We start from the raw sequence: 115,343 nt of genomic DNA, 5'->3' as shown, positions 1-115,343 counted from the left end.
TGGTCGCGGAATTCTTTAGCCCGTTCAAATTCAAGCTTTTCCGCCGCTTCTGCCATTTTCGCTTCGAGCTCTTTTTTGATTTCGTTATGCCCTCCCTTTAAAAAACGGGTGATGTCTTCAACAATCTCGCGGTTTGTTTCCTCAGATATATCCTTTACACATGGGGCGAGGCATTGTCCGAGATGATAATAGAGACAGACGCGGTCCGGAAGCTTTGAGCATTTCCTGAGCGGGTAAAGGCGGTCCAGCAGTTTTTTCGTTTCCCGCGCCGCCTGCACATTCGGATACGGGCCGAAATAGCGTCCTTTGTCTTTTTTGACATTCCGGGTGACAATCAGCCGCGGATGGCGTTCATGGGTGATTTTAATAAAGGGATAGGTTTTATCATCTTTCAGCATGACATTGTATTTCGGATCGTATTTTTTAATCAGATTCATTTCCAAAATAAGCGCTTCAAGATTGGAGGAAGTCACGATATATTCAAAGTCCTCAATCTCCGTCACAAGCCGTTGGGTTTTTGCGTCGTGAGAACCGGTGAAATAAGATCGCACCCTGTTTTTCAAGACTTTCGCTTTCCCCACGTAGATGACTGTTTTTTGACGGTCTTTCATTAAATAACAGCCCGGCTGATCGGGAAGGAGGGCCAGTTTTTCTTTCAGTTGTTTATTCATACGTTACCCTTCCTTACATTCATTTCTCGTGTCCATTCAGTGTATCACGAACATTTGTTTTTCTCCATTCTCAGCTTTTGGAAGATCAAAAAAGGCGATTCCCTTTCAAAGGAATCGCCCTGCCGTAACGGAAGCTTTCGGCTTACAGATGTTTGTTTACAAGCTCTTCAAGAGCTTCTTTCGGTTTGAAACCGACAGATGTTTCAACGACTTCTCCGTCTTTCAATACGAGAAGTGTCGGGATGCTCATGACGCCGTATTTACCGGCAGTTTCTTGGTTTTCATCTACGTCGATTTTGACGATTTTCAGTTTGTCTCCCATTTCTTGATCAAGCTCTTCAAGAACGGGCGCGATCATTTTACAAGGTCCGCACCAAGGAGCCCAGAAATCAGCCAATACGACACCTTCACTTGTTTCAGCTGAGAACGATTGATCAGTTGCTTTTACGATAGCCATTTTGTTATTCCTCCAATTGTCAAATGATGATTTTTAGTATAGCATCTCCCATTCGTTCATGCTAATTTAATGCTTATATTATTTTCTCCCGATCCCGCCGGAAATAATCTTATTTATACAGTGTATTATAACCGGGCGGCGGGCGTTCAAAACTTAAGATGGACCCGCAGGCAGCGTGATTAATACAATCGCCATCGGAGGAAGCTCCGCCTCAAGTTTTCCGCTCTTTTGAGTAAACCCGGAAAACGGCTTCGGTTTGACGTTTTCCGGACTGCTGAATGTATTATGGGCATTCATTTTTTCCGCGTGCAGAATCGTTCCCGAAGGCTTCCCTGTCTTTTTCATGCCCCGCAGTTCAATCTTCACATCAGCTTTTTGCAGATGATCGATATTGCAAATGCTGATATGTATGTCTCCGTTTTGCTGTTTGGACGCTGAAATGCTGACTTGCGGGAGCCGGCCGTCATTCCATTCGTACCCGGCTGCTTTTGTTTCTGTCGCCAAAAAAGAAGCGTCCTGATGCACTTTAAACATATCAAACACATGATACGTCGGCGTCAACAGCATTTCTTTCCCTTTTGTCAGGATCATTGCCTGAAGCACGTTGACGGTTTGCGCGATATTGGCCATCTGTACGCGGTCTGCGTGCTGATGAAAAATATGAAAATGCGTGGCGGCGACAAGGGCGTCGCGGATCGTATTCTGCTGATACAGAAAGCCCGGATTCGTGCCCGGCTCAGGATCAAGCCACGTGCCCCATTCATCAATGATCAGCCCGACTCTTTTTTCGGGATCGTACTGATCCATGATGGCACTGTGCCTTGTGATCAATTCATCCATATGCGCCGCTTTTTTCATCGTGGTGAACCATTCATCTTCCGTAAACTCCGTCGCTGATCCTTTCCCCTTCCAGAAGTCGCCCGGTATTGTGTAATAATGCAGGCTCAGCCCGTCCATGAGATCAGCGGCTTTTTTCATTAAAGTTTCAGTCCAGCGGTAATCGTCGACATTCGCGCCGCCGGCAATTTTATAGATTTCATTGCCGCTGTAATTACGGACATAGGTTTGAAAGTTTCTGTAAAGGTCGGCATAATAGTCAGGATGCATGTTTCCGCCGCAGCCCCAGTTCTCATTTCCTATTCCGAAATATTTCAGCTTCCACGGTTTTTCCCGCCCGTTTTCTTTTCTCCAGTCGGACATCGGCGTGCCCGCTTCAAACGTCATGTATTCAATCCAATCAGCCATTTCTTTAACCGTTCCGCTGCCGACGTTTCCGGCGATGTACGGTTCGCAGCCGAGCAGTTCACAAAGCATCATAAACTCGTGCGTGCCGAATTCATTGGAATCAATCGTCCCGCCCCAATGGGTATTCAGCATGGTTTTGCGTTTCCCTACGCCGTTTGCCCAATGGTATTCATCAGCAAAACAGCCGCCCGGCCATCTGAGGACGGGAATCTGAAGCTGTTTGAGGGCGGCGGCAACATCCGTCCTGACCCCGCCGGTATTCGGAATATCGGAATCTTTTCCGACCCAGATGCCCTCATATATGCCTCTTCCCAGGTGTTCCGCGAAATGTCCGTATATGTTTTTATTAATGGTTCCCCGTGTGATATCAGTTTGAATGACTGCCGTATTGTGAGACAAACTTGATCATTCCTTTCCCTTAATAAGAATGAAAGCACTACAGCCGATCTATGTATCTGGAATGCATGCTGAATGGATAAGTTTGTAAGCGCTTTACAAAAGCTTATTACATTGGTTCGTACATGTCAATCTATTGTTTTATTAATCTATAATTTGTACGAACCAATTAACACAAATCAAAACCCTCTGACAAATTAAGCCAGAGGGTTTTGATTATGAATGAATATTGGCATTTTTAAATTCCTGGGTCAGAAGCGGAACCACTTCGAACAAATCGCCGACAATTCCGTAGTCCGCTATTTTAAATATTTCCGCTTCCGGGTCTTTGTTAATGGCAACAATGACCTTACTGTTTGACATGCCCGCCAAGTGCTGAATCGCTCCGGAAATGCCGCAGGCGATATACAAATCCGGCGTGACGACTTTTCCCGTCTGGCCGATTTGAAGAGAATAATCGCAATAGTCCGCGTCACACGCGCCGCGTGAAGCGCCCACCGCTGCTCCGAGCACCTCGGCAAGTTCTTTTAACGGTTCAAACCCATCTTTGCTTTTTACACCGCGGCCGCCTGCTACGATAATTTTCGCTTCTGATAAATCCACGCCGTCCGCCGTTTTTTTGACTACTTCTTCAATGACTGTCCGCAAATCTGCCGGAGGCGCCGCAAGCTCTTCAATATCACCCGTCCGGTTCGCTTCTTTTTCTAATGCCTGAATATTATTCGGCCGAATTGTCGCCAAAATGAAAGGATCGGTTGAAATCACCTGTTCAAAGGCTTTTCCCGAATAAATCGGTCTTGTAAAAACGATGTTGTCTCCGGTAACGCTTACATCCGTGCTGTCTGAAATCAGCCCCGTTTCAAACCGGGCCGCAAGCTTAGGTGACAAATCTTTTCCCATAGAAGTGTGGCCGAAAATGACCGCATCAGGCTTTTCATTTTCGATCAAATCCCCGAGAACCGCGGCATATCCGTCCGCCGTATACTGAGAAAGCCCCGGCGCATCGGCCGTAAATACTTTGTCGGCGCCGTACTGAATGAGTTCTGATGCTGCATCAGCCGCGCCTTTTCCCATCAGCACGCCGATGACATCTCCTCCGCCGGAAATGGTTTTGCCTGCGGCTATAGCTTCAAAGGTGACGTTCCGTAAGGCGCCGTCACGAATTTCTCCGAGTACGATCACTTTTTTTCCCATTCTGACATCCCCCAGTTTCTTTAATATCGGTTTATACGACTTTGGCTTCTTTTCTCAGCAGTGACACAAGCTCTTTCGCCTGCTCAGCGGCTTCTCCTTCGATCAGTCTGCCCGCTTCTTTTTGCGGCGGCAGAAAACGTTCGATCGTTTTGAGCTTCGGTGCGGCATCATCTTCATCAATATCGAGATCATCGAGCTCAAGTTCTTCCAGCGGTTTTTTCTTCGCCTTCATAATGCCCGGAAGCGACGGATAGCGGGGCTCGTTTAAGCCTTGCTGTGCCGTGATGACTAAAGGAAGTGAGGTTTTAATGATTTCGGTATCCCCTTCGTTGTCTTTCTCTGCCACAGCTTCATCGCCGCTGATTGTCAGTTTTGTAATCGTTGTGACGCAAGGAATGTTCAGCAGTTCGGCAAGCCTTGGAGCCACTTGGCCGGAACCGCCGTCAATCGCGACATTTCCTCCGAGAATCAGATCATATTCCCGATCCTTGAAATAATGATATAAGATAGTTGAAATGGAGTATTGGTCAGGATCGCTCAGATCATCTTCAATATTGATTAACACCGCCTGGTCACAGCCCATCGCAAGGGCGGTTCTCAGTTCTTTCTCCGCATCTTCTCCGCCGACGGTTACAGCGGTAACGGTTCCGCCGTGCTCTTCTTTCAGCTGAATGGCTTCTTCAATGGCGTATTCATCATACGGATTAATGATAAATTCGGCTCCGTCCTCCTGAATCTTTCCTGCTTCAATGACGATTTTCTCTTCTGTGTCAAACGTCCGTTTCATCAGTACAAATAGATTCATAATCTTATCCCCTTTATCTTCGCCCACCGAATTGAGGCTTTCTTTTTTCGAGAAATGCCTGAATGCCTTCTTTTGCGTCATCTGATGCAAATGCTTCCCCAAAGCGCTTTGCTTCAAGCTTTAAGCCGCCGTCATAAGAATAGATCTTGTTTGAATAAAGGAGCTCAAGCAGATAAGCCATTGACTGCGGGCTTTTTTCCGCAAACTTGCCCGCGAGCGTTTTCGCCTTTTTCAGCAGCTCTTCCTCATGTTCGGCGCCTATCGTGACAAGGCCGAGGCTGAGCGCTTCTTCTCCGGTCACAGGTTCTGAAGTGCCGATCATTTCAAGCGCTTTCGCCGTACCGACGTACCGGGGAAGCCGCTGCGTCCCGGCAAAGCCCGGAATAATGCCGAGATTCAGCTCGGGCAGGCCGAGCTTTGCATCCAATGTAGCGATTCTGATATGGCAGGCCATGGCTAGCTCAAGACCGCCGCCGAACGCAGCGCCGTGAATCGCTGCGATAACGGGCTTCGGAAACCCTTCAATTCTTTCCATCAGCTGCTGGCCTTTATCCGCCATGGCAGAAGATTGCTCAAGATTTTCAAGCGACGTAAATTCCTTTATATCGGCGCCCGCCGAGAAAAATTTTCCCTCACCGCGAATAATGATACTTCTGACGCTGTCATCTGTTTCACACCGGTCGAACAGACCGGACAACTCATCTAAAACCGCACCGGACAGCGCGTTGGCCGGCTGATGATTAATGGTGATCACCGCAACAGATTGTTCTACCGCCATCGAAAGGCTGTTCATCCGTCAACCCCCTTTAGTTTTGATGAATCCCTGACACCAACAGCTCCAATACCTTGTCTGACAAATCCGGAAGATCATATTTCTGATCGTTCATCACCCATGTTGTCACTGTTTCATCTATCGTCCCGAATATCATCTGCCGGGCGAGGCGGACGTCGAGATTGTCTTTCCATTCCCCCGACTTGATTCCTTCGGTCAAAATGGTGTCCAGCATGTTTAAATAACCTTTTAAAATATCATTGATTTTCAGGCGCAGCTTGATATTCGACTGTCTGAGCTCAAGCTGGGTCACAATCGCGAGGTGGCGGTCATTGCCGAGCAGTGTGAAATGCTGCTTAATAACGAGGGCGAGTTTTTCTTTTGCCGTCGTTTTTTCTTTCACTTCTTCTTCCATGCGTTCAATGAACTGGCCCATCTTTTCTTTAAAAAGAGAAATGAGTATATCCTCTTTGTTTTTGAAATATAAATAGATGGTGCCGTCCGCAACGCCGGCCTGCTTGGCGATTTTGGACACCTGTGATTGGTGATAGCCGTTTTCCGCTATGACTTCTACTGCTGCATCAATAATCTGCATATACTTTGGCCGTTTTTGGTTCAATGTCATCGTTCCTTCCTCCGATAAATGAATGACTATTCATTCATAACTTCATGATAAAAAGGAATCCGGATTTTGTCAAGTTTTTCTTTTAAGGCACCTTGTTTTCACGGGAAGCATCTTCCTCTTCGACTAAACGCCTTCTTAATATTTTTCCGACGGCCGTTTTCGGAAGCTCTTTTCTGAATTCGTAAAGCTTCGGGACTTTGTACGGCGCAAGCCGCTCTCTTGCAAACGCATCAAGCTCATCGGCATCTGCCTCGGCGCCTTTTTTCAAAACGATAAATGCTTTCACCGTTTCCCCCCTGTAGGAATCAGGAACGCCCGCTACGACGATTTCCTGAACGGCTTCATGCTCATACAGCGCCTCTTCCACCTCCCGGGGGTAAATGTTGTATCCGCCGGCAATGATGATGTCTTTTTTCCTGTCGGCGATGTAGAAAAATCCTTCCTCATCCATATATCCCATATCTCCGGTAAACAGCCAGCCGTCTCTGATGACACGCGCCGTCTCCTCCTGCTTATTCCAGTATCCTTTCATGACCTGAGGACCTTTTACGATCAGCTCGCCGTGTTCATACGGCCCCGCAAGCCCGCCTTTTTCTTCTGAATAGATTCCGGCGTCGGTATTGGGCCAGGGACAGCCGATGCTGCCTGGTTTATTTTTTCCCCAAATGAAGTTTGAATGGGTAACCGGTGATGCTTCGGATAATCCGTAGCCTTCCACAAGCTTTCCTCCGGTCACTTTTTCAAATTTCTGTTTGACCTCAACCGGAAGCGCCGCTGAACCGCTCGGACAGCTTTCAATGGAGGACAAATCATACTTATTCAGCTCCGGGTGATGCAACAGCCCGATGTAAATCGTCGGCGCCCCTGGAAAAACCGTCGGCTTCAGCCTGTCGATTGTTTTCAGGGTATCCAAAGGATTGAATTTGGGAAGAAGGATCATTTCACATCCCTGCATAATGGAAAAATTGAGCACGGCGGTCAATCCGTACACATGAAAAAAAGGCACGATGCCGAGCACCTTTTCGGCTCCCTTTTTCATTTTGTACATCCAGGCGGCGCACATTTCTGTATTGGCCTGAATGTTCCGGTGTGTGAGCATGACGCCTTTCGGGTAGCCGGTTGTTCCGCCCGTGTATTGAAGCACGGCGATGTCATGCGCAGGGTCAATATCAAATGGCTCCGCTTCCTCCGCTCTTTCGTTTTTTAAAATATCCGCTAATTTGTGAATTTGTTCGCAGCCGTCATAATCAATATGCACCTGTTGTTTTTGCGTGAGCGTATACAGCATATTTTTCGGGAACGGCAAAAAGTCTTTTATACTCGTTGTAATAATGCGTTCGACGATTGATAACGTTTTCATTTTTATCACCTTCGGAAACAGCATATCGAGGGTGATGATCACGCGCGGCGCACTGTCTTTCAGCTGATACTCAAGCTCGTGTTCCGTGTAGAGAGGATTGGTCTGAACGACAATGCCGCCGGCAAACAATACGCCGTAAAAAGCGATGACCGACTGCGGACAATTGGGCAGCATAATGGCGGCTCTGTCACCTTTTTTCAGGCCTGTTTTGCGTAAAAAAGCGGCCAGCTTTAACGAATCTGTGAGAACGTCTTGGAATGTGAGTTTTTTTCCGAGAAAATAAATGGCGGTGTGGTTCGGGAATTGAGCTGCGGAGTTTGTCAGATTGGATGGCAGGGTTTGATCAGTAAATTCAAGCTCATGCGGAATCTCTTCGGGATATTGAGAAAGCCATGGCTTTTCAGACTGCATAATACCTCTCCCTTCTGTTTTCCTATACACTATTATTATAGCAGAAGGGTGATTGGAATTGGAAAGCGTTTCATGTGAAATTTCGAGTCTCAGGAGGTGTTGAGTTTGCCGGAAACGCTGCATTTTGAAGAGGGAGTTCCTATCCTGCGCCAGCTGCCTAAGCCGTTTACGTCGGCCGCCTTTTTGCTTCATCCCTTTGTCCTGATGTCTGATGGGTGGGAAGAGCAAAAGCGCAAACGGCCTTATGAACATATATATCCGAGTGATGAGGAGATCATCGCGATGGGCAGACCCGTTTCCTGGAAAACCGTCATGACCGTTTGCGGATTGCGTTCTGAAAAAGAGACGGCGCTTGCGCTTATGAGCGCTGTCACGGCACTGCGGGAGGAATATGCACTTCCTGAATCCGCCAGGCTGTTTAATCGGCTTCATCCCGATCTGTACTTGCCGAGCGATGATGTCACTTCACCATTTTTAATTCCGGGACTTTTGGATGTGTTCCGTTCAAAAGGCATAAAGCGCTGCACTTATTATGAGCCGGTCGAAGAGAAAGGCATATTTTCACTCAATCAAACGGCGGCTTCGGATGTATGCGGATTGCTGCGGGCTGACATGATCATTGCCGACGAAAAACGGCGCGCCGCTTTTATGAGCATATATGATTCTTTTACGACACTCTTTCTCATGGAAGATCAAGACATGCCGACTGTCATCCGCGCCATGAATTGGGAAGCCGTCATTTGCTCTGATACGGCCTGCATAAACTGGTATTCTCAATAAAAAAGGCCGCCGATTCTAGTTCAGCAGCCTTTTTTCAGTATTAAGATGTCATGACCAGATAAATAAGTCCGATGAACAGAAAAATTCCCGCTGCCGACAGCAGCACTTTCGCAAGCTTCTCCATTTTTCCCCGTCCCCTTAAATCCCGGCGGCCACCACAAATGACAGGCCGACTGAGATGACAAATGAAATAAAGCCGACAGCTCTGTTATCTTTTTCAATTTCTTTATCAATTTTAAACCGGGGCGTCAGAAATTCAAAGATAAAATAGCTGATTAAAAGCATAATAAATCCGTATACGCCCCAGCCGATCATTTGCAAAAGCGAATTATGCTGGGCGATGCTGTGCTGAAAGACATTTGCGATACCGAGAATTTTCCCTCCGGTCGCCATTGCCACCGCAAGATTGCCTTTTTGGATTTCCACCCAGTTTTTATAGGATGTCACCAATTCAAACACGGTCAGAAAAATGACGAGACACAAGACGGCTACACTGTAATAAGCCGCGATTTCAACAAGCTCATTTTCCCAAAAAGCATTCATGACGTTTACTCCCTTTTTATTTTAGTTCGACAATCGTTACGCCTGATCCTCCTTCTCCCGCTTCCCCGAACCGCGAGCTTTTCACGCTGCGGTGGTTTTTCAGAAGATCCTGCACCCCTTTTCGGAGGGCGCCCGTGCCTTTTCCGTGAATGATGGACACTCTCGGATAGCCGGCAAGCACCGCGTCATCTAAATATTTTTCGACGCGGCTGAGGGCGTTTTCGTAACGCTCTCCCCTGAGGTCAAGTTCAAGGGATACGTGATAATCCTTCCCTTTTACGGCGGTGATTGCTTTTTCTTTTTTCGGTTCAGGAGCCGATTTGAGAAACTCAAGATCTTTTTCCTTCACCTTCATTTTAAGGATGCCGATTTGGACGTTCCATTCTTTCTCGCCGGTTTTTTCAAGCAGCGCCCCTTTTTGTCCGAATGTGAGCACCTTTACTTCGTCGCCCGGCTTGAGCTCGCGTTTTTTCTCTGTTTTTCTTTCCGGCTGCTTTGATTTTTCAAAAGCCGGCATCGCGTCTCCGAGACGTTTTTTGGCGTCAATCAGCTCGTGTTCCTTAAAGGATCTGTGTTCTTGCTTGATGGACCGGAGTTCGCGGATAATCTGTTCGGCTTCATTTGCGGCGGCTTCCAGTTTTTCCGCAGCTTTCTGCTCGGCTTCTTCCATCATTTTATCTTTTTGGGCGTTCAGCTCAATGATCTGCTGCTGAAGCTCTTTGTGCAGTTTTTCTGCTTCTTTTCTGATTGATTCGGTTTCAGAAAGCTCTTCATCCGCTCTTTTTTTGCTTTTTTCAAGCGATGCGATCATCAGATCGACTTCGTTATGTTCGGCGGTCATTTCTGACTTCGCCTGGCCGATGATATGCTCCGGAAGCCCAAGGCGTCTTGAGATTTCAAATGCGTTGCTTCGGCCCGGCACTCCGATCAGAAGCTTATAGGTAGGCGAAAGCGTTTCAATGTCAAATTCAACGCTGGCATTCATGACGCCTTGTCTGTTATATCCGTATGCTTTCAGTTCCGGATAATGGGTTGTCGCAAGCACTCTGGCGTTTGTCCGGTGAACTTCGTCAAGGATGCTCATGGCAAGCGCCGCCCCTTCCTGCGGATCTGTTCCGGCACCGAGTTCATCAAACAGCACAAGACTGTTTTCAGACACGTCTTTTAAAATATTGACGATATTGACCATGTGGGATGAGAACGTACTCAGACTTTGTTCGATCGACTGTTCATCGCCGATATCGGCAAACACATTGTCAAATACGGCTGCTTCCGATCCCTCATCAGCCGGTATGTGCAATCCTGCCTGCGCCATTATCGTCAGCAGCCCGAGTGTTTTTAACGTAACGGTTTTACCGCCCGTATTCGGTCCCGTGATAACGATCGTTGAATAATCTCCGCCCAGTTCAATATCGTTGGCCACGACTTGATCTTGGGGCAGCAGCGGATGGCGCGCTTTTTTCAGCCGGATAAAGCCGTCTCCGTTCATAAGTGGTTTTGTCGCCTTCATCGCTTTTGCGTATCTCGCTTTGGCGAAAATGAAATCCAGTGTCTGCAGCACTTCCACATTTTGAGCGATTTCTTGTGTGTGTTCAGCCGTATGCTCCGTCAGCATTCGAAGAATCCGTTCGATTTCCTGTTTTTCTTTTACTTTCGCCTGCTGAAGCGAGTTGTTCATATCTACGATCGCCTGCGGTTCAATAAACAGTGTCGCACCGGATGAAGATGTATCGTGGACAATTCCGCCGTAGCTTGATCTGTATTCCTGTTTGACCGGGATGACAAAGCGGTCATTCCGAATCGTAACGATGGTGTCAGACAGCATTTTAGAAGCGGAAGATGAACGCAGCATCGATTCAAGCCGGTCTCTGACTCTTGATTCAAGCGTCCTGAGCTGCGTGCGGATTCCCCTTAAAGCGGGTGACGCATGATCAAGCACTTCACCATGGTCATCAATGCAGGAGTTAATCTCCCTTTCCAAATCGCCTAATGTAATCAGCTCTTCTGCATGGGCCTGTATCAGCGGAATGCCGACGCCGTCTTCTGTCATTTGGCTGATAAAATGCTTCATTTGTTTAACGGCATACAGCAGCCCGGACAATTCGGTGAATTCCGCCGGTGTCAGCACACTGCCGATTTCCGCCCGCCGTAAAGCGGATCTTATGTCGGTCAGTCCGCCGAACGGAGCATGGCCTCTCAAGCGCATGACCGCGGATGCTTCTTCAACTTCATCCAGCTGTTTTTGGATGTCTGAGAGATCCGTCAAAGGTTTCAGCTGCAGAAGCTTCTCCCGGCCGAGCGATGAGACGGCATGTGCGGTAATCTGTTCTTTTACTTTATGAAATTCAAGTGATGATAACACTTTTTGCTGCACGGTTTTGTGATCCTCCTTACTTAATCATTGCGCGTCAGAAATGCTTTGACCTCGTGTAGCGGCCGGGCGTTTAACACATGTTTTGTCTCCGTCCAGCCTTTGCGCGCAGCGGTCACGCCCGTTTTCATATCATCGAGCATCTCGATATTATGGGCATCGGTATTAATGACCAAAGTCACACCTTTTTCATTTGCTTTGATCAGATGCTCAGTCCGCAAATCGAGGCGCGCGGGGTTTGCATTCAGTTCAAGCGCCGTATTTGTTTTGGCGGCGAGTTCAATCAGCATGTCGATGTCGACTTCATAGCCGGCCCGTCTGCCGATCAGGCGTCCCGTCGGGTGGGCGATAATGTCCACGTGCTTATTCGTCAGCGCCTGTTCAAGCCGTTTCATAATGACATGCTCCGGCTGGCTGAAGCTTGAATGAATAGATGCGATGACAAGATCCATTTCAGACAGAACACTGTCATCATAATCAAGCGAACCGTCGGGGAGAATGTCCATTTCTACGCCTTTAAAAATATGAAAATTTTCAAATTCAGCATTTAACGCGTCAATTTCTTCCGCCTGTTTTTTGAGCCGTTCGGCCGTTAACCCGTTGGCTACCTTTAAATATTGGGAATGGTCGGTGATCGCCATGTACTGATAGCCTTTTGCCATACATGCTTCTGCCATTTCCCTGATGGAAAAAGCGCCGTCACTCCAGGCTGAGTGCATGTGGAGATCGCCTTTTATCGCTTTATGCTCCACAAGGTCCGTTTCTTCCCGGTACGTGTCGACCTCCTGCCCGCTTTCTCTGAGCTCAGGAGGAATAAACGGCAGACCGAAGTGGGCGTAAAACGCTTCTTCGCTCGGGAATGTTTTGACGTCTCCCGTTTCTATAGTTTCTACTCCGTATTCACTGATCCGTTCACCGCGCTCTTTCGCCAGCTGGCGCATTTTAATGTTGTGATCTTTAGAACCGGTAAAATGATGCAGTGTGGTGGCAAACTGTTCCTCTGTCACAAGCCGGAAATCCACACTCGTCTCATATTCAAAGGTCAGGATGACTGATACTTTTGTATCCCCGCTCGCTATCACGTCTTTTACGTTCGGGAGAGAAAGAAGCTGTTCTCTGACAGCCTCCGGATGATCTGTAGCGATAATGTAATCCAGATCTTTTACGGTTTCCCGCGCTCTTCTGAGACTGCCGGCCCGGGAATATTTCTGAATATCCGTCAGCCGGGCCAAATGTTCTTCAATTACTGAAGCAATGCTGAGCGCATAGCCGATCGGAAACCGTTCCGGCTGTTTTCCGGCTTCTCCGAGAGCCTGGAGGATTTTCTCCTCCGTTTTTTTGCCGAAACCGGCGAGCCCCTGAACTTTTTGCTGCTCGCACGCTTCTTTCAGCGATTCCGCGTCATGAACGCCCAGTTCCTGATACAGCTTGGCGATTTTTTTGCCGCCGAGGCCCGGAAGCTTCAAAAGAGGAACCAAGCCTTCCGGAACTTCTTTCTGCAATTGGAGAAGCGTGCCGGACACACCTTCCTGCATATATTCACGAATGACGCCGTAGGTGCCTTTTCCGATTCCGGATAAAGACATCATGTCGTCGATTTCCGACAGGCTGCGGTCATCCTGCTCAAGCGCCGCTGCCGCTTTTCGGAAGGCTGATATTTTAAACGGGTTGTCCCCTTTCAGTTCCATATAGACCGCAATCGTTTCAAGCAGCCTGATGATATCTTTTTTATGCATACTGTTAACCCCCAGTCGTTTCCTGCTTTTCATCATACAAATTTTTCTCCTCCGGCACAACTGACGCAGAGCTTGAAAAAAACTTCTCCGGTCAAGAGAAGTTTTTTATGCCCCGTACTGGGCCCACAGTTCTTGCAGGAGCCCTGACAGATACGGCGTATGATGTGTGATGATATTTGCAAGCGTCGATTGTGCGAGCATATCCTGAAGCGCGCTTACCGGCAGTACGGATGCGACGTATAACAGGATAAACGCAAATAAATAGACTTCCAGAAACCCAAGCACCCCGCCCAGCAGTTTGTTGATCTGTTTAATGACCGGAATGCCGGCGATGATATTAAGCGCCGCTCCGATAATCCGGAGCAGAATCTTTGCGATGATAAACAAAATGACAAACGCGATCGCGTTGTAATAAGCCGTCTCTACGTTTCCTTTAATAAAAGACAGAGCCGCCTGCCCGCCGGAAAAATCAGGCGCGGGTATAAAGCTCAGATGCGGGGCCAGGCTTTTGTAAAAAAGCGCCGCAAACGCAATCGAGAGGATGAAACTCGTTAAATATATAAATTGGAGGATAAATCCTCTTTTTAATCCAAGCAATGTGCCCATTAAGAGCAAAACTAAGATGATGATATCTATCATATGGTGTTCATTCCTTTTCTTTAAGCTGCCGCTCCAGTATTTCATATTTTTCTTGCAGTTTCATATAATCATGCACGACATTGACCGCAGTCAATACAGCGAGCTTATTTATATCAAGATATGGATTTTTCTCGTTGATTTCTCTCATTTTATCATCAACCACTCCGGCCACATGGCGCATGTGCGCTTTGCTTTCTTCCCCGATAATGGTGAAGTGCTGGCCGTAAATGTTTACTGTCGTTTTGGTTTTTTTGCCGTCAGACAACGTTTCTCCTCCATTCCGCGAGAATCCTAGTTCCTATCATACCACGATTATCGTTTGAATGGAAAGACGAGCCTCGGGCTGTTATGATACACTGGTATATACAGTGAAAAGTGCCAAAAAAGGAGATTATATCGTGTCCCATTCTGTTATAAAAGTATCCGCTTCCGCTATGGAACAAATGAAACAATCCTATGCCGGCTCCCTTACTCCCGCCGTTCCGCAGGGCGCCGTCTTCCAGGCCAAGCCTCCGGGCTGTACCATTACAGCCTACCGCTCGGGCAAGGTTCTCTTTCAAGGAAAAAACGCCGGCACAGAAGCGGCCCGCTGGGGAACGGCTGAGACGCCGAAAGCAAAGAAAACCGTCAAAAAAGCGGCCGACCCGCTTTACGCTCCCCCGGCGGGCATTGCCTCCATGTCAGTGATCGGCTCTGATGAAGTCGGAACAGGCGATTACTTCGGGCCGATAACGGTTGCCTGCGCCTACGCCGACAAAACAAAGCTCTCTTTAATGAGAGAACTCGGTGTGAAGGATTCGAAGGATTTAAAAGATCCGCAGATTATTGAAATCGCCAAACTGTTAATTAAAACCATTCCTTACAGCCTGCTTGTGTTAAAAAACGAAAAATACAATCAGATGCAGGAAAAAGGCATGAGCCAAGGAAAAATGAAGGCGCTCCTTCATAATCAGGCGATTTCCAATCTGCTGAGAAAAATGAACGGCGTTAAACCGGAAGCGATTTTGATTGACCAATTCGCAGAGCCCGGCATTTATTTTAAGCATCTTTCCGGACGGGATATCGTAAAAGAAAAAACGTTTTTCAGCACGAAAGCGGAAAGCATACATCTTTCCGTCGCCGCAGCCTCTATCATTGCGCGATATTCTTTCTTAATTGAAATGGATAAGCTTTCGCGTGAGGCTGGGATGACGATTCCAAAAGGCGCGGGGCCGCACGTCGATGAAGCTGCCGCCAAGCTGATCATCAATAAGGGAGAAGGTGCGCTCAGAACGTTCACTAAACTTCATTTTGCCAATACGCAAAAAGCGAAACGCCTTGTTGAACGGAAGCGGTCATAGTAAAAAAGCTTGCAGAGTGATCTGCAAGCTTTTTCTTTATCCTCTTAATACGGCCTGATACGTTTCTTCCAGCGCTTTCAGCACGTTTTCATGTACTTTTGTCACTTCTTCTTCTGTCAATGTTTGTTCAGGGTTAACATATTGGAGCGAGAAGGCGACGGATTTTTTGCCTTCTTCCATATGCTCACCTTCGTACACATCAAATACGGTGACTTCTTTCAGCAGCGCGCCGCCGGCTTCTTTGATCACGGCTTCGAGCTGTCCGCTTGTAACGGTTTTATCTGCCACAAGCGCAATGTCGCGCGTGACGGACGGGTACTTCGGAATCGGCGTATACACGACAGGTTCTGTTTCCTCGGTCAGAAGCGCGTGCAGATCAAGCTCGAACACATACGTTTCTTTGATATCCAGCTCTTTTTCCATTGCCGGATGCACCTGGCCGATAAATCCGGCAAGCGAACCGTTCAATAGAATGTTTGCCGTCCGGCCGGGATGCATGTTTTTGCGTTCTGACTGGACAAATTCAACCCGGTCTGACACATTCAATTGATGCAGCAGGCCTTCAACGATTCCTTTGGCGACGAAGAAATCAACCGGCTTTTTCTCACCCTGCCATAAATTTTTGCGCCACAATCCGGTTACAGCTCCGGCAACCCGTTCTTTTTCAACCGGTTTTGTGTTTTCTTCTTTCGTCAGAAATACAGAACCCGTTTCATATAAAGCAACGGAATCAGTCTGTCTGGCCAGATTGTATGAAACGGCTTCAAGAAGATTCGGCACGAGGCTGTGTCTGAGAATGCTTCTTTCTTCGCTCATCGGCAGAGCAAGCATCGTGTTGAATGATTTTTCGATCGCAAAAGCGGCCGCTTTTTTATCATTCGTTAATGAATAAGTGGTCGCTTGTGAAAGACCCGCTCCTTCAAGGAAACGTCTCACTTTCCGGCGTTTTGCCTGGTACGGTGTCAAGCCGCCTGTCGTGCCGGCCGTTTCCGGAAGCGTGGACGGAATATTGTCATACCCGTACAATCTCGCCGCTTCTTCAATCAGGTCTTCTTCTATTCTAATATCTCCGCGGCGCGACGGGACCGTTACGACGAGAACGTCTTCAGCTTCACCGACTGCAAACCCGAGGCGCTTGTAAATGCTGATGATTTCTTCTTTAGCGATTGTCATGCCGAGCACGGCGTTCACTTTTTCAACAGACACGTGAATATTGTTTGCTTCGATTTTCAGATGGTTTTCTTCAACCGTGCCTGAGAGCACTTCTCCGCCGGCATATGCCTGAATGAGACTGCAGGCCCGTTCAGCCGCCAGCAGAACGCGTGCCGGATCAATGCCTTTTTCATATCTGGCGCTCGCTTCGCTTCTCAGCCCGAGGTCTCTCGACGCTTTGCGGACGGTCTGTCCGTCGAAATAAGCGGCTTCCAGTAAAATCGCAGTGGTGTCTTCACGGACTTCAGACTCAGCTCCGCCCATGACTCCCGCAACGGCTTGCGCTTTTTTTCCGTTTGTGATGACCAAATGGCTGCTTGACAGCTTGCGCTCTTGCTCATCCAGCGTCACGATGGTTTCATTTTCCGCCGCTTTTCTGACGACGACCTCTTTTGAACCGAACCGGTCGTAATCGAAAGCGTGAAGCGGCTGTCCGTACTCAAGGAGGACGAAGTTTGTAATGTCCACGACGTTATTATGCGGGCGGATGCCTGCATTCATCAGCTTCGTCTGCATCCAAAGCGGTGACGGGCCGATTTTGACGTTTTTAATGATTTTTGCGGCATAATGCGGATTGGCCTGCGTATCTTCAACCTTAACGGAAACAGCATCCGCCGCTTTTTCTGCCGCTTTTTCATATGAAGCCTCCGGAAGCTTTACCTCTGCGCCGAGAATAGCCGCAACTTCATAAGCCACGCCAAGCATATTCATCGCGTCGGCGCGGTTCGGCGTTAAGCCCAATTCTAAAATCGCATCATCAAGCTGAAGGGCCGCCATTGCGTCAGCTCCCGTTTCAGCATCATTCGGAAAAACGAAAATGCCTTCCGCATATTCTTTCGCCACGAGCTTGCTTTCAATGCCGAGCTCCTGAAGGGAACAGATCATGCCGTGAGACGCTTCGCCGCGCAGCTTGGCTTTTTTAATTTTGAAATTGCCGGGAAGCACGGCTCCGACCGTTGCAACGGCAACCTTCTGTCCTTTATCAACATTCGGGGCGCCGCAGATAATCTGCACGGGTTCCTCCGCACCGATATCAACAAGGCATTTGTTGAGTTTGTCGGCATTCGGGTGCTGTTCACGCTCAAGCACGTGTCCGATGACAACGCCTTTTACGCCCTCCCCTTTATACTCGATACCCTCAACTTCAATGCCGGCTCTCGTAATTTTTTCTGCAAGCACGGCCGGGTCGATTCCCTGCAAGTCAACGTAATCTTCTAACCATTTATAAGAAACAAACATGTGTATCCTCCTCTTACGCCTGTTTAAACTGCGAAATGAATCTGACATCATTGGTATAGAAATGGCGGATATCTTCAATGCCGTATTTCAGCATCGCGATACGTTCCACACCCATTCCGAAAGCAAAACCCTGGTATTCCTCAGGATTGAATCCGGCCATCTTCAGCACGTTCGGGTGAACCATGCCGGCGCCGAGAATTTCGATCCAGCCTGTTTTTTTGCAGACGGAGCAGCCTTGTCCGCCGCACTTAAAGCAGGTCACATCCACCTCGACAGAAGGCTCTGTGAATGGGAAAAAGCTCGGACGGAGCCTGATTTCACGATCTTGGCCGAACATTTTTTTGGCGACCAATTCAAGCGTGCCTTTCAGGTCGCTCATGCTGATTTTGCGGTCGACGACGAGACCCTCAATCTGCATGAACTGATGGGAATGTGTCGCGTCATCGTTGTCGCGGCGATACACTTTACCGGGACAAATGATTTTGACGGGGCCTTTTCCTTTATGCTTTTCCATCGTGCGCGTCTGCACCGGTGACGTCTGCGTTCTCATCAGCATTTCTTCTGTAATGTAAAAGCTGTCCTGCATGTCGCGGGCCGGATGTTCCTTCGGCAGGTTCAGCGCCTCAAAGTTGTAATAATCCGTTTCCACTTCAGGGCCTTCTTCGACGGTATATCCCATTCCGATAAATAAATCTTCAATTTCTTCAATAACGACCGTCAGCGGATGGCGTCCGCCGATGTTTACCTGACTGCCCGGCAATGTGACGTCAATCGTCTGGCTGCTGAGTTTTTTATTCATCTCTTCTTGTTCAAGCTGTTCATTTTTCGCCGTAATGGCTGCTGCAATGCGCTCTCTCACTTCATTGGCGAGCGCTCCCATTTTCGGGCGCTCTTCGGCGGACAGTTTGCCCATGCCGCGGAGAACTTCTGTAATCGGCCCTTTTTTTCCGAGATATTGCACCCGAATGTCGTTAACTTCTTTTAATGAACCCGCCGCTTCTACTTTTTCTGCAGCTTCCAGTTCGAGCTGTTTAAGCTTCTCTTCCATCATGCATCCTCCTTTTATGTAAACCAAACCGTTCTATGCCTTTTTCAGAAAACAAAAAAACCCGCCCCTTGAGAGAAGGGACGAGTTGTGGCCGCGGTACCACCCTTTTTAAGGCAGACTTCATCTGCCGACAGCTTCATTGACATAACGGAAACGATCGTTCCGGTTCACCTTTACGCGCGTTTGGCGCGGTCCCGGTGACAACTCGAGAGGTGAAAATCAATTTCTGTGCTGCGATAAAAATGCTTTCAGTCAGCGGCATTTTCTCCCTGGAAGGCAGTGTGTGCAAAAATTGACGTCCTCTGTCACGGTTTTTACATTATTGCTATCTATTATAGTGAAATCCAAGGCTTTTCGCAACCTATCCTCTGAGATGATAAACGAGGATGGCGGCCGCTACCGCCACATTCAGCGATTCCGCCTGTCCGTACAGCGGAACGTACAAGTTGAGATCCGTTTTTTGCAGAAGGCCGGCGTCCACTCCCGCCCCCTCGTTCCCGACGATTAACGCGAACGATTCTTCAGGCTTCACGCTTTGATAAGCCGCACCGTTTTCAAGCGCCGTGCCGTAGATCGCGACGCCTTGTGATTTCAGCTCAGCGGTAAACTCATCAAGCGGACGTTTCAAAATGGGAATATGAAAATGAGAACCTTGTGCTGAACGCAGCGTTTTTCCGTTGTACGGGTCTGCTGTTCCCTCACCAAGGACAACGGCGTCGATCCCCGCCGCATCTGCCGTTCTGATCATTGTTCCTAAATTCCCCGGGTCCTGCACGGCATCAATCAGAAGCAGCCGCTTCAGCTGATCAGGCTGCTTATCCGGCATATGGCAGACCGCGGCGATCCGCTGCGGCGTTTCCGTTTCCGTCACGGCTGAAAACGCGTCTTCGCTCAGCACGTAGCACGGGATACTCATGTCCAGATCGGCCGGGATGGCGCTCTCATCGTTTACGAGAATTTCTTTTACCGTTCCCTTTGATTTGAGCGCTTCTTCTGCCAGATGCTCTCCTTCTATCAGAAATGTATTCGTTTTAAGTCTCTCTTTTTTTGTGTGAAGTTTTTTCCAATCCTTCACTTTTTGGTTTTTTGCAGAGTCGATTCGTTTCACTTTATGTCTGTGCTCTCCTTTTTTCATGCATGTTGTTATTATATCTTAAGAACAGCACATAATAAACCGCGTGCGCGGTAAGAATATGCGTATCACATTCAGGAAAAAGGAGCGGTTGTAATGGATCTTAATTTACGCAACGCCGTTATTGCCAATGTAACCGGCAATAACCAGGATCAGCTGGAGCATACTATCGTTGACGCCATCCAAAGCGGTGAAGAAAAAATGCTTCCGGGCCTCGGCGTCTTATTCGAAGTTCTTTGGCAGCATGCGTCGGACTCAGAAAAAAATGAAATGCTCAAAACACTTGAAGGCGGATTAAAACCTGCGCAATAAGCATGAACCGGGTGATGGCACACCCGGTTTTTTTTGTATAATAATGGCGAGGGGGATCGCCATGCAGTTACAGCCGGAACTGGCAAAGAAGTTGATTGCCGAAGTCAAACATATGTACAGCCGCGAAGTAATTATTGCCGATACAAAAGGAATGATCATCGCGGGCACCAACGAGGCGCGCGCCGGATGGTTTCATGAAGGCGCACTGATCTGCGCGCGCGAAAAACGGAATGTCATCATTACGAAAGAAGATGAAAAACGGCTCGAGGGCGTAAAAGCAGGACTGAACCTCCCCGTTTTTTCAGGTCATGAAGTGATCGGAGTATTCGGTCTGACAGGAGACCCTGACGATATCCTTCCTTTCGGAGAATTGCTCAGAAAAATGACGGAGCTGTTTATTAAAGAAACGCGCCATATGGAAGAAGCGCAGTGGCGTGCGAGAATGCTTGAATCCTTTATGGTTGATTGGCTGCAGCTGAAAGAATGGTCTCCGGGCTTTTTAGAAAAAGCAAAGCTCATCGGCGCAGACCTTCACGCATACCGCCGGATCATACTCATTCAAGGCCGTTATGAGCAATATAAAGCGGAGGAGCTCGGGCGGCTCTGGCAGTACGAATGCCCTGAAGACCTGTTTGTCCGCTGGGGAAATGAACGCATTCTCATTAATCATGAAGCAAATTCGGCTTCCAAAACACAGCTCATTAAAAAGATCGGCGCCGTTTTCGGGCAGCCTGTCACCGCCGGCATCGGACGGATCGTTCCGGGAGAGCGCCTCACGGAATCATACGAACAGGCGGATAAAGCACTTTCAGCCGGTATCGGTGACAAGCAGGCCGTCTTTGAAGAAGATTTAAAACTGGATATGTGTCTTGCCGATATCACACCCCGCACGAGGTCGGAATTTTCACGGCGGGTTCTCGAGCATGTACTGGACCGGGAAGAACTTCTGGATACGCTGCGCGCCTTTTTCGACCGGCAATTATCGTTTAAGCGCACCGCCGACGACATGCATATTCATATCAATACATTGCGCTACCGTCTTTCCAAACTGGAATCACTGACAAATATGAAACTTGACCGCCCCGAAGACATAACGGCTTTTTATTTGGCGCTGCGCTTTTTAGATCAACATACAAAAATCACGTAATCATATCATCATTTTTCATATGTTTCTCCATAGTGTGCGGAATCGTTTTTCTTTACAATTAAATGAAAACGCTTTTCTTATCAGGGAGGTTGGGAGAACATGATTTCACGAGAGGCAAAAGAAGCGTTCATCCGGACGGTCGGGAAGGAGAATTATGATGATTCGGCGGCGGGCCGTCTTGTGTATTCTTATGATGCGGCTCCTCAGCTGCAAGCCATGCCGGATGCGGTAATCGCCCCCCGCAGCGCGGATGACGTGTCGCGTATACTAACGATTTGCAGCAGGCATGACATTCCGATCGTGCCGAGGGGTTCAGGCACAAACTTATGCGGCGGCACATGTCCGTCTGAAGGCGGGCTTGTGCTTTTATTCAAACATATGAACCGCATTCTAGAAATCGATGAAGAAAATTTGACGGCAACCGTCCAGCCGGGCGTAATCACGCAAGATATGATCCGTGCGGTTGAACAAAAAGGTTTATTTTATCCGCCTGATCCGAGCAGCATGAAAATATCGACGATCGGCGGGAATATTAATGAAAATTCCGGCGGGCTGCGCGGTTTGAAGTACGGCGTCACCCGGGATTATGTCCTCGGCCTTGAAGCCGTCTTGGCTTCAGGCGATATCATCCGCACAGGAGGAAAGCTGACAAAGGATGTCGCCGGTTATGATCTGACCCGGCTTTTCGTCGGATCAGAAGGGACGCTCGGCGTTGTGACGGAAGCGACTTTAAAGCTGGTTCCGAAGCCGGAAACGAAAAAAACGCTGCTTGCACTCTATGAACATATTGAAGCGGCTGCGGAATCGGTTTCTGCCATCATCGCTGAAAAAATCATTCCGGCGACACTCGAATTTCTGGATCAGCCGACACTGCAGGTCATTGAAGATTACGCCAAGATCGGGCTTCCGACCGACGCAAAAGCGGTGCTGCTGATCGAACAGGACGGTGACATCGAAACGGTCAGACGAGATATGGAAAAAATCGAAGCCATCTGTAAAAACGGAGCAGCCGTATCCGTCCAAACGGCTGAAACCGAGGAAGAGGCATTCGCGCTTACAGAGGCCAGACGGTCCGCATTATCAGCCCTTGCCCGGCTGAAACCGACAACGATTCTGGAAGATGCGACCGTGCCGAGATCACAAATTGCCAGCATGGTCAAAGCCATTAACGAGATTGCAGAAACATACGGCCTGTCCATCTGCACATTCGGCCATGCCGGAGACGGCAACCTCCATCCGACGTGCACCACCGATAACCGGAATACAGAGGAGATGGAACGTGTCGAAAAAGCTTTTGCCGCCATTTTTGAAAAAGCGATTGAGCTGGGCGGGACGATAACGGGTGAACACGGGGTCGGCATCGTAAAAGCGCCGTATTTAGAAATGAAACTGAAAACAGAAGGCATCACCGCCATGAAAGCGATCAAACAAGCGCTTGATCCCCAAAATCTGCTGAATCCGGGAAAAATATTCGCCAATTCATCAAGGAAACGCGTGGTGGTGATGAAATGACCACGGCTAAAGAGCAGCAACAAATTCAAACAGAATTCAAAAACCGCATGGATGAAGGTGAATTGCTGAACTGTATGCGCTGCGGCTTCTGCCTTCCTTCCTGTCCGACCTATATCGAATCGGGATTTCAAGAATCCCATTCGCCGCGCGGCCGGATCGCCCTGATGAAAGCCGTCACTGACGGACTGATCGAGCCGGATGAAGATGTCGAGCGCTCACTTTCGCTGTGTCTCGGGTGCCGGGCATGCGAGCCCGTTTGTCCGGCAGGGGTCAATTACGGACAGCTGCTTGAAGAAGCGAGGGATATCATTCATCAAAATAAAAAACATAAGCCGGGCGTGCGCCTCTTGCGGAAAGCCGCCTTCACCGGGCTTTTCCCTCATCAAAACCGCATGCAGACAGCCGTGAATCTTCTCGGAATATACCAAAGATCGGGACTGCAGACCGCCGTCAGAAAAACCGGTATGCTGCGCGTTTTGCCTGAACATCTGCGCACAATGGAACAAGTGCTCCCGCCCGCCCCGAAACGGAAAGACATGAAGGAAAGGCCGCGTTTTCTTCCTGCCGCGGGTCCCGTCCAAAAACGGGCCGCTTTTTTCTCGGGCTGCTTAATGGATACGATGTTTTTAGCGACAAATCATGCGACAACGGCGCTTTTACAGGCGGCCGGGTGTGAAATCGCGGTTCCGGACGGCCAGGCGTGCTGCGGCGCGCTTCACGGGCACAGCGGAGAAAAAGAGATGGGAAAAGAACTGGCCAAGCGGAATATCGCGGCTTTTGAAGCGCTTGATGCTGATTATATCATTACAAACGCCGGCGGATGCGGCGCCTTTCTTCAGGAATATCCGCATTTACTGAAAGATGAACCTGGATGGGCGGAACGTGCCGGACAATTCGTCCGGAAGCTCAAAGACTTTTCATCCGTACTGGTTGATCTGAAGTTCCATCAAAAAAACCTGCGGGCACAGTCTCCTCATATCGTCACATATCAGGACTCCTGCCACCTCCGCAATGTGATGCATACGTCAGAGGAACCGCGCACGCTTTTGAAAAGCATTAAAGGGGCTGAGTACAGAGAAATGGAAAAGGCCGACAGCTGCTGCGGGTCGGCGGGAATTTATAATATAACAGAGTCAGAGATGTCTATGAAAATATTAGACAGCAAGATGAAAGCCGCCGGAAAAACGGAGGCGGCCGTCATCGTGACAGCCAATCCCGGATGCCTTCTGCAAATGCAGCTCGGCATTTTACGCGAAGGATTAACAGGCCGTGTCCGCGCGGTTCATTTGGCGGATTACCTTTTGGAAGCGGCGGATTTGTCATAAGATGAAAGCAGAGAGACCGATCGGCTCTCTGCTTTTTTTATGATGCTGCAATGTTCGGACGGCCGCGGATTTATCCGGGTATTGAAGCTTCCAGTCTGGCACTCGGATCACGCCATACATTCGCCCATTTTTTCACAGCCGCAATGATAATCACAAGCCCGAGAATGAGCATGATAATGGATAAAACGCCATTCAGCACGTTGTATCCCGCCGCTTCGGGGTTCAAATACACATACCGCACCATCCAATAACCCGCATAGTTGACGGTCACGTACAAATAAGCGAGAGGAATCAGGCATGTCAGCATATAGCGCCGCTTATCCGCTATTTTTAATACGACGGTCGCACCGATAATTAAGCCGACAGACGCCATAAGCTGATTGGATACGCCGAACAGCGCCCAAATGGAGCTGATGTCGCCCGAATACAGAAGATAGCCCCACAGCAGGCAGGCGAGCGCGCTTGAGAAAATCGAGCCCGGCAGCCAGTCTGTTTTTTTCAGCGGCTTATAGACCTCTCCGAAAAACTCTTGAATCAAGTACCGGGCGACACGGGTTCCCGCATCAATCGCCGTTAAAATAAACACCGCTTCAAACATAATGACGAATTGAAAAAAGTATGAAGCCAAATGACTGAAAAACGGAATCTCCGTAAAGATATACGTCATTCCGACGGCAAGCGTAACGGCGCCGCCCGTTCTTCCTTCCAGACTGAGCCCGATTTCTTTGCTCAATTCAGGCAGATGGACGACATTCATCCCGAGGGTGCGGAATATTTCAGGCGTGCTGTTAATAGCAAAATAGTCGGCGGGCTCAAGAGCGGCAGCTGCAATGAGCGCCATAATTCCGACGAGACATTCCACAAGCATCGCTCCGAAAGCAACCGGCTTTATATCACTCCATTTATCCAGCATTTTCGGCGTTGTGCCGGAACCGACAAATGCATGAAAGCCCGAAATGGCGCCGCAGGCAATCGTTATTGAAATAAACGGCCAGACAGGACCCGCGATCACCGGCCCTCCGCCGTGAATAAACTCCGTTACGGCAGGAAATTTAATGGCGGGATTGACGAAAAAGACGCCTGCGATCAAAGCGGCAAAAACCCCGATTTTCATAAAACTGCTTAAATAGTCACGCGGAGCCAGCAAAAGCCAAACCGGAAGCGCCGCGGCGAAAAACGCATAGACAGGAAGCGCCACTGCAAGCGTTTTCGCATCCAGTGTCAGCATGTCCCCGAAAGCCGTTGTCTGCAGCTGCGGCCCGATTACAACACCGGCCATTAACAAAAGAAACCCGACAGTTGATGCGAGTTTGAGATTGCCCGTTTTTTTATAGTAGAGGCCGACCCCCATCGCGATCGGAATCGTAATCCCCACCGCAAACGTTCCCCACGGGTTTTTCTCAAGCGCGTGCAGCACAACCATGGACAGTCCCGCCATCGTGATCGTAATGATAAACAGCATCGAGAGACCCGTGCAAAAACCCGCCACCGGGCCGAGCTCTTCTTTGGCGACTTCAGAAAGCGTTTTCCCGTTTTTCCGCATTGATGCAAACAATACGACAATATCGTGCACGGCTCCTCCGATCACCGCCCCGATTAACAGCCATAAAAGCCCGGGCAGATAGCCGAACTGAGCTGCCAGAATCGGTCCGACAAGCGGGCCGGCAGCGGCGATTGCCGCGAAGTGGTGGCCGAATGACACCCACTTATTCGTCGGCACATAATCTTTCCCATCCTCAAGCACATGGGCCGGAGTCGGTGTCTGATCATTGATTTTTAATACTTTGACCATCATAAAGGTACCGTAAAGCCGATAGGCGATCGCCAAAATACATATAGACGCTATGACGATTGTAATCGCATTCATTTAATCCCAGCCCCTTTTCTCTTTTTCTAAATATTATCACAATTATCAGATAACAGGAGATGATTTTTGCGTAAAAAAAAGCCGGCAGCGCAGCCCGGCTTTTCGGAACATTATTTTCCTGATAAACGGATGACATTCCAGGACAGCGGAGTAAAATGAGCCGTTATCCCTTCAGCATTTGCCGAAGACGTTCCGTTGGAGTGCGGAATGACTTCTTTTCTGTTTTTTTGATTGGTCGCTTTCATATCCTGATGCTCCAGCACGATATGCTCAATAATGCGGTAATCTTCAAACCCTCTCAGCTTTATCTCCGTTTCCATCAGTTCCTTGCTTTTGTTGACGGCAAAAATGGTCAGTGCTTCATCCTCTTCATGGTAAACGGCCGCGGCATCAACATACGGCACATCCGTAAAGTCCGCTGAGTCGTATTTCGGGGAGGTAATCAGCAGCTTCATTGAAGTCCCTCTCCCGTAGACAGAGGCGTGCATGTAAGGATAAAAGATCGGCTGTCTCCATACTTCTCCGCCCTTTTCAGTCATGATAGGCGCAATCACGTTGACAAGCTGGGCGAGACAGGCGATCTTCAGTCTGTCCGCATGCTGCAGCATCGTAATCAGCAGTGAACCGATCAACAGCGCATCTTCAAAATTGTAGATGTCTTCGAGGATCGGCCGGGCCGTAATCCATGGCTCCACTTTTTTATCCGCTTCATTTGAGTGATACCACACATTCCATTCATCTAAAGAAAGGTGAATCGTTTTTTTGCTGCGTTTTTTCGCTTTCATATAATCACATACGGCTGTGACGGATTTAATAAAATGGTCTAAATCCATCGACTTCGCCAAATAGTTCTCAAGATCATTTTCATGATTGCCGTAATACGTATGCAGTGAGATGTAATCCACATGCTCGTACGTATGCTCAAGCACCTCGGCCTCCCACTCGATGAAGGACGGCATGCCGCTGTTTGAGCTTCCGCAAGCCACCAATTCGATCGTCGGGTCCGTCCATTTCATCACCTTTGCCGTTTCAGCGGCGAGCCGTCCGTATTCATGCGCCGTTTTATGACCGATCTGCCAAGGGCCGTCCATCTCATTTCCTAAGCACCATGTTTTGATGCCGTAAGGTTTTTCATATCCGTGCGATTTTCGTAAGTCGCTCCAGTATGACCCTTCAGGATGGTTGCAGTATTCGACGAGGTTCCGGGCGGCATCGATCCCTCTCGTCCCGAGATTAACCGCCATATTCACTTCGGCGTTCACTTTTTTCGCCCACGTTAAAAATTCATTCGTCCCCACTTCGTTCGTTTCTGTCGTCTGCCATGCCAAATCAAGCCTCCGCGGGCGGTCCTTCACCGGTCCGACACCGTCTTCCCAATTGTAGCCCGAGAGAAAATTCCCTCCCGGATAGCGGATGAACGGCACTTGCAATTCTTTGATTAACTCCTGCACGTCTGTTCTGAAGCCGTCCTTGTCGGCTTTCGGGTGTCCGGGCTCATAAATGCCTTCATACACCGCCCGGCCCATATGTTCTATAAATGATCCGTACATCCGTTTGTCCACTTCACCGATGATATATTCTTTATCTGCTGTAATCCCCGCTTTTTTCATTATTTCCTCCCTCTCTCTATCCCTTCACTCCGCCTACTGTGAGGCCGGAAATGAAGTATTTTTGGAAAAACAAGAATATGATGATCACCGGCAGTATCGCAAAAACGGACCCGGAAATCAGCATGTCATAGTTGTTGCCGTACGGACTCAGCAGCCCTGAAAGTCCGATTGGAAGCGTAAACATTTCTTTCGACCGAAGCACGATCAGCGGCCATAAAAAGTTATTCCAGCTGTTTAAAGATTGAAGAATGATCATTGCCCCGAATGCCGGTTTCATGAGCGGCGCCATAATTCTGAAAAAAATGCCGAATTCGGTGCAGCCGTCCATTCTCGCTGAATCAAGCAGATCCTTCGGAAGTCCGAGCGCATATTGCCGGAAAAAGAACACGGCGACAGGCGACACAATAAACGGCAGAATCACTCCCGTATAAGAATCGATCAAATGAAGACCCACCGTCAATTTGAACAACGGAAGCATCATCACTTCAAGAGGCACCATCATAATGATCAGCACAAGAACGAAAATAATATTTCTGCCTTTAAATTCGTAGACACCGAGTCCGTAGCCGATCAAAGAGGAAAAAAACAGCGTGAGAACCGTGGTGAGAACGCCGAGCAGCAGGCTGTTAAAAAACCATTTGAAATAAATGCTCCCCCCGTTGAACAAATAGGTGTAGTTATCAAGGCTCATCACATCCGGATCAAGACGCAGATTCAGCCCGATGCGCATCAGCTCAGATGACGGCTTTAATGAACCGAGCAATAGGCAGATCATCGGAAAGATATACAACAGGCTCAGCATGATAAAAAACAAGGTAAACGCGACTCTGTACACGGAAAACATGTAATTGTTACGCAACGCTTATCCCTCCCCTTTAAACGAACCGGACAGTTTCAGTGAAACAAGGCTGACTAGTAAGATGACAAGCAAAAGGACAATTCCGATTGCGGCCCCGTACCCCATTTCGTTGTATGCAAGCCCCTGCTGATATAAATAACCGACAAGTGTGAGGCCGATATTGCCCGGGGAATTATTCTGCCAAAGCACATAGCTTTCCTCAAACATTCTGAAACCGCCGATAATACTGATCGTTAATACATAAACGGACACCGGCTTTAAAAATGGAAGGGTAATATGCCGGAACTTTTTCCACGTACTCGCCCCGTCAATTTCAGCCGCTTCATACAATTCTTTCGGCACGTTTTGCAATCCCGCCAGAAAGTAAAGAATGTTAATGCCCATCCACCTCCATGACGCAAGCAGCACCATTAAAAACATGCCGGTACCTTTGTTGTTGAGCCAGTTTTGGGGTGATGCGCCAAGCTTCATCATCAGCTCGTTTGCAAGCGACGTATTCATTTCTCCGAACATCAGACGGAAAATAATCCCCGCTACGATCGTCGATGTTAGAGCCGGTACAAACAGAGCCGATTTAAATACATTTCTGAACCTGACGAGCTTCGAATTCAGAATCACCGCCAAAAGAAGCGGCACCGGAATCAGCACGATCAGCGTCCAGAAGGTATATTCCAATGTGTTAAACAGTGCGGTGTAAAAGGTTGGATTAAGAAGAGCGGTATAATTGGAAAACCCGACAAATGTAATTTCTCCCGGCAGTATCCGCTGAAAGCTCATGATAAACACGCTGATGATCGGATACAAAAAGAAAACGAGAAACGAAATGATAAATGGCGCCGTAAAAAGATAAGGCGCCGCTTTTTTTGAATACAGCACATTGCGCCGGCGCGGCTTCTTCCGGACTGCAGAAACGGTTTGTGCTGTCTCTGTCTTTACAGGTCTCATAAAAGCTCCCCCGCTTTCACTGTTAAATAGGACGGCTTCTCCTATTTCTCTAATTGCTCTGCCGCCTCGTCCAAGGCTTCCTTAGGTGTTTTTTCCTGCGTCTTCAGCGCATCGAACAGCACCTGTCTGACAACGAGATCAGCCGCTTTAGAGAAGTCTTCATGCAGATAAATCGGATTGATCTCATCTTTTATTTCAAGGAGCGAGGAAAAAATTGACGTACCGTTCCGGAAGAAATCCGTGTACTTGTTTTTCTCCTTCAATTCTTTTGAATCCCACACGTCCCAGCGGAGCGGGTCAAAGCCGAGCACCGTCCAAAGCTTTATGTTCCCTTCCTTTGAACCTTTCGCAAAACCGAGAAATTCTTTCGCGAGCTTCAGATGTTCAGCCTGCTTCGGCACGACGGTGGCTGTTCCGCCTAAACCCGCTGATCTGTCACCGCCTTCTTTCCAGGCCGGCATAGGGTAAATCGCCATTTTTCCTTTTAAATCAGGCATATAATCGATAAACCGTCCCATGTACCAAATGGGCATCAGCACTGAGGCTGCCCCGCACTGATTCATAAAACCGTAGTATTCTTCGCTGTGATGGCCGCCGCCGGGAGCCGGCAGAAGGGTTTTATCATTTACCATGTCCTTTACATAATTCAGTGTGTCTGTATTCGTCTTGCTGTTCAGAATCAATTTTCCGTTTTTGCTGTAGTAGCCTGACCCTTGCTGCGAAATCATGGATAGGAATGTGGCGGAGTCGTTTGTTTCAACCGTTCCCATCGGTTTCCCAGATGCTTCACGCACTTTTTTCCCTGCCCGCCGGTAATCTTCCCATGTCTTAATGGAGGCGGGATCAACGCCCGCTTTTTTCATAATATCCATGTTGTAAAACATGACGGTCGTCCCCACATGTGTATCAAGGCCGTACAATTTTCCGTTTTTGCTGTACAATGCCAGACGCGCTTCCACAAACTTATCGCGGTCTTTTTCAATCAGCGGCGTCAGATCGGCAAGCGGGATATCCTTCCCCTTCAGAAAGTTCGAGAACCGGCTTAATTCCACGTCGGCTATATCGGGAAGCCCCTCACCCGCGATCAGCGAAACCGATAAATTATCATGCATTTGTCCATAAGGATAAACGATGGTATTCAGCTTGATTTTGCGCTCCGGAAATTTCTGATTCCATTCTTTGACCATTTCCTGATAAAACTGTTCGTGCAGGCCGTTAAACGTCCAAAACGTCAGCTCCGTTTCTCCCGGCTGGCCGGCAGTCCGTTCTTGTGAACAGCCGGCGGTAAACAAGAAGAGCATCATCATCACCAAACATACAGCGGTCGTTTTTTTCATGTCATTACCCCTTCCACTTTAGGCCGTGCGGCTATTGATGCAAATGATGTGCAAAGAGCGCTGCATTTTCATTTATGATGGTTAAACCGGTATAACGGTCTCTCAGTGTGTGCGCATGCTTAAACGCATCGCTGACAAGGTCCTGTTTTACACCGATCTCATCAAAACAGGCGGGACCCCCCGCAGATGTGAGCCACCCGGCAATTGTTTTGCCGTCGGGAAGCCCTTCATATGCAGATTGAATCGCCTCGCGAAAGTGCGGCGGCAGTTCAGCAAGCTTTTCGTGACAAGCCAGTTCTTTGTAAATATCACTCAGCACCGCGCACGCACAGCCGACCTTCGCACCGTGGAGAATCGGAGGCTGTTTTGCCTTCAGCATTTCCATCTCAATCCAATGCGAGATGTGATGTTCTCCTCCTGAGGCGGGGCGGGAGTGGTCAAGCGCAAGCATGACAAGACCCGAAACGATCAGCGCTTCCATCAGTATCTGAATGCCGGCCTCCGTTCCCATGGCAATGTCAGCGCGGTGATCAATGCACTGCCAAAGCGCGTCTTTCACAAGCTTCGCCCCGGCTTCTGAGTACGGCTCACCCGCTAGCCTGCTGGAAATCTCCCAATCTGCCAGCGATGTTATTTTTCCGAGCATGTCTCCGAAGCCCGCGGCTGTCATTGAACGGGGCGCTTCTTTTAATACATTCGTATCCGCAAATAAGGCGATCGGCGCTTTCGTTTGAATCGTCGTTTTGATTCCGTTTAATATGAGCGGCGCTCCCGCCGATGTAAAACCGTCGACTGACGGAGCGGTGGGGAATGAGATAAACGGCAATCCGCGCTGGCAGGCGGCAAACCGTGTAATGTCGTGAATCGTTCCTGAACCGGCCGCAATGATGACATCCGTCTCTTCCGCGAGATTGATCAGCGTATAGACCAATGTCCTCTCATCAGCCGCGGCGGTCCCGGCTTCATGCTCCGGAATGATGACTTTTGACGCTTTGATCCCGCGTGCCCTCAATTCTTCCGCAAGCAGACGTCCCGCCGCCTCGTACGTGTTCCGGTCACAGACGATCACCGGATGATTCCAGCATTTTTTTTGCAGAAATCTGAGAAGCTCTTCTTTTGCATTCGCCCCGATCACGATATCTTCTATTTGAATCGGTGAGCGGCTGGCCCCTTCCTTGTCAAACTCGGATTGAATGTCCTCAGGAGAACGTTTCATAAAAGGATTCCCTCCTTCGCTAATTCTGTCAGGTCTTTAATAGAATCAAGGACGATATCAGGTTCATATAGACGGGGCTCCCCAAGTTTGGCCGACCCCGTCAGAACCAATACGCTTTTCATTCCGTACAGCCTGCCCATTGCGATATCAGATTCGAGGCTGTCTCCGATAATGGCGCATTCCTCAGGGGGAAGTCCGAGCACTTCACATGCCGCCTCAGCCATCAGCCAAGACGGTTTGCCGATGACAAGCTCCGTTTTTGCTCCGGCGGATGCTTCAATGGCCCCGATCATTCCCGCGACGTCCATGGCATGGCCGCCTTCATTCGGAAAGGAGCGGTCCCGGTTCGTGGCGATGATGCGCGCGCCCGAGGAAGCTGCCTTAAAAGCGAGATTCAGATCCTCATAGGTGACGGTTTCATGCAGGGAGATGACAAGCCAGTCTGCCGCCTGCGGGTTTTGCGCCAAGGCGACACCCGCAAAAGCGAGTTCATCAGTCAGCCCTTTCTCTCCTAACACCCACACCTTTGACAAAGGATAATGCTTCTTTAAAAATGATGCCGTCACACTGGAGGACAGCACTATGCTCCGTTCATCCGTGCGGATACCGGCACCCAGCAGTTTCTTTCGGCACATTGCTCTTGATAGATTGCCGCGGTTGCTTAAAAAGACAACGGCTTTGCCCAGTGACTGAAGGGTATGAACGGCTTCTTTTGCGCCGTCAATCAGCTCCCGCCCCCTGAATACGGTTCCGTCTAAATCAATCAGAAACCCGGCTGCGTCAAGTTTGGCCATAATAAGCATTCGCCCCGTGTTTTCTGTAAAAATGCTTATCATGCAGCACTCTGTCGATCGGACTGAGCTGTTTGTTCAGCATAAGCGAATGGTAGGCCATTTCCGCTACCGTTTCGAGCACAACGGCGTTATGCAGGGCATTCAGCGCGTCCGTTCCCCAGCAGAACGGGCCGTGGCTGTGGACGAGGACACCCGGATTTTGTTCATACGGTTCGTTTTGAAAGGTTTCGGCTATGACTTTGCCTGTATGATATTCATAATCTTTCACAATTTCTTCTTCATACATTTCCCTCGTACAGGGTATAGCGCTTTCAAAGTAATCCGCGTGAGTCGTTCCGAGAGCGGGTATGTCTCTTCCGGACTGTGCCCAGCTCGTCGCCCAGCGGGAATGAGTATGAACGATTCCGCCGATAGCCGGAAACGCTTTATACAGATAAAGATGGGTCGGCGTGTCAGAAGACGGTTTCAGCGAGCCTTCGAGAATGTCTCCGTCCTCATTCAGGACGACCAGTTTGTCAGCGGTCAGCTCACTGTAATCGACACCGCTCGGTTTAATGACGATTCTCCCGCTCTCTCTGTCAATGCCGCTGACATTCCCCCATGTAAACGTGACAAGGTTATGTTCCTCAAGCTTCAGATTGGCGGCGAGCACTTCTTCTTTTAACGCTTCAAGCATGGCGGCTCCCTCCTTTTGCAAAATCACGGTTTTTAATGGCTTTCAGGCGTTTCATGACATTGTTTTCTTTGCCGAAGTAGTGTACGAGCTCTTTATATTCCGCATATAAATTGTCATAAATCTCAGCTCTTTCCGGGTTCGGGGCATAAAAGCCGTCTTTTAATTTCCCCATATGCGCGCATGCTTCAGCAATATTGGAGAATCCCCCGTTTTCCCGTCCCGCGGCGAGCGCTCCGAAAATCGCGGAGCCCAGTGCAGGCGCCTGCGGAGACCCGGATAATTTAATATCCATATTTGTGACGTCTGCATAAATCTGCATGACAAACGGATTTTTTTCGGCGATTCCTCCGGCTGCGTAAAGCTCTTCGACCGGAACGCCGTTTTCCCGGAACGTTTCGATAATCATCCTCGTTCCGAACGCCGTCGCTTCAATCAATGCCCTGTAGATTTCTTCCGGCTTCGTGTGCAGCGTCATACCAAGCATCATGCCCGTCAAATCGGCGTCCACCAAGGTTGACCGGTTTCCGTTCCACCAGTCAAGCGCGAGAAGGCCGCTTTCCCCTGGAACAAGTTCAGCTGCTTTTTTGCTGAGCAGCTCGTGAATGTCTATGTGTTTATCCTCAGCTTCCTTCTCATAGTCTCTCGGAACACACGTTTTGACGAACCATTCAAAGTGGTCGCCGACACAGGACTGCCCCGCTTCATATCCCGCATATCCGGGCAAGATGCCGTTATTGACGACCCCGCACATACCGGGGACGATATGTTCTTCGTCGCCGAGCAGCACATGGCAGGTAGACGTTCCCATGATCATCAGCATTTTCCCCGGCTCTGTAATACCGACCGCGGGCACTGACACATGAGCGTCGACATTGGCGACGGCAACGGCCGTCCCCGGCAGAAGCCCGGTCAGCTCCGCCATTTTTTCGGTCAAACCTCCTGCTTTTTCCCCGACTGAATAAATGGTGCCGCTTAATTTATCCTTTGTAATCGTTTTCATTAACGGGTTGAGCTTTTCGAAAAAATGATCCGGCGGATACCCCGTCTCCTCATTCCAGATTGCTTTGTAGCCGGCCGTGCAGTTGCTTCGCTTCAATGAACCGCACAATTGATAGACGATCCAGTCTGCCGCTTCCACAATCCGATCTGCCGCCTCGTATATATGCGGCGCTTCTTCCGCGATTTGCATGATTTTCGGGATCATCCATTCAGAAGAAATTTTACCGCCGTATCTTTTAAGGAATGTTTCTTTTGTGTCTTCGGCAATCGTGTTCAAACGGTCTGCATGTTTTTGAGCCGCATGATGCTTCCACAGCTTCACATAACTGTGGGGCTCCCGTTCAAATTCCGGCAGCATACAAAGCGGCTGCCCCGCGCCGTCTATCGGCAAAATCGTGCAGGCGGTAAAATCAATTCCTATGCCGATCACGTCTTTTGGATCAGCGCCCGCCTGCTCAAGCAGGTTCGGAATCGCCGTTTCCAGAACTTCGATATAATCGGCAGGATGCTGAAGCGCCCAGTCCCGAGGGAGTTTTTCACCCGTCTTCGGCAGCGTGCGGTCGATGACGGCATGAGTGTATTCTTTTACCGCAGACGCGATTTCTTCGCCCGTGCGGACATTGACAAGCACCGCCCGGCCGGACAATGTGCCGAAATCAACACCAATCGTATACGCCATATCAATTCCCTCCCAGCCGGTATAATACGTCATTCCATTTCAGCTCTTTTTTCAGCTCATGTATTTCGGTATTGCGGGAAATAAAGATGCTTTCAATGCCTGCCATCTCAGCCCAGTCAAGCATCTGTTCAGCCGTAAGCCGGAAGGACATACAGGTATGGTGGGCGCCTCCCGCCAAAATCCATGCTTCCGCAGCTGTTTTCAGCGATGGCTCCGGCTTCCACAGCACCCGCGCCACAGGGAGATTCGGCATATCATGATCAATTTCCCTGCCTTCCGCTTCATTCAGAATGAGACGGAATCGCCCGCCGATATCAATGATGCTGGCGATGATGGCTGAACCGCCGATTCCGTTAAAGACCAACCGGGCCGGATCTTCCTTCCCTCCGATTGAGAGAGGATGAACTTCGATTTTCGGCTGATCAAGGGCGATCGTCGGACATACTTCAAGCATATGTGATCCGAGAATCATCGCACGCCCCGGTTCAAAATGGTACGTATAATCTTCCATGAAGGAGGTTTGTTCTCCGTCCGCCATTATTTTCATCATTCGCACAAGGGCAGCCGTTTTCCAATCGCCTTCGCCGGCAAATCCGTACCCTTTTTCCATAAGACGCTGAACGGCAAGACCCGGAAGCTGCTTCATTCCGTGCAAAACTTCAAAGGAGGTCGAAAACGCTGTATATCCGCCCCGTTCGAGAAAGGCCGTTAATCCGAGTTCAATTTTCGCCTGTTCTTTAATGGAAGCAACTTTTGCTTCATCCCGTTTTGTTTCGTCGCTGATGACATACAATTTGTCGTATTCCTCATAAAGCGCCTCAATTTCTGCGTCGGTGACGTTGTTCATCACCTCGGTAAGATCGCCGATTCCGTAGCCGTCAACCTGCCAGCCGAATTGGATGTGGGCGCCGACTTTGTCTCCGTCAGTAACCGCCACATTCCGCATATTGTCGCCGAACCGGGCTACTTTAATATTCCTGCTTTCATTCCAAGCGGCAGCCGTGTTCATCCATTGCGAAATGTCATGTTTGACTTCCTCATCATTCCAATAGCCTGCGATGACTTTTCTCGTCTGCCCCATTCTTGACTGGATATATCCGTATTCCCGGTCTCCGTGAGCGGATTGGTTGCTGTTCATAAAGTCCATATCAATCGTTTCCCACGGGATGTCGCGATGATACTGGGTATGCAGATGAAGCATCGGCTTTTGAAAAGCGGAAAGACCTTCAATCCACATTTTCGCAGGGGAAAATGTATGCATCCACGTCACGACCCCCGCACAGTTTTCTTGATACTGCGCTTCCCGCAAAACCTCTCTGATTGTTTCAGATGACGTGACAACCGGTTTATGCCTGATCTTGTATCTTGATGACACCCCGCTGAGGCCGTCACATATTCCCTTTGCGTGTTTATCGACAAGCTGCAGCGTTTCCTCTCCGTATAAGTGCTGGCTTCCCGTTACAAACCAAAATTCATATTCTTTGTTCTGAAGCACATTCATTTCCCCTTCCCATCAAAATAAAGCGCTTGCATTTTAAAAAGTATACGTACGAATATAAACCACAAAACTTTTATCCTTTTATTTGTACGAACAACTTTATTATAGTTAAGGAGGAATCAACCTGTCAATCTTTTATTGCAAGTAAAAAAGCCGGACACACATGCCCGGCTGATCAATTAATAGGAAGGCCAGCCTGAACTCCAGTCGATATCATTGATGAGCATCTTCGGAATTCCGCTGTTTTCGGCATCATACGCATGACGCACTAAAATATTCCCGTTCACAATGTCTTGACCGCCCGGGCCTTTCCAACGGTCATTGCCGGAGTCAAGAATCGTCCCTCCGCCTTCTGACATGCTTTTCCCGCTTTTATCGAGATATGGGCCCGTGATGCTTTTGGATCTTCCATAAGCGATTTTGTACGTACTATTCACGCCTGAACAGCATTTATCAAACGACACCATTAAGTAATAGTAGCCGTTCTGGTAGGTGATGGCCGGCGCTTCCAAAGCTCCGCCGTTATTCGGTCTGGCAGCGATGGAATAAAGTGATCCCGTCGGTTTCATCGTATTTTTATCAAGCTTTGTCAGCTTAATGCCGCTCCAAAAAGAACCGAAGGCAAGCCAAGGGTTTCCGTCTTTATCAATTGTCAGCTCCGGATCAATTGCATTGTAGTTATCGGCGCTTGTTGAACGGATGACGAGCCCTTCGTCCTTCCAGTTTCCCGAACTGAGGCTTGCAGATGATGCAAGACCGATCGCGGAGGTATTTTTGCCGAATGAAGAAACCGCATAATACAGCCAATACTTTCCGTTATAATATTGAACATCGGGGGCCCATTGATTCAGCCCGTAATTCGGCACATAATTGCCCCACCATGACAGCGGGGAAGTAAAGATTGATTTCTGAACGGTCCATACGCCGCCGCTGCCCGCCTTTAAGACGCGAAGCCCCCTCTCCCCTTCCAAACCGGTTCCGAAAGCGTACCACGTGTTTCCTTCCTTCGCCATTGTCGGATCGTGAAGCAATTCATTTGATGCCCCCCAAAACGCGGCAGATGCCGGAGATGAAGACATCAACAGCAGCCCGGCTGTAACGGCTGCGCACGAAAAGCGGATCATGCGTCTGAATCTGTTTTTCATTTGTAAACCCTCCCCTTTTTTAAAGCGCTTTCAAAAACATGTTGTCAGATTTTTCTATGTCTTCTCTTATTGTAGACGCAGGGCTCATATTTGTACAGACAAAAAAAAGAATCTGCTTAAAAAAGCAGATTCTTCCGTATCTTTATTGGTAAGTAATACGGTCAACTGTTTCCCGATCTAATTTTTTAATCACTTCTGTAATCAATTTTACCGTATTCTCATAATCATCCCGATGCAAAATAGCGGCATGAGTGTGAATGTAGCGCGTCGCGATCGTAATGGACAGCGCCGGCACTCCGTTTGCGGTTAAATGAATGGAACCTGAATCCGTGCCCCCTCCGGCAATGGAATCGAATTGATACGGAATTCCCGCTTCTTCCGCCGTGTTCACGACAAGGTCGCGCAGCCCTTTGTGAGATACCATTGACGCGTCATACAGAATAATTTGCGGCCCTTCGCCGATTTTGCTTTGCGCCTCTTTTTCAGAAATTCCCGGTGTATCTCCGGCAATTCCGACATCCACACCGAACGCGATATCAGGCTGGATCGTATGTGCCGCTGTTTTCGCCCCGCGCAGCCCGACTTCTTCTTGAACCGTTCCGACCCCGTATACTTCATTGGGGTGATCACTGTTTTTCAGATTTTTTAATACATCGATGGCAATCGCACAGCCGATACGGTTGTCCCATGCTTTCGCCAATAAATGCTTTTCATTGTTCATCACTGTAAATTCAAAATACGGCACAATCTGGTCACCCGGAAGAACGCCCCATTCCATTGCTTCTTCACGGCTGGACGCCCCAATATCGATGAACATCTCTTTAATATCGGCGGCTTTTTTTCTGGCGTCAGGAGGCAGAATGTGAGGCGGTTTCGAACCGATGATCCCCGTGATGTCCCCTTTTTTTGTCGCGACGGTGACGCGCTGGGCCAGCATGACCTGAGACCACCAGCCGCCGACGGTTTGAAAGCGGAGAAAGCCTTTATCAGTGATTTGCGTCACCATAAAACCGACTTCGTCTAAATGCCCTGAGATCATGATTTTCGGACCGTTTTCTTTGCCGGTTTTTTTGGCGATTAAGCTTCCCAGCCGGTCTGTTGTGACGTTATCGGCAAATGGTTCTATGTATGATTTCATCACTTGTCTTACTTCTCTCTCATTTCCCGGTATCCCTTTTGCATCCGTTAACGCTTTCAGCATGGTGAGCGTTTCATCTAATTTTGTCATCAATAAACCTCCTTTTTTTTCACTACCCTTCTTATTATACAAAACCAATGCTGAAGCATACGATTAATTCGCCTGAAAAACGGGTAAATGTTTTTATCTATTTCTTTTAAAAAAATGAAACCTTTTGTTTTGTTTTTCGTATTACATCAGATCATGACAAAGGTGAGGAGGTGCCTTCACACATATGGCCATTACAGTATTGAGGATTGTCTTGCTTGCACTTCTTATTTATTTTATTTACATGTGCGTCAAATTCTACGCAAACCCGAAAAGAAGGCTCAGACTGGCGCAATCAAAAGAGAATTTTTATTTTATTGACGAACAGAAAAACACGCGAAAAAATCTCCAGCTTACTTATAAAGGAGTGCTCTTTGAAGGAGAAAAGCATATCCCTTCCAAAGATCATCCGCTGTTTATTCATACGATATTTGTATGGACCGAAAATCCGGAAAAGCTTAACCGCTTTTCTGCAGGTGATTTTGAAGAAGTCGAAAAAAAGGTATTGGAGCGGTACCCGAATTGTAAGATTGATTGGGACCAGCCCATCAAAAAAGCGAAAAAAGCAGGCGAGCGATAAGCTCTCCTGCTTTTTATGTTTTATACATCAAATACATCAGCACAAGGGCGGCTTCAGTGAGAAAAAGCAGCGGCACCCCGTATAAAAAGGATTTGTGTTTCGTCTTATGCCTGAAGGTGCGCATGCCGATCCATACGCCGAGTGAGCCGAACATGGCGGCTGTGAGCCATATTCGTTTCTCTGATATTCTCCACCTGTGCGCCTTTGCTCTTCTTTTATCAGCGCCCATGATCCAAAAGCCGTATCCGTTTATCAATACGGCGTAAATGAAGAGAGCCATTGATTGTCACCCTTTACGTAAAAAAACCGCTCCCGGAAAGAGAGCGGCTTTTTCAACTTACTTGTCTAACTGAGCTTTAGCAGCATCAGCAAGCTGATTGAAAGCAGTAAGATCGTTTACAGCAAGATCAGCAAGCATTTTGCGGTTTACTTCGATGCCTGAAAGCTTAAGACCGTGCATTAAACGGCTGTAAGAAAGACCGTTCATACGTGCAGCAGCGTTGATACGAGTGATCCAAAGCTTACGGAAATCACGTTTTTTCTGACGGCGGTCACGGAATGCATAGTTTCCTGATTTCATGACCTGCTGGTTTGCTACTTTGTATAATCTATGTTTTGAACCGAAATAACCTTTTGCTAATTTAAGAACCTTTTTACGACGCTGACGCGACACAGTTCCGCCTTTTACTCTTGGCATTATATTTCCCTCCTAATTGTTCCTTGTCCGATTACTTGATGTTGGCAAGCTGTTGTTTGATGCGTTTGAAGTCTCCTGCGCTTACAATAGCACCCTTGCGAAGCTTACGCTTTTGCTTTTGGGATTTGTTGGCGAATAAGTGACTTGTATATGCATGAGAACGTTTTAACTTCCCAGAACCTGTCTTTTTAAAACGTTTAGCAGATCCGCGGTGAGTTTTCATTTTTGGCATGGGATTTCCTCCTTATTGCTTTTCGTTTTTCGGCGCGAGCATTAAGAACATGCTGCGGCCGTCCATTTTTGGTTTTGTTTCGACTGTCGCAACTTCCGCACATGCTTCAGAGAAACGGTCCAATACGCGCTGGCCGATTTCTTTATGAGTGATTGCGCGCCCTTTAAAGCGGATAGAAGCTTTCACTTTATCGCCTTTTTCAAGGAATTTAATCGCATTGCGCAATTTCGTGTTAAAGTCATGCTCATCGATCGTCGGACTTAATCTAACTTCTTTTAAGTTAATGATTTTTTGATTTTTGCGTGCTTCTTTGTCCTTTTTCTGCTGCTCGAATCTGAACTTACCGTAGTCCATGATGCGGCAGACAGGCGGTTTTGCATTTGCTGCAACTAACACAAGGTCAAGATTTGCGCGGCCGGCGATTTCAAGTGCTTCCTGACGGGACTTGATGCCGAGCTGATCGCCATTTTGTCCGATCAGACGAACTTCACGTGCACGGATACCCTCATTAACCAATTGATCTTTGCTAATAATGAGCCACCTCCATAGTTTCTTCGAATTGATTCACAACGCTTTTTGACTGCATTCTGCAGGCAAACAAAAAGTGCGGGCATGACAACACACCCACACTACGAACATCTGCATAAATAAAAATGTACGGTCAACCTGCCAACTACATGAATGTGTCAATCAGGTGAGAAGCGGGTGCCTCTGCTTGTGATTTATATTCAATTCAATAACTATTCTACACAATACCGGATCATTAGTCAAGAATGACTTCTCCGGATCAACTTTTTCATTTTAACACGATGCCGGGGTGAGCGCAAGGAAAAATGTGAAATTTCGTTCTTTGCCGCCCGCGGACGCGCCAACACAATAAAAAACCCGGGTCTATGACCCGGGCTTATCCTCCGATGAGCTGAACGAATACCGGAATGACCAGCACCGTCACCACTCCCACGACGACAACCGCGATACTTGCCATTGCCGCTTCTACTTCCCCCATCTCAATGCCGACCGCAACACCGAGTGCGTGTCCTGATGTGCCGAGAGCCAGTCCTTTAGAGATTGGGTGCTTTACTTTAAACAGTTTTAAGAATAGAGCGCCCAGAGCATAGACGATAACGGCGTTGAAAATAACGGCGAAAGCGGTGATGTCGGTGATGCCGCCGATCCCTTTTGACAGCGGAAGGGCAATTGCCGTTGTCGCCGCCTGCGGAAGCATGCTTTTCATAACGGCCGCGTCAAGATGAATGCCTTTTGCGATCAAATAGACAATCGTGACTGAGCAGATAGAGCCGACAATAATGGAAGACATGATCTGCCACCAGTATTTTTTCAGCTTGGCACGCTGTTTGTATAAAGGGATGGCAAAAGCGATCGTCGCGGGCTCCAGGAAGAATTTAATAATGTCTCCTCCGCTTTTATAATCTTCATATGAAAAACCGCCGAGCTTCAGAAAAAGGATTCCAAGCACCATCGCGACAAACAGCGGGGTGAAGAGGAAAAAGCCTCTCGTTTTTTTAAATAAATACGTGCCGATGCCAAAGGCCGCAAGTGAAACGACAATACCGAAATATGGACTCATCCGATTTCCCTCCTAATGCTGCACAAGTTCTTTTTCCTGATTGGAACGGCGCACCGTTTGTTTTTCAGGAGCAGTCTTCTGACGTTTTTGGCTGACAGACAAGATCAGCTGAGAAAAAAGGCCCGTGGCCCCTAACAGAATGATGGTGGCGAGTAAGATGACGAGTGCGATCTGCACGCCGTACTGCTGCATGACGCCAAGTGAATTCATCACGGAGATGCCCGACGGGACAAATAAAAATCCGATCAGTGACGTTAATGATGTTCCCAGCGTTTCTACTTGTTCAAGCTTAATCACTTTCAGACATAAGAGGACAAATAATAACACCAAACCTACTACGGAAGCGGGTATAGGAATGGGGACAATCGCTGCAATCCCATTAGATATGAGCATAATTACGGCAAAAATAAATGCTTGTGTCAGAAATCCGTACACTTTTTTCGCACTCATTTTCTTCACCTCTTTCTCTTTGTTAGGTCCATTATAAAAGAGAAATCGATTTTTAAAGCGCTTTCATAACAAACGGCTGAATATTCATTCTGAAATGCAAAAAACGGCTGCTGAAATGCAAAAGCCGCCTCATATAATATGAAGCAGCTTTTTTAAGTCCTTGGCATATGTACGGCTGACGGGAATTTTAGAGCCGTCTTTTAAGATAAGATTGTACGTCGAATTAAACCACGGATGAATTTCCGTAATATGCTCCGTATTCACGATGAACGCGCGGTGCACTCTCAAGAAACCCGTATCAGGCAGTTTTTTCTCAATGACCGCCAAAGTTTCATGAACGGAATAAGAAGCGGCAAACGTTTTGACAGAAACGTGTCCGTCCTCCATGCCGGCGAAAATAATGTCCTTCGTATCTAAAATGACAATAGATTCACCGGCTGATACAGCCAGTTTATGCGCTCCGGCTGCGGACGGCTGCTCTGAGACGGCTCCTGCCCTGTCCTGCTTCACTCTTTTAAACTTTCTGATTGTCTGGCGCACTCTTTCTTCATCAAAAGGCTTCGTTAAATAATCGAGCGCGTCGACTTCAAAGGCTTTTAAAGCAAATTGGTCATACGCCGTCGCAAAAACGACGGCCGGCGGATTTTTCATGTTTTTCAGCCGTTTGGCAATGTCAAATCCGTTTTCTCCTGACAAATCAACGTCCAAAAACAGCAGATCCGGTTTTTGATCCATCATACTGTCAAAAGCGGATTCAATATTTTCAGCTTCGTTTATGTCACTTACTTCATTCGTCCGTTTCAGCAAATAAGCTAATTCATCTCTTGCCAGCATTTCATCATCAACGATTAACACCTTCAGCATGTTCTTCTCCTTTAGTCATCAGTTTCAAAGGCAGCTCAAATGATACGTCCGTACCTTTGCCGGCCTCACTTTCCAATCGCAGGGCTGCTTTGGGGCCGAACAGCCCGATCAGCCGCTGATTTAAATTGTAAAGCGCGGTTCCCGTCCCTTCTTTTGACGGGAGCGGACGGTTTCCGAGCACGGACAGCAATTCCGGATCAATTCCCCGCCCGTTATCTCCAACCCGCATTAAAACCGACTGACCGGCGGATACCACGCTGACATTGACGGCACAGCTGTCCTGCTTTCTTGAAAATGCATGGCGGAGCGCATTTTCGACGAGGATCTGCAGCACAAAAGGAGGAATTTCGATGTCCTCCAAACCGCGTTCGATCTCAAGGCTGATTTTATATTTCCCGGGAAAACGGGCCTGCTCCAATGATAAATATGCCTGCAGATGGTTCAGTTCTTTAGAAAGCGGGATGAGCAGCTGCCTTGCCCCCTGCAGATTGGAACGGAAATAGACGCTGAGCTGCAGCAGAAGCTTTCGGGTTTTTTCCACATCCGTACGGCAAAGAGCAGAAATCGTATTGATCGCATTAAACAGAAAATGCGGATTGACCTGTGCTTGAAGCGCCTTTATTTCTGCGTCTTTCAGCAATTTGCTCTGCAGTTCCGCCTCGCCGAGTTCAAGCTGGGTGGAAAACAGCATGGCGAGTCCTTCTGCAAGCTCTTCTTCAACCCGGCTTAAACCTGACGGGCTTTTAAAGTACATTTTCAGCGTCCCGATCGTTTTGCCGTTTGACGTCAGCGGCAATACGATCGCCGCATGCAGCGGACAGGGATCGTGCGTGCATTCAATTTCTGCCTTTGATGTCGCTTTCATAATATGACCCGTTTTAATGACGCGTTTTGACAATCCGGTGATCAGGCTTTCAGACGGAATATGATGGTCGGCACCCGCGCCGACGTGCGCCAAAATCTTTTCGTTATCCGTAAGCGATACCGCGTCCGTTCCCGTTTGCCTGTGAATGATGGCGGCGACGCTTTTGCATGAGCTTTCATTCAGCCCCTGGCGGAAAAACGGAAGCGTCTGATCGGCAATCATCAGCACCCTGTGAGTTTCAAGGGCTCTCGCCCGTTCTTCCTTCCGGATAATCGACTGAATGATCGAAAGAAAAATAAAAGTCCCTGACCCGTTTACCAATATCATCGGGATGCCGATGATGCTCACAAGCGTCCAAGCATCAGAAAACGGCTTGGCCATCAAGAGGATGAGCAGCATTTGCAGCGATTCCATCCCGAGTCCGACAAGCGCGGCCACCCGCGGTGTCGGCATCGCATAGCGTTTTCTGAAATACCGTCCGATCCAGCCGGACAAAATGCCCGCTAAAACGGATGAGACGGCACAGCTGACTGCGGTCGCGCCGCCGAGTGATAAACGATGCAGGCCGGCCAGTATGCCGACGCCGATTCCCACATACGGGCCGCCTAAGAGTCCGCCGATTTCAACGCCCATAATTCTTGTATTGGCAATTGAACCGGACGGATTAATTTGAAACACCCAGTCATTATTCATGATTGTATTCCGCTGAATTTCTATTCCCGTATAGTTGCTGATGATACTGAACAGCGAGAAAATTGAAATCAGCACCGCTTTGCCTTTATAGCTCTCAGGCTGCTGGAGCGCCTGTCTGAACAATCTGGTATGAGCCAGAACAAATCCCAATATGACGATAATTCCGACTCTTTCCAGCATCATGATGATCAAATGCAGCATACTTTTCACCTGTTCTTTCAAATTTTATTTTATCACGTTTTAGAGCCTGAGACAGAATCTGACACAAACCTGCCTGTTTTTTTCAAATCATCTGAAAACAAATCTTTCACAGTCTATATATCTATTGTAGAATAAACGGGAGCCTTGCGGCAGAGAGTTTCAGAATATAACAAAGAGGAGAAGATCATGAAAGCCGTATTTTTTGATTTGGACGATACACTGTTATGGGATGAAAAAAGCGTCAGAACAACATTCAGGGAAACATGTTTACAAGCGGGAAAAAAATATGGCCTTGACCCGCATACATTTGAAGAGGCGGTTCGGAAAGCGGCACGGGAATTGTATATGTCATACGAAACCTATCCTTATACGGTCATGATCGGCATTAATCCGTTTGAAGGATTGTGGGCGAATTTTTCCGAGCCGGTCAGCGAAGGATTTAAACAGCTGAATCGGATTGCGCCGGAATACAGACGAAACGCCTGGACGAACGGCTTAAAAAGCGTCGGTATAGACGATGCGGCTTACGGCGAATATTTGGCGGAGTTTTTCGCGGCGGAACGCAGACAGCGTCCGTACGTGTATGATGAAACGTTTGCAGTGCTTGATAAGCTGAAAGGTGTTTATGAATTGCTTCTGCTGACAAACGGCGACCCCAGCCTGCAGAAAGAAAAACTCGCCGGCGTTCCTGAGCTCGCGCCTTATTTTAATGAAATCGTCATCTCAGGCGCTTTCGGAAAAGGGAAACCCGACGCCTCCATATTCGAACATTGCCTCGGCCTCCTGAACCTGAAAAAAGAAGACGCCATTATGGTCGGAGATAACCTCAATACTGATATATTGGGAGCGAAACGGGCAGGCATTACGACAGTCTGGGTAAACCGGACGCAAAAGAAAAATGATACGGACATTGCCCCTGATTACGTGATCAGCGATCTTCACGAGCTGTTTGCGATTATAGAGAAACAAAAAGAAAGATAATGTTATACGCAAAAAAACCCCATTCTGAATGAACGGGGTTTTTTGTATTTCCGGTTATTTTTTCGCTTCGGCTACAGCCTTTTTCACAAAATCGTCCAATGAGACGGTTTCTGATTTCTGCTCGCCGTATTTCCGGACGTTTACCGCGCCGTTTTCCGCTTCTTGGTCACCGACCACAAGCATGTACGGGATTTTTTGCATTTGCGCTTCACGGATTTTATAGCCGATTTTTTCGTCCCGGCTGTCAAGCTCGACACGCAGGCCTTCACGCTGCAGGCGCTCCTGCACTTTTTTCGCATAATCAAGATGCACGGACGGTGATACAGGAATGACTTGGAACTGCACCGGCGCAAGCCATGTCGGAAGGGCGCCTTTGTGCTCTTCGATTAAGAAAGCAACGAAACGCTCCATCGTTGACACGACGCCGCGGTGAATAACGACAGGGCGGTGCTGTTTGCCGTCTTCTCCGACGTAAGTGAGATCAAAGCGTTCCGGAAGAAGGAAGTCAAGCTGTACAGTTGACAATGTCTCTTCTTTGCCGATCGCCGTTTTCACCTGCACGTCAAGCTTAGGGCCGTAAAACGCCGCTTCGCCTTCCGCTTCATAATAGTCGTGCCCCATCTCATCCATTGCCGCCTTCAGCATGGACTGCGCTTTGTTCCACATCTCATCATCATCAAAATATTTTTCCGTATCTTCAGGATCACGGTAAGACAGGCGGAATGTGTAATCACTCAGTCCGAAGTCTTCGTATACGTCTTGAATCAAACGGACCGTACGGATGAATTCTTCTTTAATCTGATCAGGACGGACGAAAATGTGCGCGTCATTTAACGTCATGCCGCGTACGCGCTGAAGACCTGAAAGCGCCCCGGACATTTCATATCGATGCATCGTTCCGAGCTCTGCGATGCGGATCGGAAGCTCGCGGTAGCTGTGAATGTCCTGTTTGTAAATCATCATATGGTGAGGACAGTTCATCGGACGGAGCACGAGTGTTTCATTGTCCATTTCCATCGGCGGGAACATCGTATCCTGATAATGATCCCAGTGGCCCGATGTTTCATACAGGTCTTTGCTTCCGAGAACAGGCGTATAGACGTGCTCATAACCGAGGCTCAGCTCTTTATCCACAATGTAGCGCTCGATCACGCGGCGGATGGTTGCGCCTTTCGGCAGCCAGAGCGGCAGGCCTTGTCCGACTTTTTGAGAGTTGGCGAACAATTTTAATTCTTTGCCCAGTTTTCGGTGGTCGCGCTCTTTCGCTTCTTCAAGCATCCGCAAATGCTCTTTCAGGTCATCCTTTTTAAAGAAGGCCGTGCCGTAAACGCGCTGAAGCATTTGGTTTTTGCTGTCGCCGCGCCAGTATGCGCCCGCAAGGCTCAGCAGCTTAAATTCTTTAATTTTGCCTGTAGACGGCACGTGCACGCCGCGGCACAGGTCAAAAAATTCGCCCTGCTCATAAATGGAGACCGTTTCGTCTTCCGGGATGGCATCCAGCAGTTCAAGCTTCAGATTATCGCCGATTTCCGCAAACATGGCTTTTGCTTCATCACGGCTCACTTCTTTTCGGATAATCGGCAGATTTTCACCGACGATGCGTTTCATTTCTTTTTCAATCTTCGGAAGGTCATCCGGCGTCAGCGCCTGCTCCATTTCAACGTCATAATAGAACCCGTTTTCAATGACGGGGCCGACACCGAATTTCACATCTTTATAAATGCGTTTAATCGCCTGGGCCAATAAATGCGCCGTGCTGTGCCGCATGATGTTCAAGCCTTCTTCTGTGCCTTCTGTAATGATTTCTACGGCACCATCCTCTTGAATCGGCGTTCTTAAATCAATTTCCTGTCCGTTCAGTTTTCCGGCTAAAGACTTTTTCTTTAATCCCGGACTGATGGATGCCGCGATATCTTCTGTTGTTGTTCCTTTCGGAAATTCCTTTACCGCTCCGTCCGGAAATGTGATGTTGATCATATCTGACATCTTCGTCACTCCTTTTTTTATGCAAATCAAAAACCCCGCCCCCTATGAAAGGGACGAGGTTAAATAAACGGAATCGTGGTTCCACCCTTTTTTCCGCACGGCCGATTGTTTCGGCACCTGCGGCTCTAAACTCTGTAACGGGAGTTCCCGTCAGCTATTACTGGCGCTTCTTCCGGCGTTCACAGCTGAAGTTCAAAGGCGGTAAAGTCAATGATCCATAGCTGGAAAGCTTTCAGCCTGGGCTCTCCTCTCTTATAAAGCCGGTATCAATGCTTCATGTCCTTATCAATACGTGTAGCAATCATTAATCTTTTATGTATTATAAAATGTCTGCGAGAAAAATGCAACTCGGTTTTCCGTCTGATTTCGCAAAGACAGCCCTGCCGTTTACACAAGGCCGTCCGTACGGCTATCCTTCCGTCTTCTCGGCTGCAAACGCGCCCAGCGGAAAAAGGCGCACCCTTTCCTGAAACACGTTTTGAATCGTTCTGGACATCATATGCTCCGGTTTGTCCGTATACAGTTCTACCGTCTCAGGCGCAATGGAGATCAGCGGCGCAAGGAGATGGGAATCTATATACATCGGGTGCTCCCGCACAAACCGTCTGTCTATGTATTTTTTCTGTTCCCGTTCTGACAAATAGCGCAGCTCCCACAGCGTAAAAGCCCGGTCATGTACGATGCGGACTTTCTTCATCCGCGGCGGATTGGATGTCACATAATCTCTCAGAGACTGGATAAAGTTTTGATATTCCTGTTCCATCCGATATTCATCTATCGCAGCCTCCGCGTATTCTCTGAGCCGCTCATAATACCTGCCGAGCCGGAACGTCTGAAACGAACGCACGGAAAAAACACCCGCATCAAGTGAAATCGTCCGGAGCGCATCTGAAATAAACTGTGTGCGCGGCTCTTTCTTCGGCTCGAACGGATGATCCTCAAGCTCTCCTTCCATAATGCTGTGTGCAAGCTGAAGGATTTGCTGCTGTTCATCCTGATCGGTGAAGCAGTATGCGTCCTCAATAAGCGAAAGCATATGCTCGTCTTCTTTGCATTCCAAAAAAAACCTGACAAGTATCGGCTCAATAAAGCGCTGAACGCAAAAAGCCGTTTCAGACCTTGCGATTCCGACTTTTTTTATGCCTTCACGGACAATAAAATGTCTCCGGTCGTCCGATTGCTGAATGAGATGTAAAAAAGCGGCGGTATCGTGGTCATCTTCAAAGATCACTTCAAGCATATTTGTCCCCCCTTACGGCATCTGTTACAAGTATATGGGGGATGTTTTTAAAATAGACGTAAAGGTTAGCTTTCACCGCCGAACAAATGGCGCACCTTCTTTTTAAATATAACGGGAAGCGATAAAAATACGATGTAAAGACACATCACGCCGAGTACGGTCAGCACATTGCCGGACATAAAGCTCGCGCCGAGCACATTCAGGACGATCGTCCCCGGAATAATGCCCGCTGCGGTCGCCAAAAAATACGTCATCGGCCTGACTTTCGATAGGCCTGCGGCATAGCTGATCACATCAAAGTTAACAGGCAGAATGCGCAGGATAAAAATATAAAAGAAGCCATTGGTTTTCATCTGCTTTTGAATGGCTTCCATTTTTCCATGACGGCTTTTCTCATTAAAGGCAAACAGCCCCGCCGCAAAAAAAGACGCGGCGGCAGCGCCCATTGAGCCCGCCAGCGTATACACGGTGCCGAAAAACGGGCCGAACGCCAATCCTCCGGCGACGGAAACGATTGATACGGGAAACAGCACAAAAGGCCTGACGATGGAAATTCCGATAAACACAAGCGGCGCAAAAACACCGAACGATAATACCCACAGCCGGATCTCCTTAGGCGACAGATTCAGATATTTGCGGTTTGCCCACAGTAAAAGGCCCGCTCCCGCCGCAGCCGCAGCCCAAGTGACAGCCTTCTTATTCCTCATTCCCTCAAATCCTTCCCATTGGACGCCGGCATCATGAACGGCGGCGGTTTTCCCCGTCAAGACGGACGGGCGAAGCCAAATATAAAATCCGCTCCATCAGTCTTGCCGCTTTTACTTCTTCCTTTTCTCCCCGCTGTGAATACGTAAAATGATGCTTCAGCTCGTCTGGTGAAAAATTAGACGAGAAGAAAGTGGGAAGCTGCTGGCTCATTCTGTGCTGAAGCACGGTGCCGATGACTTCATCCCTGACCCAGCTTGTCATTGACTCCGCTCCGATATCATCAAGCATCAGTACGGGCGTCGTTTTCACCATATTCAGTTTCGCCTCCAACGACTGATCCTGGAGCGAGTTTTTCAGCTCTCTGACAAATTCGGGAACATATACGATCATTGATGAATACTCTTTTTCCGCCAGCTCGTTGGCAATGGCGGCTAAAATAAATGTCTTTCCGATTCCGAATTTTCCGTACAGATACAGCCCTTTGCCTTTTCCCGTTTCATTATAGCTCTTCAGAAAATCCGTCACATGCTGGAAGATGCCGACTCTGCTCGGATCGGTAATGTCGATCTGCTGAAACGTCGCGCCGAGAAGATCCTGCTGGATATACATGCTCTTCATCAGGGACTTTTGCCTTTTCTGGCGGTCGAGCTTTCTCTTTTCCGGACATTCGTAATATTCAATATCAATGGAACGCCCGTTGATCACAAGCTTCGGATGATAGCCTTCAAGCAGGCTGTTCGTCCGGCTGTCTTTCGAGCAGAAGGCGCACTGTTTGCTTTGCTGAACGAATTCGTACAGTTTATTTAACCCTCTGTCAATCATGCTTTGATTGATTACATCTTTCTGTTCCTTCAAAAAAGCCTGGACGTCTTCGTCGGCCATGACTTGCTGCTGCATTCGTTCCAGGCGTTTTTGAAAGTCAGGTCTTTTCGTCACGCCTTCTAAGGATCGGCTGATCGGTTCCATTCAATATCACCCCGCTTCTCTGTCTCAATAGGCAGAGTATTTTTTCAGTTTTTTCATTTCTTCCATCATTTTTTTCTTCTGTTCTTCAAGATCCTGCGCGGAAAGAGCCGGCTGTTCTTGTTTCTTCCCGGTTTCTTCTTCTTTCATCCAATCAGGACGCTTTTCTTCCCGGACGGTTTTTTTGCCGCGCGCCGCGCCGTTTGTTTTGCCGTCCGCCCAATCAAGATATTGCCTGTGCTCTTCTATTGCGAGCTTCATTGCTTCCCGTACCGTTTTGACTTTCTTTCTGGCCCAGTGGGCGGCGATTTTTTGGATATAGTTTTTGGACAGCTTCATATCCGTTTTCAGCATGACATAATAAATCAGCACATTGGTGACGCCGGGCTCAAGCTTTTGTTCGAACATAATATCGGCGATAATCTGCAAGTCGGCTTTTGACGGCTCGGTCCCATCCGCAATGTCCTGAAGAAGCTTTCTCGGTGATATGGTCTCAAGCTGTGCGATGAGTTCGCCGTTCAATGAATCGTCTTTTTCCGTCCGGTTTTCTCTCAAGGTGACAGGCTGTGTTTTATCAATCAGTTCCGGAAGCTTCCCGCTTCTTTCAATTTGATACCAGTCGCTGGCCGCTTTCCTCAGCGCTTCGGCCGTTATCGTATCCTGTTCATTAATTGCGGTCATGACGACGTGCTGCATGGAGATAGGATCTATTCCGTATAAATATGAAAGCTTTTTAATGCTCTCCCGCACGTCCTGCGTGATTGATTTGCGCGGTATCATCGTTTCTGACAGTCCCGCCATGAAAAGCTCAAAATCAAACACTTCCTCCGTCACCGTATAGGAAGGCGCTTGTCCGACAGACGCCGTCTCATAGTCCTCGGGTAGCTTCATCGCCTCTTCCATATCAGGCGTCATTTTCCATTCACTCGGCTGAAAAGAGGCAAAGGCGTGATTAAACGGACGGGTAATTTCCCTTGCGTCCGCGCCGACGGAAGGGTGCGTGTAAAATTGTCTCAGCTGCTGGTATTTCGTTTTACCGACTCTGTTATAAAGAAAGACATTCAGCATGCCGTCTTCAAAAAAATCATTCGGTCTGAGCGGGGGCAGCAGCTCATAAATAAACATCCGCTCTTTTTGCTCGGACTCCCGGATATACACTTTCAGCAGCCCGATTCCTTCAAGCTTTCCCTGTTCATGATGAATCTTTTTTAAATTTGACTGCATCATGCCCATCAGCTGCCTGTGCGTGGATTCCGCTCCCCACAAGCGGTTCTGCTCAAGCTCCCCCCATAAGGTCATATAAAGGGAGAATGCAAAAGAACCGATCAGCGGCTGGTACAGATGTGTCAAAACCTGTCTGTCGACATCCTGAAGAAGCGAACGGCTTTTGACCGTATAAGGATCTACAGGCAATACGTCATTCCAATAGTCAGCCATGATTCTCAAACCTTCCGATATGTTTCTACTCTCATTTTACACCGTTTCTGCGATCTATCAAATGCCAATTTTGCTCATGAGAAAAGAGCCAGACACAATCTCTTAGCTCTCTCAGCGTTCTTTCTTTATTAAATCTTTCAATTCATCGATAAACACGTTTATATCCTTAAACTGCCGGTAGACGGAGGCAAAGCGGACATAAGACACCTCATCGATTTTCGCCAGACGGTCCATTACCATTTCTCCGACAAGTTCGCTTTTGACTTCAGATACACCTTGGTTTCTCAGCTCTTTTTCAATGTCAAAGCACATGTCTTCCAATGTTTTTAAAGGAACGGGCCTTTTTTCACAAGCTTTAATTAACCCGCGCAGCATTTTTTCACGGCTGAATTCTTCCCGGACGCCTTCTTTTTTCACGACGATCAGAGGCATCTCTTCAAACTTCTCAAATGTAGTGAAGCGGTAATGGCAGGCTTCGCATTCCCGCCTTCTGCGGATTGATTTCCCTTCGTCCGCAGGCCGTGAATCAAGTACGCGGGAACCGTTATGCTGGCATGAAGGACATTTCAAATTGGATCAGCTCCCATCTGTTTCGTTGCTGTAATGCGGTTCGCAAGCTTCCGGTAAATGCCCGCCAACGTTTCTAGGATGAGCCTATTTGTTGGGAGAGCCGATAGACCGGCCTTATCTTTTCTATTTTACAAAAAAAATGCTTAAAGAAAAAGCAATGCTGTTTTTTTACATTAGAAAAGGAGCATCAGCTTCAAAGCGCGTAATGGCTTTTTCAGCTTAGCTCCCTTGTGTTTGCGTTTTGAAAATTACAGTACTTTCGCTTGTGCCTGTTTAATCTGTACAGGCCCCATTCCTCTCGGTATTTCAATGTTTTCTCTTGTATCTGCATGTAATGCGTCCGCAATGTAATCCGCAGCCACATTAGGATCCAGGTCTCCACAAGTATAAACATCAATGCTTGCATATCCGTGTTCAGGAAAACTGTGAATCGTTAAATGTGACTCAGAGATAATAACGACTCCGCTTACGCCTTGCGGTGCAAATTTGTGAAATGCGACCTCGCGCACCTCAGCTCCTGATTTCAAAGCAGCATTTACAAACGTTTTTTCAATAAAATCCATGTCATTGAGCTTATCAAAATCGCATCCCCACAGCTCGGAGATGACGTGACGCCCCATTGTTTCCATAATCATGGACCCCCCTTAACAAGAATTAAAAAAGTGAATTTCCGAGAACTGACCCGGCCATTTACCACGGGGGAAAGTTAGTCCGGAGAGGTCCTAACCCTTTAAGTAATTCCGAAGCAGTCACGAGCAAGAAGTTCACGAAAGATAGTATACTGTGTTTAAGTTTATTTTGCAAGGTGTGTTTTTTGCGAATATGCCGTTAAGGGTGTTTTTCTAACAAATGTCCATGATCTTTAGTCTACACAGCTGACGGGTGTTTCATTCGCGCGGCGACGTGACGGATAAGATCAACGACCCGGCAGGAATATCCCCATTCATTGTCATACCAGGCGAGCACCTTTACTTTTCGGTCTTCCATCACTATCGTTGTCAGTCCGTCGATGATCGCAGAGTGTGAATTCGTATTATAATCCGAAGAAACGAGCGGCTCATCCGAATAATCAAGAATTCCGTACATCGACGTTTTTGCGGCTCTTTGGAAAGCGGCGTTCACTTGCTCGGCCGACACATCTGTTTTCAGATCGCAGACAAGGTCCACTAATGACACATTCGGAACGGGAACACGCAAAGCGAGACCGTGAAGTTTTCCTTTCAAATGAGGCAGCACGAGCGACAGCGCTTTGGCGGCGCCTGTAGAAGTCGGAATGATGGATTCTCCGCACGCTCTCGCCCTCCGCAGATCTTTATGCGGATTGTCGATATTTTTTTGATCATTCGTGTAAGCGTGAACAGTCGTCATCAGGCCGCTTTCAATCCCGAATTCCTGATCAAGCACTTTGACGACCGGCGCAAGACAGTTTGTCGTGCAGGATGCATTTGAAATAATGACATGTTCATCGGGATTGAATTGCTCTTCATTTACTCCCATGACAATGGTAACGTCTTCATTTTTGCCCGGAGCCGTTAAAATAACTTTTTTCGCCCCTGCTTCAATATGGCTCATTGCTTTTTCTTTTGAATTAAATTTCCCCGTTGCCTCTACGACGATGTCTATTCCGCATTCTTTCCACGGAAGCTCTCTCGGGTCCCGGCGATTGAACAGCATAATATGTTTTCCGTTGACGATCAGGCTGTCGTCGGAGGTCTCAACTTCTTGATCGTATTTGCCGTGAATTGTGTCATACTTTATCAAATGAGCAAGCGTTTCCGGGGGATAGCTTGCATTAATGGCTGTTATTTGAATTTGATCATCTTCCATTGCTTTTCTGAACACCATTCTTCCGATTCTTCCAAACCCGTTGATTGCTACTTTTACCTTCATGCTCAGGTCACCCCTTTTTAATATGCCACTCTAATTTAATTTTATTTATATATAGTATAACACATTAAAAGAAATCCGCCAGTACAACTTGATAAAAATCCACCCTTATACCGATCAATATGTTGTTCAATCGGTTTTTTTGCATATAAAATGATCTTTCTTCCATAAAAAAAGCAGGATCAGCGTCTCAGGCTGCCTGCTTTTTTCTTATATTTGTCCCGGTTCTTTGAATTTGTCATTTAAAATGCTGTCCTCTAAAACGGAAGACACCTCGCCGTACCGTTTCGCGATATGCATCGCGCCCCAGTCGCACAGCGCGTTTAAAATTCTTTCCAGACTGTGTCCGTATTCACTCAGCTCGTATTCCACTTTCGGCGGCACCTGATTGTACACGATCCGGTTGATGACGCCGTCAGCTTCCAGCTCCCGCAATTGCTGTGTCAGCATCTTCTGGGTGATGTCCGGCATAAGCCGCTTCAATTCGCTTGTCCGTTTTTTCCCGCGCATGAGGTGGCAGAGGATCACACACTTCCATTTTCCTCCGATCACCTCAAGCGCCGCTTCTACGGATATATTGTATTTTTTCTTCAGCAAACGGTAATTCCTCCTCATCTATAGGAACTAAAAAGTGCCTATGGCACTTAAAAGTACGTTCTTTTCAATGACACTTCTATCGATCATAATGACATTTGCCGGCTGAAAAGGAATGTACTCTTATACTTATATCGTTTACCCGGCATCATTTCAACCATACATTATCGTTCAAGGAGGAAAACAGATGTCTTCACATCGCCAAAGCTATTTACCAGCGCTGCTGGCATTAGCCGTCAGCGCTTTTGCGATCGGCACAACCGAATTTATCAGCGTCGGGCTGCTGCCGCTTATATCTCAAGATCTGCATATACCTGTGACAACGGCGGGGCTGACCGTTTCCATGTATGCTCTGGGCGTGACATTCGGCGCGCCGGTTTTAACATCTCTCACATCCGGCATGTCACGGAAAACGCTGCTGCTCTGGGTGATGTTAATTTTTATCGCCGGAAATACACTCGCGGCAAGTGCGTCCTCAATCGGCGTCTTACTGGCGGCACGGGTTATTTCGGCGTTTTCCCACGGCATTTTCATGTCAATCGGGGCAACAATCGCCGCCAATATCGTGCCGGAGCATAAAAGAGCAAGCGCGATTTCCATTATGTTTACGGGGCTGACGGTGGCTACGGTGACCGGCGTTCCGTTCGGCACCTATCTCGGCCAGCAATTCGGATGGAGAATCGCATTTGCCGTCATTGTGGCGGTAGGAATCATCGCATTCCTCACAAACGCGCTTCTCGTTCCGTCGCATTTGCGCAAAGGGACGAAAACCGCATTTTCCGAGCAGGTCAAACTCGTCACAAACGGGCGGTTATTGCTTTTATTTATTATTACGGCGTTAGGCTACGGCGGAACGTTTGTCGTGTTTACGTATTTATCTCCGCTTCTTCAGGAGGTAACCGGTTTTCAGAAAGAAACCGTCGCGGCCATCCTGCTCATTTACGGAATTGCGATTGCCATCGGAAACATGATTGGCGGCCGTTTATCAAACCGAAATCCGCTGAAAGCCTTGTTTTATATGTTCATTGTCCAGGCTGCTGTGCTGTTTGTTCTGACTTTTACCGCGCCGTTTAAAACAGCCGGGCTGATCACCATTATTTTCATGGGGCTGTTGGCGTTTATGAATGTGCCGGGGCTTCAGGTATATGTCGTGATGCTGAGTGAACGTTTTGCGCCAAGCGCCGTTGATACAGCATCAGCCTTAAATATCGCGGCATTCAATGCCGGAATCGCGATCGGCTCGTTTGCCGGCGGAATCATTACAGACTCAATCGGAATCATTCATACCGCTTGGATCGGGGCGCTGATGGTGCTCAGCGCGGTCGTATTAACCGGATGGAGCAGGAAGCTTGAAAAGCGGGATCGCACTGCCCTTGAAAGGAGGTGAGTTTTTCTTCAGCGCATTTTGATTGTTTCAACAGACAACTAATAGGAGGAATATATACATGACAACACATTTACAAGCAAAATCAACATTGCATAACGGAGTAGAGATGCCTTGGTTCGGCATCGGAGTTTTCAAAGTAGAGGAAGGCGCGGAACTCGTCAACGCGGTGAAAACGGCATTGGTGCACGGCTATCGCAGCGTTGATACCGCCGCGATTTACGGAAATGAAGAAGGTGTCGGCGAAGGCATCCGCCAAGGGCTGCAAGAAGCGGGATTAAAACGTGAAGACATTTTTGTCACGTCAAAAGTATGGAATGCCGATTTAGGATATGAAGAAACGTTAAAAGCGTTTGACACAAGCTTAGAAAAACTCGGTTTAGATTATTTGGATTTATATTTGATCCATTGGCCTGTCGAAGGAAAGTATATCGATGCGTGGCGGGCGCTCGAAACCCTCTACCGGGATGGACGCATTAAGGCGATCGGGGTCAGCAATTTCCAAATTCACCATCTGAAACATCTCATGAAAGAAACGGAAATCAAGCCGATGATCAACCAGGTGGAGTACCATCCGCGTCTGACACAGAAAGAACTGCTTGCTTTCTGTACTGAACAAGGCATTCAGCTTGAAGCGTGGTCGCCATTGATGCAAGGTCAGCTGCTTGATCATCCCGTCTTACAGGAGATCGCTGAGAAGTACGGCAAATCAGCCGCTCAAGTGATTTTGCGCTGGGATTTGCAAAACGGTGTCATCACCATTCCGAAATCAACTAAAAAACACCGTATTGAAGAAAATGCAAATGTCTTTGATTTCGAACTGTCAGCTGACGATATGAAGCGGATTGATGATCTGAACGAAAATCTCCGTGTCGGTCCTGATCCTGACAATTTTGATTTTTAACCAGAAAAACACCGTTCGGCTTTCCGAACGGTGTTTGTTTATGCCCAGCCGCTCAATACTTCCTCAAGCTGGTGCTTTGTATGTTCAAGACTGCCGCTGTTATCAATGACGGCGTCAGCTTTTTTTGTTTTGTCCGCTAAAGGCATTTGCGACGTTATCCGGCTCATCGCTTCTTCTTCTGTAAGGGAATTCCGCTCCATCAGCCGTTTGAGCTGAATGTCTGCCGGTACGGTGACGACGAGCACCTTGCCGACAAGATAATCAAGCCCGCTTTCATACAAAAGCGGTATATCCAAAACGACGAACCGCTCTTTTCGCGCAACGGCTTCATCCCGCTGTTTCAGCATTTCCGCACGCACCGCCGGATGAACGATCTGATTCAGCTTCAGACGCTTCTGTTCGTCAGTAAAAACGATAGAACCGAGTTTTTTTCTGTCAATACCGCCATTTTCCAGCAGGATGTCTTTTCCGAATGCCTCCACAATTTGTCCGTAAGCCGGCATTCCTTTGTCCACCGCCTGTTTTGCGATGACATCCGCATCAATGACTGTTATTTTTTTGTCGATCAGCATACGCGCTACCGTGCTTTTGCCGCTTGCGATGCCTCCCGTTAAACCGATGACCAAGCTCAAAAAGCCCACTCCTTCTTACATTTTCCAAATCCCGATGATAATCAGCAGGACTCCCGGCAAAAATGTCATTTTATCTATCCAATTCCATCTTGAGAGCAAATGCCCCGCGTTTATGCCGAGTGAAACAAACAGCGAGCTCATCAGCCCGACAGTCACGCTCATCATAACCGGAGAAAAGCCGAGAATGGCCGCTCCCAGCCCGGCGCCAAACGCGTCAATGGATAAGGCGATACCGAGCAGAAGCGCCTCGACTCCGTTAATGGTTCCGGATTGATCAATATCGGCGCTCGTCGGTTTTTTTAAAATGTGAATCACGATGCCGAGCGATTTCACTTCAAGATTAAGTAACGTTTTTTCATGCAATAAGTAATCCGGCTCTTTAGCCGGTTTGAAAAATTGCCAGATGACCCATGCCCCGATTCCGATTAAGATCAGCCCGCCCAGTTTTTCCGTGACGGATACGGGAAAAATCTTTGTCAGAAAATGGCCGATCAGCATGGATATAAACATCACAGAGGCTGAACAGCAAGCGATCACGGCAATCGCTTTGAACGGGATTTTCATTTTTCTCAAACCATACGTAAACCCGACTGAAAAACTGTCCAAGCTGACAGCAAAAGCCAAAAGCAGCAAAGAAACAATCTCCATATCCGTTTCTCCCTTTCTCTTGATCGGCAATTGTGACATATGCCTATTGGGTGAATCACAATATATATATGGAGAAAGGTCATCAACTGTGTTAGAAAAAAGTCATTCTGCTGCCGCTTGCTTGAATCGCTTCAGTTTATGATTTTTTTTGGCAGCGGGCGCAAAAATGCGTCCCTCTTCCGCCGACCACGATTTTAGAAATCATCGTGCCGCACGTTTTGCACGGTTCATCCTTTTTGCCGTATACGTAATGTTTGAGCTGAAACATTCCGATCTCCCCTTGAGAATTGATATAAGACCGGACGGTGCTCCCGCCCGCGTCAATCGCTTCCTGAAGGGTGTCTTTAATTTCTGTATGAAGCGTTTTTATCTGCCCGTCTGACAGACTGTTCGCTTTTGTCTCAGGATGAATACGCGCCCGGAATAAAGCTTCATCGACATAAATATTGCCGAGGCCGACGACCGCTTTTTGGTCGAGCAGGGCTGTTTTCACCGCGCGGTTCGTTTTTGCAAGCCGCTCTTTTAAATAAGCAGCGGTAAATGCTTCATCATCGGGTTCGGGCCCGAGCTGTGAAAGCGGTAATGCATTCTGTTCCTCTCCCGGCGCAAACAAATGCATCGTGCCGAATTTCCGGACATCCCGGTAGCGGAGCTGTGTTCCGTCCGTCATGTGAAACACGACGTGCACATGTTTATCGTCAGGCTCATCGGCCTGATGAAGACCGTATTTCCCCTCCATCCGAAGGTGGGACACCATGACATAATGATCCAGATGGAAAAGCAAAAACTTTCCTCTTCTTCCGATGGATCGGATCGTTTCTCCTGCAATCTGCCGCGCGAATTCCTCCGGCTCGGCGGGTTTTTTGATGATATTCGGCCATCTGATATGCGCCGATTCAATCGTTTTCCCCTTCACAAGACCGGTCAGAGTGCGCCGGACCGTTTCAACTTCTGGTAATTCCGGCACAATCATCACTTCCTTTTTCTCTGTTTATTTTGCATCGTACCAAGACGGCCCTGAAGCATAATCCGCCTTCAGAGGCACGTCTAATGCCAAAGCATGCTCCATCACTTCAGGAACCAGCTTCTCTAATATTTCAATTTCTTCCTTAGGCGCTTCAAAAATCAATTCATCGTGCACCTGAAGCAGCAATCGCGCCTTCAGTTTTTTTTCTTTCAGCTCAGCTGCCATGTCAATCATGGCTTTTTTAATAATATCGGCGGCGCTTCCCTGAATCGGCGTATTCATGGCCGTCCGTTCCGCAAAGCTCCGCAGGTTGAAGTTGCGGCTGGTCAGCTCAGGAATATAGCGGCGGCGCTGCATAAGTGTCGTGACATATCCTTTTTGCTTCGCTTCCTGCACCGACTCTTCCATATATGCCTTGACGCCCGGGAAGCTCTCCAAATAGCGGTCAATAAAAGCGCCCGCTTCTTTCCGGGTGATGCCGAGGTTTTGCGACAGCCCGTAATCACTGATGCCGTAAACAATGCCGAAATTGACGGCCTTTGCCTGGCGGCGCATCGCTTGTGTCACTTCATCTTCACTGACATGAAACACATCCATGGCGGTTTTTGTGTGAATGTCCATGTCATTCGTAAACGCTTCGATCAGATTTTCATCTTTTGAAATATGCGCAAGCACCCTTAATTCAATTTGTGAATAATCGGCGGCGAAAATAAGCCAGTCCGGTTCGGACGGTACGAAAGCCTGACGGATTTTCCGCCCTTCCTCCAGCCGGATCGGAATATTTTGCAGGTTCGGATCCGTTGAGCTGAGGCGTCCGGTTTGAGTCAACGCCTGATTGAACCGTGTATGCACCTTATGAGAATCCTTGCGCGTGACTTTCAGCAGCCCTTCTATATAAGTCGATTGAAGCTTGCCGATTTGTCTGTATTGCAGAATGTAAGCGACGATATCATGTTTGTCTGCGAGCTTTTCCAGGACATCGGCTGAAGTGGAATAGCCTGTTTTTGTTTTCTTTACTGGCGGCAGGCCGAGCTTTTCAAACAGAATGACGCCGAGCTGTTTTGGTGAATTGATGTTAAACGGCTCACCGGCGATGTCATGGATTTTTTCTTCATATTCCTTCAGCTTCGCCTTAAGCTCTTCGCCCATTCGCTTCAGTCTTTCAACATCCACTTTGACGCCCATTGATTCCATTTCTCCGAGAATAAGCGCAAGCGGAAGTTCGAGATCTTCATATAATTCAAGCTGATTATTTTCTTCCAGCGCGTGCAGCAGTTTGTCACGGAGGCTGTTAACGGCAGACGCTTTCCGCGCGAGATGATCGGCAAGCTCTTTTTCAGCCGGAACGGCGCGCTTTGCGCCTTTTCCGTATACCGCTTCATCTTTTGAAACGATATTCAGCCCGTATTCTTTCGCTACGCTCGCGACATCGTCGTACGAGTTGCCCGGGTTTATAATGTAGGCAGCAAGAAGCGCGTCAAATTCCGTTCCCTTCAGCTCAATTCCCTGCCAGCGCAAAGCGACGACGGAACGTTTGCTGTCGAACACCCACTTTTTCATCGATTCATCTTCAGCCCAAGATTTAAACGCTTCAGACTGAATGGCGATTTCTTTCGGAATATAATAAAGACCTGTTTCATTCACGATGGAAAAGCCGAGGATCGGTTCTTCGTGATAGTTATCACCGATTTGTTCGACGACCAAAGCGGACGGCGAAACGAGCATATCTTCGGTGATTTCTTCTGCCGTTTCGACATTGATGTCTTCAAAATTTTCTTCCGCCGTTTCCCCGCTTTCTTCACCGAGCCGCTCAAGAAGCGTATTAAAACCCAGGTCTTTAAAAATGGCAACAACTTGTTCACGGTCAAACCCTTGGTAATCTAAATCTTCGGGCTTGACTTCAATCGGCGCATTTGTCATAATCGTCGCCAGTTCTTTGCTCATCAGGGCTTGTTCCTTGTATTCTTCAAGCTTTTCTTTTAATTTTTTTCCGCTGACTTCATCAATGGAATCAAGCAGTTTCTCAACCGAATGGAACTGCTTTAAGAGCTTAATCGCGGTTTTTTCTCCGACGCCGGGGACGCCCGGTATGTTATCGGATGAATCCCCCATTAATCCCTTCATATCAATGATTTGCAAAGGGGTCAGACCGTACTTTTCTTGCACGTGCTCCGGCGTGTAATCCTCCACGTCGGTAATGCCTTTTCTCGTAATGGCAACGGTCGTTTTCCCGGTTGCAAGCTGGGTTAAGTCCTTGTCCCCCGAAACTACCTTTACTTCGAAGCCGTCTTTTTCAGCAGATACGGCAAGCGTGCCGATAATATCGTCCGCTTCATATTCAGGAAGCTCGTAGCGGCTGATTTTGTAGGCATCAAGGAGCTCACGGATGAACGGCATCTGTTCTGAAAGCTCCGGCGGCGTTTTTTGTCTTCCGCCTTTATATTCTTTAAACGTGCTGTGGCGGAAAGTGGTTTTTCCCGCATCAAAAGCCACCAGCATGTGGGTCGGCTTTTCATCTTCCAGCATTTTCATTAAAATCATCGCAAACCCGTATACGGCATTTGTATGGATGCCTTTTTCATTGCTTAAAAGCGGCAATGCAAAAAACGCCCGGTACGCCAGACTGTTTCCGTCGACAAGCACTAATTTTTTTCGTTCCGTCATTCAATATCCTCCTAAGAGCAAAAGCTCGTCATTCCTCTATTTTTTAATCTCACAGCTTCTCTTATTTTAACAAAGTTCAATTTGAAAGGAAAATGAGCGAACCCCGTGAAAACGCAAAAAAGGACGGGAACAAGAAAATACGTTCCCGCCGTCAAAATTGGCTCCTTGGATGAAGGGGTTCTGTTACATCCTAACAAGATAGGTTTAACAGGCCATGAAGAAATTGTTAATCCTTTGTAAAGCTGATCACGCTTCCGGCTGCCGCTTCAGCGTCACGGTAAATACAGTCCCCTGTCCCGGCTCGCTTGTGACCTCGATTTTACCTTCATGGGCTTCTATTAAGTGCTTCACGATGGCGAGGCCGAGCCCGGTTCCTCCCGAGTTGCGGCTTCTGTCTTTATCCACGCGGTAGAATCTCTCAAATATCCGCGGGATCTCTTCCTTCTGAATGCCGATCCCCGTATCGGACACTTTGATATCGACAACGGTTTCTTTCACATGTACCGAAATCCCCACCGTCCCTTTTTCAGGCGTGTAGGTCAGGGCATTGTTCGCCAGATTCAAAAATACCTGCTTCAGCCTGTGCGCATCACCCGTCACAAAAATCGGCTCTTCCGGGAGATCGAGCTGAAAGCTGATGCCTTTTTCTGCAGCCTTATGCTGCAAAAGCGCCTCAATTTCATGCAGAATTTTTGCGGCGTCAAAGGACTCTACACGCATCGTAAAGTTTTGCTGCTCCATCTTGGATAAATCCAATAAATCCTGCACGAGAGATTGGAGCCGCTCACTTTCTTTCAGAATGATAGACAGAAAGTCTGAAAGCGCCTTTTCGTCTTTCATCGCTCCGTCTAACAGTGTTTCCGTAAATCCTTTAATCGAGGTGATCGGTGTTTTCAGTTCATGGGAGACATTGGCGACGAAGTCCTTTCTCATCTGCTCCAATTTTTTAATTTCCGTCATATCGTGAAAGACGAGGACGATGCCCTTCCATTCATCGTCAGGGCCCATGATCGGAACGCCGTCAACTTCAAAGTAGCGCCGCTCAATATTGATGGGAAGTCTGAGCAGCTGGCATTTTTTCGTCTCCGTCATAAAAATGTCTTCGACAAGCCGAATGATCTCCTCATGTTCAAACGCATCGTGGTAAAGACGCCGAAGCAGACGTTCAGGCTTTGTATGAAACTGCTTCGTGTATGACCGGTTCACGAGATTGATAAAACCTCTCCCGTCTATTAAAATCAAACCGGAGCCGATATTTTCAATGACGGTTAACAGACGATCGCGCTGCATATCCTGCGTTCTCGTCATTTCCATTAAATCGACCGCCAGGCTGTTCATCGCACGCCCGAGACGGTCCGACCGCCTTGCGTAACCGCTGTAGGAGCGGGCGTCATAATTCCCTTTGGACAGCTCCGTCGCCACCTTTGTCGCGGCGTCGATGGATTTTTTGTAACGGGACGTCATGTTTGTATAAAAGAAAACGATAATGATAAAAGCGGTACAAAGACTTGCTGCCAGCATGCCCCACATTTCTCCGGTAACGCTTGAACCGCCGTTGATCTCAGAGGAAACAAGTACATACCCCGCAATTTTCCCGGCGTCATTTTTTACGGCAGTGCCGCGGATGACTTTGCTTTTCGACTGTACGGCTTCCTCACTTTTATTGTGAGAAATGAACTCCTTTACGGCTGAATCATCAGCATGACTGCCGGAATGATATACGGCGTCACCCTTCTCGTTGAGCACGGCGACGTTTATACCGAGGGTGCGGCCGGCATCACGGATTACCGTTTCATTGCTTTTATTGCCGATTCGGCCGGTGTCAAGAAGGCCCGCTATGTATACCGATTCCTTTTTCAGCTGATCCGCCGTTCTTTCTTCAGCGGATGAAGAAATAAGCTGCTGTAAAAAAAGGCCGAGAACACTGAAAACCAATATGATACATACAACGAGTAAAGCGAACAGACGCACACGGACTTTATTCATTCATTTTTGGCTCCTCCAGTTTATACCCCAAACCTCTGATTGTTTTAATATAGATGGGTTTTTTGGTATTTGATTCGATTTTGTCGCGCAGATGGCTGATATGAACGTCAACAATCCGGGTATCCCCGGCAAAATCATAGTTCCAGACCGCGCTCAGCAGAAGATCTCTCGTCAGCACTCTTCCCTTATGTTTTCCCAAATACAGAAGCAGTTCAAATTCTTTAGGCGTCAGTTCCAGCTGTTCTGACTTAAAGTACGCTTCGTAATGCTCCGGAAGAATTTTCAGCTCGCCGATGAGGATCTGCCCGTCCTTTTCCTCTTCTCTGCCTTGTGACAGCGAAGAAATGTCAGCCCTTCTTAAAATGGCTTTCACCCGCGCAGTGACTTCCCGCGGACTGAACGGCTTTGTCATGTAATCATCCGCTCCGAGCTCCAGTCCCAGCACCTTATCAAACTCCTCATCTTTTGCTGTCAGCATCAAGATCGGAACCATCATTTTCTGCTGTCTGAGCTGTTTACAGACGTCGATTCCGTCCACTTTCGGCAGCATGACATCCAGTACGATTAAATCCGGATTTTCATTCTCTGCCTGCTCCAGAGCCTCTTCGCCGTCTGATGCGGTGATGACATCATAGCCGGACCGTTCCAGATTATACTGTAAAAGAGTAACGATAGATTGTTCATCATCTACAACTAAAATTTTTTTGTTCATGCTGCGCCCTCCGCTGTCTATTTTCCCCGACATCCAATTTTCTCTATTTTATGTGCTGCATATCACTTTATGATTTCATTTTATCCAATACTGCCCGTTCAGACAATTCGCCTTTTTGATCATTTTCAGAGAAAGGATCGCTCAGGGAAAAAGAAAACGCTTTCATTAATTGTAAAAAGAGGAAGGCTTCTGATTCGGAAGCCTTCCCTTTTTTCTTATGACAATACTTTCATCACGTTTTTGACAGATTCAACTGATTTACTCAGCTGCGCTTTTTCATAGTCTGTCAGTTCAAGCTCGATGATTTGCTCTAGGCCGTTTCCTCCGATAATCGTCGGTACGCCTAAGTAAATACCTTCATGACCGTATTCGCCTTCTAAGTAAGCGATAGTCGGAAGCACGCGGCGCTGATCTTTCAAAATGGCTTCTACCATTTCAGTCAGTGATGCAGCAGGCGCGTAGTAGGCGCTTCCGTTGCCGAGAAGGTTGACGATTTCCCCGCCGCCTTTTCTTGTGCGTTCTACAATCGCATCAAGACGGTCTTTCGGGATAAGCGTTTCAAGCGGAATGCCGCCCGCATAGGAATAACGGACGAGAGGAACCATGTCGTCACCGTGTCCGCCAAGAACAAAACCGGTCACATCTTTTACAGACAGGTTTAATTCTTCAGCGACGAATGTTCTGAATCGCGCAGTGTCAAGCACTCCGGATTGTCCGATGACGCGTTCTTTCGGGAAGCCTGATTCTTTGTACACCGCATATGTCATCGCATCAACAGGGTTTGTCAATACAACGATAATGCAGTCAGGAGAATATTTCACGATCTCACGTGTGACGCTTCTCATGATTTTTTCGTTTGTAGATACAAGATCATCACGGCTCATGCCCGGTTTTCTCGCAATTCCGGCTGTGATGACGACGATATCAGAACCGGCTGTGTCCTCGTAGTTGGACGTGCCTGTGATTTTCGCGTCAAATCCTTGAACCGGACTTGCTTCGAGCATGTCTAGCGCTTTTCCTTTTGTCGGGTTTTCTAATTGCGGAATATCAACGAGCACAACGTCTGCAAGCTCTTTTTGAGCTGTAAGAAAGGCTGTTGTCGCTCCCGTAAATCCTGCTCCGATAACAGAAACTTTACTGCGTGTTTTTCCCATGATTCTCTTCTCCTTTTTTGGCTTCATTAGAAGTCTGCTTTAGGTTCAGTCCATGTTTTTGATTAGCTCTTCACCAAACTCTGAACATTTCACTTCAGTTGCACCGTCCATTAATCTAGCAAAATCGTACGTTACTACTTTTGAAGCAATCGTTTTTTCCATAGATTTAATGATCAAGTCAGCAGCCTCATTCCAGTTCAGGTGTTCAAGAAGAAGCACTCCTGAAAGGATGACGGATGACGGGTTGACTTTGTCAAGGCCGGCATATTTAGGAGCCGTTCCGTGAGTCGCTTCGAAAATCGCATGCCCTGTTTCATAGTTGATGTTCGCTCCCGGCGCGATTCCGATTCCGCCTACCTGAGCGGCAAGCGCATCAGAGATATAGTCTCCGTTTAAGTTCATAGTCGCCACGACGTCGAATTCGCTCGGACGGGTCAAGATCTGCTGAAGGAAAATATCAGCGATGCTGTCTTTGACGATGATTTTTCCTGCCGCTTCCGCGTCGCTCTGCGCTTTATCAGCCGCTTCTTTTCCGTCTTTTTCGACAATGCGGTCATATTCAGCCCAAGTGAATACTTTATCTCCGTATTCTCTTTCGGCAAGCTCGTAGCCCCAGTTTTTAAATGCCCCTTCAGTGAACTTCATGATGTTTCCTTTGTGGACAAGCGTGACAGACTTACGGCCGTTTTCGATCGCATACTCAATGGCAGCTCTGACTAAGCGGCTTGTGCCTTCTTCAGAAACAGGTTTGATGCCGATTCCTGACGTTTCAGGGAAACGGATTTTGTTAACACCCATTTCATTTTGCAGGAAGCTGATCAGCTTTTCAACCTCTTCAGAACCTTTCGCATACTCAATTCCGGCGTAAATATCTTCCGTATTCTCGCGGAAAATGACCATATCCGTATCTTCAGGACGTTTGACCGGAGAAGGCACTCCCGTGAAATATCTGACAGGGCGCAGGCACGTAAACAAATCAAGCTCCTGTCTCAGCGCCACGTTCAGAGAACGGATACCGCCGCCGACCGGTGTCGTCAGAGGACCTTTGATGGCGATGAAGTACTCTCTGATGTCTTCCAGCGTTTTGGCAGGAAGCCACTCACCTGTTTTATTATAAGCCTTTTCACCGGCATAAACTTCTTTCCACGTGATTTTTTTCTCGCCTTTATATGCTTTTTCAACAGCGGCTTCCAATACTTTAGAAGCGGCGTTCCAAATATCAGGGCCTGTGCCGTCGCCTTCAATAAACGGGATAATCGGATTATTTGGTACGTTTAATACTCCATTAGAGACTGTAATTTTTTCACCTTGTGACACAATATTACCTCCCAGTATGTAATTCATATTTAGAAAACATTTTATTTTTCTTGTATAGAAAATAAAATGACTTTTCTCAAGATTCTATCAAAATTGTAAACCAATCCGGGCTTGATTAACAAGAGGCTAACGACATGAAAATCACCAGCCTCCCGTTTGATCAGGCTCTTTCATCAATCGGAACAAAAGTCTGCTTATCCGGACCCGTGTAATCAGCGCGCGGGCGGATGAGGCGGTTGTTATCGTACTGTTCAAGAATATGGGCGATCCATCCTGACATTCTGCTGACCGCAAAGATCGGCGTGAACAGATCGTGATCAATGCCGAGACTGTGGTATACAGATGCGGAATAGAAATCAACGTTAGGCGGGAGTTTTTTCTCCGACGTTACGATTTCTTCGACACGGATTGACATCTCGTACCATTTGCTTTCACCCGTCAGATTCGTCAGGCGTTTGCTCATTTCTTTTAAGTGTTTGGCGCGCGGGTCTCCATGCTTATACACACGGTGTCCGAACCCCATTACTTTTTCCTTTTTCTCCATTTTGCTACGGATATAAGGCTCGGCGTTTTCCACTTCGCCGATTTCTGTCAGCATTTTCATGACGGCTTCATTGGCTCCGCCGTGAAGCGGTCCTTTTAAAGCGCCGATGGCGGCAGTGATGCCTGAGTAAATATCAGATAAGGTGGCGACACATACTCTCGCCGTAAATGTTGATGCATTCAGCTCATGATCCGCATGAAGAATGAGCGCTTTGTTAAACGCTTCCACTTCGATCGGAGAAGGCTCTTCACCGTTTAAGGTGTAAAGGAAGTTCTCCGCGATTCCATACTCTTCCTTCGGTTCAACAGGATCAAGTCCTTTGCGGATTCTTGAGAAAGCGGCGACAATGCCCGGCACTTTCGCCTGCAGACGGATGGCTTTTCTGTAGTTCGCTTCCGGATTCATGACATCGGCTTCACTGTCAGTCAGACCGAGTAATGAAATCGCCGTCCGGAGCGCAGCCATTGGATGTACGTTATTGAGGGGATAGGATTTGAAGTGCTCAATGATTTCTTGTGGAACGGCAGCTTCTTTCGCAAGCTGTTTTTTCAGTTCAGCAAGTTCCGTTTTATTCGGCAGGCGCAGATGCCACAGCAAATAAATGATTTCTTCAAAACTTGCATTCTCTGTCAAGTCGTCAATATCGTACCCTACATATGTAAGGGTATCGTCGATAATAGAGCTTACAGATGATGTTGTTGCTACAACCCCTTCAAGACCGCGTGTTGCTGTCATATTCAACCTCTCCTTTTCAATCAAAATTCCCCTTTAAAGAGTATATAAAACATACGGCTTACTTAAAATGAGTCATGCAAACAATCCCTTTCCCCTTTAAGAAAATGCTTACATTTCAATGATTGCGATTACATAACCAGTATGCTTATAGAGGAACATAACAAATTCTTATAAGCTTATTTAAGTTTAAGCCTATTCTTATTATAAACAATAATCTGATTAATTTGTAGACTTTTAACTAAAAATGTTTTAAAAGCCTTATATATCAAGGCTTTTCGTTGATAAATTTAATCGCTTGCTTTCAGGCGCTTTGTAAAACCATGTATTCTCATGTTTTCATTTGGGGGAGTTTTGGAGGAGACTTTAAAAGGACAGGCGCGACAACTTCACCGCAAGTTTAACCCCCTTCTTTACCGGAGAAGGGGGTTAATTTGTTTACTCGACTGAATCAATGTTCGGATCAGCTTCAGAAATCCATGTCTTGGTTTTAGTTGGCTCAAATTTTCTTATATATATCTTTGTTGTTACTTCGTATTTCGCTTTTGTGTATATAACGATCCTTTTGTATTTTTATGCGGACTTCAAACGAATATCACCCTTGTAACATAACCTGTTACCATGCTTGTAATGCAGCAGCCGCAGCCCCGCCTAAAAAGAGAAAAATCGAAAATGCATGACAAAAAAAGATGCAGCCCTAAAAAGGCCACATCTTTTAAATCATGTTTGCAGTCGCGCAGCTAGTTGTATTACCTCATTATCAGTTTTGGCTGCATTATGATGAAGATGAGTCGTGTTTCCTACAAAAGCAATTACACCGAACGTAATAGCGAAAGCAGAGACAGAGAAACAAATTGCTTTTTTAATATTCATACAAACAATCCCCCCGCTGTATTTGAAGTTGAGACTCCACCATCTTATCATAAAAAATTGTAGCCATTTCAAAGTCCTTCATTCCTTTGAAAAAGTTTGCTGTTAAAAGTGTCAACTCTTCGACATACGAATACATATGAATATTTTCAAGCTTACTTAAAATTTCTACAAGGCTGTCTTTGTTAATCGGTTCAGCAAATAAAACATATAAAAACTCTGTTAATAAGCAAAACAAATTGTCGTCATATTTTACTGCTGTTTTTAAACCTTCTTTTAAAGCTTGGCCTGCCGCGGCTGTTTTCTTTTGCTTAAATAATACTATGGAAAGTGAATAATATGAATGGGGCAGAGTTCTCAATTTCATTTCTTCACCAATCACAATTGCTTGTCTCAAATACGCTTCGGCCTTTTCTTCTTGTCCCATGTAGTGATAACTTTCACCCAAATTATAAAGAGCAGAGGAAATCAACCTTTTATGACCAAATTCTTGCGAAAGCTTCAAGGCTTCCTCAAGATGCTGTAATCCTTTTTCGTAATGTTTAAAATCAAGATAATTACCCACAATTACAAATAAACTTTGAATTTTTCGGACGGTATAAAGCGGGTTTCGATCATAAATTTCTAACGCTTTTAGAATATGATGCATGGATACGTGCGTTTGTTTCATATTATAATAAGCCTCTGCCAACTTAAAATGAAACTCAGCTTGTTCTATTTCATCAGAGACATGATGAATTTCCATCTCTGCTTTACGATAAAAATTAATTGCTTCTACATACTGCTTCTGATCAAATTCGTACATTCCGCGAAAAAAATGTGAGTAATATTTTAAGAGGCCGGTAAGTGTTTTTTGTGGTTTCTCAATCTTCTCAAGTAGTTCTGTGGTGGTTGGCCTATCAGTCCTATACTTTATTTCTGGGTTTAAATAATCTAGCATAAGTTGATGACGAAAAGTCATGAGAGAGTAATAAATAAGTAAATATTCGTCTTCTTCCATTTCTTTTATTTCGTGTTCCACTTCGGCTTTTAAAATTTCCGCGTCTGGCACACTAAATTGACGAATCATCTTGTACCACTCGTTAATTTTAACGCCTACATGTGAAGACGGTAATACCTGGTCCATGCATTCATTCCCCTCCTCCTCTTTTGATTTATTTTCCACTAATTTCTTATTTTCTGTAAACGAAAAAATACCGCAATTTTCCTAATTAACCGAAAATAACAAAAAATGATAGCGATTTTGGAAATAGAACATCCATGATAATAAAGCACTTGTATACACCCCTTGCGGGTGCTGAACTTACGATTTTCGTCAATTGTATTTATGCTATAAAGAGAAACTAGAAGTCTATTTTTTGCCTTAAAAAGGAGTACAGAAATTATCTTCTGTACTCCTTTAAAATCTAAATAAGAAATCAATCTTGAGATAAATAAATCCAATTTATATCGTCAAATTCTTTGATAACATAATCTGATCCTATACTACGTAAAATTCTATTAAAGAAAATGATGTCATCTTCATCATCGTAATTATATAAATCCTTTTGAACATATTCTTTAATAATAAAATTCGTTAAATTTGTATGATTAACAAATTCAGAAAAGTAAGATCTTATAAAAATTGAATTATCTTCATTTAATTTTTCATCATTAACAATTGAAATCTTAAAAACATTTAAAATCGCATTAATATCTTCTTCGTCCATATAACATAATGGTTCTAATTTTTTGTCTTCTTCTGTAAATGGCTTTCGAGTATCTTCAATTATTACGTAAGATAAAATGTTACCATCTTTCAGCACACGAAAAACTTCTAAATCACGTAATTTTAAAGCTCTATTAAGTGATAGCATTCTTTCCCCCTAATCAAATATTAAAACCCAAATACTAACCTTAGATTCTTTAGTAATCTACCTCCTGTTACACCTATTTAAAGCTGCTATTGTTATCACATATGCAGGGTTCAATAATATATCAATCCAACTATATTTAGAAATTTTTTTCGTTCTTTATCTAATTTTCCCTATTTCTTTAACGCTGATTTTCATCTTTGTCTTTGGCCCATGAATGCCGCCAGCAGTCACGCCGTACATGGACTGGAATCGTTTGACTGCATTTGCTGTTTTCGGGCCGTAAATATCCTCATCAAACCGTTCATCAATTGAAACTGACTCATTTACTGATGTAAGTGAATTTAAATAAATTGCAGAAAAACCCTCCTCATCTCGAGAAGGGCTCTGACTTATACTTCTTTTTCTCTAAATCAGTCCGAAGAAACTAACTGATGCCGCTCAACTTTTCAATCGAAGGGCTTCATCGGGTTCTCCGACTATTTGCCCCTATGCTTTTCTTTTGCTTTTTGTTTTCTGATTAAATATTTTTGTTCCTTTATTTTTTCTCTTTGTTTTCTATTCAGTTGTTTTTTCTTTTCTTTTCTTGCTTCAAGCTCCTGTTTTATCGCTTTTTGTGCCTTAGTTGATATCCCGATGTTTTTCATCTCTTTAGAAGCTTGTCGTTGCAATCTTTTTGGGTTTAATTTCTTAGATTTTGCTTTAACACAAACCCCTTCTTGTTCAGTGTGGGAGAGAGTCGGTAAAAGTTGATTATTAACAAAATGCATTATTTCTGAATCCTTTGGCTCTTGTCCAAACAAATGACGAATTGCTCTTAATTTCCCATCATTCACAACTTCAATGACTCCTACCCAAAACTGACCATCGTAGTAAACCGTTAATTTCATAACGATTCCCTCCTCCTAAATTTACTGAAGAATGATGGACATCCCGAGGAGGGGAAGGTTACTGACATTTTAAATCATGCATCCGGACTACCAACCGAATTGTGTTTTTTCATTCTCATTATAAATTTAACAAACTTTCAAATTGAAGGAAAGGGTCTTCACTTATTTTGAACAACACTTCAAGCTTAGCTTTGGTATCAGCGCATAAATTCCATCAGCTTTTAATCCATTCATCAATTGGAATTACTGCAATCGCTGTTTTCGCTCCATGTGCGCCGTCAATCCCGAAGTTCTTTGTTACATGGTAAGCCACTCCATTCATCGGAATAATGCAAATGGCATTTGTCTGAACTACAAAGTGCGCAAGTGCAAACTCTAATTTTCTCCACAAAAAAAAGCAGCTTTACGCCGCTTTTTTACTTTACGAAGTGAATATTTTAACGATTTGCATGGCCAAGTAGGCGATTCCGGCGCCGATTAACGGGCCGACGGCGACGCCTCCGAAAAGCGCGACGGCAAGTATCGTGCCGATGACCAGCGCCGTTGTAATATGAGGGTCGTTTTCCAATAAGGTGAGACCGTTTTTGGCGATTAAGGCAACCGCGATCCCGGCACCGAGAGCGATCCACGCATAATATGATTTCATCGCTTCTGCGAGCTGTTTAAAACCGATATCACCTGTGGCAATCGGCACTAAAACGGCGATTGTAATGACGGTGACCCCCCAGTTGATGCCTTTTGACTGAATAACCGGAAATAGTTTCTGATCAAGACCGACAGCTTTTATCACAATGAGAAAGCCGACGGCAAAAAGCAATGACTGATTTTTGGCTACCAATGCGATGGCCAGCAATAATAGTAAAAATAAATTCGCCTGTGTAAACATCCTGAAAGCACCCTCTTTCATCATATCTGTATTCATATCCTTTTTTTTGACGAATAAACTAATGTAATAGGACGTGCCGACCGAGAGGAGGATCGATGTGAATCCGCACTATGCAACTGTTTTTTTCCGCGCGCTGTTTGTACTCGCTGCGGCCGGCGGCGCTTTAGCGGCCGGTTACGCCTCATTTCCGTTAACTTATCCGTTTCTGATCGCCCTTATTCTGTCATCAGCGATCATTCCCGTAGTTGACTGGCTGGACAAACTGACGGGGATGCCCCGGTCAGTCAATACAGTCATTGTCCTGGTCTTCTTTTTGCTTATTCTTCTTGGCGCGGCGACATTTCTCGTTGCGGAAATCATTTCGGGAACCGCCTATCTGGCCAAAACGCTCCCTCCCCATATCAGCGCCTTTATGACGTATTGCGAAGAGCTGTTCACTTCCCGCATTCAGCCATTGTACCACGAGCTGACCGTCTTATTTAACGGACTGGAAACCAATCAGCAGGCATCCATCGTGACGCATATTCAGACCCTCGGTGATACAGCCGCTAAAAATGCGGGGCTGATGCTTTCACATCTTTTGGAGCTGGTGCCGAAATGGATTGCCTTCCTTCCCAATACAGCTGCCGTCTTCATTTTCGCAATGCTGGCGACTTTTTTTATGACAAAGGACTGGCATAAGCTGAAGGCGCTGCTTTATTCTATTCTTCCGGAACGGGTTTCAGCAAACGCCAAGGCCGTATCGGGAGAGCTGAAAAAAGCGATGGCAGGTTTCATTAAGGCGCAGGCCGTGCTCATCCTTTTCACGATGATCATTGTCTTTATCGGACTTTTTCTTTTAGGGATTGAGCATGCGGCAACCATCGCCTTTTTTATCGGCCTGGTGGACCTTCTCCCGTATCTCGGCGCCGGGTCGGTCTTTGTTCCCTGGATTATGTATTTGGCCATTGCCGGTCAGCTTCCTCAAGCGATCGGTCTCGGTATTTTATATATTGTGGTTCTCATTCAGCGCCAGCTGACGGAGCCGAAAATTTTAAGCAAGTCAATCGGACTTGATCCGCTTGCGACCTTAATCGCCCTGTTTGCCGGCTTTAAACTGTTCGGAATTTTAGGACTGGCTGCGGGGCCCGCGCTGCTCGTTTTCATTCAAGCCTTTATCACAACGGGCGCTTTAAAAGAAATATGGGCCTATATTACTGTTCAGTCCAAATAAAAACAGCAGCCCTGTAAGAAGGCTGCCGTTTTTATTTGATAATGATCCGCTTATTTTTTGACATTCCTCTCAGCCATTTGAACAAAAGCGGCTTCATGCGGTTCCGAGTGAACGGAATCAGAAGACAGGCCCCTGCAATATCGGACAGAAAACCCGGAAGCATCAAAAGCAGGCCTCCGAAAAAGACGCATATTCCGTCAAGAAGCGCTTCCCCCGGCATTTTGCCGTGCTGCAGGTCGCGCATCACCCGATGATACACATCGGTTCCCTGTCTTTTTGCCACCAAGGCGCCTAACACGCCTGTCAAAATGATGAGAAGGAAGGTCGGAAAAATACCGAGCCATTTTCCCGCCAGCAAAAACAAGCCGATTTCAATTGCCGGACACACGATAAACAGTAAGAATAACACTCTCATTTTTCTGCCCTCCCGCCCTTCTAAAAGCGCGTCACCGCCCGCATGGGAATAGGAAAATCAGCCTAAAGACAAAAGAGAAGGGAGAACCCCCCCTCTCTTTTTTAAAGCTGTTTAAAGAACGCTTGCGCGGCCTTCATACACAGCGCCGCGGGCAGCGTCAACTGTGATAACCTGTCCTTCTGTTAAAACTGAAGTTGCGTTCTCCAGACCGACGATAACCGGAATGCCCAAGCTTAAACCGACAACGGCTGCATGGCTTGTCAGACCGCCTTCTTCAGTGATGAGCGCTGATGCTTTTTCAAGTGAAGCGATCATGTCGCGGTCAGTGCTTGAAGCAACCAATACTGCGCCGTCTGTCATTTTTTGTTCAGCTTCTTTCGCATTTTTTGCAACAACGACCGGACCGAATGCAGATTTGCGTCCGATGCCTTGCCCTTTCGCGATAACGCTGCCGACAGTGTGGACTTTCATCAGATTCGTCGTGCCTGATTCACCGACAGAACCTGCTGTAATGACAATCAGATCACCGCGTTTCACGATGCCGCTGTCAAGTGATTTTTGAACCGCATCTTCAAGCATTTCATCGGTTGAATTCGCGTTTTGGCCGCTTGCCGGGAATACACCGAATACAAGGCCGAGTTTGCGTGATACAGACTCATTAACCGTAACGGCTACAATCGGAGCCTGCGGACGGTATTTCGCGATCATACGCGCCGTATGGCCGCTTTCTGTAGGGGTAACGATAGCTGCCGCACTCAGATTGATCGCCGTGTGCGCAACTGATTGGCCGATCGCATCGGTAATCGTCATGCCGACCTGATCTCTGCGTTTAGACAGAATTTCTTTGTAGTTCAGAGATTCTTCCGTGCGTGTGGCGATGTTAAACATTGTTTGAACCGCCTCGACAGGATATTGTCCCGCAGCCGTCTCACCGGAAAGCATGATAGCGTCTGTGCCGTCGAAAATGGCGTTGGCAACGTCACTTGCTTCAGCGCGTGTCGGACGAGGGTTGCGCTGCATGCTGTCAAGCATTTGAGTCGCAGTAATAACCGGTTTGCCGAGCGCGTTGCATTTTTTGATCATTTCTTTTTGCACGAGCGGCACTTCTTCGGCCGGAATCTCTACGCCGAGGTCTCCGCGCGCTACCATTAAGCCGTCAGATACTTCCAGGATCGCATCCAGGTTGTCCACGCCTTCCTGGTTCTCGATCTTAGGAATGATTTGAATGTCAGAGGCGTTATGCTCCTCAAGCAGTTCGCGGATTTCCAGGACATCCGTAGAACGGCGTACAAATGACGCAGCGATGAAATCAACGCCTTGCTCGATACCGAATACGATGTCTTTGGCGTCTTTTTCAGTAATTCCGGGAAGGTTGACGCTGACGCCGGGAACGTTTACGCCTTTTTTATTTTTCAGCGTGCCGCTGTTTAAGATTTTTGTTTTGATTTCGTGTTTTTCCGGATTTGATTCCAGCACTTCCAATCCGATTAAACCGTCATCCAACAGGATGATAGACCCTGCTGACACGTCGTCTGCCAGGCCTTCATAAGAAACTGAGAATTTTTCAAGCGTTCCCAGCACCTGTTTCGTAGAAACGATAATTTCATTTCCCGCCTGAAGCTCAAGCGCGCCGTTTTCCATATCGTGCGTGCGGATTTCCGGACCTTTCGTATCGAGGAGAATCCCCACGTTTTTGCCGAGCTTTTTGCTTGCTTCTCTGATGTTTTTGATTCTTGCGCCGTGCTCTTCGAAATCACCGTGTGAAAAATTCAGACGAGCAACGTTCATACCCGCTTCCATCAATTTTGTCAGCATTTCTACACTTTCACTGGCCGGACCGATTGTACAAACGATTTTTGTTTTTTTCAACTCGTTCACTTCCTTCTGAAATCTTCAGCTTCTTCCGCCTTAAATAGACAGTTCTTTTGAAAGCTGATACATGTTTGGTTCAACAGTATGTTTTGATTCTAAAATTTCTATAATATCATGGTCTACAAGCTTGTTGTTTTGTATACCTACGCAGCGTCCGCCTTTTCCTTTAAGCAGAAGCTCAACCGCGTAAGCGCCGAGGCGGCTTGCAAGAACCCGGTCAGAAGCGCTTGGAGATCCGCCGCGCTGGATGTGCCCTAAAACGGATACCCGTGTTTCAAGGTTCGTTTCTTCTTCGATGCGTTTTCCGAATTCAACCCCGCTGCCTACCCCTTCTGCAACGATGATGATACTGTGTTTTTTGCCGCGGTCGTGCCCTCTCTTCAAACGGCCGATAATTTCCTGCATATCGTAGTCCGCTTCAGGAATTAAAATTGATTCCGCTCCGCCTGCAAGACCTGCCCATAAAGCAATGTCGCCCGCATGGCGCCCCATCACTTCAATAACGTATGTACGCTCATGAGACGTAGCGGTGTCACGGATTTTATCAATCGCATCAATTACGGTGTTTAGCGCCGTATCAAATCCGATCGTAAAATCAGTTCCCGGGATGTCATTATCTATCGTACCCGGTACACCTACACACGGAAACCCGTGTTCCGTTAATTTTTTCGCACCCATGTATGAACCGTCTCCGCCGATGACGACAAGACCTTCAATGCCGAGTTTCTTTAAATTTTCGATTCCTTTTTCACGGCCTTCAACTGTTTTGAATTCAGGACATCTGGCCGTGTACAGCTTTGTTCCGCCGCGGTGGATGATGTCACCGACCGAACCAAGCTCCAGTTTCTCTATTTTTCCGCTGATTAATCCTGAATAACCGTTATAAATTCCGTACACTTCGACGTCGTGGTAGATAGCTTTCCGCACAACCGCGCGCACCGCAGCGTTCATACCCGGGGAATCCCCGCCGCTCGTTAAAACTCCTATACGCTTCATTTCCTATTCACCTCAGCAACATATATATGTTAAACATATCATGATCATTGCCCTAAAACAATGAAAAGGGACGCCTGAGCTCCCATGAAACCTTACCTATTATACAATTAAATAAATTGTTTTTAAATAAAATTTAAGGAATATCACAAAAATCACAAAAAATAAACGTGAGCCATAGGCTTCACGTCTATTCAGTTTACCCCGATATATTGATCTTCAACCGAAACTTTCCCGATTGCTTTATATTTTTCATAGCGCTGTGAGATCAATTCTTCGGCGTTCATTTGAAGAAGAGATTTTAACGTTTCTTTAAGAATACCGTCAATGTAGCCCGCCTGCTGCTTGATATCATGGTGAGCTCCGCCCTTCACTTCTTTAATCATATCATCAATAATTCCTAATTCTAATAAATCGGGCGCAGTAATCTTCATGGTTTCGGCCGCTTTTTTCGCAAGGCTGGAGTCTTTCCACAAAATGGACGCGGCTCCTTCAGGAGAAATAACGGAATACGTCGAGTTCTCAAGCATCAGCATGCGGTTGCCCACACCTAATGCAAGCGCGCCTCCGCTGCCGCCTTCCCCGATGACGATACAAACGACAGGCACTGTCAGGCCGGCCATCTCGAACAGGTTCTTGGCGATGGCTTCACTTTGTCCCCGTTCCTCCGCCGCTTTACCCGGGTACGCTCCCTTCGTGTCGATGAAGCAGATAATCGGGCGGTTGAACTTATCCGCCTGCTTCATGAGACGAAGCGCTTTGCGGTAGCCCTCAGGGTGAGGCATCCCGAAATTGCGGACGAGGTTTTCTTTCGTGTCTTTTCCGCGCTGATGTCCGATGACGGTGACCGGCATGCCGTGATATTTGGCGACTCCGCCGACAATCGCAGCATCATCTCCGTATGTTCTGTCTCCGTGGCACTCAAAAAAGTCGGTAAACAGATATTGAATGTAATCAAGCGTCGTCGGCCGGTCGGGAAGGCGTGCGATCTGCACTCTGTCCCACGGCTTCAGGTTTTTATAAATCTCATCCTGGAGCTTGCTGAGCCGGTCTTCAAGCCTTGCGATTTCAGCGCTTAAATCCATCTCCGAATCTTGGGTGAATTTTTTCAGTTCGGCGATTTTCGTCTGCAGTTCAATCACTGGTTTTTCAAATTCTAATCTTGCAGCCACTCATGCTCACCTCCTGTTTGGTGCATGTCCAGCAGAAATGCGAGTTTGTCTTTCATGTCGTTTCGGTGAATCACCGCATCAAGCTGGCCGTGCTTTAATAAAAATTCCGCCGTCTGGAAATCTTCCGGCAGTTTTTCCCCGATCGTCTGTTCAATAATACGTCTTCCGGCAAATCCGATCAAGGCGCCCGGTTCAGCGAAATTATAATCACCGAGAGACGCGAAACTGGCCGATACGCCGCCTGTCGTCGGATGGGTCATGACAGAAATAATCAGTCCCTGCTCCTCACTGAACAGTTTTAATGCAGAGCTTGTCTTGGCCATTTGCATAAGGCTTAAGACCCCCTCCTGCATACGTGCGCCGCCGGAAGCGGTAAAGATGATAAACGGGACTTTTTCCTCTTTTGCTTTTTCAATTGCAAGCGTGATTTTTTCGCCGACAACCGAACCCATGCTGCCCATTCGGAATGTTGAATCCATGATCGCGATCACGGCCGGGAATCCGCCGATGGTTCCTTTTCCGGTAACCACCGCTTCATTCAGCGATGTTTTCTCACGGTCTTTTTCGATTTTTTCTAAGTATCCCGGGAAACCGAGCGGGTTTTCAGATATCATTCCCTGGTTGAATTCTTCGAATGAATCTTCATCCAGGAGGCTTTCAATGCGCTGCTTTGCATTCATCGGGAAATGGTGCCCGCAGTTCATGCAGACGCGCAGGTTTTTATCTAACTCTTTTGTGAGCATGATTTTTTTACATTTGGGGCACTTTGTCATAATGCCTTCCGGAACATCATGTTTTGCCTGCTCAGACGGCACGGAAGCATATTTTTTCTTTTTTGTGAATATATCCTTTAACAAATGATTACCTCCCTTTTGTGAAGGGTTCTCTTCACTGCATGTCTTCCGATTAGATAGACTTAATAATAACTTTACCGAAACTATTGTACTTTTTTTGTCAAACGGTGTCATCCTCCATTCGACATTTTTTGCTGCAAAACAGACGGAAACGGACGGATTTCATACCGTAAAAAGCGTTGTTCAGCCTTATCTGTCAGCGTTTTCAAAAGAAATAAGGATTCTGCTGAAATTTTTTTAAGACCTGCCCTTAAAAAAATGCCAGCAGTCCGTATATTGAACAGCAGCGCGTTGTTTTTTTCCAACGCGCTGCCATTTCATTTTTGTGTTATTATTCGCCGATGACTGTGAGCTGTCTTGTTTTTTCAGCCACTTCCTCAGGATCGACCGTAATTCTGGCGACGCCCGTTTCCATCGCTGCTTTCGCAACAGCTTTCGCCACGGCAGGAGCCACACGTTTGTCAAATGGAGCCGGGATGACATAATCAGCGCTTAATTCTTCCTCTGAAACGAGGGAAGCAATCGCTTCAACCGCAGCAATTTTCATTTCTTCGTTGATGTGAGTCGCGCGAACGTCAAGCGCCCCGCGGAAAATTCCAGGGAATGCCAGAACGTTGTTGACCTGGTTCGGGAAATCAGAACGGCCTGTTCCGATTACGCTTGCGCCGGCTGCGCGCGCGTCTTCAGGCATGATTTCCGGATTCGGGTTGGCCATTGCGAAGATAATCGGATCTTTCGCCATGCTTTCCACCATTTCTTTCGTCAGCGCGCCTTCGACTGATACGCCGATAAAGACGTCTGCATCTTTAATGACATCCTGCAGCGAACCGTCGTTGCGGTCTTGGTTTGTAAACTTCGCCACTTCGTTTTTCACTGCGTTCATGCCGGCCGGACGCCCTTCGTAAATCGCCCCTTTAGAGTCGCACATTACGATGTCGCGTACGCCGAAATGGTAAAGAAGCTTGATGATCGCGATGCCTGCCGCACCCGCTCCGTTTGCCACAACTTTAATGGATGACATGGATTTTCCTGATAATTTCAGCGCGTTTACAAGTCCGGCAACGGTTACGATGGCAGTGCCGTGCTGATCATCGTGGAAAACCGGAATGTTTGTTTCTTTTTTCAGGCGCTCTTCGATAATGAAGCAGTTCGGCGCCGCAATATCTTCAAGGTTGACACCGCCGAATGTCGGTGCAAGCAGCTTCACAGTGTCAATGATTTTGTCCACATCGTTTGTGTCAAGCGCGATCGGGAATGCATCCACGCCCGCGAAACTTTTGAACAGCACCGCTTTCCCTTCCATGACCGGAAGAGAAGCTTCAGGCCCGATATTACCGAGACCGAGAACGGCTGATCCGTCTGTTACGACTGCTACCATGTTCCCCTTCATTGTATAATCATATACTTTATTTTTATCGTCATAAATCTCTTTACAAGGCTCAGCTACTCCGGGAGAGTAGGCAAGGCTTAAGTCGTCCGCGTTTCTGACTTCTACCTTTGCTTTTGATTCCAGCTTTCCTTGATTTACTTTGTGTAAATGTAACGCTTCTTCTCTTAATGACATTCTAAACACTCCTTTTAAGTACTTTGTTACATATTCTGCCGCATAGACTGGTACAATCGCTGGAGGTGAAAAATTTCAGAATCTTTAAATAAGATAGCACAATTGTTTCAATTGTATAACAAAACGATTATTGTTACCACTATTTCAACACGACGTTTTCGCGGCCCAGCAGCTCTTTTAAACGGTATAACGCCTGATGGTCCGCCTGAATATGAAAAGTATCCGGCAGCCTGATCGTCTGCTTGTCTTTTTCATAATAAAGATAAACGCCGGTTTCCCCTTTATGCTCCAGTAAAATACGCTTCATCTTTTCCAAAAACTCCTGATTGTGCCGGCTGCCTTCGATTTTGATGTAAACAGACGGCGCTCTGTCTGCCTCCGTCTGCTCAAGAAGAGAGGCGGATGACATGATGAATTGTGTCTTCTCCTGACGCTCTTCCATTTTTCCGGCGGCGAATAAAAGCGCGCCTTCTTTTAACAGCGGAGACAGCCTTCTATATTGGTCAGGAAACACGACGGCTTCCATTTCTCCCGTTTCATCGCTTAATGTGAGAAACGCCATATGCTGACCTGTCTTTGTCCGAATCGTTTTGATGCCCGCGAGCAAAGCGCCGATTGACAGCTGCCCCTTCGGCATCTGCCGCGCTGCTGTGATCGCTTGCGCCCCCCGTTTTTTCAGGAGATCCCTGAAAGCAGACAAAGGATGGCTTGAGAAATAAACACCGAGAGCTTCTTTTTCGAACCGAAGCTTGTCCACGAGCGGAAATTCCTCAGCCTCTACATATTTTGGCTTAATGGAGAACGATTCTTCCAAAAACAATCCCATTTGGTCATCACCTGCACGAAAAAGTTCAGCGTGCTCTAAAGCCACATCAACGGAGGCCAGCAAGGCGGCGCGATTTTGATTGAATTCGTCCATGGCGCCAGAAAATATAAGGGCTTCGATGGTTTTCCGATTCACGCTTTTTGCAGGTACGCGAAAGCAGAAATCGAAAAGATCCTCGAACGGTTTATGTGTTCTTGCTTTATAAATATCTTTCACTGCCGAGACGCCTACGTTTTTAACGGCCCGCAAACTGTATCTGACGGCTCCGTTTTCCGGCGCAAACGGAAAACCGCTTTTGTTTATTGACGGCGGAAGGACTTGAATCCCGCTCCCCTTCGCTTCATGCAGATATTGCGATATTTTGTCCTCATTGCCGATGACGCTCGTCAACAGCCCGCACATAAAATATAACGGATAATGGGCTTTTAAATAGGCGAGCTGATAGCCGATCATGCTGTATGCGACAGCATGGCTTCTGTTGAATCCGTAGTTAGCGAATTTTACAATCAGATCGTAGACCTCGTTTGCAGTGACTACAGAATACTCCTTTTTTAAGCACCCTTCAACAAAATGGCTTCGCTCTCTGTCCAGAATGTCCTTTTGCTTTTTGCTGACAGCCCGTCTGAGCAGATCCGCTTCACCTAATGAAAACCCTGCCATGCGCGAAGCGATCATCATTATCTGTTCTTGATAGACGATGACGCCGTAAGTGTCACTGAGAATATTTCTTACGTCCTCGTGCGGCACTTCCACACGCGCCCGCCCGTGCTTCCGGTCGATAAATAACGGAATATTTTCCATCGGTCCCGGCCTGTAAAGCGCGTTAACCGCGACAATGTCTTCCAGTCTTGACGGCTTCAGGCGTTTCAGCACGTTTCTCATTCCTGATGATTCCAGCTGGAAAATACCCGTCGTATCACCGTTTGACAATAGCGAGAACGTTTTTTCATCCTGATAAGAAATCTCGGAAAAATCAATTTTCGTATTCGTCTCTTTTTCAATCATCATTTTAATGGATTCAATAAGCGTCAGGTTGCGCAAACCTAAAAAGTCCATTTTTAAAAGACCGAGATCTTCCAAGTGATCCATCGCATACTGCGTTAAATACACGCCGTCATGCCCTTCTTGAAGAGGGACAACTTCAGAAAGCGGCTCTTTACTGAGAACGACCCCGGCCGCGTGTGTTGACGTGTGCCTAGGAAGACCTTCAATTTTCCTTGCGATCTGAAACACTTTATGAAGAACGGCGGATTCGGACAGCCGCCTGTTCAGCTGAGCGGACTGCCGCCTCGCCTCCTCAAGCGTCATTCCCGGTTTTGACGGAATCAGGCGGGCAAGCTGGTCGGCTTCTTTCGGGCTGATTCCGAACACTCTCCCGGTATCCCTTAACGCCGCCTTTGCGGCCAATGTCCCGAAGGTGATAATCTGGGCCACGTGCATGGCCCCGTACTTATTTTGTACATACTGAATGACCTCATCCCTTCTCGTATCAGGGAAATCGATATCAATATCCGGCATGCTGATCCGCTCGGGATTAAGAAATCTCTCAAACAGCAGAGAATGTTTAAGCGGATCCACGTCGGTAATGAAAAGCGAGTAAGCGACAAGCGAGCCTGCCGCGGACCCCCTTCCCGGGCCTGTCACAATACCCTTTTCATGCGCGTACTTCATAAAGTCCCATACGATGAGAAAATAATCACTGAATTTCATGCGCCTGATGACGTCCAGCTCATATTCAAGACGGCGGACAGCGCGATCATCAGGAGTGCCGAAACGGAGGCGCAGCCCCTCGTGACAGACTTCCGCCAAATAGTCATCGGCTGATTTGCCGTCCGGCGCCGGAAAAGACGGAAGCTGTGTCTGTCCGAGGCTTACATCGACCCGGCATTGCCGGGCGATACGGGCGGCTGCTTCAATCGCTTCCGGATGCCGCGTGTAAAGCTCTGCCATTTCTTCAGGCGTCCTCAAGTATAAGTCCGGCAGATTCCCGCTCTGATCCTCCCATTTCTCTCCGGCTTTAATAGCGCACAGACAGCGGTACGCATCTTGATCTTCTTTCTTGATATAGCGGACATCTCCCGCAGCGCAGACAGCGATTTCCGTTTCGGCTGACAGGCGGAGAATCTCTTCTGATAATGTCTCATGTCCTTTAAACGGCTGGTACCCTAAATAAAAACGGCCGTCTCCGAACAGCTCCCGGAATCCTTCGGCAGCCCGGACCGCTTCTTCAAACTTCCCGGCTTGAAGCAGGCTTTCAATGTACCCGTTTTCACCGGGCGTAATGGCGATCAGCCCCTCATGATAGCTCTTCATCCATTTTCGCTTCATGCCGCCCTTTGCCATGGATTGCAGCGCACTTGAGATTTTCACCAAGTTCTGATATCCCGTGTTTGTCTCTGCTAAAAGAATGAGCGGGTGTGCTTCAAGCTCCGTATCATCCGTGTATATAGAAGCCGTCAGACCGATAATCGGCTTAATTCCGTTTGATTTGCATGCTTTATAAAACTCAATGGCGCCGTACATCACATTTTCGTCCGTCAGCGCCAATGATGAATATCCGAGTTCCTTCGCTTGTGCAACAAGCTCTTTTACAGAAGCGGCGCTGTTTAACAGGCTGTAGCCGCTATGTACTTGCAGGTGAACAAAAGACAATGCCGCCACTCCTTTCCCATACGTTCATTTTGCCTTTCTACATTATAAGACGGGTTTTCTTAAGAAACAAATGTTCTTTTTTGACTCATCATCATACTTGTCCGTTTCGCTCAATATGATAGAAAAGTGAGGTGGTGTATATATGGATCAGGAAGCCGGATTTATGGCGAATTTCATCAGCAGTTATTTTATCGCCCTCGGTGTGTTGCTCGGCGGCGCGCTGATCGGCGGCCTCGGAGCTTATTTATCAGGCGAGCCTCCGCTGACGGCGATCACAAAATTGGCGAACAGGCTGAAGATCTGGGCGCTTGTCGCGGCCATCGGGGGAACATTTGACGCGGTATACAGTTTCGAGCGGGGGCTGTTTGAAGGCAACACGCGCGACATCTTCAAACAGCTTCTTTTAATTATTTCAGCAATGGGCGGCGCGCAGACCGGCTGGCTGATTATTTCATGGCTGACCCAGGAGAATATGTCATCATGAGAATTCCCGAGTATTATAAAAAACCGGGATGGCAGCGTTTTTTTGCGGGAATGATGTGCGGAGCCATCGTCAGCTGGCTGTTCTTTCTGTTTACATACGGAACGTTTCAGGAAGAACAGGTGACGTTAATTGAAAAGCAGCGGGAGCACGCGCGGGATTTAAAAAACCAAATCTCCATCTATCAGAAAGATCTTCATAAATTAAATGAGGATAATAAGCAAAGGCTGCTCATCCAAAGTGTTGATGTGAAGCTGATCAATGGGGAAAAATACAGAATCGCCCAGCCTGACAAGATGAAATTTGAGGAACAAGTGAAAGATAATATTTCTGAAGTCATCACAAAGGATATTGAAAGCGTGTATAAAACAAAGGAGCTTTTAAAACGGACGATCGAAAACAAAATATACACCATAAATGAGAAGGAATTTAAAGCTGAAGTAAAGGAACTGACGATTTATACGAGATTGTCTGTCGAAATTCATATTTCTTTTGCGACGTAATTATGTCATTTTTAAAAATTTTCCATAGATCTGTCGCTTTTTTCTCCGCTTTTTTATAAACTGTAGATGAGACATTTTCAATGATTCTGAAGGGAGGAAGGGAAAATGGAGGTTTTTAGTGAACGACGCTTGGCAAAAGATCATGCAGCCCGAATCAGACAAGGCTATTCCGCATATGCAGAAACAAACACACTCGCTTCCCTCATAAAAAAAGAACTCCAAATCTGTAATCTCCGCGTCTACGAAGACCTGACTGAATTCGGCTGCTGGTTCATCCCCGTGACAGATGAACACTAAGAAAGAGGGTCTCCCCTCTACTTGTGTTCGTTACATATCTCTTCCAGATCAGCAAGAATCTGATCGGTTTCATCCCAGCTGAAGATGGATGCGCCGGCCGCAAGCGGATGTCCGCCGCCATTGTATTTCCGGGCAATTCCGTTGATGACCGGACCTTTTGAACGGAACCGGACTCTGATTTGATCGTCTTCTTCTACGAAAAACACCCAAGCGCGGATACCCGAAATATTTCCGAGTGTTCCGACAAGCTGCGACGCTTCAGAAGCGGTGGTTCCATATGTCTCCAAAATGTCTTTTTTAATGAAAACGGAAGCGACGCCGTTTTCAGACAGTGACACATTTTGATAAATAAAGCCGTTAAGCTTCACCACATTTAATTTTGTTTCATACAATTGATTGAACAGCTCTGACGATGAAAATGGGAACTCAATGAGCTCTCCCGCGTATTTTAATGTCTTTTTTGTGGTGTTCGGGAATAAGAAGCGCCCCGTATCACCGACGATACCCGCGTAGATCAGCTCAGCTGCTTTCGTATTCAGTTTCCAGCCGTGCTGCTTTCCTTCCAGGTACAGCTCATAGATCATTTCGCTTACGGAGCTTGCATTCGTATCGACCCATAACAGATCGCCATACGGATCTTCATTTGGATGGTGGTCTATTTTCATGAGCTTTGCGCCGGAATGGTAGCGCTGATCGTCGACCCTGCCTTGGTTTGCGGTGTCGCACACGATGACAAGAGCATCTTTATAGGTTTCGTCATCCACCTCATCGAGGGAATATAAAAAAGACAAGGACGGCTCAGGCTGTCCGACGGCAAAAATATTTTTTTCGGGATACGTTTCCCGCAGGATTTCCGTAAGGCCGCACTGTGAACCGTAGGCGTCCGGGTCAGGCCTCACATGTCTATGTAAGATAATGGTGTCATATAATGATATGGTTCTGATCAGTTCGGATTTCATCGTTTTCTCCTTTTCGTTTTTATTCATTTAATCATACTCTTTATCCATGGAAAAGGAAAATCTTTCAGCAACGGTATAAACGGTTTTGCAAACTCATATAATGGAGGATTTCATTTATGCTGGTTTTTGTTTTTCTCATCGGGCTTTCTGCCTGCTTTTACGTGTATTACAAAGTAAAAGGAATCCAGACGAAACGGGCGCTGGAGAAGGAATGTTTTTCGGCTAAATCAAGTATGGCATTAGGCGCGCTGGTGCTTTTGTATGGAGTAAACCAAATGATTCTGTTTCACTCCGTCCTGACCCTGGTCATCGGCGGCGTCTTCATTTTAATCGGAGCAGGCAGCGCATGGGCCGGGTATAGAGCCTATAAGCATTATGAGCCCATCCATGCAAAGGAAGCGGAGAGGGACCACGCATAATGAATGCAAAGGGACCCGGGTGCGTCCCTTAACTTCTCTCCATCAGCTGCACCATGAGCATCGCTTTTGAAACGATGCCGCTTTGGCTTGACACTTCCACTTCCATTTTCCCGAATTTCCGGCCCGCCTCTAAAATGCGCGGTTTCACTTCAATGACCGACTCCATCTGTACGGGCTTCAGGAAGAAAATCGTAATGCTTTCAATGACCAGCTCGCCGCGTTTGCGGGAGCGTAAAAATCGGCTGGCGGCCTGGGTTAAAATCGTCGTAAACACCCCGTAAGAAATCGTGCCGAGCTGATTGGTCATTTGCGGCGTGACTTCATATTGATAAACGGCCGGCGTTTTGTCATCTTCCTCTTCTTTAAATCCCCTTGAAACAATATCATCCAGCTTTTCACCGACCTGAGGCTGCTTTTGAACCATTTGAAGCGCTTTTAAGACATCCTGGCGGCTGATCATTCCGATCAGTTTGTGATGCCCGTCTGTCACCGGAAGCACTTCAATTCCTTCCCAAACCATCATTTGAGCCGCTGAGGCGACAGATGTTTTCCCGATCACCGTGACAGGGTTTTTAGTCATTACTTTTTCAATCGGAACTGACCGGTCATGCCCCGCGATATCTTTCGATGTGAGGATTCCGTGGATTTTCATCTGCTGATCGATAACCGGGAAGCGGCCGTGTCCGGTTTCATAGTTCTTTTCGTACCATTTCTCCAGCTTATCCTTAGGGGACAGCGTCACTGTCCGATCTGCGGGCGTCAATATGTCTTCCACGAGCACAATCTCTTTTTTTATGAGCTGATCATAGATCGCCCGGTTGATCATCGCGGCTACCGTAAAGGTATCGTAGCTCGTAGAGAGAATCGGAAGCTCAAGCATATCGGCCAGCTCGATAATGCTGTCGTCGGTATTAAACCCTCCCGTTACCAAAACAGCCGCGCCCGCTTCAAGCGCCTGGCGGTGGGCGTTGATTCGGTTCCCGACGATCAACAGGTTCCCCGCCGCCGTATAACGCATCATCGCGTCAAGCTCCATCGCGCCGATCACAAACTTATTCAACGTTTTATGCAGACCGGCTTTTCCGCCGAGCACCTGGCCGTCTATCACATTGACGACCTCGGCGTATGTCAGCTTTTCAATATTTTCTTTTTTCTTCTGTTCAATCCGGATGGTCCCCACACGTTCAATAGTGGAAACGAATCCTTTGTTTTCGGCTTCCTTAATGGCTCTGTAAGCCGTTCCTTCACTGACTTTCATTTCTTTCGCAATTCTTCTGACCGAAATTTTTTCACCGACAGGAAGCGAATCTATGTATGATAGGATTTGTTCATGCTTTGTTGCCAAGCGTTTCACCTCTAAGGACAGTCTTCTGCTTTTATTATAAGGGTACGGGGGATTCATTCGCAATGAGACGCCCGAAAAAAGGCGGCATCACAAAAAGACCTTCTGAATGCTTGATTCAGAAGGTCTTTGACACATATGTCAGGCAAGCTCAATGGTCTCGCCGACCGCCATGACTTTGCCGACGCCTCCGGGCAGACTTTCGGCGAAAGCGTCAGGGTCCTGTTCAATGACAGGAAATGTATTGTAATGAACGGGAACGACCTGTTTCGCTCTCAGCCATTCAGCCGCGAGTTTTGCATCTTCAGGGCCCATGGTGAAGTTATCACCGATCGGCAGAAACGCCAGGTCAATGTGATTCAGTTCCCCGATCAGTTTCATATCTGAGAACAGCGCCGTGTCTCCGGCGTGGAAAATCGTTTTGCCGTCAATCGTCAATAAAATCCCGGCAGGCATCCCCGTGTACGTAATGGTTTTGTTTTCTTCATCAGTGACCGCCGATCCGTGGAATGCCTGTGTCAGTTTCACTTTGCCGAAATCAAATTGGCGCGCCCCGCCGATATGCATCGGGTGGACCTTTAAACCTTTAAAGCCGAGATAAACGGCCAGCTCGTTCGGCGCAATGACGAGCGCATCGTTTTGTTTAGCGATCTGCTCTGTATCTCCGACATGGTCATTGTGTCCGTGAGTAAGCAGGATGACATCCGCTTTCACTTCTTCCGGTTTCAAATTCGTCAGACTGTTTCCGGTCAGAAACGGATCAAAAATAATGTTATGGGTTTTCGTTTCCACTTGAATGACAGAATGTCCGTGATAAGTCACTTTCATCGTTTTCACCTCATAAAAAATTAATATTTATCAAGTTCCCTTTTTGACAAACGAAAAAACTTACAGGGATTGATGCCTGTTAATCACATTCAGCCCGCCTGTTGCTTCAATGACCGTTCCGGTTACAAGATCGGAATCTTCCTCACATAAAAAGGCGATGATTCTCGCAATGTCCTCTCCGGTTCCGGACCTGCCGATCGGCGTCTTTTCTTTGCCGATTTTCCGTCTTGCTTCCTCTATAGACGCTTCTTTCATATCTCCTACAATATCACCCGGGCAGACCATATTGGCCGTAATGCCTGATTCAGCTTCTTCAATCGCAATGGTTTTCGTTAACGAAGCCAATCCGACTTTAGCCGCTCCGAAAGCGGAACGGTGAAGCCAGCCGGGGGCATGGTCCGCTCCTTGAAAACCGTATGTAATAATCCGGCCGAACCGCTGCTGTCTCATGACCGGGATAACCGCTTTAAACAGATGGAAAACGGCGCTTAAATTCCCTTCAAGCATGTCATACCATTCGTCATCGGAGTAATCGGCAAGCTTTTTGCGCTCAAATATGTACGGCCCGGCATTGTTAATCAGTATGTCAATCCTTCCAAACCGCTGAAGGGCTGCATCGGCGATCCGAATGAGATCTTCTTTCCGGGTTACATCGCCCTTAACGAATTGCAATCTGTCATGGCACCCGGGATAATCCGCCTTCAGACAGGCGACCGCTTCTTCGTCTTGTCTGTAATTCACTGTGACAGAAAAGCCTTTTTCCAGAAGCATTTCAGTCACTTTTCGGCCCAATCCCTTTGTACCGGCAGTGATTAGAGCATGTCGCACATTGAATACCCTCCCCAGGCAACGTTGCCGCTTCAATAAAATCAAGACGTTTCTCCCTCTACTTTACTATAAACAAACGGCAATATCACTTTTTTGCACTTCGTCCGCACGAAAAAAAAGCCGTCTTTACAGACAGCTTAATTTTCTGAAGGAGCAGAGGCTTCCTCCATGCCGACATAACCGCTTTCGTATGCCTCTGAGATGAGCCTGGCCGTTTCTTCACTTTCTTTTTCATCATAGATGTAACGGTCTTGTTCTTTGCGCATTCCTTCTACCTCCCATCTTTATAGATGTAGGGTGTCTGATATAACGGGAAAATATGAAGGAAATTTCAGCAAATTAAATGCCGGCGCAGGCTTTTGCTTTTACGAGCGCCTGTTCTACCTGCTGAAAACCCGTTCCGCCGGCGCTCATTCTTTTTTCAACCGCATGATGCGGATCGAGCACGGTATAGATATCTTCTTCAAAGAGACTGCTGGCTTGAAGGAATTCTTCAAATGCCATATCACTTAAATAGATTCCTTTTTCAATGCAGCTGTACACAAGCTTGCCGACCACTTCATGCGCTTCTCTGAACGGCATGCCTTTTTTAGCTAAATAATCGGCAAGTTCCGTCGCGTTTGAAAAATCTTGTTTTGTCGCTTGTTTCATGATGTCTTTGTTTACTTTCATCGTTTCAATCATGCCCGTGAAAATCTGAAGGCTTCCTTCAACGGTTTTCACCGTGTCAAACATGCCTTCTTTATCTTCCTGCAGGTCTTTGTTGTAAGCGAGCGGGAGCCCTTTCATAATCGTGAAAAGCCCCATCATATCACCGTATACGCGTCCGGTTTTACCGCGGATCAGCTCCGCCATGTCGGGGTTTTTCTTCTGCGGCATCATGCTGCTTCCCGTCGCATACGTATCATCCAGTTCAATGAATCTGAATTCCTGCGAGCACCATAGAATGATTTCTTCTGATAAACGCGAAAGGTGCATCATCAGCATGCTGCTGCCGCTTAAAAACTCGAGAATAAAATCTCTGTCACTGACTCCGTCAAGACTGTTCTCATAAATGGAGTCAAAACCGAGCAGCTCCGCCGAATAGTTACGGTCTATCGGAAACGTAGTTCCGGCAAGCGCCCCGCATCCGAGCGGCGATATGTTAATCCGCTTCATAGCATCGCGAAAACGCTCTTTATCCCGTTCAAGCATCCAAAAATAAGCAAGCAGATGGTGGGCGAAAGAAATCGGCTGAGCCCGCTGTAAATGGGTGTACCCCGGCAGAATGGTCTCGACATTGGCCTCCGCTTTTTCGATCAGCGCTTTTTGGAACTGTTCAATCAGCACGATGATATGTGAGACATGATCTTTCAAATACAAATGCATGTCGGTCGCCACCTGGTCATTCCGGCTTCTGCCGGTATGCAGCTTGCCGCCTAGCGGTCCGATTTCTTCGATCAGCATTTTTTCAATATTCAAATGGATATCTTCATAATCAACAGAGAATTCAAGCGTCCCTTCCTCTGCTTTTTGCAGGAGGGTCTGCAGCCCCTGTCGGATGGCGCCTTCTTCTTCTTCCGTCAGAATGCCGCATTTTTTCAGCATTGCCGCATGAGCGAGAGACCCTGTAATATCCTCTTTGACTAAGTTTTGGTCGAATGTGATGGATGCGCCGAACTCATCGACCCACTTTTCCGGTGTTTTTTGAAAACGGCCTCCCCAAAGCTTCTTCATGCTTCAATCTGCTCCTTCTTTTTCACAATGCTGTTTACTTTTGTCGGCAGCCCCCAAAGCTCAATGAAACCGATTGCCGCGTGATGGTCAAAAGCATCGTCTTTTGTATATGTCGCAAGTTTTTCATCGTAGAGTGAATATTCCGACTTACGCCCTTCTACAATGGCATGGCCTTTAAACAGCTTGACGCGCACGACGCCGGTGACGTGTTTTTGAGTTTCTTTCAAGAATGCAAGCAGCGCGTCTTTTAACGGCGAGAACCATAAACCGTTATAGATGATTTCAGACAGTTTTTGTTCAATTGCCGGTTTGAAATGGGCCACTTCTTTCACTAAAGTCAGGTCCTCAAGCTCTTTGTGAGCCGTAATCAAAGTCATCGCGCCCGGGCACTCATAAACCTCACGGGACTTAATGCCGACCAGGCGGTTTTCCACATGGTCAATCCGGCCGATGCCGTGTTTTCCGGCAGTCTCGTTCAGCTTGAGAATTAAATCAGCGAGCGGGTAGGTTACGCCGTCGATTGAAACCGGAACACCGGCTTCAAATGCGATTTCGATGATTTCCGGAACGTCCGGCGTGTTTTCAAGAGATGCTGTCAGGTCATATGCCCCTTCAGGCGGCGCCGCCCACGGGTCTTCTAATATACCGCATTCATTGGCGCGTCCCCATAGGTTCTGATCGATGGAATAAGGGCTGTCAAGATTGATCGGAATCGGAATGCCCCGGCTTGCGGCATATTCAATTTCTTCTTCACGCGACCATTGCCACTCACGGACCGGAGCAATGACCTCCAGATCAGGATTTAATGATTTAATGGATACTTCGAAACGAACCTGATCGTTGCCTTTTCCCGTGCAGCCGTGCGCTACGGCCACCGCGTTTTCCTTTTCCGCGACTTCAACGAGTTTTTTCGCGATTAACGGACGGGATAATGCAGATACGAGCGGATACTTGCCTTCATACATTGTATGGGCCTGCATAGAAATGAGCGCGTACTCCCGGGCGAATTCTTCTTTCGCATCAATCACATAGGAATTTAAGGCGCCTACTTCCAGCGCTTTTTGCTGAACGAATGCCAAATCCTTTCCTTCCCCTACATCTAAGCAGCAGGCAACAACATCGTATCCCTGTTCTTGCAGCCATTTTATCGCTACAGAAGTATCAAGACCTCCTGAGTATGCCAATACAACCTTTTTTTGTTCTGCCATGTTAAAAGCTCCCTTTGTATAAAAATTAGTTTTAATTAATAAAAATGCATTTTGTATGTATACACTGTAACAAGTAAATTCTGTTTTTTCAAGCCTTTTATAAAAAAAACCCCACCCAATTTTTTGAGCGGAGCAGAGCCTTTTTATACATTTATAAATCTTTTCGGATTTCCCGGAGCACATGGGGCAGTTCAGGAATAATCAGTTTACTCATCGCAAGCTTTACGGCGCCTGAGGAGCCGGGCGTGCAGAAGACTGCGGTATTTTGGATCACACCCGCTGCCGCTCTGGACAAAATGGCGGCGGAACCGATGTCCTCCGTATAGCTCAGCATGCGGAACAGCTCGCCGAATCCCGGGAGTTCTTTTGAAAACAGCGGCGTGACCGCTTCAATTGTGACATCCCTTTCGGCAATGCCCGTCCCTCCGTTTAACAGCACCGCATCTGTATATTCATCCATACAGCCGGATAAAACGGCTTTCTGCAATTCATCTTTTTCATCTTTAACAATGTCATAAGCGACCGTTTCAAATCCCGCTTCCCTGAGGAAGTCCATCATGACGCGCCCGCTTTTGTCGGTTTCTTTCGTTCTCGTGTCGCTGACTGTAATCACCTTGCAGCGCACCGCTGACGGGGCTTCTTGTTTATGTTCATGCACACTCATTGCTTCACCTCATCGTTTATGTAATAAACATATCGTAACGTTTGATTCTGGGGCATTCAATAAAAAAGCACACCCTAAAGGATGTGCTTTTTTCGATCATTACTGTGCAAGGCGGACAACGTCGCGTGCGATCATGACCTCTTCGTCAGTCGGAATGATCATGACTTTGACAGGAGAGTGAGGGTAGCTGATAAACGCTTCCTCGCCGCGCACGTTGTTCAGCGCAGGATCCCAATATACACCCATGAATTCTAAGCCGCGAAGCACGCGTTCTCTGACTTCAACGCTGTTTTCACCGATACCCGCAGTGAAAATAATCGCGTCAACGCCGCTCATTCTCGCAGCATAAGAACCGATGTATTTATGGATTCTGCTCGCGAACACTTCAAGAGCCGTTTCCGCTCTTTCGTTTCCTTCTTTTGAAGCTTCCACGATATCGCGGAGGTCGCTGGAGAAACCGGATACGCCAAGCAGTCCGCTCTTTTTATTTAACGTATTTAATACTTCATCTGCCGTCTGATCCGTTTTTTCCATAATGTACGGAATCAATGCAGGGTCGATGTTTCCTGAACGTGTTCCCATCGCAACACCCGCAAGCGGTGTGAAGCCCATTGACGTATCAATGGATTTTCCGCCTTCTACGGCCGCGATACTTGCGCCGTTACCGAGGTGGCAGGAAATCAGACGCAAATCTTCAAGCGGGCGGCCGAGAAGCTCAGCTGCGCGCTGTGTCACGTATTTATGAGAAGTGCCGTGGAAACCGTATTTGCGGATGCCGTATTTCTCGTAGTATTCGTACGGTAGGCTGTACAGGTAAGATTGTTCAGGCATCGTTTGGTGGAACGCCGTATCAAACACTGCAACCGCAGGCACATTCGGAAGCACTTCTTTAAAGGCTTTAATGCCGACGATGTTGGCCGGGTTGTGAAGCGGCGCAAGTTCTGAAATCTCTTCAATCTCACGGATTGTTTCATCCGTAAGCAAAACAGAATCGCTGAATTTTTCTCCGCCGTGAACCACACGGTGGCCGATTCCGTCAATTTCATTTAAATCCTTTATAATACCGAATTCAGTCAGCTTGTGAAGCAGCATCTTCACCGCAACCGCATGATCCGGAATATCTGTCACTTCTGTATTTTTTTCGCCGTTAACAGAGATTGTGAAAACGCTGTCGGCGATACCGATCCGTTCTACTAAACCTTTTGTTAGCACCTTTTCTGAAGGCATTTCGAATAACTGAAATTTTAAAGATGAGCTTCCTGCGTTAATTGCAATAATTTTAGACATAAATGACGCTCCTATCAAAATTCTTCTTCGTTTGTTCGTTCTTTTTTCCCAGACCATAATTGCAGTCCAAAAAATATCTGACTTTTCCATTTAAACATTGTCAACTCAGCATTTCAAGTCAACATCCACATTGGTACCGCTTACAATATGAAGTCGATATTTTCTGATAAATTTCATTTGTGCCAAATGGACGGTACCGCCTTACGGAATGTTATTTTCTTTCCTTAATTTGTGTTATCGTCCTGATTTCCATTCATTTTAAAAAGCAAAAGCAGCGCGGGATTTTGCATCTCACACTGCTTTTTCGCCATTATTTTTCTTTTTGAATCCATTGATCCAATTTTGCCATCATCTCCCGCATCGCCTGCTGGTTCGCAAAGGAAGGAAGATTCGCCAAAAGCGCTTGTTTCGGCGGCATTGCGTCTTCGCCTTTTTTCTGCAAGATTAAAATGCTCTTTGCCTGCGCTTCGTCTTTAAACATAGTAGCCGGCAGCTGAAGAAGGGCGTTGATATACACTTTTTCCGCAAAAAACCGCTTCAGTTTATCGCTTTGCGCGCTGTCAAACAGATGGTTCGGAATCATAAAAAATAAGTATCCGTCCGGTTTTGTATGTTTGACGCTCTGCTCAATAAATAAGTGGTGGGCAAATGAGTGGTCTTCATCCGCTTTCAGCTCATACGCTTCAGCGCCTTCGTCATTCGGATAGTAGCCGACCGGCAAATCGCAGATGACCGCATCGGCCGGTTCGATAAATAACGGCTGAAGACTGTCCTGGCAGAACAGCTCCATTTCTTTTTCCTGCAGATTCGCCTGCGCATATGCGATCTTCAGAAGGACATCGTCGATTTCAATGCCGAAACTTTTTCCCGCTTTGTCAGAAAGCTGGTTTGCCGCGGTCAGCAGAAGATTTCCGGTGCCGCAGGCGGGGTCCAGCAATGTCAGGCCTTTTCGGCCGCCCGTAAATTTATTCACGAGGTAACTGATGAAAAGGCCGATCGTATCAGGCGTCATCTGTCTGTTCGGATGGGACTTATCTTTGAGCCCTTTTAAAATGGCGAGCTGGAACGCCTTGCGGATCCATTCATGCTCCCATTTTCGGAAGTCTGCTTTCGCGAGCAGGCTGTTAAGCTCGCCGGTTTGCTTTTCCTGAAGCGGAAGCTGGTCGGCCTTTTCAAGAAAATACATCTCTCCCGCTTCCGCAAGCCCCTCAATATAAGAAATCTGAAGGCCTTCTGCTATCACTTGGGCGGCTTCATCTAAAAGTTCATAAATCTGACCGACATGGTCGTGTTGCATGCTGTTTCCTCCTTGCCATGAAAAGAGCTCCGCGGCAGCACCCGGAGCTCTTTTTCTCTCTTTACTTAATTAACGCTTTTGCAGCTTCGATAGGCTTTTCATAATTCGGGTGGTTTGTCGCTTCGCTTACGTATTCCGCGTAAACGACTTTTCCGTCCTGATCAAGGACGAATACGGAACGCGCCAAAAGACGAAGTTCTTTGATATAAACACCGAATGCTTCACCAAATGACATCTCTTTATGATCCGATAATGTTTCAACTTTATCAATTCCGTTCGCTCCGCACCAGCGCGCTTGTGCAAACGGAAGGTCGGCGCTGATTGTATAAACGTTCACATCACCGAGTTTTGCGGCTTCTTCGTTGAAGCGGCGTGTCTGCGCGTCACATACGCCTGTGTCGATGGAAGGAATAACGGATATGATCGTTACTTTCCCTTTCATATCTGCTAATGTCTTCTCTTCTAATCCGTTTGTCAAAACCGTGAAGTCAGGAGCTTGGTCACCCGGTTTCACTTCTTGTCCGATCAGCGTCACGGCTCCGCCTTTAAATGTAATTTCAGCCATTCTGATTCCTCCCTTTATCTATGTATAGCTCTATCATAGTCGAGTTTTATGCAAACTGCAAAGGTTATGCCGCATCGTAAAAAAAGCTAACTGCGGGCGGCAGTTAACTTTTCTGTTATAAATCGATATCCGTTCTTTTTTGGTTCCGGCCTTTTTCATTCTTTTTAAACATATGCTGGATGCGTTCAATCGTTTGAGGCGCGGAATCTAACAGTTTATCAATCAGATGGGTGTTTTCATCCAAATGAAGCATACGCACGCCGTTTGTCCCGACAATCAGAAACGCAATCGGCGTAATGGATACTCCGCCGCCGCTTCCGCCGCCGAACGGGAGCTTCTGCTCTTTTCTTTCATCATCATCGGTTCTTTTTTCAGCCGGCTTTCCTCCAAACTCGCTTCCGCCCGCCGCAAATCCGAAGCCGACCTTTGAAACCGTTAAGATTACGCTGCCGTCAGGCGTTTCAACAGGATCGCCGATGATTGTATTCACGTCAATCATTTCTTTTAAATTTTCCATAGCGGTTTTCATTAAACCTTGAATGGGATGGTCTGCCATATGCGCTCCTCCTTAAACTGATGAATCATTCTTTGAAGCAACCGGAACCGGCTGTTTCTTTCGTATGATAGAAAGTCCGTTCCGCCCGTATTTGAGCAATTTGAAAGCTGCACCTATAAGATGTCCAAAACGAAAAAAGAATATACACTGCAAATGCGTCTTGGATGCAGGCACTTGAAAAGACGGAATGACTTCGCACACCGGTTTATGTATGAAACGCAGATGATCATACAGCATCGCCGTAAGGCCTCCCTTTACGGCCCACAATCCGCCGGCGGCGATTCCCGTAACGGCGGCGTCCTTTATTCCGATAACCGTCACCCATTCGAACTTCGTAACACGGACTCCCGCAAGAAATGAGGCGCCGATTTGGCGCATCTGAAAGACTTGGTGCAGAATCATTTCTATTCTGTGAATGCTCTGTTTGACATCTTCATATGTGATTTTTTTCTTCTCTTTTTTCTGACCTTTCATTTCTGATTTCGTGTCCTGTTTGACATCAATTGACGCGTCTTCGCTGTTTACTTTAATGACGGGCAGCGTTTTTTTAATACGGATCAGCCCGTATAAGGCCGAGATTTTAAACGTCAGTTTGTCGTTATCTTTATCGTGAAGATATTCGAAAGTCAGGTGGATTTTCATCCTCATGAGCAGCCAGGCCAAAATGAGAATGAGAATAACAGCTGCTGCGGCATATCCCATAAGCTTCACTTCCTTAGCAGCATTATCGCCAAAACAAAAAAAAATAAACCCGGACGTTTATTCCGGGTTTACTGCTTTTATTTGCGGTACAGCGCTTCGTGAATCACCGTTGTGTCGGCGATCAGATCATGAATGCCCTGCTTTTTGGGCGTAAACGCAATGACGATATAGAGAATCCAGATTTTATCGATATAACGCCCCACCGCTTCTCTGAAAATGACGGTGCTCCAAGTCAGCGGCTTTCCGGGCGTCAAAGAAGTGACCTTTAACCCGAAGACCATCTTGCCGAGTGTCTGATGAAACCATTTCGTCATGAACACAAAATAGGCGAGGTAGACGATCAGGGTTGTGACGGAATAAGCTGAGATTGTAAACATTCCGCTTGTTGCCGGAAGCTTCATCAGCGTGAAAATCGGTGAAACGATGAGATGGTTAAGTCCCCAGACCACCAGCCAATCGAGAAGAAACGCCCAAAACCTGATCCAAAAGCCCGCATATGCATGCTCGGGCGCCCTCTGTTGTTCGGCTTCCTCTTCTTTGCCGTGAAAGCCTTCGTAAGTCGCGTCCATTCTTTCTTCCCCCCTACTTTGCATAGAGATACATCATCCGCGGCGAACCGGATTGCGAAATGAGTTCTTTCATATTCAGAAAATCAATTTCGCTTTTAAACATTTTCGCTGCGCTCATGGAAAAGAGCGAGCCTAATCCGAATCCTTCCTCGTATGTGATGACTGAAGCGTTTTTCATATTTTTATGGTCCTTTTTCATCGCGCTGATCGTATCATCGTAAAAACCGAGCTCATCAACGAGGCCGATTTTTTTCGCTTGTCTGCCGTCGTAGACACGGCCGTCGGCAATTTTTTTCACATCCGCTTTTGACATGTGCCGGCCTTTTGAAATGACATTGACAAATCCTTCATAAGAATCGTTGACCATTGTCTGCATGATCTTTCTTTCTTCCTTCGTCATGTCGCGGGTCGGGGACATGATGTCTTTATGCGCGCCGCTTTTAATGGTTTCAAACTTGATGCCGAGTTCATCGGCGAGCTTGGAATAATTGACGCTTTCCATGATGACTCCCAGTGAACCCGTGAGCGTTTCCGGTGAAGCATAGATTTTATCGGCGGCCGTTGAAATATAGTAGCCTCCCGATGCCGCCATGGAGCCCATGGATACATAAATCGGTTTCTTCGTTTCTTTCTTTAGTTCTTCCAGTTTTTTATGTATTTCGGCGCTTTCGTACACGCCTCCGCCAGGGGAATTGATTTTCAGCACAATTCCTTTGACGCTTTTGTCTTCTTTCGCACGCTCAACCTGTTTTAAAAATGATCTGTGATCATACCCGCCTGAGCTGAGCAGGCCAGCGGACCCGCCGTTATCCTCAATCGTGCCGTCCACTTCAAGCACGGCGATTTTACTGCCGGGGCTGCCCTTATCCAGCGTCACTTCCTCTGTGTCATCTGTCAGTGATGCAAAGTCAGACCCTGTATCTCCGATATTCTTCAGCACCCCGACGGTCACACTTGCAATGACTGATACGCCGAAAATGCCGAGCGCGATGACGAGCGCAATCCATCTTTTTGCATTCATTTGTTCTCCTCCTTTTCTGTCAATATTCGTACGTTCCCCCGTAAAAAAAGATTCATTTTTTTCATGAAGCGCTTTCCCTTAACGGATAAACAGGAAACATGTTACACTATTGCCACAGGTATTTTAACACAATACCTTCTGGGAGAAAAACGTAAATATGACAGCAAAGGGGAATGGGGATATGACCGATCTTCGCCGCAATGTTTATTTTTTTCACAAACAAAACAACGAAACAAAAGAACAAGTCAGCTCTTTGAAGCAGCTTGCTGAATCGCACGGTTTTACAGTTGCGGCTCAACCGGAGGATGCCGGAATTATCGCCAGCATCGGCAGCGACGGCTCATTTCTGCAAGCCGTCAGAAAAACCGGATTCCGTGATGACTGCCTGTATGTCGGCATCGCTAAAAAAGGGAAAGCCCATTTGTACTGTGATTTTCACAGCGATGAGCCTGAAAAAATGGCGGCCAGCATGACCGCGGAACAGCTTGAGGTCAGAAAATACCCGCTCATTCACGTAACGGTGGACGGCAGCAATCATTTTCACTGTTTAAACGAGGTTTCCATCCGTTCAAGCATTATTAAAACGTTTGTGATGGATGTGTTAATTGATGATCTTCATTTTGAGACGTTCAGAGGAGACGGGATGATCATTTCCACCCCGACGGGCAGCACCGCCTACAATAAATCTGTTTCAGGCGCCGTTGTTGATCCTTTGATTTCCTGCATGCAGGTATCCGAACTGGCGTCGTTGAACAACAACACATACCGTACACTCGGATCTTCGTTTATTTTAAGCTCAGACCGGAAGCTGACACTGCAGGTGGTGCAGGACGGCAATGAGCATCCGATTATCGGGCTTGATAATGAAGCGCTCAGCACGCGGAATGTCAAAAAGGTTGAGATTAGACTATCCGATAAAAAAATCAAAACGGTGAAACTGAAAGACAACTCTTTCTGGGAAAAAGTAAAACGATCATTTTTATCATAAAAAAAGAGGACGGGCATCACTGCCTGTCCTCTTTTTCATATACGATACGGCCGCCGACGACGGTTTTGACCGCTTCCAATTCATGAAGCTTTTTCGGGTCCGTCATGAACGGATCACCGCTGAGTACGGTAAAGTCGGCATCATAGCCGGGGGCGATCCGTCCGCGGCTATGTTCTTTATGGATGATGGCCGCGCTTCCCTCCGTGTAAAGCTGAATGGCTTCGTACACGGTCAGGCACTCTTTTTCATAATAGGCCGGACCTTCCGGGTGCTGCTTGCTTGTACGGAGCACAGCCGATTGAATGCCCAGAAGCGGATCGGCCGGCTCAATCGGGGCATCTGAACCTCCGGCGCACAGCAGCCCTTTTGACAGCAGTGTTTTCCAGGCGAAAGCCGTTTTCATCCGCTCTTCTCCGAGCCGGTCAATCACCCACGGAAAATCACTGGCCACAAAATGCGGCTGAAGATCAAGTCCGATCGGCAGCCGGGCGGCTCTTTCAATCAATCCGTCATCTAATACTTGCGCATGAATGAGCCTGTCTAGCTGTCCGGGCTTTGCCGGGTATCTTTCGATAACATCCAGCACCTTTTCAAATGCAAGGTCGCCAATCGCGTGCACGGCAATCTCCATCCCTTTCTCTCTCGCTTTATAAACAAGAGCGGCAAGGGTTTCGTCATCATGCACCTGAACGCCGGAGACTGACGGATCATCGTGATAAGGCTTTTTCAATAGAGCGGTTCTGCCGCCGAGCGCGCCGTCAGCAAAAATTTTCATCGCTCCGTATTCCAGATAAGGTCCGATCGATTTATCCAGAGCGCTCCAGCTGTCGACGGCTTCGTGATGTACGAGCAGATGGGCGCGAAAAGGATAAAGGCCGCTGCCGGTTAACGACTCGTACGCGGCAACGGGAATGGACGCGTCTCCGTAGTATGCCAGATCTTCTGAATGCCCGCCGGTCAGGCCTTTTGACCAGCAGTCCGTAATCGCCGTTTGAAGCGCGCGTTTGACATAGTGAAGTGAGACGGGCGGCAGGGCCTGTGTCACAAGCTCTTGGGCTTTATCAAGCAGGAGGCCTGTCGGACCGGTTCCGTCCCGGACGATAATCCCGCCGTATGGATCAGGTGTTTCGTTTGTAATTCCCGCCGCGCGCAATGCGGCCGAATTAACCGCCGCGGCGTGCCGGCATACCCGCTTCAGCAGGACGGGGCGGTCGGGAAAGAGCGGGTCAAGGTCATGCTTCGTGACGTAAACCGGCCGTTCAAACAGATTTTCATCCCAGCCTTCGCCGATCAGCCATTCGCCATCTTCCAATTCACGCTCTGCTTCTTTTGCGGCCCGCAGTATCGCTTCTTTTGACGTCAGCTGCGACAAATCGAGGCGAAGCTGTTTTTCCCCGTGTCCGATTAAATGCATATGACTGTCCTTAAAACCCGGGAACATGACAGCTCCATGTAAATCGATTTCCTCTGTATCAGGCGAACCGTATGTTCCTTGGAGCTCCCGGAAGCTGCCCGTCTGCCTGACGACGCCTTCTTCGGTATAAACAGCTTCAGTGACATGATTCTTGTCCAGCATTGTATAGATGGTGCCGCCGTGCCAAATCGCTTTCATCCCCGCTCACCCTTTATCCTGTATTATGCTTTTTTATCAGCCTTCAGCCGTTCTTCACGCTGTCTCAGCTCCACACGTCTGATTTTTGCGGACGCCGTTTTCGGCAGGCTTTCGACAAACTCAATTTCTCTCGGATATTTGTAAGGCGCCGTAATCGTTTTTACGTGGTTTTGCAGTTCTTTGACAAGTTCGTCACTGCGCTTTTCATCGTCTTGTAAAACGACATAAGCTTTTACGATTGAACCTCTGATTTCATCCGGGCTCGCCACGACGGCACATTCTTTCACTTCCGGATGCTTCACGAGCGCATCCTCTACTTCAAAAGGCCCGATTGTATATCCGGAGCTGACGATGATGTCATCATTGCGGCTTTCAAACCAAAAGTAGCCGTCCTCGTCTTTTTTCGCGCGGTCTCCTGTAAGAAAGTAATCTCCGCGAATCTGCTTTTTCGTTCTTTCGGGATCTTTATAATATTCCTTGAATAAGGCCGGTGTGCTCAAATGCACGGCGATATCGCCCGTTTCGCCCGTTTCGCATATTTCGCCTTTATCGTTTATAATCTCCACTTGATTTCCAGGGGTCGGTTTGCCCATGCTTCCCGGCTTAATATCCATATCCTTCAGGACGCCGACTAACAGGGTGCTCTCCGTTTGGCCGTATCCGTCTCTCACTTTAATGCCGAAATGCTTCCGGAATACGTCAATGACTTCCCGGTTTAATGGCTCACCAGCAGAAACTGCGCTGTGAAGGGCAGAAAGATCATATTTGTCCAACTCCTCCACTTTTGCCATCAGGCGGTATTCCGTCGGGGTACAGCAGAAGACATTTACTTGATGGCGCTCCAGCAGCTCTAAATACGTCTTGGCGTTGAATCTGCCGTGATAAATGACTCCTGTCGCGCCGCTTCCCAGAATTGCGAGCAGCGGGCTCCACACCCATTTCTGCCAGCCGGGCGCCGCGGTGGCCCACACTGTATCGTCTTCAGAAATATCCAGCCATGCACCGGCTGATGTTTTTAAATGGGCAAAGGCCCAGCCGTGTGTATGTACAACGCCTTTAGGCTGGCCGGTCGTGCCTGAAGTATAGGACAAAAACGCCATATCTTCTCTTGTTGTATCAGCTGTTTGAAAACTGTCTCCGTCCGCTTCAATCGTTAGGAGGTTTTTCCAGCCGGCATCATTTTCACCGATTGACAATGTCACCAGCTGCCCGGTATTCACCTCGTCAAACGCGTTTATAAATGAAGGATAAACGATAGCGCCTTTCACTTCGGCGTGTTTGATCCGGTATTCAAGGTCTTTGGCGCGCAGCATTTCCGAGCAAGGAATGACGACCATCCCCGCTTTTAAGATCGCTAAATAAACGGCATACGCTTCAAGCACTCTCGGAACCATGACAATCAGCTTATCGCCTTTTTCAAATCCGAGACCTTTCAGGCGGGCTCCGATTTTATTCGTTTCTTCCATCAATTTTTCATACGTCCAGACTTTCTTGCCGCCTGTTTGATCTTCCCAAATAAGCGCGTTCTTCTCTTTGGAACGGCTGAACTTTTCGATTTCATTTACAAGGTTATAGTTCTTTGGGGCGATTAAATCTTCTCGTTTTAACACGAACAACTCCTCACTTTCTTTCCCCATTATACATAAACATAGGCCATTACAATAAAAATATGCATAAATTGCTTCCCGCCTTCTATCTATACTCATGAAAAAAGAGCGGGGAATTCCCCGCTCTCTTAGCCATTATGTGAAGTTGTGATTAAAACTGCTGCTGGCTGCTTCCGCCCATGCTTTGCTGAGCAAAAGAGACAAGACGTTTTGTGATTTCTCCACCGACAGAACCGTTGGCGCGAGAAGTTGTTTCCGGTCCAAGGTTTACACCGAATTCAGAAGCGATTTCATACTTCATTTGGTCGATAGCTTGAGCAGCGCCTGGCACTAAAAGCTGGTTGCTGTTTCCGCTGTTTGATTGTTGTGACATGTGTATCACCTCCTTGTGAGTATAGAATGTGATAAAACACATGTCTTCATTCAAAAAAACTTTGGTAATTGTATACAGTTTTAAAACAGGCCGGCAAACTTATCGTGAGCTTCCTGCTCTGAGTAAACAGTGATGGTTTCGATGCCCGCAGCGGCCTCTGCAATCAGCGGTTCAAAATCAACGAAGCTTTCGAAGTGCTCGATTTTTTCTTTTTTCGGGCGTGTTTTCGGACTTGGCGGCGTAAAGATGGTGCAGCAGTCCTCAAACGGCTGAATGCTTGTTTCATACGTGCCGATTTCTTTTGATTTCTCGATGATTTCTGTTTTGTCCATTCCGATTAAAGGGCGCAAAACCGGCGTTGCCGTCACGGCATTGATCGCATACATGCTTTCAAGCGTCTGGCTCGCTACCTGCCCGAGGCTTTCTCCCGTAATGATCGCGAGCGCTTTCCGTTCTTCTCTGATTCTGTCCGCGATTTGCAGCATAAGACGCCGCGTCGCCGTCATCGTATAGTTCTCCGGGATTTGTTTTTGGATGAGTTCCTGCGTCTTTGTAAACGGCACGATATGAAGCGTCATACTGCCGCCGAACTTCGCGAGGCATCCCGCGAGATCCATGACTTTCTGCTTTGCCCGTTCACTCGTATACGGCGGACTGAAGAAATGTATGGCTTCAACTGATAATCCCCGTTTCATCGCGTAAAAACCGGCGACCGGACTGTCAAAACCGCCGGAAAGCATCAGCATCGCTTTACCCGCGGAACCGACAGGAAGGCCTCCGGCGCCTTTTTCGTTACGAATGGTCAGGAATGTCGCTTCCTCCCTGATTTCAATCCGAAGCGGAATATCGGGATGTTTCACATCGACGGTTAATCCATCCGTGTTTTTCAAAATATGCCCGCCGATTTCAGCGTTCATCGCATTCGTATCTAATTCAAATTGTTTGTAAGCCCGTTTCGTCTCGACCTTAAACGTATTCCCCGGTTTATATTCGCCTTCTATCGCGGCTAAAGCCGTTTTTTTAATGTCTTCCAGCTTGCTTTCGCATTTAATTGCGAGACTAAAACTTTGAATGCCGAATATATTCTTTAATAAGGAACAAATTTCCTCCGGGTTTTCTCCATTAAGTGTAATTGACATCCGGTCCCGGTTTGAAAAGTATTTTACTTTTTTATAATCCTTTAATACCAGGCGGATATTCTGTTTTAATCTTTCAATAAAACTGCGTCTGTTTTTCCCTTTTGTGGATATTTCACCAAAACGGATTAAAATATGATCGTAATTCATATGCTACCTCATCATTTTTTTTAGTTTTTGAACAGCCGGCACCAGCGCGGCCATAAACGGCTCCGTGATGTCAGCCGTATGGCTGAAGTTCAGGCTGACTCTTATGCTGCTTGATGCAATCTGTTCGCCTTTATTCATTTGCAGAAGAACACGGCTCGGTTTGTGCTCTCTTGCCGAACATGCCGCGGTTGTGGAGACATATATTCCTTTTTCCTCAAGCATATGCAGCAGCACTTCCGCCTTCACGCCCGGAACGGAAAAATTAATGATATGCGGCGCGCTGTTTTCAGCGGGGGTGTTGATGACGACCCCGTCCGTCCCGCTCAGCCTTTCCATGAGCGCATTCTTGGCAGCCTCCACGGAAGAAAGCCGCTCGTTCATGTCACGCGCGGAAAGATTGATCGCTTTCGCAAGGGAAACGGCGCCTGCCGTGTGTTCCGTTCCGGCACGGACGCCTTTTTGCTGCGAGCCTCCCGTTATAAGCGGAATGAGCCGCGTTCCTTTTTTGACGATAAGCGCTCCGGTCCCTTTTAGGCCGTGAAACTTATGCCCTGAAACGGTGCAAAGGTCAATGCCCGCTTCTTCTATAGACAGAGGAACTTTATGAATGCCCTGCACATGATCAACATGAAACAGAATATTCCGGTGCTGCTTCAAAAACCCGCCGATTTCCTTTACGGGCTGAATGGAGCCGACTTCGTTATTGACATGCATGACGCTGACGATTATCGTATCCGGCCTGATAGCCGATTTGACGTCTTTCAAAGAAACGAAGCCGTTTTGATCGGCCGGAAGATATGTGACTTCAAAGCCGAACAGCTCTGTCAGCTGATCAAGCGTCTCCGTCACAGAAGGATGCTCAATCGCCGAAGCAATGATATGTCTTCCTTTACTCATGTTTGCCCAGGCTGCTCCCTTTAACGCAGCGTTATTCGCTTCAGTCGCGCCTGATGTAAATACAATATCATAATTTTTTAAACGCAAGGTTTTTTTTATTTGCTGAGCGGCCGCTTCAAGGAGCTGTTCCGTCTCAGTTCCTAACTGGTGCAGAGACGAAGGATTGCCGAAATACCGGCTGCTCGTCTGTTTGTACACATCTAATACCTCTTCATACGGCTCGGTCGTTGAGCTGTTGTCTAAATATATCATTTTTTTTACTCCTTTAATGAAAACGGTACATCGTATGATATTTATGCTACCATAACAAAAGTAAATATAAATTCGCAATAAATCGAGTATTGACTTATCTGTACATTGCCATATAATAAGTAATGTTCGTTTTGTTATATTATCTGACAATTAATTGACAGAATATTTCAACATAGTATTTAGGAGGATTTTTATGAAACACTCACTACCTGTCAAAGATACCGTTATTATCGGTTTCATGCTTTTCGCACTTTTTTTCGGGGCAGGAAATATGATATATCCGCCGGAGCTCGGGCAAGCGGCGGGGCATAATGTCTGGAAAGCGATGGGCGGTTTCTTACTGACCGGCGTAGGTCTGCCGCTTTTGGGTATTATCGCCATCGCATTAACGGGCAAAGACGCGAAAGGGCTTGCCGATAAAGCTCATCCGGTATTCGGGACTATTTTCACCGTTGTGCTTTATTTATCAATCGGGCCGCTTTTCGCGATTCCGAGAACCGGAACCGTTTCATATGAAATCGGTGCAGTTCCGTTTTTAAGCGGCATTCCGGAAAGATTATCTTTATTTGTTTTCACGTTGATCTTTTTTTCTATTACGTATTATTTAGCTCTTAATCCTTCCAAAATCGTGGACAGAGTCGGAAAGATTTTGACTCCTATTAAATTCGGTATTATTCTAATCATCGTCGTAAAAGCCATTGTCACTCCGATGGGCGGGCTGGGCGCCGTACATCAGGCATATTCCGGAACGCCGGTGTTCAAAGGATTTTTGGAAGGCTATAAAACAATGGACGCGCTCGCCTCAATCGTCTTCGGCGTCGTTGTCGTCAACGCTGTTAAAAGCAGGGGCGTCACCCAGCGTAAAGCGCTCGCGGCCGCTTGTATTAAAGCGGGTCTGATTGCAGCGGCAGGTTTGACATTCATTTATTTATCTTTGGCCTATTTGGGAGCGACAAGCACGGACGCTGTGGGGCCGCTCGGCGAAGGCGCAAAGATTTTATCAGCTTCATCTGATTACCTGTTCGGTTCACTGGGAAACATCGTTCTCGGCGCCGCCATCACCGTTGCGTGTTTAACGACAAGCATAGGGCTTGTCACATCTTGCGGCGAATATTTTTCAAAATTGATTCCCGCTTTATCATACAAAATGGTGGTTACGATTGTCACGCTGTTCAGTCTGGCGATTTCAAATTTCGGACTTGCTGAGATTATTGCATTTTCAGTTCCTATTTTATCAGCCATTTACCCGCTGGCGATTGTCATTATCGTCCTTTCCTTTATTGATAAAATCTTTAAGGAAAGACGGGAAGTCTATATCGCCTGCCTGATCGGAACGGGGCTGTTCAGTATCCTGGACGGCTTGAAGGCAGCCGGCATTCCGCTCGGATCATTAGATTCATTCTTAAACGCAAATCTTCCGCTTTACAGCATGGGAATCGGCTGGGTGCTTCCGGGCATTGCCGGAGCGATCATCGGCTGCATTATCACGTTTTTTACCAGCCCGCCCATCGAATTAAATAAAGCAAAATCGTAACATTCAGCGCTTGCGGCTTGTATATCAGCCGCAGGCGCTTTTTATATTCCGTGAGAAACTAAAAAACTGCACCTCTGATTTCCATCAGGGTGCAGTTTTTGCTTGTGCGTCTATGAAGCAGATTGATCAGCTTTAATTTTTTTCACGGCGCCGGGAGCTGCTTTTTCAACAGCATCTGCCGCCATCTCATAAGCTTCATTATAGCTGTAAGCGTAAAACAGCCGTTCCGCTTCTTTCAGCTGTTCGGATAAAATATGATTCTGGCTTCGGAAGCGGTTGCCGTACTGGATGATCCGCTCAATCAGCTTCACCTGAATCACAAGATCTTCCGCCTCTTCGCTGACTTCCTCAACCACCTTTTCGGCTTCGGTCAGATGTTTGGCGGCTTCCTCCATGTTCAGCGGCAGCTCTTCCAATTGGCTGACGGTTTCTTCTATATGATGATTTGCCGTCTCGAGCTTGTCCTTGACTTGTTCAGGAATTCCCGGCACGTTGCTTTTTTGCAGCATTCGTGCCGTGTCAGAAATAGTTTTCCGAAGATGCATCAGCGTTTCCCGCGCCTGCAGTTCTTCTTTTCTGAGCGCCTGCAGATTTTCACGGTATTCGGCATGTTCTTTCTGAGCCTCTTCCATCTGCTTTTCGATGGCCTCGACTTCTTCAATCAATAGAGAGTAAGCGACATGCTCACCATCAAGCTTTTCTCTCGCCTGCTCAAGGAGCCGGCCGATCGTTTCCAGCTGTTTTTCGAAGGCATGCTGTCTGCCGATTTCTCCCGCCGTCAGCTGATAGCTTTCCTTGACGAGCTCCGTTTCGGTTTTTGTGCGGTCTTTTTCTTCCTCAAGCTTTTCATACGCGATGATCAGCTCAGGCATTTTGCTTAATACGGACTGTCCGGCTTCCACTTCGCCTTCCAGCTGGTCATACATCGATTGAATGGTTTCATCAATCAGCTGAAGAATGGCGGACGCTTCGTCAACATCCAATTCTTCCAAAAGCGCGTTTTCGGCCCGTTTCAATTGATTTGTGAGTGTATCCAGCTCTTTTTCGATTTGAATATGCTCCAATTTGTAGCCTTTTTCCGTCATTTCCCGGTAGCCGTCTTTCAGCTTGGCAATTTGGTTCGGCACGGTCTGTTTACAGTCCGCAAGCAGTTTCGGAACGTCATCTATGTATGTCTGAAGCTGATCCAGTCTGCGGTCCTGTTCAAGCAGCACTTTTCTCGCTTTGATGTAATTGCCGCTTTCCGTCTCTTCTTCGAACTCTTTTATGCCGCTCCAGATTTCGTCGAGATCCGTCTCCAGGCTGTTATAAAGCTCTCCGTAGAGATGGCTGTACGCCAGAAGGTTTTTTCGCGCTTTTGAATACCGCTCACGCACCTGTTCAATCTCTCCGCGGCTTTTTTCCTCGCTCGTCACAAGGTCGCTGATCTCACGCAGTATGCCTTCTATATTTGATTCAGCTGCAGTGAGGAGGTCGTCGATGTGGACAAGCACCTGATTCGCTTTTTTAAACCGGTATTTGTCGGCGTTCTCTTCGGCATCATAAAGGAGCTCTTCTACTTTCGGCAGATGGGCTGTGACAATTTCATCCCACTCCTCGCGCCATCTTTCAAAGAACTCTTCCGTCTCTCCGGTCATTTTCAGATGTTTGATCTTGGACATTTCTTCCACTATCGAACGGTTTAAAATTTCAATCTTCCATGACTCCAGCCGGTCAATTTCCGTATAAATTTTTTTTCTGAAAAAGTAGCCCGCCGCAAAGAGCGCGAGCAGTATAACCAATAATCCGATGACTAACTCCATAATGAGCCCCCTTGTTGTTCTCTTAATCTGTCAGGGTGTTTTATGTATTCAGAAAGATTTCAATATATGTATTGAGAAAATCTGTCGTTTTCATTGTTATTATGATACCATGTAACCAACATTTTTTGACCAGAAATCAAAAACTTTTTGCATAATTTCGGCAGGATTCTGCATTTTTTTAATGGAGTGACACAAATGGAAAAACGAGACGCTCATATCCACACGCCTTTTTGCCCTCACGGCTCGAAGGATGCGCTGAAACAATATGTCGAAAAGGCCCTGGAAAGAGGCTTTGACTCGATCACATTTACAGAGCACGCCCCCCTTCCTCCGTCATTTCAAGATCCCGTACCGCTTCAGGACAGCGCGATGGATCTCAGACAGATGGAGGTTTATTTGGAGCGGCTGTCACAGCTGAAAAAGGAATACGATGGACAAATCAGCATTCTGACTGGGCTAGAAACCGATTTTATCACAGGGTATGAAGAGGAAACCGCGGCGTTTCTGAACACGTACGGCCCCTCACTGGATGACGGCATTTTATCCGTTCATTTTTTGAAGACCGGCCCGTCTTATATATGCCTCGATTTTGACGAGCACGCCTTTCAGCAGCTTGCCGACCGCTTCGGAAGCGTTGAAGCCGTATATGAACAATACTATGAAACTGTGTATTCTTCCATTGTAACACCGCTCGGCCCCTTTAAGCCAAAACGGGTCGGCCATATCACGCTCGTCAAAAAATTCGCGCGCCTTTTCCCTTACAGCATGTCACCTCAAATAAGAGAGCTTGCGGCCCGCTGTCTTGACGCCGTGAAAGAACACGGAATGGAGCTGGATGTGAATACATCCGGGCTCAGAAAGAAGTTTGCCGGGGAAGTATACATGGAGGATTGGATGGCTGAGACGGCGAAGCAAAAAAAAATCCCGCTCATATTCGGGTCGGACGCCCATCAAGCGGAAGATGTCGGCAGTTCCTATGAAACGTACAAAAGCATCATTACTTCATAAGCGCCGCATCAGGCCGTCGGAACACGCTTTCGATCCAGATCTTCACCTCTTCAAAATACCTTTTATAAAAATACGGTTCATGAGGCTGCATATAGAGCACCTCGGTAATGTATTGAGGCTGAAGATACGGCATCATCAAGAGGGATTTCAATTGCAGAATAAAATGCGGCACGGGCAGCGTCAGCCGTCTGTGGCGTGACTGCCCTTCTTCAATCACCAGCTGGAAAATATATTTTTCTTTCATTAAGTAAGTAGACATAATTTCCCTGATAAGCACGGAATCAATCGTCACTTCCCGATATACAAACCGCGTTAATTGACGGTTATCGTGCTGATAGGATAAAATATCGAAAATCACCCGCAGGATGCGTTCCTGCGCGTCTTCACCGTTCATACTGACGGCGGCTTTTTCCAGCGCTTCAGTATAGCCTTCGTAAAACTCGGAAACTAAATGTTCCATTAATCCGCCTTTCCCTTTAAAATAGTAGGAGATGTGCGCAACATTTACATCAGCTGACTTTGCGATTTCACGGACGGACGTGCCGGAATAACCTTTTTGGTTAAACAGCTGGACAGCGGCGTTAATAATTTTGTCTTTGGTGCTTACTTTCATACGGCTCACCCCTTTATGTGTAACAATTCAAGCAGAAAGGCGCCGTTCCTGTAAGAACTTCTCGACAAATGCCGGCAGAACGGCCGGAACTTTGTTTGATATTATAGAAAAAGTGAGGGTTTTCCATGTTTCATGTCGAAAAACAATCCGGAGATAAAGAAAAAAGTTATCAGCTTCTGCTTAAACAGCTCGAAGCCATGACAGAAGATGAAACGGATGCGATCGCAAATTACGCGAATGCGTCAGCGCTTTTATACCATTCATTACATGAAGTCAACTGGGCGGGGTTTTACTTCGCTAAAGAGGGCGAGCTCGTGCTCGGACCGTTTCAAGGACTTCCTGCCTGTGTGCGCATTCCGTTCGGCAGAGGCGTATGCGGCACTGCCTACTCTAATGGCTCGGTGCAGCGGATTGCCGATGTGAATGCGTTCCCGGGACATATCGCCTGTGACGCGGCTTCCCAGTCAGAAATCGTTCTCCCGATCCGCGTAAACGGTGAAGTGATCGGTGTGCTGGACATTGACAGCCCCGTGAAAAACCGTTTTGATGAAACGGACGAAACCTATTTAGCAAAGTTTGTTGAAACGCTTGAAAAACGATTAGGATAAAAAAAGGAGCCCGGCCGGCAGGCCGGCTCCTTTTTTATGTCGTCGTGCTGTTTTGATGGATGATCAGCCGGTTTTTGCCGTTCCGTTTGGCGATATAAAGCGCCTCATCCGCTTGCTGAACGAGCAATTTCAACGGCATCGGGCCGGTCTTTGACCAGCAGGAAACGCCGCAGGAAATCGTCACGCGCGGCTCGGTGTTTTCCCGGATGGCGCGAACCAGCCTTTTAGCGATGCGTTCTCCGGATGACACGTTGATATTCGGCAGATAGACAGCCAGCTCCTCGCCCCCCCACCTCGCAGCGACATCATGCTCACGAATATGGTTCTTCATAACGGAGGCCACCTGAATCAGGATCGAATCTCCCGTTTGATGACCGTATGTATCATTAATATTTTTGAAATTATCGATATCAACGAGGATGAATACACCCCGTTTATGAATTTTCATGCTGTATTGAATTTTCTCATCCAAATAGGTTCTTGAATACAGCTCCGTCAGCTGGTCTGTCTGAACAAGATGCTCAAGCCTGTCGCGCAGCATGGAGTTCGTGACCGCCAATGTCGCATGGTGAATGAGCGCTTGAAAAAGCTTATACATTTCAAACGTAAAAGCATACAAATCCTTTTTCAATAAAATCGCGAACCCGAAGACGGTGTCATTTTCGATCATCGGCACCGCCATCAGCGAGCCGTAGCCGTTTTCGCCGAATACAGTCTTTCCGCTGCCGATAAACACGCCCTTTTCTCCCTCGAACAGCTTTTCTTTCACAATGCTGATATAAGGGTTCGCACGTTCTGTCTTAAAAAAAGCGGTATGTCCCGGAAGCAGATTTTGCGTCTCAAAATGATCAATATGAAAAAAAGCCACTTCTTCCGCATGAAACGACTGGGTCATAATGGCGGCGAGCTCCCGCATCGTATCAGTGAGTCTGAGGCGCTGATTCAGCTGGCGCGATGTTTCATTAATGAGCTCCAGATTCGCAATGCTTTTTTTCGATTGCTCATAGAGCTGCGCATTTTCAAATGCTTTTCCCGCTGCGCCCGCAAGCAGCAGCATTTCACTGAGAGTACTGCACGAAAGAACGGCATCCTGCAGCCCCTCCGTCTTCAGAACCCCGTAAGTCCCCTGCTGGCCTTTGATCGGCAGATAAGCAGATGACCTGCCTTTTCTGAGCAGTCTCCCCGATAAATAAACCTTCTGGGCAGACGGATCGGCATCTTTTCCGTCCATATGTAATTCTTTTGCGGGAAGCTGTCTGTCCGTATCCTGATCCTGCGTGATAAACAGTGAAAAACGGAAAGACCGGAAAGCCGTACTCAAACTTGCCTGCAGTTTTTCCAAAACCTCATTTTGGTCCAAAAGCGAATGGAACATTTCTGTCATTCTGTGAATTTTCCGCTGATGCTTCGTTTTGTCAAACAGCCCGCTTTGTCTCACAGATTGATTAATAAACTGAGTAACGAGCTCAGGCAGTGATTCCGGGATCGGCAGCCCGACTTCCGAGCGCAGATAAAAGGATCTGCCGGACGTCTGATTCCTGATCATAAAACGGCCGTCACTCTCTTTCAGCGGAGCATAATGCGGTTCATCTTCTGTTTTTATGGTGAAACGTGTTGATTCTGCCGGTGAAAGGGTCAATGAAAGAGATGTAAAGCAGGATTCGAGAGCTGAGGCCAGCCATAACAGCGAGTCGGATAATGAGACGGATTCAGATTTCGTTAAGAAAAAAGAAAGCATTTTCTGATGAAAGGCCGTCACTTCATCAATTGTTTGTTTTTTCATTTTTATCACCTAAACATGTACTACTCATTTTTGTACATTATATCATAAACCGGCACTCATCATGGAGAAATGGTTGACGGCGGCGGAGAAAAATCATATAATGTTCTTTGTGTGAAATATTGCAGCCTTTTTGTTCAGCTTCTGTGTTTGCATTTTGTTCCTTAGCTGTAAGGTGTATCGTGTAACTCTCTGCTGCTGGAGCGAGGATACATGAAAACAAAATGTGCACGGTCGGATCGAACAGACGGTTTTTATTTTCCACAAAATAAAACCAAAGGAGGAGTCACATTATGGCTCGCTATACAGGTCCATCTTGGAAACTGTCTCGCCGTTTAGGAATCTCTCTTAGCGGTACAGGTAAAGAATTAGAAAAACG

General features: G+C 47.3%; 110 protein-coding genes and 1 other annotated feature (2 of these 111 only partly in view). Of the genes, 20 read left to right on the top strand and 90 right to left on the bottom strand.

What is annotated here, in order from left to right:
* The 8 genes from uvrC to K3G25_RS04575 all read right to left on the bottom strand — a co-directional run.
* Positions 1 to 671, bottom strand: partial view of an excinuclease ABC subunit UvrC gene (uvrC, locus tag K3G25_RS04610; protein WP_095272560.1) — the 5' portion only. The gene continues 1,102 nt to the left of window position 1, outside the view; 671 of the gene's 1,773 nt are visible here — the first part of the coding sequence; it begins with the start codon at positions 669 to 671; the stop codon falls past the left edge of the window.
* A 142-nt stretch (positions 672 to 813) separates the two neighbouring features.
* Positions 814 to 1,128 (bottom strand): thioredoxin, encoded by a 315-nt coding sequence (gene trxA / locus K3G25_RS04605; protein ID WP_003152560.1) that lies wholly within the window; start codon positions 1,126 to 1,128, stop codon positions 814 to 816.
* Between the two features lie 153 nt (positions 1,129 to 1,281).
* Entirely contained in the window at positions 1,282 to 2,772 is a 1,491-nt protein-coding gene (locus tag K3G25_RS04600; protein ID WP_014418579.1) for an alpha-N-arabinofuranosidase, read from the bottom strand.
* 213 nt (positions 2,773 to 2,985) lie between these two features.
* Entirely contained in the window at positions 2,986 to 3,963 is a 978-nt protein-coding gene (locus tag K3G25_RS04595; protein ID WP_014418580.1) for an electron transfer flavoprotein subunit alpha/FixB family protein, read from the bottom strand.
* Between the two features lie 31 nt (positions 3,964 to 3,994).
* Positions 3,995 to 4,768: an electron transfer flavoprotein subunit beta/FixA family protein gene (locus K3G25_RS04590; protein ID WP_007408121.1), complete on the bottom strand. Its 774-nt coding sequence runs from the start codon at positions 4,766 to 4,768 to the stop codon at positions 3,995 to 3,997.
* Between the two features lie 13 nt (positions 4,769 to 4,781).
* Positions 4,782 to 5,561, bottom strand: a complete 780-nt coding sequence (locus K3G25_RS04585; protein ID WP_202735373.1) for an enoyl-CoA hydratase — start codon at positions 5,559 to 5,561, stop codon at positions 4,782 to 4,784.
* Positions 5,562 to 5,574: 13 nt separating this feature from the next.
* Entirely contained in the window at positions 5,575 to 6,159 is a 585-nt protein-coding gene (locus tag K3G25_RS04580; RefSeq protein WP_007408119.1) for a fatty acid metabolism transcriptional regulator FadR, read from the bottom strand.
* Positions 6,160 to 6,247: 88 nt separating this feature from the next.
* Positions 6,248 to 7,936: an AMP-binding protein gene (locus K3G25_RS04575; RefSeq protein ID WP_014721631.1), complete on the bottom strand. Its 1,689-nt coding sequence runs from the start codon at positions 7,934 to 7,936 to the stop codon at positions 6,248 to 6,250.
* Positions 7,937 to 8,041: 105 nt separating this feature from the next.
* Here K3G25_RS04575 and K3G25_RS04570 point away from each other — a divergent pair, with 105 nt between their 5' ends.
* The gene (locus tag K3G25_RS04570; protein ID WP_332840417.1) at positions 8,042 to 8,716 is read left to right on the top strand and encodes a DUF2711 family protein; all 675 of its coding nucleotides are present in this window, start codon (positions 8,042 to 8,044) and stop codon (positions 8,714 to 8,716) included.
* A gap of 138 nt (positions 8,717 to 8,854) precedes the next feature.
* On the opposite strand, the gene K3G25_RS04565 is transcribed toward K3G25_RS04570, so the two are convergent.
* The 5 genes from K3G25_RS04565 to zapA all read right to left on the bottom strand — a co-directional run bounded on the left by K3G25_RS04565 (position 8,855) and on the right by zapA (position 14,270).
* A complete protein-coding gene (locus tag K3G25_RS04565) occupies positions 8,855 to 9,259 on the bottom strand; it encodes a DUF350 domain-containing protein (protein WP_003152541.1) in 405 nt (134 codons plus the stop codon).
* Positions 9,260 to 9,275: 16 nt separating this feature from the next.
* The gene (locus tag K3G25_RS04560) at positions 9,276 to 11,633 is read right to left on the bottom strand and encodes an endonuclease MutS2 (protein ID WP_065181013.1); all 2,358 of its coding nucleotides are present in this window, start codon (positions 11,631 to 11,633) and stop codon (positions 9,276 to 9,278) included.
* A gap of 20 nt (positions 11,634 to 11,653) precedes the next feature.
* Positions 11,654 to 13,366 (bottom strand): DNA polymerase/3'-5' exonuclease PolX, encoded by a 1,713-nt coding sequence (gene polX, locus K3G25_RS04555; RefSeq protein ID WP_007408115.1) that lies wholly within the window; start codon positions 13,364 to 13,366, stop codon positions 11,654 to 11,656.
* Between the two features lie 105 nt (positions 13,367 to 13,471).
* Positions 13,472 to 14,005, bottom strand: a complete 534-nt coding sequence (locus K3G25_RS04550; RefSeq protein WP_014418586.1) for a CvpA family protein — start codon at positions 14,003 to 14,005, stop codon at positions 13,472 to 13,474.
* Positions 14,006 to 14,012: 7 nt separating this feature from the next.
* Positions 14,013 to 14,270 carry a cell division protein ZapA gene (gene zapA / locus K3G25_RS04545; RefSeq protein WP_007408114.1) on the bottom strand — a complete coding sequence of 86 codons (258 nt, stop codon included), beginning with the start codon at positions 14,268 to 14,270 and terminating at the stop codon, positions 14,013 to 14,015.
* A 133-nt stretch (positions 14,271 to 14,403) separates the two neighbouring features.
* Here zapA and rnhC point away from each other — a divergent pair, with 133 nt between their 5' ends.
* Positions 14,404 to 15,345, top strand: a complete 942-nt coding sequence (gene rnhC, locus K3G25_RS04540; protein ID WP_053573141.1) for a ribonuclease HIII — start codon at positions 14,404 to 14,406, stop codon at positions 15,343 to 15,345.
* Between the two features lie 36 nt (positions 15,346 to 15,381).
* Here rnhC and pheT read toward each other — a convergent pair whose 3' ends face one another.
* The 3 genes from pheT to K3G25_RS04525 form a co-directional block, all read right to left on the bottom strand.
* Positions 15,382 to 17,796, bottom strand: coding sequence for a phenylalanine--tRNA ligase subunit beta (gene pheT, locus K3G25_RS04535; RefSeq protein WP_012118137.1), 2,415 nt, complete (start codon positions 17,794 to 17,796; stop codon positions 15,382 to 15,384).
* A gap of 13 nt (positions 17,797 to 17,809) precedes the next feature.
* Positions 17,810 to 18,844: a phenylalanine--tRNA ligase subunit alpha gene (gene pheS / locus K3G25_RS04530; protein WP_003152530.1), complete on the bottom strand. Its 1,035-nt coding sequence runs from the start codon at positions 18,842 to 18,844 to the stop codon at positions 17,810 to 17,812.
* Positions 18,845 to 19,205: 361 nt separating this feature from the next.
* Entirely contained in the window at positions 19,206 to 19,952 is a 747-nt protein-coding gene (locus tag K3G25_RS04525; RefSeq protein WP_007408111.1) for a TrmH family RNA methyltransferase, read from the bottom strand.
* A gap of 120 nt (positions 19,953 to 20,072) precedes the next feature.
* On the opposite strand from K3G25_RS04525, the gene sspI reads away from it, so the two are divergent.
* From sspI to K3G25_RS04505, 4 genes are all read left to right on the top strand, one after another.
* Positions 20,073 to 20,288 (top strand): small acid-soluble spore protein SspI, encoded by a 216-nt coding sequence (sspI, locus tag K3G25_RS04520; protein ID WP_003152527.1) that lies wholly within the window; start codon positions 20,073 to 20,075, stop codon positions 20,286 to 20,288.
* A gap of 61 nt (positions 20,289 to 20,349) precedes the next feature.
* Positions 20,350 to 21,435: a CdaR family transcriptional regulator gene (locus tag K3G25_RS04515; RefSeq protein ID WP_061860772.1), complete on the top strand. Its 1,086-nt coding sequence runs from the start codon at positions 20,350 to 20,352 to the stop codon at positions 21,433 to 21,435.
* 99 nt (positions 21,436 to 21,534) lie between these two features.
* The gene (gene glcD, locus K3G25_RS04510) at positions 21,535 to 22,947 is read left to right on the top strand and encodes a glycolate oxidase subunit GlcD (protein WP_232489605.1); all 1,413 of its coding nucleotides are present in this window, start codon (positions 21,535 to 21,537) and stop codon (positions 22,945 to 22,947) included.
* Positions 22,944 to 24,272 (top strand): (Fe-S)-binding protein, encoded by a 1,329-nt coding sequence (locus tag K3G25_RS04505; RefSeq protein ID WP_007408108.1) that lies wholly within the window; start codon positions 22,944 to 22,946, stop codon positions 24,270 to 24,272. Before glcD ends, K3G25_RS04505 begins: the two co-directional genes overlap by 4 nt.
* Positions 24,273 to 24,342: 70 nt before the next feature.
* On the opposite strand, the gene cstA is transcribed toward K3G25_RS04505, so the two are convergent.
* The 12 genes from cstA to K3G25_RS04445 form a co-directional block, all read right to left on the bottom strand.
* A complete protein-coding gene (cstA, locus tag K3G25_RS04500; protein ID WP_053573136.1) occupies positions 24,343 to 26,139 on the bottom strand; it encodes a carbon starvation protein CstA in 1,797 nt (598 codons plus the stop codon).
* Positions 26,140 to 26,249: 110 nt separating this feature from the next.
* The gene (locus tag K3G25_RS04495; protein WP_232489604.1) at positions 26,250 to 27,749 is read right to left on the bottom strand and encodes an arabinosylfuranosidase ArfA; all 1,500 of its coding nucleotides are present in this window, start codon (positions 27,747 to 27,749) and stop codon (positions 26,250 to 26,252) included.
* 16 nt (positions 27,750 to 27,765) lie between these two features.
* On the bottom strand, positions 27,766 to 28,593 hold the full coding sequence (locus K3G25_RS04490; protein WP_007612991.1) for an arabinooligosaccharides ABC transporter permease AraQ: 828 nt from the start codon (positions 28,591 to 28,593) through the stop codon (positions 27,766 to 27,768).
* Between the two features lie 18 nt (positions 28,594 to 28,611).
* The gene (locus K3G25_RS04485; protein ID WP_007408105.1) at positions 28,612 to 29,553 is read right to left on the bottom strand and encodes an arabinooligosaccharides ABC transporter permease AraP; all 942 of its coding nucleotides are present in this window, start codon (positions 29,551 to 29,553) and stop codon (positions 28,612 to 28,614) included.
* A 41-nt stretch (positions 29,554 to 29,594) separates the two neighbouring features.
* Positions 29,595 to 30,890 carry an arabinooligosaccharides ABC transporter substrate-binding protein AraN gene (locus tag K3G25_RS04480; protein ID WP_232489603.1) on the bottom strand — a complete coding sequence of 432 codons (1,296 nt, stop codon included), beginning with the start codon at positions 30,888 to 30,890 and terminating at the stop codon, positions 29,595 to 29,597.
* 31 nt (positions 30,891 to 30,921) lie between these two features.
* Positions 30,922 to 32,106, bottom strand: a complete 1,185-nt coding sequence (locus tag K3G25_RS04475) for a sn-glycerol-1-phosphate dehydrogenase (RefSeq protein ID WP_232489602.1) — start codon at positions 32,104 to 32,106, stop codon at positions 30,922 to 30,924.
* Positions 32,103 to 32,909 carry a sugar-phosphatase AraL gene (locus tag K3G25_RS04470; RefSeq protein ID WP_404977505.1) on the bottom strand — a complete coding sequence of 269 codons (807 nt, stop codon included), beginning with the start codon at positions 32,907 to 32,909 and terminating at the stop codon, positions 32,103 to 32,105. Before K3G25_RS04470 ends, K3G25_RS04475 begins: the two co-directional genes overlap by 4 nt.
* Positions 32,887 to 33,576: an L-ribulose-5-phosphate 4-epimerase gene (gene araD, locus K3G25_RS04465; RefSeq protein ID WP_003152509.1), complete on the bottom strand. Its 690-nt coding sequence runs from the start codon at positions 33,574 to 33,576 to the stop codon at positions 32,887 to 32,889. The genes K3G25_RS04470 and araD overlap by 23 nt, the downstream gene beginning before the upstream one ends.
* Positions 33,569 to 35,254: a ribulokinase gene (gene araB / locus K3G25_RS04460; protein WP_025649712.1), complete on the bottom strand. Its 1,686-nt coding sequence runs from the start codon at positions 35,252 to 35,254 to the stop codon at positions 33,569 to 33,571. Before araB ends, araD begins: the two co-directional genes overlap by 8 nt.
* A gap of 1 nt (position 35,255) precedes the next feature.
* Positions 35,256 to 36,749 (bottom strand): L-arabinose isomerase, encoded by a 1,494-nt coding sequence (gene araA, locus K3G25_RS04455; RefSeq protein WP_102421663.1) that lies wholly within the window; start codon positions 36,747 to 36,749, stop codon positions 35,256 to 35,258.
* Between the two features lie 182 nt (positions 36,750 to 36,931).
* Positions 36,932 to 37,897, bottom strand: a complete 966-nt coding sequence (locus K3G25_RS04450; protein ID WP_021494425.1) for an arabinan endo-1,5-alpha-L-arabinosidase AbnA — start codon at positions 37,895 to 37,897, stop codon at positions 36,932 to 36,934.
* A 142-nt stretch (positions 37,898 to 38,039) separates the two neighbouring features.
* Entirely contained in the window at positions 38,040 to 39,125 is a 1,086-nt protein-coding gene (locus tag K3G25_RS04445; protein ID WP_094296072.1) for a M42 family metallopeptidase, read from the bottom strand.
* Positions 39,126 to 39,309: 184 nt separating this feature from the next.
* On the opposite strand from K3G25_RS04445, the gene K3G25_RS04440 reads away from it, so the two are divergent.
* Complete coding sequence (locus K3G25_RS04440) at positions 39,310 to 39,702, top strand: hypothetical protein (RefSeq protein WP_003152498.1); 393 nt, start codon at positions 39,310 to 39,312, stop codon at positions 39,700 to 39,702.
* A 13-nt stretch (positions 39,703 to 39,715) separates the two neighbouring features.
* Here K3G25_RS04440 and K3G25_RS04435 read toward each other — a convergent pair whose 3' ends face one another.
* The 8 genes from K3G25_RS04435 to K3G25_RS04400 all read right to left on the bottom strand — a co-directional run bounded on the left by K3G25_RS04435 (position 39,716) and on the right by K3G25_RS04400 (position 45,292).
* Positions 39,716 to 39,982 (bottom strand): DUF1294 domain-containing protein, encoded by a 267-nt coding sequence (locus K3G25_RS04435; protein ID WP_007613018.1) that lies wholly within the window; start codon positions 39,980 to 39,982, stop codon positions 39,716 to 39,718.
* 57 nt (positions 39,983 to 40,039) lie between these two features.
* Positions 40,040 to 40,399 carry a 50S ribosomal protein L20 gene (gene rplT / locus K3G25_RS04430; protein ID WP_007613019.1) on the bottom strand — a complete coding sequence of 120 codons (360 nt, stop codon included), beginning with the start codon at positions 40,397 to 40,399 and terminating at the stop codon, positions 40,040 to 40,042.
* A 31-nt stretch (positions 40,400 to 40,430) separates the two neighbouring features.
* On the bottom strand, positions 40,431 to 40,631 hold the full coding sequence (gene rpmI / locus K3G25_RS04425) for a 50S ribosomal protein L35 (RefSeq protein ID WP_003152493.1): 201 nt from the start codon (positions 40,629 to 40,631) through the stop codon (positions 40,431 to 40,433).
* 12 nt (positions 40,632 to 40,643) lie between these two features.
* Complete coding sequence (gene infC / locus K3G25_RS04420; RefSeq protein WP_071543361.1) at positions 40,644 to 41,165, bottom strand: translation initiation factor IF-3; 522 nt, start codon at positions 41,163 to 41,165, stop codon at positions 40,644 to 40,646.
* A 58-nt stretch (positions 41,166 to 41,223) separates the two neighbouring features.
* Positions 41,224 to 41,354, bottom strand: a sequence feature (ribosomal protein L20 leader region).
* 181 nt (positions 41,355 to 41,535) lie between these two features.
* Positions 41,536 to 42,219, bottom strand: a complete 684-nt coding sequence (gene lrgB, locus K3G25_RS04415; protein ID WP_003152487.1) for an antiholin-like protein LrgB — start codon at positions 42,217 to 42,219, stop codon at positions 41,536 to 41,538.
* A 12-nt stretch (positions 42,220 to 42,231) separates the two neighbouring features.
* Complete coding sequence (lrgA, locus tag K3G25_RS04410; protein ID WP_007613022.1) at positions 42,232 to 42,669, bottom strand: antiholin-like murein hydrolase modulator LrgA; 438 nt, start codon at positions 42,667 to 42,669, stop codon at positions 42,232 to 42,234.
* A gap of 129 nt (positions 42,670 to 42,798) precedes the next feature.
* Positions 42,799 to 43,533 carry a LytR/AlgR family response regulator transcription factor gene (locus K3G25_RS04405; RefSeq protein WP_014418602.1) on the bottom strand — a complete coding sequence of 245 codons (735 nt, stop codon included), beginning with the start codon at positions 43,531 to 43,533 and terminating at the stop codon, positions 42,799 to 42,801.
* Positions 43,511 to 45,292: a sensor histidine kinase gene (locus K3G25_RS04400; protein ID WP_017418328.1), complete on the bottom strand. Its 1,782-nt coding sequence runs from the start codon at positions 45,290 to 45,292 to the stop codon at positions 43,511 to 43,513. The genes K3G25_RS04405 and K3G25_RS04400 overlap by 23 nt, the downstream gene beginning before the upstream one ends.
* 186 nt (positions 45,293 to 45,478) lie before the next feature.
* On the opposite strand from K3G25_RS04400, the gene K3G25_RS04395 reads away from it, so the two are divergent.
* Positions 45,479 to 46,273, top strand: coding sequence for an HAD family hydrolase (locus K3G25_RS04395; protein ID WP_029973345.1), 795 nt, complete (start codon positions 45,479 to 45,481; stop codon positions 46,271 to 46,273).
* A gap of 54 nt (positions 46,274 to 46,327) precedes the next feature.
* Here K3G25_RS04395 and thrS read toward each other — a convergent pair whose 3' ends face one another.
* From thrS to K3G25_RS04350, 9 genes are all read right to left on the bottom strand, one after another.
* A complete protein-coding gene (gene thrS, locus K3G25_RS04390; RefSeq protein WP_159354455.1) occupies positions 46,328 to 48,259 on the bottom strand; it encodes a threonine--tRNA ligase in 1,932 nt (643 codons plus the stop codon).
* A gap of 409 nt (positions 48,260 to 48,668) precedes the next feature.
* On the bottom strand, positions 48,669 to 49,499 hold the full coding sequence (ytxC, locus tag K3G25_RS04385) for a putative sporulation protein YtxC (protein ID WP_014418606.1): 831 nt from the start codon (positions 49,497 to 49,499) through the stop codon (positions 48,669 to 48,671).
* A 65-nt stretch (positions 49,500 to 49,564) separates the two neighbouring features.
* Positions 49,565 to 50,206 carry a TVP38/TMEM64 family protein gene (locus K3G25_RS04380; protein ID WP_014418607.1) on the bottom strand — a complete coding sequence of 214 codons (642 nt, stop codon included), beginning with the start codon at positions 50,204 to 50,206 and terminating at the stop codon, positions 49,565 to 49,567.
* Between the two features lie 31 nt (positions 50,207 to 50,237).
* A complete protein-coding gene (gene dnaI / locus K3G25_RS04375) occupies positions 50,238 to 51,173 on the bottom strand; it encodes a primosomal protein DnaI (RefSeq protein ID WP_012118157.1) in 936 nt (311 codons plus the stop codon).
* A 24-nt stretch (positions 51,174 to 51,197) separates the two neighbouring features.
* Positions 51,198 to 52,607: a replicative helicase loading/DNA remodeling protein DnaB gene (locus K3G25_RS04370; RefSeq protein WP_014418608.1), complete on the bottom strand. Its 1,410-nt coding sequence runs from the start codon at positions 52,605 to 52,607 to the stop codon at positions 51,198 to 51,200.
* A 111-nt stretch (positions 52,608 to 52,718) separates the two neighbouring features.
* The gene (gene nrdR / locus K3G25_RS04365) at positions 52,719 to 53,177 is read right to left on the bottom strand and encodes a transcriptional regulator NrdR (protein ID WP_003152473.1); all 459 of its coding nucleotides are present in this window, start codon (positions 53,175 to 53,177) and stop codon (positions 52,719 to 52,721) included.
* Between the two features lie 248 nt (positions 53,178 to 53,425).
* On the bottom strand, positions 53,426 to 53,806 hold the full coding sequence (speD, locus tag K3G25_RS04360) for an adenosylmethionine decarboxylase (RefSeq protein WP_003152471.1): 381 nt from the start codon (positions 53,804 to 53,806) through the stop codon (positions 53,426 to 53,428).
* 238 nt (positions 53,807 to 54,044) lie between these two features.
* The gene (locus tag K3G25_RS04355) at positions 54,045 to 55,067 is read right to left on the bottom strand and encodes a glyceraldehyde-3-phosphate dehydrogenase (RefSeq protein WP_014418609.1); all 1,023 of its coding nucleotides are present in this window, start codon (positions 55,065 to 55,067) and stop codon (positions 54,045 to 54,047) included.
* A gap of 207 nt (positions 55,068 to 55,274) precedes the next feature.
* On the bottom strand, positions 55,275 to 55,661 hold the full coding sequence (locus K3G25_RS04350) for a winged helix-turn-helix transcriptional regulator (protein ID WP_003152469.1): 387 nt from the start codon (positions 55,659 to 55,661) through the stop codon (positions 55,275 to 55,277).
* A 184-nt stretch (positions 55,662 to 55,845) separates the two neighbouring features.
* On the opposite strand from K3G25_RS04350, the gene K3G25_RS04345 reads away from it, so the two are divergent.
* The gene (locus K3G25_RS04345; RefSeq protein ID WP_014305559.1) at positions 55,846 to 57,045 is read left to right on the top strand and encodes an MFS transporter; all 1,200 of its coding nucleotides are present in this window, start codon (positions 55,846 to 55,848) and stop codon (positions 57,043 to 57,045) included.
* Between the two features lie 58 nt (positions 57,046 to 57,103).
* On the top strand, positions 57,104 to 57,946 hold the full coding sequence (locus K3G25_RS04340) for an aldo/keto reductase (RefSeq protein ID WP_029973344.1): 843 nt from the start codon (positions 57,104 to 57,106) through the stop codon (positions 57,944 to 57,946).
* Between the two features lie 38 nt (positions 57,947 to 57,984).
* On the opposite strand, the gene coaE is transcribed toward K3G25_RS04340, so the two are convergent.
* The 15 genes from coaE to K3G25_RS04265 form a co-directional block, all read right to left on the bottom strand.
* Positions 57,985 to 58,578, bottom strand: coding sequence for a dephospho-CoA kinase (gene coaE, locus K3G25_RS04335; protein WP_021494430.1), 594 nt, complete (start codon positions 58,576 to 58,578; stop codon positions 57,985 to 57,987).
* A gap of 15 nt (positions 58,579 to 58,593) precedes the next feature.
* The gene (gene ytaF, locus K3G25_RS04330) at positions 58,594 to 59,226 is read right to left on the bottom strand and encodes a sporulation membrane protein YtaF (RefSeq protein WP_003152461.1); all 633 of its coding nucleotides are present in this window, start codon (positions 59,224 to 59,226) and stop codon (positions 58,594 to 58,596) included.
* A 136-nt stretch (positions 59,227 to 59,362) separates the two neighbouring features.
* Complete coding sequence (mutM, locus tag K3G25_RS04325) at positions 59,363 to 60,193, bottom strand: DNA-formamidopyrimidine glycosylase (RefSeq protein ID WP_029973341.1); 831 nt, start codon at positions 60,191 to 60,193, stop codon at positions 59,363 to 59,365.
* A gap of 24 nt (positions 60,194 to 60,217) precedes the next feature.
* Entirely contained in the window at positions 60,218 to 62,857 is a 2,640-nt protein-coding gene (gene polA / locus K3G25_RS04320) for a DNA polymerase I (protein ID WP_154817596.1), read from the bottom strand.
* A 246-nt stretch (positions 62,858 to 63,103) separates the two neighbouring features.
* Complete coding sequence (pnpS, locus tag K3G25_RS04315) at positions 63,104 to 64,843, bottom strand: two-component system histidine kinase PnpS (RefSeq protein WP_021494433.1); 1,740 nt, start codon at positions 64,841 to 64,843, stop codon at positions 63,104 to 63,106.
* Positions 64,836 to 65,555, bottom strand: a complete 720-nt coding sequence (locus tag K3G25_RS04310; protein ID WP_014418615.1) for a response regulator transcription factor — start codon at positions 65,553 to 65,555, stop codon at positions 64,836 to 64,838. Before K3G25_RS04310 ends, pnpS begins: the two co-directional genes overlap by 8 nt.
* Positions 65,556 to 65,770: 215 nt before the next feature.
* On the bottom strand, positions 65,771 to 66,709 hold the full coding sequence (mdh, locus tag K3G25_RS04305) for a malate dehydrogenase (RefSeq protein WP_003152455.1): 939 nt from the start codon (positions 66,707 to 66,709) through the stop codon (positions 65,771 to 65,773).
* Between the two features lie 45 nt (positions 66,710 to 66,754).
* On the bottom strand, positions 66,755 to 68,026 hold the full coding sequence (icd, locus tag K3G25_RS04300; protein WP_014418616.1) for an NADP-dependent isocitrate dehydrogenase: 1,272 nt from the start codon (positions 68,024 to 68,026) through the stop codon (positions 66,755 to 66,757).
* A gap of 160 nt (positions 68,027 to 68,186) precedes the next feature.
* The gene (gene citZ / locus K3G25_RS04295) at positions 68,187 to 69,305 is read right to left on the bottom strand and encodes a citrate synthase (protein WP_003152453.1); all 1,119 of its coding nucleotides are present in this window, start codon (positions 69,303 to 69,305) and stop codon (positions 68,187 to 68,189) included.
* Between the two features lie 717 nt (positions 69,306 to 70,022).
* Positions 70,023 to 70,175 carry a hypothetical protein gene (locus K3G25_RS04290; protein ID WP_017418344.1) on the bottom strand — a complete coding sequence of 51 codons (153 nt, stop codon included), beginning with the start codon at positions 70,173 to 70,175 and terminating at the stop codon, positions 70,023 to 70,025.
* Positions 70,165 to 71,298: a Rap family tetratricopeptide repeat protein gene (locus K3G25_RS04285; protein WP_014418617.1), complete on the bottom strand. Its 1,134-nt coding sequence runs from the start codon at positions 71,296 to 71,298 to the stop codon at positions 70,165 to 70,167. The genes K3G25_RS04290 and K3G25_RS04285 overlap by 11 nt, the downstream gene beginning before the upstream one ends.
* Before the next feature lie 292 nt (positions 71,299 to 71,590).
* The gene (locus K3G25_RS04280; RefSeq protein ID WP_014418618.1) at positions 71,591 to 72,028 is read right to left on the bottom strand and encodes a hypothetical protein; all 438 of its coding nucleotides are present in this window, start codon (positions 72,026 to 72,028) and stop codon (positions 71,591 to 71,593) included.
* 156 nt (positions 72,029 to 72,184) lie between these two features.
* Positions 72,185 to 72,421, bottom strand: a complete 237-nt coding sequence (locus K3G25_RS20715) for a peptidoglycan-binding domain-containing protein (RefSeq protein WP_079890928.1) — start codon at positions 72,419 to 72,421, stop codon at positions 72,185 to 72,187.
* A gap of 83 nt (positions 72,422 to 72,504) precedes the next feature.
* Positions 72,505 to 72,915 (bottom strand): YjdF family protein, encoded by a 411-nt coding sequence (locus tag K3G25_RS04270; protein WP_017418345.1) that lies wholly within the window; start codon positions 72,913 to 72,915, stop codon positions 72,505 to 72,507.
* A gap of 421 nt (positions 72,916 to 73,336) precedes the next feature.
* Positions 73,337 to 73,801: a DUF441 domain-containing protein gene (locus K3G25_RS04265; RefSeq protein ID WP_025649717.1), complete on the bottom strand. Its 465-nt coding sequence runs from the start codon at positions 73,799 to 73,801 to the stop codon at positions 73,337 to 73,339.
* 97 nt (positions 73,802 to 73,898) lie between these two features.
* On the opposite strand from K3G25_RS04265, the gene ytvI reads away from it, so the two are divergent.
* Positions 73,899 to 75,014 carry a sporulation integral membrane protein YtvI gene (gene ytvI / locus K3G25_RS04260; protein ID WP_021494434.1) on the top strand — a complete coding sequence of 372 codons (1,116 nt, stop codon included), beginning with the start codon at positions 73,899 to 73,901 and terminating at the stop codon, positions 75,012 to 75,014.
* A gap of 31 nt (positions 75,015 to 75,045) precedes the next feature.
* Here the strand turns inward: ytvI and K3G25_RS04255 are convergent, their stop codons facing one another.
* The 7 genes from K3G25_RS04255 to dnaE all read right to left on the bottom strand — a co-directional run bounded on the left by K3G25_RS04255 (position 75,046) and on the right by dnaE (position 85,362).
* On the bottom strand, positions 75,046 to 75,429 hold the full coding sequence (locus K3G25_RS04255; protein WP_012118168.1) for an FxsA family protein: 384 nt from the start codon (positions 75,427 to 75,429) through the stop codon (positions 75,046 to 75,048).
* Between the two features lie 111 nt (positions 75,430 to 75,540).
* Complete coding sequence (pyk, locus tag K3G25_RS04250; protein ID WP_007408069.1) at positions 75,541 to 77,298, bottom strand: pyruvate kinase; 1,758 nt, start codon at positions 77,296 to 77,298, stop codon at positions 75,541 to 75,543.
* Positions 77,299 to 77,337: 39 nt separating this feature from the next.
* Complete coding sequence (pfkA, locus tag K3G25_RS04245) at positions 77,338 to 78,297, bottom strand: 6-phosphofructokinase (RefSeq protein ID WP_007408068.1); 960 nt, start codon at positions 78,295 to 78,297, stop codon at positions 77,338 to 77,340.
* 191 nt (positions 78,298 to 78,488) lie between these two features.
* Positions 78,489 to 79,466, bottom strand: a complete 978-nt coding sequence (gene accA / locus K3G25_RS04240) for an acetyl-CoA carboxylase carboxyl transferase subunit alpha (protein ID WP_014418621.1) — start codon at positions 79,464 to 79,466, stop codon at positions 78,489 to 78,491.
* Positions 79,451 to 80,323, bottom strand: coding sequence for an acetyl-CoA carboxylase, carboxyltransferase subunit beta (accD, locus tag K3G25_RS04235; protein ID WP_017418350.1), 873 nt, complete (start codon positions 80,321 to 80,323; stop codon positions 79,451 to 79,453). Before accD ends, accA begins: the two co-directional genes overlap by 16 nt.
* A 328-nt stretch (positions 80,324 to 80,651) precedes the next feature.
* Positions 80,652 to 81,884, bottom strand: coding sequence for an NADP-dependent malic enzyme (locus tag K3G25_RS04230; RefSeq protein WP_007613079.1), 1,233 nt, complete (start codon positions 81,882 to 81,884; stop codon positions 80,652 to 80,654).
* A 139-nt stretch (positions 81,885 to 82,023) separates the two neighbouring features.
* Complete coding sequence (gene dnaE, locus K3G25_RS04225; protein WP_232489600.1) at positions 82,024 to 85,362, bottom strand: DNA polymerase III subunit alpha; 3,339 nt, start codon at positions 85,360 to 85,362, stop codon at positions 82,024 to 82,026.
* A 142-nt stretch (positions 85,363 to 85,504) separates the two neighbouring features.
* On the opposite strand from dnaE, the gene K3G25_RS04220 reads away from it, so the two are divergent.
* The 3 genes from K3G25_RS04220 to K3G25_RS04210 all read left to right on the top strand — a co-directional run bounded on the left by K3G25_RS04220 (position 85,505) and on the right by K3G25_RS04210 (position 86,643).
* Positions 85,505 to 85,846, top strand: a complete 342-nt coding sequence (locus tag K3G25_RS04220; RefSeq protein ID WP_003152438.1) for a sporulation membrane protein YtrH — start codon at positions 85,505 to 85,507, stop codon at positions 85,844 to 85,846.
* Positions 85,843 to 86,346, top strand: a complete 504-nt coding sequence (gene ytrI, locus K3G25_RS04215) for a sporulation membrane protein YtrI (protein WP_007408062.1) — start codon at positions 85,843 to 85,845, stop codon at positions 86,344 to 86,346. The genes K3G25_RS04220 and ytrI overlap by 4 nt, the downstream gene beginning before the upstream one ends.
* 105 nt (positions 86,347 to 86,451) lie before the next feature.
* Positions 86,452 to 86,643 carry a YtzJ family protein gene (locus tag K3G25_RS04210; protein WP_017418354.1) on the top strand — a complete coding sequence of 64 codons (192 nt, stop codon included), beginning with the start codon at positions 86,452 to 86,454 and terminating at the stop codon, positions 86,641 to 86,643.
* Between the two features lie 17 nt (positions 86,644 to 86,660).
* Here the strand turns inward: K3G25_RS04210 and K3G25_RS04205 are convergent, their stop codons facing one another.
* Positions 86,661 to 87,602: a DHH family phosphoesterase gene (locus tag K3G25_RS04205; RefSeq protein ID WP_014418624.1), complete on the bottom strand. Its 942-nt coding sequence runs from the start codon at positions 87,600 to 87,602 to the stop codon at positions 86,661 to 86,663.
* 116 nt (positions 87,603 to 87,718) lie between these two features.
* Here K3G25_RS04205 and K3G25_RS04200 point away from each other — a divergent pair, with 116 nt between their 5' ends.
* The gene (locus K3G25_RS04200; RefSeq protein WP_014418625.1) at positions 87,719 to 88,021 is read left to right on the top strand and encodes a YtpI family protein; all 303 of its coding nucleotides are present in this window, start codon (positions 87,719 to 87,721) and stop codon (positions 88,019 to 88,021) included.
* A 28-nt stretch (positions 88,022 to 88,049) separates the two neighbouring features.
* On the opposite strand, the gene K3G25_RS04195 is transcribed toward K3G25_RS04200, so the two are convergent.
* The 14 genes from K3G25_RS04195 to sppA all read right to left on the bottom strand — a co-directional run bounded on the left by K3G25_RS04195 (position 88,050) and on the right by sppA (position 100,604).
* A complete protein-coding gene (locus K3G25_RS04195) occupies positions 88,050 to 89,366 on the bottom strand; it encodes a CBS domain-containing protein (RefSeq protein WP_007408058.1) in 1,317 nt (438 codons plus the stop codon).
* 138 nt (positions 89,367 to 89,504) lie between these two features.
* Positions 89,505 to 90,191 carry a metal-dependent hydrolase gene (locus K3G25_RS04190; protein WP_007408057.1) on the bottom strand — a complete coding sequence of 229 codons (687 nt, stop codon included), beginning with the start codon at positions 90,189 to 90,191 and terminating at the stop codon, positions 89,505 to 89,507.
* A gap of 60 nt (positions 90,192 to 90,251) precedes the next feature.
* Positions 90,252 to 91,019 carry an SDR family oxidoreductase gene (locus K3G25_RS04185; protein ID WP_095272590.1) on the bottom strand — a complete coding sequence of 256 codons (768 nt, stop codon included), beginning with the start codon at positions 91,017 to 91,019 and terminating at the stop codon, positions 90,252 to 90,254.
* Positions 91,020 to 91,156: 137 nt separating this feature from the next.
* On the bottom strand, positions 91,157 to 91,285 hold the full coding sequence (locus K3G25_RS20710; protein ID WP_007408056.1) for a hypothetical protein: 129 nt from the start codon (positions 91,283 to 91,285) through the stop codon (positions 91,157 to 91,159).
* 73 nt (positions 91,286 to 91,358) lie between these two features.
* The gene (gene argH / locus K3G25_RS04180; RefSeq protein ID WP_003152429.1) at positions 91,359 to 92,735 is read right to left on the bottom strand and encodes an argininosuccinate lyase; all 1,377 of its coding nucleotides are present in this window, start codon (positions 92,733 to 92,735) and stop codon (positions 91,359 to 91,361) included.
* Positions 92,732 to 93,943 carry an argininosuccinate synthase gene (locus tag K3G25_RS04175; protein ID WP_014418628.1) on the bottom strand — a complete coding sequence of 404 codons (1,212 nt, stop codon included), beginning with the start codon at positions 93,941 to 93,943 and terminating at the stop codon, positions 92,732 to 92,734. Before K3G25_RS04175 ends, argH begins: the two co-directional genes overlap by 4 nt.
* A gap of 151 nt (positions 93,944 to 94,094) precedes the next feature.
* The gene (locus K3G25_RS04170) at positions 94,095 to 94,607 is read right to left on the bottom strand and encodes a MogA/MoaB family molybdenum cofactor biosynthesis protein (protein ID WP_007408054.1); all 513 of its coding nucleotides are present in this window, start codon (positions 94,605 to 94,607) and stop codon (positions 94,095 to 94,097) included.
* A gap of 99 nt (positions 94,608 to 94,706) precedes the next feature.
* A complete protein-coding gene (locus K3G25_RS04165; protein WP_007408053.1) occupies positions 94,707 to 95,894 on the bottom strand; it encodes an acetate kinase in 1,188 nt (395 codons plus the stop codon).
* Between the two features lie 310 nt (positions 95,895 to 96,204).
* The gene (locus K3G25_RS04160; RefSeq protein ID WP_110124294.1) at positions 96,205 to 97,191 is read right to left on the bottom strand and encodes a class I SAM-dependent methyltransferase; all 987 of its coding nucleotides are present in this window, start codon (positions 97,189 to 97,191) and stop codon (positions 96,205 to 96,207) included.
* A 61-nt stretch (positions 97,192 to 97,252) separates the two neighbouring features.
* On the bottom strand, positions 97,253 to 97,756 hold the full coding sequence (gene tpx / locus K3G25_RS04155; RefSeq protein ID WP_007408050.1) for a thiol peroxidase: 504 nt from the start codon (positions 97,754 to 97,756) through the stop codon (positions 97,253 to 97,255).
* Between the two features lie 115 nt (positions 97,757 to 97,871).
* Positions 97,872 to 98,312 (bottom strand): GerW family sporulation protein, encoded by a 441-nt coding sequence (gene ytfJ, locus K3G25_RS04150; RefSeq protein WP_003152423.1) that lies wholly within the window; start codon positions 98,310 to 98,312, stop codon positions 97,872 to 97,874.
* A 12-nt stretch (positions 98,313 to 98,324) separates the two neighbouring features.
* Positions 98,325 to 99,014 carry a DUF2953 domain-containing protein gene (locus tag K3G25_RS04145; RefSeq protein ID WP_022552834.1) on the bottom strand — a complete coding sequence of 230 codons (690 nt, stop codon included), beginning with the start codon at positions 99,012 to 99,014 and terminating at the stop codon, positions 98,325 to 98,327.
* Between the two features lie 77 nt (positions 99,015 to 99,091).
* Complete coding sequence (locus tag K3G25_RS04140) at positions 99,092 to 99,583, bottom strand: RDD family protein (protein WP_103526700.1); 492 nt, start codon at positions 99,581 to 99,583, stop codon at positions 99,092 to 99,094.
* A 13-nt stretch (positions 99,584 to 99,596) separates the two neighbouring features.
* Positions 99,597 to 100,604, bottom strand: coding sequence for a signal peptide peptidase SppA (sppA, locus tag K3G25_RS04135; protein WP_003152419.1), 1,008 nt, complete (start codon positions 100,602 to 100,604; stop codon positions 99,597 to 99,599).
* Positions 100,605 to 100,785: 181 nt separating this feature from the next.
* Here sppA and K3G25_RS04130 point away from each other — a divergent pair, with 181 nt between their 5' ends.
* Positions 100,786 to 101,592: an NAD kinase gene (locus tag K3G25_RS04130; RefSeq protein ID WP_025285105.1), complete on the top strand. Its 807-nt coding sequence runs from the start codon at positions 100,786 to 100,788 to the stop codon at positions 101,590 to 101,592.
* Between the two features lie 16 nt (positions 101,593 to 101,608).
* Here the strand turns inward: K3G25_RS04130 and K3G25_RS04125 are convergent, their stop codons facing one another.
* The 5 genes from K3G25_RS04125 to K3G25_RS04105 form a co-directional block, all read right to left on the bottom strand.
* Positions 101,609 to 103,204: an amidohydrolase gene (locus K3G25_RS04125; RefSeq protein WP_232489599.1), complete on the bottom strand. Its 1,596-nt coding sequence runs from the start codon at positions 103,202 to 103,204 to the stop codon at positions 101,609 to 101,611.
* A 23-nt stretch (positions 103,205 to 103,227) separates the two neighbouring features.
* Positions 103,228 to 104,814, bottom strand: a complete 1,587-nt coding sequence (gene mbcS, locus K3G25_RS04120; RefSeq protein ID WP_014418632.1) for an acyl-CoA synthetase MbcS — start codon at positions 104,812 to 104,814, stop codon at positions 103,228 to 103,230.
* Positions 104,815 to 104,962: 148 nt separating this feature from the next.
* On the bottom strand, positions 104,963 to 105,184 hold the full coding sequence (locus K3G25_RS04115) for an alpha/beta-type small acid-soluble spore protein (protein ID WP_007408043.1): 222 nt from the start codon (positions 105,182 to 105,184) through the stop codon (positions 104,963 to 104,965).
* Between the two features lie 80 nt (positions 105,185 to 105,264).
* The gene (gene thiI / locus K3G25_RS04110) at positions 105,265 to 106,470 is read right to left on the bottom strand and encodes a tRNA uracil 4-sulfurtransferase ThiI (protein ID WP_025649723.1); all 1,206 of its coding nucleotides are present in this window, start codon (positions 106,468 to 106,470) and stop codon (positions 105,265 to 105,267) included.
* Positions 106,471 to 106,473: 3 nt separating this feature from the next.
* Positions 106,474 to 107,619, bottom strand: coding sequence for a cysteine desulfurase family protein (locus K3G25_RS04105; RefSeq protein ID WP_022552830.1), 1,146 nt, complete (start codon positions 107,617 to 107,619; stop codon positions 106,474 to 106,476).
* Between the two features lie 193 nt (positions 107,620 to 107,812).
* Between K3G25_RS04105 and brnQ the strand changes: the two genes are divergently transcribed.
* Positions 107,813 to 109,153, top strand: a complete 1,341-nt coding sequence (brnQ, locus tag K3G25_RS04100) for a branched-chain amino acid transport system II carrier protein (protein WP_015240382.1) — start codon at positions 107,813 to 107,815, stop codon at positions 109,151 to 109,153.
* Between the two features lie 110 nt (positions 109,154 to 109,263).
* On the opposite strand, the gene ezrA is transcribed toward brnQ, so the two are convergent.
* Complete coding sequence (ezrA, locus tag K3G25_RS04095) at positions 109,264 to 110,955, bottom strand: septation ring formation regulator EzrA (RefSeq protein ID WP_095061275.1); 1,692 nt, start codon at positions 110,953 to 110,955, stop codon at positions 109,264 to 109,266.
* A 195-nt stretch (positions 110,956 to 111,150) separates the two neighbouring features.
* On the opposite strand from ezrA, the gene hisJ reads away from it, so the two are divergent.
* On the top strand, positions 111,151 to 111,963 hold the full coding sequence (hisJ, locus tag K3G25_RS04090; protein WP_032871696.1) for a histidinol-phosphatase HisJ: 813 nt from the start codon (positions 111,151 to 111,153) through the stop codon (positions 111,961 to 111,963).
* On the opposite strand, the gene refZ is transcribed toward hisJ, so the two are convergent.
* On the bottom strand, positions 111,953 to 112,576 hold the full coding sequence (gene refZ / locus K3G25_RS04085; protein WP_007408038.1) for a forespore capture DNA-binding protein RefZ: 624 nt from the start codon (positions 112,574 to 112,576) through the stop codon (positions 111,953 to 111,955). The two genes, hisJ and refZ, sit on opposite strands and share 11 nt — an antisense overlap.
* A gap of 125 nt (positions 112,577 to 112,701) precedes the next feature.
* Here refZ and K3G25_RS04080 point away from each other — a divergent pair, with 125 nt between their 5' ends.
* Positions 112,702 to 113,184, top strand: coding sequence for a GAF domain-containing protein (locus K3G25_RS04080; RefSeq protein WP_007613120.1), 483 nt, complete (start codon positions 112,702 to 112,704; stop codon positions 113,182 to 113,184).
* 34 nt (positions 113,185 to 113,218) lie between these two features.
* Here K3G25_RS04080 and K3G25_RS04075 read toward each other — a convergent pair whose 3' ends face one another.
* Positions 113,219 to 114,967, bottom strand: coding sequence for a sensor domain-containing diguanylate cyclase (locus K3G25_RS04075; protein ID WP_029973327.1), 1,749 nt, complete (start codon positions 114,965 to 114,967; stop codon positions 113,219 to 113,221).
* A 290-nt stretch (positions 114,968 to 115,257) separates the two neighbouring features.
* Between K3G25_RS04075 and rpsD the strand changes: the two genes are divergently transcribed.
* Positions 115,258 to 115,343, top strand: partial view of a 30S ribosomal protein S4 gene (gene rpsD, locus K3G25_RS04070; protein ID WP_003152406.1) — the beginning only. 517 nt of this gene lie beyond the right edge of the window; the window shows 86 of its 603 coding nt (coding positions 1–86); its start codon is at positions 115,258 to 115,260; the stop codon falls past the right edge of the window.

The sequence above is a fragment of the Bacillus sp. FCW2 genome (assembly GCF_021228595.1).
Lineage (GTDB): Bacteria > Bacillota > Bacilli > Bacillales > Bacillaceae > Bacillus > Bacillus velezensis.
The sequence above is the reverse complement of the archived record's forward strand: the minus strand, read 5'-3'. Positions and strand labels throughout refer to the sequence as shown.

Bases quoted from the DNA above. Each gene is read 5' to 3' on its own strand.
- trxA (WP_003152560.1), bottom strand. From the start codon at position 1,128: ATGGCTATCGTAAAAGCAACTGATCAATCGTTCTCAGCTGAAACAAGT.
- K3G25_RS04595 (WP_014418580.1), bottom strand. From the start codon at position 3,963: ATGGGAAAAAAAGTGATCGTACTCGGAGAAATTCGTGACGGCGCCTTA.
- K3G25_RS04590 (WP_007408121.1), bottom strand. From the start codon at position 4,768: ATGAATCTATTTGTACTGATGAAACGGACGTTTGACACAGAAGAGAAA.
- K3G25_RS04585 (WP_202735373.1), bottom strand. From the start codon at position 5,561: ATGAACAGCCTTTCGATGGCGGTAGAACAATCTGTTGCGGTGATCACC.
- K3G25_RS04575 (WP_014721631.1), bottom strand. From the start codon at position 7,936: ATGCAGTCTGAAAAGCCATGGCTTTCTCAATATCCCGAAGAGATTCCG.
- K3G25_RS04565 (WP_003152541.1), bottom strand. From the start codon at position 9,259: ATGAATGCTTTTTGGGAAAATGAGCTTGTTGAAATCGCGGCTTATTAC.
- polX (WP_007408115.1), bottom strand. From the start codon at position 13,366: ATGCATAAAAAAGATATCATCAGGCTGCTTGAAACGATTGCGGTCTAT.
- K3G25_RS04550 (WP_014418586.1), bottom strand. From the start codon at position 14,005: ATGATAGATATCATCATCTTAGTTTTGCTCTTAATGGGCACATTGCTT.
- pheT (WP_012118137.1), bottom strand. From the start codon at position 17,796: ATGTTTGTTTCTTATAAATGGTTAGAAGATTACGTTGACTTGCAGGGA.
- pheS (WP_003152530.1), bottom strand. From the start codon at position 18,844: ATGGAAGAGAAGCTTAAACAGCTCGAACTGGAAGCTGCAGAAAAAGTA.
- sspI (WP_003152527.1), top strand. From the start codon at position 20,073: ATGGATCTTAATTTACGCAACGCCGTTATTGCCAATGTAACCGGCAAT.
- K3G25_RS04515 (WP_061860772.1), top strand. From the start codon at position 20,350: ATGCAGTTACAGCCGGAACTGGCAAAGAAGTTGATTGCCGAAGTCAAA.
- glcD (WP_232489605.1), top strand. From the start codon at position 21,535: ATGATTTCACGAGAGGCAAAAGAAGCGTTCATCCGGACGGTCGGGAAG.
- K3G25_RS04505 (WP_007408108.1), top strand. From the start codon at position 22,944: ATGACCACGGCTAAAGAGCAGCAACAAATTCAAACAGAATTCAAAAAC.
- cstA (WP_053573136.1), bottom strand. From the start codon at position 26,139: ATGAATGCGATTACAATCGTCATAGCGTCTATATGTATTTTGGCGATC.
- K3G25_RS04495 (WP_232489604.1), bottom strand. From the start codon at position 27,749: ATGAAAAAAGCGGGGATTACAGCAGATAAAGAATATATCATCGGTGAA.
- K3G25_RS04490 (WP_007612991.1), bottom strand. From the start codon at position 28,593: ATGTTTTCCGTGTACAGAGTCGCGTTTACCTTGTTTTTTATCATGCTG.
- K3G25_RS04485 (WP_007408105.1), bottom strand. From the start codon at position 29,553: ATGAGACCTGTAAAGACAGAGACAGCACAAACCGTTTCTGCAGTCCGG.
- K3G25_RS04480 (WP_232489603.1), bottom strand. From the start codon at position 30,890: ATGAAAAAAACGACCGCTGTATGTTTGGTGATGATGATGCTCTTCTTG.
- K3G25_RS04475 (WP_232489602.1), bottom strand. From the start codon at position 32,106: ATGAAACGTTCTCCTGAGGACATTCAATCCGAGTTTGACAAGGAAGGG.
- K3G25_RS04470 (WP_404977505.1), bottom strand. From the start codon at position 32,909: ATGCTTATTATGGCCAAACTTGACGCAGCCGGGTTTCTGATTGATTTA.
- araD (WP_003152509.1), bottom strand. From the start codon at position 33,576: ATGCTTGAAGCGTTAAAAGAAGAAGTGCTCGCCGCCAATCTGAAGCTT.
- araB (WP_025649712.1), bottom strand. From the start codon at position 35,254: ATGGCGTATACGATTGGTGTTGATTTCGGCACATTGTCCGGCCGGGCG.
- K3G25_RS04450 (WP_021494425.1), bottom strand. From the start codon at position 37,897: ATGAAAAACAGATTCAGACGCATGATCCGCTTTTCGTGCGCAGCCGTT.
- K3G25_RS04445 (WP_094296072.1), bottom strand. From the start codon at position 39,125: ATGACAAAATTAGATGAAACGCTCACCATGCTGAAAGCGTTAACGGAT.
- K3G25_RS04440 (WP_003152498.1), top strand. From the start codon at position 39,310: ATGGCCATTACAGTATTGAGGATTGTCTTGCTTGCACTTCTTATTTAT.
- K3G25_RS04435 (WP_007613018.1), bottom strand. From the start codon at position 39,982: ATGGCTCTCTTCATTTACGCCGTATTGATAAACGGATACGGCTTTTGG.
- rplT (WP_007613019.1), bottom strand. From the start codon at position 40,399: ATGCCAAGAGTAAAAGGCGGAACTGTGTCGCGTCAGCGTCGTAAAAAG.
- rpmI (WP_003152493.1), bottom strand. From the start codon at position 40,631: ATGCCAAAAATGAAAACTCACCGCGGATCTGCTAAACGTTTTAAAAAG.
- lrgB (WP_003152487.1), bottom strand. From the start codon at position 42,219: ATGAGTCCATATTTCGGTATTGTCGTTTCACTTGCGGCCTTTGGCATC.
- lrgA (WP_007613022.1), bottom strand. From the start codon at position 42,669: ATGAGTGCGAAAAAAGTGTACGGATTTCTGACACAAGCATTTATTTTT.
- K3G25_RS04405 (WP_014418602.1), bottom strand. From the start codon at position 43,533: ATGCTGAAGGTGTTAATCGTTGATGATGAAATGCTGGCAAGAGATGAA.
- K3G25_RS04400 (WP_017418328.1), bottom strand. From the start codon at position 45,292: ATGCTGCATTTGATCATCATGATGCTGGAAAGAGTCGGAATTATCGTC.
- K3G25_RS04395 (WP_029973345.1), top strand. From the start codon at position 45,479: ATGAAAGCCGTATTTTTTGATTTGGACGATACACTGTTATGGGATGAA.
- thrS (WP_159354455.1), bottom strand. From the start codon at position 48,259: ATGTCAGATATGATCAACATCACATTTCCGGACGGAGCGGTAAAGGAA.
- ytxC (WP_014418606.1), bottom strand. From the start codon at position 49,499: ATGCTTGAAGTGATCTTTGAAGATGACCACGATACCGCCGCTTTTTTA.
- K3G25_RS04380 (WP_014418607.1), bottom strand. From the start codon at position 50,206: ATGAGGAATAAGAAGGCTGTCACTTGGGCTGCGGCTGCGGCGGGAGCG.
- dnaI (WP_012118157.1), bottom strand. From the start codon at position 51,173: ATGGAACCGATCAGCCGATCCTTAGAAGGCGTGACGAAAAGACCTGAC.
- K3G25_RS04370 (WP_014418608.1), bottom strand. From the start codon at position 52,607: ATGGCTGACTATTGGAATGACGTATTGCCTGTAGATCCTTATACGGTC.
- speD (WP_003152471.1), bottom strand. From the start codon at position 53,806: ATGGAAACAATGGGGCGTCACGTCATCTCCGAGCTGTGGGGATGCGAT.
- K3G25_RS04355 (WP_014418609.1), bottom strand. From the start codon at position 55,067: ATGAAGGTAAAAGTAGCAATCAACGGGTTTGGAAGAATCGGAAGAATG.
- K3G25_RS04345 (WP_014305559.1), top strand. From the start codon at position 55,846: ATGTCTTCACATCGCCAAAGCTATTTACCAGCGCTGCTGGCATTAGCC.
- K3G25_RS04340 (WP_029973344.1), top strand. From the start codon at position 57,104: ATGACAACACATTTACAAGCAAAATCAACATTGCATAACGGAGTAGAG.
- ytaF (WP_003152461.1), bottom strand. From the start codon at position 59,226: ATGGAGATTGTTTCTTTGCTGCTTTTGGCTTTTGCTGTCAGCTTGGAC.
- polA (WP_154817596.1), bottom strand. From the start codon at position 62,857: ATGACGGAACGAAAAAAATTAGTGCTTGTCGACGGAAACAGTCTGGCG.
- pnpS (WP_021494433.1), bottom strand. From the start codon at position 64,843: ATGAATAAAGTCCGTGTGCGTCTGTTCGCTTTACTCGTTGTATGTATC.
- K3G25_RS04310 (WP_014418615.1), bottom strand. From the start codon at position 65,555: ATGAACAAAAAAATTTTAGTTGTAGATGATGAACAATCTATCGTTACT.
- mdh (WP_003152455.1), bottom strand. From the start codon at position 66,709: ATGGGAAAAACACGCAGTAAAGTTTCTGTTATCGGAGCAGGATTTACG.
- citZ (WP_003152453.1), bottom strand. From the start codon at position 69,305: ATGACAGCAACACGCGGTCTTGAAGGGGTTGTAGCAACAACATCATCT.
- K3G25_RS04290 (WP_017418344.1), bottom strand. From the start codon at position 70,175: ATGAATATTAAAAAAGCAATTTGTTTCTCTGTCTCTGCTTTCGCTATT.
- K3G25_RS04285 (WP_014418617.1), bottom strand. From the start codon at position 71,298: ATGGACCAGGTATTACCGTCTTCACATGTAGGCGTTAAAATTAACGAG.
- K3G25_RS04280 (WP_014418618.1), bottom strand. From the start codon at position 72,028: ATGCTATCACTTAATAGAGCTTTAAAATTACGTGATTTAGAAGTTTTT.
- K3G25_RS04270 (WP_017418345.1), bottom strand. From the start codon at position 72,915: ATGAAATTAACGGTTTACTACGATGGTCAGTTTTGGGTAGGAGTCATT.
- K3G25_RS04265 (WP_025649717.1), bottom strand. From the start codon at position 73,801: ATGTTTACACAGGCGAATTTATTTTTACTATTATTGCTGGCCATCGCA.
- K3G25_RS04255 (WP_012118168.1), bottom strand. From the start codon at position 75,429: ATGAGAGTGTTATTCTTACTGTTTATCGTGTGTCCGGCAATTGAAATC.
- pfkA (WP_007408068.1), bottom strand. From the start codon at position 78,297: ATGAAGCGTATAGGAGTTTTAACGAGCGGCGGGGATTCCCCGGGTATG.
- K3G25_RS04230 (WP_007613079.1), bottom strand. From the start codon at position 81,884: ATGTCATTAAGAGAAGAAGCGTTACATTTACACAAAGTAAATCAAGGA.
- K3G25_RS04220 (WP_003152438.1), top strand. From the start codon at position 85,505: ATGGATCAGGAAGCCGGATTTATGGCGAATTTCATCAGCAGTTATTTT.
- ytrI (WP_007408062.1), top strand. From the start codon at position 85,843: ATGAGAATTCCCGAGTATTATAAAAAACCGGGATGGCAGCGTTTTTTT.
- K3G25_RS04210 (WP_017418354.1), top strand. From the start codon at position 86,452: ATGGAGGTTTTTAGTGAACGACGCTTGGCAAAAGATCATGCAGCCCGA.
- K3G25_RS04205 (WP_014418624.1), bottom strand. From the start codon at position 87,602: ATGAAATCCGAACTGATCAGAACCATATCATTATATGACACCATTATC.
- K3G25_RS04200 (WP_014418625.1), top strand. From the start codon at position 87,719: ATGCTGGTTTTTGTTTTTCTCATCGGGCTTTCTGCCTGCTTTTACGTG.
- K3G25_RS04190 (WP_007408057.1), bottom strand. From the start codon at position 90,191: ATGAAAGTGACTTATCACGGACATTCTGTCATTCAAGTGGAAACGAAA.
- K3G25_RS20710 (WP_007408056.1), bottom strand. From the start codon at position 91,285: ATGCGCAAAGAACAAGACCGTTACATCTATGATGAAAAAGAAAGTGAA.
- argH (WP_003152429.1), bottom strand. From the start codon at position 92,735: ATGAAGAAGCTTTGGGGAGGCCGTTTTCAAAAAACACCGGAAAAGTGG.
- K3G25_RS04175 (WP_014418628.1), bottom strand. From the start codon at position 93,943: ATGGCAGAACAAAAAAAGGTTGTATTGGCATACTCAGGAGGTCTTGAT.
- K3G25_RS04170 (WP_007408054.1), bottom strand. From the start codon at position 94,607: ATGAGTGTGCATGAACATAAACAAGAAGCCCCGTCAGCGGTGCGCTGC.
- K3G25_RS04165 (WP_007408053.1), bottom strand. From the start codon at position 95,894: ATGTCTAAAATTATTGCAATTAACGCAGGAAGCTCATCTTTAAAATTT.
- K3G25_RS04160 (WP_110124294.1), bottom strand. From the start codon at position 97,191: ATGCAACACGACCATGTCGGTCAGATTTATGAACTTTTAGATGAAGCC.
- tpx (WP_007408050.1), bottom strand. From the start codon at position 97,756: ATGGCTGAAATTACATTTAAAGGCGGAGCCGTGACGCTGATCGGACAA.
- ytfJ (WP_003152423.1), bottom strand. From the start codon at position 98,312: ATGGCAGACCATCCCATTCAAGGTTTAATGAAAACCGCTATGGAAAAT.
- K3G25_RS04145 (WP_022552834.1), bottom strand. From the start codon at position 99,014: ATGGGATATGCCGCAGCAGCTGTTATTCTCATTCTCATTTTGGCCTGG.
- K3G25_RS04140 (WP_103526700.1), bottom strand. From the start codon at position 99,583: ATGGACGCGACTTACGAAGGCTTTCACGGCAAAGAAGAGGAAGCCGAA.
- sppA (WP_003152419.1), bottom strand. From the start codon at position 100,604: ATGAATGCAAAAAGATGGATTGCGCTCGTCATCGCGCTCGGCATTTTC.
- K3G25_RS04130 (WP_025285105.1), top strand. From the start codon at position 100,786: ATGACCGATCTTCGCCGCAATGTTTATTTTTTTCACAAACAAAACAAC.
- K3G25_RS04125 (WP_232489599.1), bottom strand. From the start codon at position 103,204: ATGAAAGCGATTTGGCACGGCGGCACCATCTATACAATGCTGGACAAG.
- K3G25_RS04115 (WP_007408043.1), bottom strand. From the start codon at position 105,184: ATGTCACAACAATCAAACAGCGGAAACAGCAACCAGCTTTTAGTGCCA.
- thiI (WP_025649723.1), bottom strand. From the start codon at position 106,470: ATGAATTACGATCATATTTTAATCCGTTTTGGTGAAATATCCACAAAA.
- K3G25_RS04105 (WP_022552830.1), bottom strand. From the start codon at position 107,619: ATGATATATTTAGACAACAGCTCAACGACCGAGCCGTATGAAGAGGTA.
- brnQ (WP_015240382.1), top strand. From the start codon at position 107,813: ATGAAACACTCACTACCTGTCAAAGATACCGTTATTATCGGTTTCATG.
- ezrA (WP_095061275.1), bottom strand. From the start codon at position 110,955: ATGGAGTTAGTCATCGGATTATTGGTTATACTGCTCGCGCTCTTTGCG.
- hisJ (WP_032871696.1), top strand. From the start codon at position 111,151: ATGGAAAAACGAGACGCTCATATCCACACGCCTTTTTGCCCTCACGGC.
- refZ (WP_007408038.1), bottom strand. From the start codon at position 112,576: ATGAAAGTAAGCACCAAAGACAAAATTATTAACGCCGCTGTCCAGCTG.
- K3G25_RS04080 (WP_007613120.1), top strand. From the start codon at position 112,702: ATGTTTCATGTCGAAAAACAATCCGGAGATAAAGAAAAAAGTTATCAG.
- K3G25_RS04075 (WP_029973327.1), bottom strand. From the start codon at position 114,967: ATGAAAAAACAAACAATTGATGAAGTGACGGCCTTTCATCAGAAAATG.